General features: G+C 64.0%; 113 protein-coding genes and 2 tRNA genes (2 of these 115 cut by a window edge). 61 read left to right on the top strand and 54 right to left on the bottom strand.

What is annotated here, in order from left to right:
• The 7 genes from sphantq_RS12475 to sphantq_RS12505 all read right to left on the bottom strand — a co-directional run.
• A protein-coding gene (locus tag sphantq_RS12475; RefSeq protein WP_272798639.1) for an ATP-binding protein crosses the window boundary here: on the bottom strand, nucleotides 1–635 show its 5' portion. The gene continues 484 nt to the left of window position 1, outside the view; only the first 635 of its 1,119 coding nucleotides appear in the window; the start codon lies at nucleotides 633–635; the stop codon falls past the left edge of the window.
• 2 nt (nucleotides 636–637) lie between these two features.
• A complete protein-coding gene (locus sphantq_RS12480) occupies nucleotides 638–2,845 on the bottom strand; it encodes a hypothetical protein (protein WP_272798640.1) in 2,208 nt (735 codons plus the stop codon).
• 12 nt (nucleotides 2,846–2,857) lie between these two features.
• A complete protein-coding gene (locus sphantq_RS12485) occupies nucleotides 2,858–3,745 on the bottom strand; it encodes a hypothetical protein (RefSeq protein ID WP_272798641.1) in 888 nt (295 codons plus the stop codon).
• Entirely contained in the window at nucleotides 3,742–4,026 is a 285-nt protein-coding gene (locus sphantq_RS12490) for a hypothetical protein (protein ID WP_272798642.1), read from the bottom strand. Before sphantq_RS12490 ends, sphantq_RS12485 begins: the two co-directional genes overlap by 4 nt.
• Before the next feature lie 73 nt (nucleotides 4,027–4,099).
• On the bottom strand, nucleotides 4,100–4,354 hold the full coding sequence (locus sphantq_RS12495; RefSeq protein ID WP_272798643.1) for a hypothetical protein: 255 nt from the start codon (nucleotides 4,352–4,354) through the stop codon (nucleotides 4,100–4,102).
• 155 nt (nucleotides 4,355–4,509) lie between these two features.
• Nucleotides 4,510–4,758, bottom strand: coding sequence for a hypothetical protein (locus sphantq_RS12500; protein ID WP_272798644.1), 249 nt, complete (start codon nucleotides 4,756–4,758; stop codon nucleotides 4,510–4,512).
• Between the two features lie 42 nt (nucleotides 4,759–4,800).
• Nucleotides 4,801–5,202, bottom strand: a complete 402-nt coding sequence (locus tag sphantq_RS12505; protein ID WP_272798645.1) for a hypothetical protein — start codon at nucleotides 5,200–5,202, stop codon at nucleotides 4,801–4,803.
• A gap of 89 nt (nucleotides 5,203–5,291) precedes the next feature.
• Between sphantq_RS12505 and sphantq_RS12510 the strand changes: the two genes are divergently transcribed.
• The gene (locus tag sphantq_RS12510; protein WP_272798646.1) at nucleotides 5,292–6,710 is read left to right on the top strand and encodes a hypothetical protein; all 1,419 of its coding nucleotides are present in this window, start codon (nucleotides 5,292–5,294) and stop codon (nucleotides 6,708–6,710) included.
• Here sphantq_RS12510 and sphantq_RS12515 read toward each other — a convergent pair.
• Nucleotides 6,688–7,626 (bottom strand): hypothetical protein, encoded by a 939-nt coding sequence (locus tag sphantq_RS12515; RefSeq protein ID WP_272798647.1) that lies wholly within the window; start codon nucleotides 7,624–7,626, stop codon nucleotides 6,688–6,690. The genes sphantq_RS12510 and sphantq_RS12515 overlap by 23 nt on opposite strands.
• 125 nt (nucleotides 7,627–7,751) lie before the next feature.
• On the opposite strand from sphantq_RS12515, the gene sphantq_RS12520 reads away from it, so the two are divergent.
• Entirely contained in the window at nucleotides 7,752–8,366 is a 615-nt protein-coding gene (locus sphantq_RS12520) for a hypothetical protein (protein ID WP_272798648.1), read from the top strand.
• Nucleotides 8,367–8,419: 53 nt separating this feature from the next.
• Nucleotides 8,420–8,701 carry a hypothetical protein gene (locus tag sphantq_RS12525; protein WP_272798649.1) on the top strand — a complete coding sequence of 94 codons (282 nt, stop codon included), beginning with the start codon at nucleotides 8,420–8,422 and terminating at the stop codon, nucleotides 8,699–8,701.
• 64 nt (nucleotides 8,702–8,765) lie between these two features.
• On the opposite strand, the gene sphantq_RS12530 is transcribed toward sphantq_RS12525, so the two are convergent.
• From sphantq_RS12530 to sphantq_RS12570, 9 genes are all read right to left on the bottom strand, one after another.
• The gene (locus tag sphantq_RS12530; protein WP_272798650.1) at nucleotides 8,766–9,686 is read right to left on the bottom strand and encodes an abortive infection family protein; all 921 of its coding nucleotides are present in this window, start codon (nucleotides 9,684–9,686) and stop codon (nucleotides 8,766–8,768) included.
• A gap of 16 nt (nucleotides 9,687–9,702) precedes the next feature.
• The gene (locus sphantq_RS12535; protein ID WP_272798651.1) at nucleotides 9,703–12,414 is read right to left on the bottom strand and encodes a phospholipase D-like domain-containing anti-phage protein; all 2,712 of its coding nucleotides are present in this window, start codon (nucleotides 12,412–12,414) and stop codon (nucleotides 9,703–9,705) included.
• A gap of 58 nt (nucleotides 12,415–12,472) precedes the next feature.
• Nucleotides 12,473–15,475, bottom strand: a complete 3,003-nt coding sequence (locus tag sphantq_RS12540; protein ID WP_272798652.1) for an anti-phage-associated DUF1156 domain-containing protein — start codon at nucleotides 15,473–15,475, stop codon at nucleotides 12,473–12,475.
• A complete protein-coding gene (locus tag sphantq_RS12545; RefSeq protein ID WP_272798653.1) occupies nucleotides 15,475–16,041 on the bottom strand; it encodes a DUF3780 domain-containing protein in 567 nt (188 codons plus the stop codon). The genes sphantq_RS12540 and sphantq_RS12545 overlap by 1 nt, the downstream gene beginning before the upstream one ends.
• 40 nt (nucleotides 16,042–16,081) lie before the next feature.
• A complete protein-coding gene (locus tag sphantq_RS12550; protein WP_272798654.1) occupies nucleotides 16,082–17,107 on the bottom strand; it encodes a chitobiase/beta-hexosaminidase C-terminal domain-containing protein in 1,026 nt (341 codons plus the stop codon).
• Nucleotides 17,108–17,318: 211 nt separating this feature from the next.
• A complete protein-coding gene (gene istB, locus sphantq_RS12555) occupies nucleotides 17,319–18,089 on the bottom strand; it encodes an IS21-like element helper ATPase IstB (protein ID WP_066704332.1) in 771 nt (256 codons plus the stop codon).
• The gene (gene istA / locus sphantq_RS12560; RefSeq protein WP_066704330.1) at nucleotides 18,079–19,605 is read right to left on the bottom strand and encodes an IS21 family transposase; all 1,527 of its coding nucleotides are present in this window, start codon (nucleotides 19,603–19,605) and stop codon (nucleotides 18,079–18,081) included. Before istA (sphantq_RS12560) ends, istB (sphantq_RS12555) begins: the two co-directional genes overlap by 11 nt.
• 89 nt (nucleotides 19,606–19,694) lie before the next feature.
• Nucleotides 19,695–21,686: a DUF499 domain-containing protein gene (locus sphantq_RS12565; protein WP_272798655.1), complete on the bottom strand. Its 1,992-nt coding sequence runs from the start codon at nucleotides 21,684–21,686 to the stop codon at nucleotides 19,695–19,697.
• Between the two features lies 1 nt (nucleotide 21,687).
• Nucleotides 21,688–22,020, bottom strand: coding sequence for a hypothetical protein (locus tag sphantq_RS12570; RefSeq protein ID WP_272798656.1), 333 nt, complete (start codon nucleotides 22,018–22,020; stop codon nucleotides 21,688–21,690).
• Between the two features lie 107 nt (nucleotides 22,021–22,127).
• Between sphantq_RS12570 and sphantq_RS12575 the strand changes: the two genes are divergently transcribed.
• The 9 genes from sphantq_RS12575 to sphantq_RS12615 all read left to right on the top strand — a co-directional run bounded on the left by sphantq_RS12575 (nucleotide 22,128) and on the right by sphantq_RS12615 (nucleotide 33,039).
• Complete coding sequence (locus sphantq_RS12575; protein WP_272800228.1) at nucleotides 22,128–23,489, top strand: DUF4365 domain-containing protein; 1,362 nt, start codon at nucleotides 22,128–22,130, stop codon at nucleotides 23,487–23,489.
• Complete coding sequence (locus sphantq_RS12580) at nucleotides 23,486–24,946, top strand: argonaute/piwi family protein (protein WP_272798657.1); 1,461 nt, start codon at nucleotides 23,486–23,488, stop codon at nucleotides 24,944–24,946. Before sphantq_RS12575 ends, sphantq_RS12580 begins: the two co-directional genes overlap by 4 nt.
• A 119-nt stretch (nucleotides 24,947–25,065) precedes the next feature.
• Complete coding sequence (locus sphantq_RS12585) at nucleotides 25,066–26,436, top strand: IS1380 family transposase (protein WP_019052503.1); 1,371 nt, start codon at nucleotides 25,066–25,068, stop codon at nucleotides 26,434–26,436.
• Nucleotides 26,437–26,672: 236 nt separating this feature from the next.
• A complete protein-coding gene (locus sphantq_RS12590; protein ID WP_272798658.1) occupies nucleotides 26,673–27,110 on the top strand; it encodes a hypothetical protein in 438 nt (145 codons plus the stop codon).
• A 106-nt stretch (nucleotides 27,111–27,216) separates the two neighbouring features.
• A complete protein-coding gene (gene istA, locus sphantq_RS12595) occupies nucleotides 27,217–28,743 on the top strand; it encodes an IS21 family transposase (protein WP_066704330.1) in 1,527 nt (508 codons plus the stop codon).
• A complete protein-coding gene (istB, locus tag sphantq_RS12600; protein WP_066704332.1) occupies nucleotides 28,733–29,503 on the top strand; it encodes an IS21-like element helper ATPase IstB in 771 nt (256 codons plus the stop codon). Before istA (sphantq_RS12595) ends, istB (sphantq_RS12600) begins: the two co-directional genes overlap by 11 nt.
• 593 nt (nucleotides 29,504–30,096) lie before the next feature.
• Complete coding sequence (locus sphantq_RS12605; RefSeq protein ID WP_272798659.1) at nucleotides 30,097–30,723, top strand: hypothetical protein; 627 nt, start codon at nucleotides 30,097–30,099, stop codon at nucleotides 30,721–30,723.
• A 47-nt stretch (nucleotides 30,724–30,770) separates the two neighbouring features.
• Nucleotides 30,771–31,607, top strand: a complete 837-nt coding sequence (locus tag sphantq_RS12610) for a 3'-5' exonuclease (protein WP_272798660.1) — start codon at nucleotides 30,771–30,773, stop codon at nucleotides 31,605–31,607.
• A gap of 400 nt (nucleotides 31,608–32,007) precedes the next feature.
• Nucleotides 32,008–33,039: an IS110 family transposase gene (locus sphantq_RS12615; protein WP_272798661.1), complete on the top strand. Its 1,032-nt coding sequence runs from the start codon at nucleotides 32,008–32,010 to the stop codon at nucleotides 33,037–33,039.
• 237 nt (nucleotides 33,040–33,276) lie between these two features.
• On the opposite strand, the gene sphantq_RS12620 is transcribed toward sphantq_RS12615, so the two are convergent.
• Both sphantq_RS12620 and sphantq_RS12625 read right to left on the bottom strand, forming a co-directional pair.
• Nucleotides 33,277–36,159: a calcium-binding protein gene (locus sphantq_RS12620; protein ID WP_272798662.1), complete on the bottom strand. Its 2,883-nt coding sequence runs from the start codon at nucleotides 36,157–36,159 to the stop codon at nucleotides 33,277–33,279.
• A 2-nt stretch (nucleotides 36,160–36,161) separates the two neighbouring features.
• Nucleotides 36,162–36,734 (bottom strand): hypothetical protein, encoded by a 573-nt coding sequence (locus tag sphantq_RS12625; protein WP_272798663.1) that lies wholly within the window; start codon nucleotides 36,732–36,734, stop codon nucleotides 36,162–36,164.
• Between the two features lie 423 nt (nucleotides 36,735–37,157).
• On the opposite strand from sphantq_RS12625, the gene sphantq_RS12630 reads away from it, so the two are divergent.
• From sphantq_RS12630 to sphantq_RS12655, 6 genes are all read left to right on the top strand, one after another.
• Nucleotides 37,158–37,817 (top strand): hypothetical protein, encoded by a 660-nt coding sequence (locus tag sphantq_RS12630; protein ID WP_272798664.1) that lies wholly within the window; start codon nucleotides 37,158–37,160, stop codon nucleotides 37,815–37,817.
• On the top strand, nucleotides 37,814–38,767 hold the full coding sequence (locus tag sphantq_RS12635) for a hypothetical protein (RefSeq protein ID WP_272798665.1): 954 nt from the start codon (nucleotides 37,814–37,816) through the stop codon (nucleotides 38,765–38,767). The genes sphantq_RS12630 and sphantq_RS12635 overlap by 4 nt, the downstream gene beginning before the upstream one ends.
• A gap of 81 nt (nucleotides 38,768–38,848) precedes the next feature.
• Complete coding sequence (locus sphantq_RS12640) at nucleotides 38,849–39,535, top strand: multiubiquitin domain-containing protein (protein WP_272798666.1); 687 nt, start codon at nucleotides 38,849–38,851, stop codon at nucleotides 39,533–39,535.
• Nucleotides 39,510–40,709, top strand: coding sequence for a ThiF family adenylyltransferase (locus tag sphantq_RS12645; RefSeq protein ID WP_272798667.1), 1,200 nt, complete (start codon nucleotides 39,510–39,512; stop codon nucleotides 40,707–40,709). The genes sphantq_RS12640 and sphantq_RS12645 overlap by 26 nt, the downstream gene beginning before the upstream one ends.
• Nucleotides 40,710–40,720: 11 nt before the next feature.
• Entirely contained in the window at nucleotides 40,721–41,359 is a 639-nt protein-coding gene (locus sphantq_RS12650) for a hypothetical protein (protein ID WP_272798668.1), read from the top strand.
• Between the two features lie 81 nt (nucleotides 41,360–41,440).
• Complete coding sequence (locus sphantq_RS12655; RefSeq protein WP_272798669.1) at nucleotides 41,441–43,570, top strand: nuclease-related domain-containing protein; 2,130 nt, start codon at nucleotides 41,441–41,443, stop codon at nucleotides 43,568–43,570.
• 55 nt (nucleotides 43,571–43,625) lie between these two features.
• On the opposite strand, the gene sphantq_RS12660 is transcribed toward sphantq_RS12655, so the two are convergent.
• The 18 genes from sphantq_RS12660 to sphantq_RS12745 all read right to left on the bottom strand — a co-directional run bounded on the left by sphantq_RS12660 (nucleotide 43,626) and on the right by sphantq_RS12745 (nucleotide 57,982).
• Nucleotides 43,626–44,225 (bottom strand): hypothetical protein, encoded by a 600-nt coding sequence (locus tag sphantq_RS12660; RefSeq protein ID WP_272798670.1) that lies wholly within the window; start codon nucleotides 44,223–44,225, stop codon nucleotides 43,626–43,628.
• Between the two features lie 309 nt (nucleotides 44,226–44,534).
• Nucleotides 44,535–44,610, bottom strand: a tRNA-Val gene (locus tag sphantq_RS12665).
• Nucleotides 44,611–44,671: 61 nt separating this feature from the next.
• Nucleotides 44,672–45,679, bottom strand: coding sequence for a MarR family transcriptional regulator (locus tag sphantq_RS12670; RefSeq protein WP_272798671.1), 1,008 nt, complete (start codon nucleotides 45,677–45,679; stop codon nucleotides 44,672–44,674).
• Between the two features lie 232 nt (nucleotides 45,680–45,911).
• Nucleotides 45,912–46,775, bottom strand: a complete 864-nt coding sequence (locus tag sphantq_RS12675; protein ID WP_272798672.1) for a D-amino-acid transaminase — start codon at nucleotides 46,773–46,775, stop codon at nucleotides 45,912–45,914.
• A 558-nt stretch (nucleotides 46,776–47,333) separates the two neighbouring features.
• Nucleotides 47,334–48,383 carry a flagellar motor protein MotB gene (locus sphantq_RS12680; RefSeq protein ID WP_066599966.1) on the bottom strand — a complete coding sequence of 350 codons (1,050 nt, stop codon included), beginning with the start codon at nucleotides 48,381–48,383 and terminating at the stop codon, nucleotides 47,334–47,336.
• 3 nt (nucleotides 48,384–48,386) lie between these two features.
• Complete coding sequence (gene motA, locus sphantq_RS12685; RefSeq protein WP_066599968.1) at nucleotides 48,387–49,250, bottom strand: flagellar motor stator protein MotA; 864 nt, start codon at nucleotides 49,248–49,250, stop codon at nucleotides 48,387–48,389.
• A gap of 124 nt (nucleotides 49,251–49,374) precedes the next feature.
• The gene (locus sphantq_RS12690) at nucleotides 49,375–50,220 is read right to left on the bottom strand and encodes a flagellin (protein ID WP_066599972.1); all 846 of its coding nucleotides are present in this window, start codon (nucleotides 50,218–50,220) and stop codon (nucleotides 49,375–49,377) included.
• A gap of 18 nt (nucleotides 50,221–50,238) precedes the next feature.
• Nucleotides 50,239–51,576, bottom strand: coding sequence for a flagellar hook-associated protein FlgK (gene flgK / locus sphantq_RS12695; protein WP_129926722.1), 1,338 nt, complete (start codon nucleotides 51,574–51,576; stop codon nucleotides 50,239–50,241).
• Complete coding sequence (locus sphantq_RS12700; RefSeq protein ID WP_272798673.1) at nucleotides 51,573–51,902, bottom strand: rod-binding protein; 330 nt, start codon at nucleotides 51,900–51,902, stop codon at nucleotides 51,573–51,575. Before sphantq_RS12700 ends, flgK begins: the two co-directional genes overlap by 4 nt.
• Complete coding sequence (locus tag sphantq_RS12705; RefSeq protein WP_066599979.1) at nucleotides 51,902–53,017, bottom strand: flagellar basal body P-ring protein FlgI; 1,116 nt, start codon at nucleotides 53,015–53,017, stop codon at nucleotides 51,902–51,904. The genes sphantq_RS12700 and sphantq_RS12705 overlap by 1 nt, the downstream gene beginning before the upstream one ends.
• Nucleotides 53,017–53,700, bottom strand: coding sequence for a flagellar basal body L-ring protein FlgH (locus sphantq_RS12710; protein WP_272800229.1), 684 nt, complete (start codon nucleotides 53,698–53,700; stop codon nucleotides 53,017–53,019). The genes sphantq_RS12705 and sphantq_RS12710 overlap by 1 nt, the downstream gene beginning before the upstream one ends.
• 9 nt (nucleotides 53,701–53,709) lie before the next feature.
• Complete coding sequence (flgG, locus tag sphantq_RS12715) at nucleotides 53,710–54,498, bottom strand: flagellar basal-body rod protein FlgG (RefSeq protein ID WP_272798674.1); 789 nt, start codon at nucleotides 54,496–54,498, stop codon at nucleotides 53,710–53,712.
• Nucleotides 54,499–54,567: 69 nt separating this feature from the next.
• The gene (gene flgF, locus sphantq_RS12720; protein ID WP_272798675.1) at nucleotides 54,568–55,311 is read right to left on the bottom strand and encodes a flagellar basal-body rod protein FlgF; all 744 of its coding nucleotides are present in this window, start codon (nucleotides 55,309–55,311) and stop codon (nucleotides 54,568–54,570) included.
• Nucleotides 55,312–55,395: 84 nt separating this feature from the next.
• Nucleotides 55,396–56,238 carry a flagellar hook-basal body complex protein gene (locus sphantq_RS12725; protein ID WP_066599989.1) on the bottom strand — a complete coding sequence of 281 codons (843 nt, stop codon included), beginning with the start codon at nucleotides 56,236–56,238 and terminating at the stop codon, nucleotides 55,396–55,398.
• Nucleotides 56,239–56,281: 43 nt separating this feature from the next.
• Nucleotides 56,282–56,941, bottom strand: coding sequence for a flagellar hook assembly protein FlgD (locus tag sphantq_RS12730; RefSeq protein WP_129926886.1), 660 nt, complete (start codon nucleotides 56,939–56,941; stop codon nucleotides 56,282–56,284).
• Nucleotides 56,938–57,348: a flagellar basal body rod protein FlgC gene (gene flgC, locus sphantq_RS12735; RefSeq protein WP_129926887.1), complete on the bottom strand. Its 411-nt coding sequence runs from the start codon at nucleotides 57,346–57,348 to the stop codon at nucleotides 56,938–56,940. The genes sphantq_RS12730 and flgC overlap by 4 nt, the downstream gene beginning before the upstream one ends.
• Before the next feature lie 2 nt (nucleotides 57,349–57,350).
• A complete protein-coding gene (flgB, locus tag sphantq_RS12740) occupies nucleotides 57,351–57,719 on the bottom strand; it encodes a flagellar basal body rod protein FlgB (protein WP_066599997.1) in 369 nt (122 codons plus the stop codon).
• Between the two features lie 2 nt (nucleotides 57,720–57,721).
• A complete protein-coding gene (locus sphantq_RS12745) occupies nucleotides 57,722–57,982 on the bottom strand; it encodes a hypothetical protein (RefSeq protein WP_129926888.1) in 261 nt (86 codons plus the stop codon).
• Here sphantq_RS12745 and sphantq_RS12750 point away from each other — a divergent pair.
• The 8 genes from sphantq_RS12750 (at nucleotide 57,962) to sphantq_RS12785 (ending at nucleotide 64,290) form a co-directional block, all read left to right on the top strand.
• A complete protein-coding gene (locus sphantq_RS12750) occupies nucleotides 57,962–58,630 on the top strand; it encodes a MotA/TolQ/ExbB proton channel family protein (RefSeq protein WP_066599998.1) in 669 nt (222 codons plus the stop codon). The genes sphantq_RS12745 and sphantq_RS12750 overlap by 21 nt on opposite strands.
• Nucleotides 58,627–59,136, top strand: a complete 510-nt coding sequence (locus sphantq_RS12755) for a flagellar motor protein MotB (RefSeq protein WP_272798676.1) — start codon at nucleotides 58,627–58,629, stop codon at nucleotides 59,134–59,136. The genes sphantq_RS12750 and sphantq_RS12755 overlap by 4 nt, the downstream gene beginning before the upstream one ends.
• 64 nt (nucleotides 59,137–59,200) lie before the next feature.
• Nucleotides 59,201–59,788, top strand: coding sequence for a flagella basal body P-ring formation protein FlgA (locus sphantq_RS12760; protein ID WP_272798677.1), 588 nt, complete (start codon nucleotides 59,201–59,203; stop codon nucleotides 59,786–59,788).
• Between the two features lie 45 nt (nucleotides 59,789–59,833).
• Nucleotides 59,834–60,109 (top strand): flagellar biosynthesis anti-sigma factor FlgM, encoded by a 276-nt coding sequence (gene flgM, locus sphantq_RS12765; protein ID WP_272798678.1) that lies wholly within the window; start codon nucleotides 59,834–59,836, stop codon nucleotides 60,107–60,109.
• A gap of 15 nt (nucleotides 60,110–60,124) precedes the next feature.
• Nucleotides 60,125–60,433, top strand: a complete 309-nt coding sequence (locus tag sphantq_RS12770; RefSeq protein WP_066600009.1) for a hypothetical protein — start codon at nucleotides 60,125–60,127, stop codon at nucleotides 60,431–60,433.
• Nucleotides 60,434–60,586: 153 nt separating this feature from the next.
• Entirely contained in the window at nucleotides 60,587–61,402 is an 816-nt protein-coding gene (locus sphantq_RS12775; RefSeq protein WP_272798679.1) for a lytic transglycosylase domain-containing protein, read from the top strand.
• Between the two features lie 9 nt (nucleotides 61,403–61,411).
• Nucleotides 61,412–63,544, top strand: a complete 2,133-nt coding sequence (flhA, locus tag sphantq_RS12780; RefSeq protein ID WP_066600013.1) for a flagellar biosynthesis protein FlhA — start codon at nucleotides 61,412–61,414, stop codon at nucleotides 63,542–63,544.
• 14 nt (nucleotides 63,545–63,558) lie between these two features.
• Nucleotides 63,559–64,290: a sigma-70 family RNA polymerase sigma factor gene (locus sphantq_RS12785; protein WP_066600016.1), complete on the top strand. Its 732-nt coding sequence runs from the start codon at nucleotides 63,559–63,561 to the stop codon at nucleotides 64,288–64,290.
• 75 nt (nucleotides 64,291–64,365) lie between these two features.
• On the opposite strand, the gene mdoH is transcribed toward sphantq_RS12785, so the two are convergent.
• The 3 genes from mdoH to sphantq_RS12800 all read right to left on the bottom strand — a co-directional run bounded on the left by mdoH (nucleotide 64,366) and on the right by sphantq_RS12800 (nucleotide 68,813).
• Nucleotides 64,366–66,255, bottom strand: a complete 1,890-nt coding sequence (gene mdoH / locus sphantq_RS12790; RefSeq protein ID WP_443021479.1) for a glucans biosynthesis glucosyltransferase MdoH — start codon at nucleotides 66,253–66,255, stop codon at nucleotides 64,366–64,368.
• Between the two features lie 62 nt (nucleotides 66,256–66,317).
• A complete protein-coding gene (locus sphantq_RS12795) occupies nucleotides 66,318–67,802 on the bottom strand; it encodes a glucan biosynthesis protein (RefSeq protein ID WP_272798680.1) in 1,485 nt (494 codons plus the stop codon).
• Nucleotides 67,803–68,012: 210 nt separating this feature from the next.
• Nucleotides 68,013–68,813, bottom strand: coding sequence for a flagellin N-terminal helical domain-containing protein (locus sphantq_RS12800; protein ID WP_066600021.1), 801 nt, complete (start codon nucleotides 68,811–68,813; stop codon nucleotides 68,013–68,015).
• Between the two features lie 344 nt (nucleotides 68,814–69,157).
• On the opposite strand from sphantq_RS12800, the gene sphantq_RS12805 reads away from it, so the two are divergent.
• From sphantq_RS12805 to queE, 25 genes are all read left to right on the top strand, one after another.
• Nucleotides 69,158–70,429 (top strand): sigma-54 interaction domain-containing protein, encoded by a 1,272-nt coding sequence (locus sphantq_RS12805; RefSeq protein ID WP_066600024.1) that lies wholly within the window; start codon nucleotides 69,158–69,160, stop codon nucleotides 70,427–70,429.
• 20 nt (nucleotides 70,430–70,449) lie between these two features.
• Complete coding sequence (gene fliE, locus sphantq_RS12810; protein WP_272800231.1) at nucleotides 70,450–70,806, top strand: flagellar hook-basal body complex protein FliE; 357 nt, start codon at nucleotides 70,450–70,452, stop codon at nucleotides 70,804–70,806.
• Nucleotides 70,807–70,809: 3 nt separating this feature from the next.
• Entirely contained in the window at nucleotides 70,810–72,561 is a 1,752-nt protein-coding gene (gene fliF, locus sphantq_RS12815; RefSeq protein WP_272798681.1) for a flagellar basal-body MS-ring/collar protein FliF, read from the top strand.
• Nucleotides 72,554–73,570 carry a flagellar motor switch protein FliG gene (gene fliG / locus sphantq_RS12820; protein ID WP_066600030.1) on the top strand — a complete coding sequence of 339 codons (1,017 nt, stop codon included), beginning with the start codon at nucleotides 72,554–72,556 and terminating at the stop codon, nucleotides 73,568–73,570. Before fliF ends, fliG begins: the two co-directional genes overlap by 8 nt.
• Nucleotides 73,563–74,201: a FliH/SctL family protein gene (locus tag sphantq_RS12825; RefSeq protein ID WP_408021484.1), complete on the top strand. Its 639-nt coding sequence runs from the start codon at nucleotides 73,563–73,565 to the stop codon at nucleotides 74,199–74,201. The genes fliG and sphantq_RS12825 overlap by 8 nt, the downstream gene beginning before the upstream one ends.
• Nucleotides 74,198–75,526 carry a FliI/YscN family ATPase gene (locus sphantq_RS12830; RefSeq protein ID WP_066600031.1) on the top strand — a complete coding sequence of 443 codons (1,329 nt, stop codon included), beginning with the start codon at nucleotides 74,198–74,200 and terminating at the stop codon, nucleotides 75,524–75,526. The genes sphantq_RS12825 and sphantq_RS12830 overlap by 4 nt, the downstream gene beginning before the upstream one ends.
• A complete protein-coding gene (locus sphantq_RS12835; RefSeq protein WP_066600034.1) occupies nucleotides 75,523–75,948 on the top strand; it encodes a hypothetical protein in 426 nt (141 codons plus the stop codon). Before sphantq_RS12830 ends, sphantq_RS12835 begins: the two co-directional genes overlap by 4 nt.
• Nucleotides 75,949–75,950: 2 nt before the next feature.
• Nucleotides 75,951–78,647 carry a flagellar hook-length control protein FliK gene (locus tag sphantq_RS12840; protein WP_272798682.1) on the top strand — a complete coding sequence of 899 codons (2,697 nt, stop codon included), beginning with the start codon at nucleotides 75,951–75,953 and terminating at the stop codon, nucleotides 78,645–78,647.
• A gap of 28 nt (nucleotides 78,648–78,675) precedes the next feature.
• Nucleotides 78,676–79,344, top strand: coding sequence for a flagellar basal body-associated FliL family protein (locus sphantq_RS12845; RefSeq protein ID WP_129926895.1), 669 nt, complete (start codon nucleotides 78,676–78,678; stop codon nucleotides 79,342–79,344).
• A gap of 135 nt (nucleotides 79,345–79,479) precedes the next feature.
• Nucleotides 79,480–80,364 carry a flagellar motor switch protein FliM gene (locus sphantq_RS12850; RefSeq protein WP_129926896.1) on the top strand — a complete coding sequence of 295 codons (885 nt, stop codon included), beginning with the start codon at nucleotides 79,480–79,482 and terminating at the stop codon, nucleotides 80,362–80,364.
• Entirely contained in the window at nucleotides 80,361–80,696 is a 336-nt protein-coding gene (fliN, locus tag sphantq_RS12855) for a flagellar motor switch protein FliN (protein ID WP_066600042.1), read from the top strand. Before sphantq_RS12850 ends, fliN begins: the two co-directional genes overlap by 4 nt.
• Before the next feature lie 87 nt (nucleotides 80,697–80,783).
• Entirely contained in the window at nucleotides 80,784–81,047 is a 264-nt protein-coding gene (locus sphantq_RS12860) for a FliO/MopB family protein (RefSeq protein ID WP_066600044.1), read from the top strand.
• A gap of 40 nt (nucleotides 81,048–81,087) precedes the next feature.
• On the top strand, nucleotides 81,088–81,846 hold the full coding sequence (gene fliP / locus sphantq_RS12865; RefSeq protein WP_272800232.1) for a flagellar type III secretion system pore protein FliP: 759 nt from the start codon (nucleotides 81,088–81,090) through the stop codon (nucleotides 81,844–81,846).
• A 38-nt stretch (nucleotides 81,847–81,884) separates the two neighbouring features.
• Nucleotides 81,885–82,157 (top strand): flagellar biosynthesis protein FliQ, encoded by a 273-nt coding sequence (fliQ, locus tag sphantq_RS12870; RefSeq protein ID WP_066600048.1) that lies wholly within the window; start codon nucleotides 81,885–81,887, stop codon nucleotides 82,155–82,157.
• A complete protein-coding gene (fliR, locus tag sphantq_RS12875) occupies nucleotides 82,154–82,936 on the top strand; it encodes a flagellar biosynthetic protein FliR (RefSeq protein WP_066600050.1) in 783 nt (260 codons plus the stop codon). The genes fliQ and fliR overlap by 4 nt, the downstream gene beginning before the upstream one ends.
• Before the next feature lie 3 nt (nucleotides 82,937–82,939).
• Complete coding sequence (gene flhB / locus sphantq_RS12880; RefSeq protein ID WP_066600052.1) at nucleotides 82,940–84,076, top strand: flagellar type III secretion system protein FlhB; 1,137 nt, start codon at nucleotides 82,940–82,942, stop codon at nucleotides 84,074–84,076.
• Nucleotides 84,077–84,222: 146 nt separating this feature from the next.
• On the top strand, nucleotides 84,223–84,678 hold the full coding sequence (locus sphantq_RS12885; RefSeq protein ID WP_129926897.1) for a hypothetical protein: 456 nt from the start codon (nucleotides 84,223–84,225) through the stop codon (nucleotides 84,676–84,678).
• 81 nt (nucleotides 84,679–84,759) lie between these two features.
• On the top strand, nucleotides 84,760–86,151 hold the full coding sequence (gene fliD / locus sphantq_RS12890) for a flagellar filament capping protein FliD (protein WP_066600055.1): 1,392 nt from the start codon (nucleotides 84,760–84,762) through the stop codon (nucleotides 86,149–86,151).
• A gap of 15 nt (nucleotides 86,152–86,166) precedes the next feature.
• Nucleotides 86,167–86,565 carry a flagellar export chaperone FliS gene (locus tag sphantq_RS12895; RefSeq protein ID WP_066600056.1) on the top strand — a complete coding sequence of 133 codons (399 nt, stop codon included), beginning with the start codon at nucleotides 86,167–86,169 and terminating at the stop codon, nucleotides 86,563–86,565.
• A 156-nt stretch (nucleotides 86,566–86,721) separates the two neighbouring features.
• Nucleotides 86,722–87,918, top strand: coding sequence for an aspartate aminotransferase family protein (locus sphantq_RS12900; RefSeq protein WP_272798683.1), 1,197 nt, complete (start codon nucleotides 86,722–86,724; stop codon nucleotides 87,916–87,918).
• Nucleotides 87,919–88,098: 180 nt separating this feature from the next.
• The gene (gene argF / locus sphantq_RS12905; protein WP_129926899.1) at nucleotides 88,099–89,025 is read left to right on the top strand and encodes an ornithine carbamoyltransferase; all 927 of its coding nucleotides are present in this window, start codon (nucleotides 88,099–88,101) and stop codon (nucleotides 89,023–89,025) included.
• Between the two features lie 124 nt (nucleotides 89,026–89,149).
• Entirely contained in the window at nucleotides 89,150–90,055 is a 906-nt protein-coding gene (hslO, locus tag sphantq_RS12910) for an Hsp33 family molecular chaperone HslO (RefSeq protein WP_066600063.1), read from the top strand.
• A gap of 148 nt (nucleotides 90,056–90,203) precedes the next feature.
• Nucleotides 90,204–90,641 carry a DUF3617 domain-containing protein gene (locus tag sphantq_RS12915; RefSeq protein ID WP_066600065.1) on the top strand — a complete coding sequence of 146 codons (438 nt, stop codon included), beginning with the start codon at nucleotides 90,204–90,206 and terminating at the stop codon, nucleotides 90,639–90,641.
• A 59-nt stretch (nucleotides 90,642–90,700) separates the two neighbouring features.
• Nucleotides 90,701–91,393, top strand: a complete 693-nt coding sequence (queC, locus tag sphantq_RS12920) for a 7-cyano-7-deazaguanine synthase QueC (RefSeq protein WP_066600067.1) — start codon at nucleotides 90,701–90,703, stop codon at nucleotides 91,391–91,393.
• Nucleotides 91,394–91,396: 3 nt separating this feature from the next.
• Entirely contained in the window at nucleotides 91,397–92,044 is a 648-nt protein-coding gene (gene queE / locus sphantq_RS12925; RefSeq protein WP_272798684.1) for a 7-carboxy-7-deazaguanine synthase, read from the top strand.
• Nucleotides 92,045–92,055: 11 nt separating this feature from the next.
• On the opposite strand, the gene sphantq_RS12930 is transcribed toward queE, so the two are convergent.
• The 3 genes from sphantq_RS12930 to lipB all read right to left on the bottom strand — a co-directional run bounded on the left by sphantq_RS12930 (nucleotide 92,056) and on the right by lipB (nucleotide 93,910).
• Entirely contained in the window at nucleotides 92,056–92,748 is a 693-nt protein-coding gene (locus sphantq_RS12930; RefSeq protein WP_272798685.1) for a hypothetical protein, read from the bottom strand.
• Between the two features lie 85 nt (nucleotides 92,749–92,833).
• Nucleotides 92,834–93,121: a hypothetical protein gene (locus sphantq_RS12935; protein WP_272798686.1), complete on the bottom strand. Its 288-nt coding sequence runs from the start codon at nucleotides 93,119–93,121 to the stop codon at nucleotides 92,834–92,836.
• Nucleotides 93,122–93,181: 60 nt separating this feature from the next.
• Entirely contained in the window at nucleotides 93,182–93,910 is a 729-nt protein-coding gene (gene lipB, locus sphantq_RS12940) for a lipoyl(octanoyl) transferase LipB (RefSeq protein WP_066600077.1), read from the bottom strand.
• Nucleotides 93,911–94,006: 96 nt separating this feature from the next.
• Between lipB and sphantq_RS12945 the strand changes: the two genes are divergently transcribed.
• Nucleotides 94,007–94,822, top strand: a complete 816-nt coding sequence (locus sphantq_RS12945) for a hypothetical protein (RefSeq protein WP_272798687.1) — start codon at nucleotides 94,007–94,009, stop codon at nucleotides 94,820–94,822.
• Nucleotides 94,823–94,829: 7 nt separating this feature from the next.
• Here sphantq_RS12945 and sphantq_RS12950 read toward each other — a convergent pair whose 3' ends face one another.
• From sphantq_RS12950 to sphantq_RS12960, 3 genes are read right to left on the bottom strand one after another with little or no spacing between them, the layout of a single operon-like run.
• Nucleotides 94,830–95,420, bottom strand: a complete 591-nt coding sequence (locus sphantq_RS12950; RefSeq protein ID WP_272798688.1) for a GNAT family N-acetyltransferase — start codon at nucleotides 95,418–95,420, stop codon at nucleotides 94,830–94,832.
• Nucleotides 95,421–95,425: 5 nt separating this feature from the next.
• A complete protein-coding gene (gene hemF / locus sphantq_RS12955) occupies nucleotides 95,426–96,316 on the bottom strand; it encodes an oxygen-dependent coproporphyrinogen oxidase (protein ID WP_272798689.1) in 891 nt (296 codons plus the stop codon).
• The gene (locus sphantq_RS12960) at nucleotides 96,313–96,783 is read right to left on the bottom strand and encodes a tRNA (cytidine(34)-2'-O)-methyltransferase (protein WP_272798690.1); all 471 of its coding nucleotides are present in this window, start codon (nucleotides 96,781–96,783) and stop codon (nucleotides 96,313–96,315) included. Before sphantq_RS12960 ends, hemF begins: the two co-directional genes overlap by 4 nt.
• Before the next feature lie 196 nt (nucleotides 96,784–96,979).
• On the opposite strand from sphantq_RS12960, the gene petA reads away from it, so the two are divergent.
• The 4 genes from petA (at nucleotide 96,980) to sphantq_RS12980 (ending at nucleotide 100,331) form a co-directional block, all read left to right on the top strand.
• Nucleotides 96,980–97,546, top strand: a complete 567-nt coding sequence (petA, locus tag sphantq_RS12965; protein ID WP_066600092.1) for a ubiquinol-cytochrome c reductase iron-sulfur subunit — start codon at nucleotides 96,980–96,982, stop codon at nucleotides 97,544–97,546.
• An 11-nt stretch (nucleotides 97,547–97,557) separates the two neighbouring features.
• The gene (locus sphantq_RS12970) at nucleotides 97,558–98,850 is read left to right on the top strand and encodes a cytochrome b (RefSeq protein WP_272798691.1); all 1,293 of its coding nucleotides are present in this window, start codon (nucleotides 97,558–97,560) and stop codon (nucleotides 98,848–98,850) included.
• A gap of 15 nt (nucleotides 98,851–98,865) precedes the next feature.
• Nucleotides 98,866–99,714 (top strand): cytochrome c1, encoded by an 849-nt coding sequence (locus sphantq_RS12975; RefSeq protein WP_272798692.1) that lies wholly within the window; start codon nucleotides 98,866–98,868, stop codon nucleotides 99,712–99,714.
• Nucleotides 99,715–99,794: 80 nt separating this feature from the next.
• Nucleotides 99,795–100,331, top strand: coding sequence for an adenine phosphoribosyltransferase (locus tag sphantq_RS12980; RefSeq protein ID WP_129926909.1), 537 nt, complete (start codon nucleotides 99,795–99,797; stop codon nucleotides 100,329–100,331).
• Nucleotides 100,332–100,337: 6 nt separating this feature from the next.
• On the opposite strand, the gene sphantq_RS12985 is transcribed toward sphantq_RS12980, so the two are convergent.
• The gene (locus sphantq_RS12985; protein WP_272798693.1) at nucleotides 100,338–100,964 is read right to left on the bottom strand and encodes a 5'-methylthioadenosine/S-adenosylhomocysteine nucleosidase; all 627 of its coding nucleotides are present in this window, start codon (nucleotides 100,962–100,964) and stop codon (nucleotides 100,338–100,340) included.
• A gap of 104 nt (nucleotides 100,965–101,068) precedes the next feature.
• Here sphantq_RS12985 and sphantq_RS12990 point away from each other — a divergent pair, with 104 nt between their 5' ends.
• Nucleotides 101,069–101,221 carry a hypothetical protein gene (locus tag sphantq_RS12990; protein ID WP_165363627.1) on the top strand — a complete coding sequence of 51 codons (153 nt, stop codon included), beginning with the start codon at nucleotides 101,069–101,071 and terminating at the stop codon, nucleotides 101,219–101,221.
• Between the two features lie 66 nt (nucleotides 101,222–101,287).
• Here the strand turns inward: sphantq_RS12990 and sphantq_RS12995 are convergent.
• A tRNA-Val gene (locus tag sphantq_RS12995) sits at nucleotides 101,288–101,362 on the bottom strand.
• A gap of 128 nt (nucleotides 101,363–101,490) precedes the next feature.
• Here sphantq_RS12995 and sphantq_RS13000 point away from each other — a divergent pair.
• Nucleotides 101,491–102,822, top strand: a complete 1,332-nt coding sequence (locus tag sphantq_RS13000; RefSeq protein WP_272798694.1) for a dicarboxylate/amino acid:cation symporter — start codon at nucleotides 101,491–101,493, stop codon at nucleotides 102,820–102,822.
• Between the two features lie 24 nt (nucleotides 102,823–102,846).
• On the opposite strand, the gene cpdR is transcribed toward sphantq_RS13000, so the two are convergent.
• Complete coding sequence (gene cpdR / locus sphantq_RS13005; RefSeq protein ID WP_066600174.1) at nucleotides 102,847–103,233, bottom strand: cell cycle two-component system response regulator CpdR; 387 nt, start codon at nucleotides 103,231–103,233, stop codon at nucleotides 102,847–102,849.
• A gap of 142 nt (nucleotides 103,234–103,375) precedes the next feature.
• Between cpdR and sphantq_RS13010 the strand changes: the two genes are divergently transcribed.
• Nucleotides 103,376–104,269 (top strand): N-formylglutamate amidohydrolase, encoded by an 894-nt coding sequence (locus tag sphantq_RS13010; protein ID WP_129926910.1) that lies wholly within the window; start codon nucleotides 103,376–103,378, stop codon nucleotides 104,267–104,269.
• A gap of 1 nt (nucleotide 104,270) precedes the next feature.
• On the opposite strand, the gene sphantq_RS13015 is transcribed toward sphantq_RS13010, so the two are convergent.
• Both sphantq_RS13015 and sphantq_RS13020 read right to left on the bottom strand, forming a co-directional pair.
• Nucleotides 104,271–106,178, bottom strand: a complete 1,908-nt coding sequence (locus sphantq_RS13015; RefSeq protein ID WP_129926911.1) for an acyltransferase family protein — start codon at nucleotides 106,176–106,178, stop codon at nucleotides 104,271–104,273.
• 396 nt (nucleotides 106,179–106,574) lie between these two features.
• Entirely contained in the window at nucleotides 106,575–107,591 is a 1,017-nt protein-coding gene (locus sphantq_RS13020; RefSeq protein WP_066600176.1) for a class 1 fructose-bisphosphatase, read from the bottom strand.
• A 207-nt stretch (nucleotides 107,592–107,798) separates the two neighbouring features.
• Here sphantq_RS13020 and sphantq_RS13025 point away from each other — a divergent pair, with 207 nt between their 5' ends.
• Together sphantq_RS13025 and sphantq_RS13030 are read left to right on the top strand one after the other, a co-directional pair.
• The gene (locus sphantq_RS13025; protein ID WP_129926912.1) at nucleotides 107,799–108,584 is read left to right on the top strand and encodes a TerC family protein; all 786 of its coding nucleotides are present in this window, start codon (nucleotides 107,799–107,801) and stop codon (nucleotides 108,582–108,584) included.
• Nucleotides 108,585–108,832: 248 nt separating this feature from the next.
• Nucleotides 108,833–109,174 carry a DUF2322 family protein gene (locus sphantq_RS13030; protein ID WP_272798695.1) on the top strand — a complete coding sequence of 114 codons (342 nt, stop codon included), beginning with the start codon at nucleotides 108,833–108,835 and terminating at the stop codon, nucleotides 109,172–109,174.
• 116 nt (nucleotides 109,175–109,290) lie between these two features.
• Here the strand turns inward: sphantq_RS13030 and sphantq_RS13035 are convergent, their stop codons facing one another.
• The 3 genes from sphantq_RS13035 to sphantq_RS13045 form a co-directional block, all read right to left on the bottom strand.
• A complete protein-coding gene (locus tag sphantq_RS13035) occupies nucleotides 109,291–110,661 on the bottom strand; it encodes a class II 3-deoxy-7-phosphoheptulonate synthase (protein WP_066600182.1) in 1,371 nt (456 codons plus the stop codon).
• A 104-nt stretch (nucleotides 110,662–110,765) separates the two neighbouring features.
• Nucleotides 110,766–111,113 (bottom strand): Rap1a/Tai family immunity protein, encoded by a 348-nt coding sequence (locus sphantq_RS13040; protein WP_336314454.1) that lies wholly within the window; start codon nucleotides 111,111–111,113, stop codon nucleotides 110,766–110,768.
• Between the two features lie 123 nt (nucleotides 111,114–111,236).
• Nucleotides 111,237–112,316, bottom strand: the 3' portion of a protein-coding gene (locus tag sphantq_RS13045; protein ID WP_272798697.1) for a YceI family protein. The gene runs 156 nt beyond the window's last position; 1,080 of the gene's 1,236 nt are visible here — the last part of the coding sequence; its start codon lies beyond the right edge, outside the window; the stop codon is at nucleotides 111,237–111,239.

Genomic DNA, 112,316 nt, shown 5'->3' on the forward strand with positions numbered 1-112,316 from the left:
GTGACCTCGAAGGCGTCGGCGGTAAGGACCGTGCTGCCGTAGTCCGGATCGGTTACGCTGCGTTCGTTCTTGGTCGCCAGCAGCTGTACCTCGTCGATGACGATCAGCTCCACGCCGAGCCGCGCCACCCATTCCTCGATGCGCTGTTCCAGGATCATGACGTTATCGCCCGACTTGCCGCGAATCTGGTTTTCTTCCTTTTCTGTATCCTTGTGCCCCCTGCCGGTCTCAGCGGCGAAATTGTCAGCAAGGCGGTTGAGGATCGCCAGGAAGAGCATCTTGAGCGTCATCCGCGCGCTGATGGTGATGTGGATGACGCGAAATGGGTTGGGTGGGGACCCCGCCTGGATCGCCTCCTGCTCGAGTTCGTAGATCAGGCGTTCGGCGATGGCGCTCTTGCCGGCCTGGCTGAACTGGCTCAAACGGCGCCCGCCCAGCGGCGTCCCGCGACGCTTCTTCTTGCTGATGCGCATGTACTTGCGGATTTCGTTGAGGGACTGGCGCTGGCGCGCGGTGTCCACCCAGATGTTCTCGACGATGCCCTGAGCGTGCTCGGCGCGCGTCTGCGCGACGACGTCGTAGGGATCGGGCTTGGCAAGTCCCGTGTTGCGCTTGGGCTTCTTGTAGGTCGTCATGGTCAATCGTCCTCCTCTTCGTCGTCGTCATCGATGCCGGCGCTGAAGTCCCACGACGGGGAGACGATTGCGTCGGCGTCGCCGAGATCCTCGGCGATCTGCTGGGAGGGATCGGAGCGGACGTCGTCGGCGCCTTCGGGCCGCTCGGTCTGCTCCTCATCCTTCTTCTGTGGGGGCGGCAGCGGGATGTCTTCGCGCTTGCCGCCATTGATCACTGTTGGGATGCCGAGTTCCGGCACCTGCGCGCACTGCGGGTTGTCGGCGCGCTTGCCGGACAGGCGGCGCTCCTCGGCTTCGAGGATCTCCATCGGCTTCTCGCGATCGCGGAAGCTCAGCCCGCTAAGGATGCGCTGGCGTTCATTGATGTGCTTCGCCTTGGCCTGCACGCGATTGCGGCTCTTGGTCCCACCGGTGCCGGAGAGACGGAGTTCCTTCATGTAGATGTGGTGTTCCCAGCGGTTCAGGCCGCCGGTGTAGCCAGGGTCGGTCGACCACATCGGGAAGTAGTCCTCGTTCACCTCATCGAAGACCTCGATCATGTCGATGTCGTCGTCCCAGACGCGGATCGACACCTCGATCTTGGCACTGGACTTTATGCGCTTGGCGAACGACGTCTTGTGGTAGTTGGAGCTGAGCGCCTTGCCGACGCCCTCCCGGTTGAAACGGTAGTGGACGTTGTCGTAGACGAGGCCGTTGTCCGTCAGGATGCACGGATTCTTCGACACGCTGGCGAAGGTGCGCCGCACCTCATTCGGATCGGTCAGGCGGGCGCCGCCACTGCCGATGAATGCCCTCATGATGTCCATCGGCGAAAGCCCGCCGAGCGAATCCTTGGGGGTGGTGTTCCACTGCCGGCGGCACTGCTCGACCAGGTCCCGATACTGCGCGCGGGTGACCTGCGTGTTCTTGATCGGATTGTAGCCGATGTCGTGCTTGTGGCGTGGGCCGAGGATGCGGCCGGGGATTTGGGCGAGACTCGCCTTCACGATGCGGTGGTAGTTCTCGAGCTTCGACTTGGCGTCGTGGTGGTATGCCTCGGCGAGCTCCGCCGTGGAGAACGTCTTGATGGCACCTGGCACTGCCCGCGGCGGGATTATCGTGCGGTCGCGGTCATACATGACGTCGCTAGGCAGCGCGTAGATCATCGCCGCCTCGGGATCCTCGGCGATCTCCTCAGGAGTCAGGTCCGGTGGCATCATGACCGAGCGGAGCGCCGCGATGCCGAATTGTGGGCGGAATGCGCCGGCAAAGGTCGGGTGGGGGAATATGTATTGCGAGAAGGCGTCCATCGCGATGGTCGACTTCATCTTCCCGATGGGGAGCTTCAGCCTCTTGTCGTAGTGGACCGAGTGCTCCCACTCGACGCCGTCAATGAAGATGCGTTCGAAGGGACGCTCGACCGGGACCGGCTCGCCGCTGGGCGAAAACATGCGGTCCGCCGCTGGCCCGCCGTGGCGGGAAGCGTAGGTCGAGTGGCATTCCAGGCTGTTGATCCGCGTTCGGACCGTCTCGGCCGAGGGCTCCTGGTCGCTCAGGAAGGGAATTCCGAGTTCCTTGAGCTGCAGCCACTCCTCATAGACCATCGCCGCCGCGTCCTCCTTGTGGGCAAGGCGGCCGTTGAGCGTGCTGGGGCGCCAGTAGCGCATAGCCCACTTGTGGACGAGGCGATCCTCGATGTCGGGAAGCTGGCTGTGGCCCTTCTCACGATGGGCGGTGCTGACGAGCGCGCCGATGCGATAGCCGTGCTTCTTCAGTTCGGCCATCCAGCGCAGCAGGGATCGCGGGTGAGGCTTCTTTCCGCCGTGGCTGTTCGCATTGATCCAGATCTCGGCAGCACCCTCGGTCTTGACGATGCCGTCGCGCAGAGCCGCATCCGCCCAATCGTAACGCCAGCCGGACAGCGGATCCTTCGTCTCGCAGGCGGGGCGATCGAGGTGTAGCACCCCTTCGCGCCGCCGCTTGACGCCGGCGTGATACTGGGGATCGGTCACGACGCCGCCGTGGAAGGCGCCGATCATCCATTCGACCGTGATCATGCCCTTGGGACCGCCGCGCCCGTTCGAGACGAGCACGATCTCCTCGTCGCCATCCAGATAGCGGAAGCGCATGAGACGGTCGCCGACCGCCTCCTCGAAGCGCATCAGCCGGCTGCCGTCCTTCAGGTTGTGCCTGAAGACGTGCCCTTCCGGGCAATGGAACGGGATGAGCATGGCGTCGCCTCCTCAGGCCGGCACGAAATCGGCGAGGAACTTGCGCAGCGCACCCTTCTGCGCGGGCGGCGGAAGCGTGACCGGCGTGTCGGGCATGGGTGGCGTCGAGATAGGCATCGACACAACGCGCCGGAACATCAGCGCCCTGGCGGTGTCGAGCGACAGGGCGTCGTGCAGGTTGATGACCTTCAGCACCTCGCCGAGCGAGGCGGTGCCGCCGGCGCTCTGGACGTGCTGACGGACGCGGGCGGCGACGGCATCGTCGACTTCGGTGCGGCGGGCGTCGAAGATGTCCTTCACGACCCGGCGCTCGATGTCGCTCTTCAGGCCGCCCTTGACCCGACGCTCGAGAGACGCGCCATAGTCCTCGATCAGCGCCTGGGCGAATTCGAGCTTCTCGTTGAGATCGGGATCGTCGAAATAGTCGTCGCTGGCCTTGTCTTCGCCGAAGATGATGTCGTGCGTTTCGGTCTCCACGGCCCAGTCGAGGGTCATGTGGTAGTCACGACCGGCAAGCGACTTCCAGTGGACACCGATCGCCTGATATTGGAGGTCGAGCACCGTCGGATCGATCTCGTGATAGCGGAACCCGTAGGTCTCGTGCGGCCCTTCGAAATACTGGTCGCGGCCGGCCTTCTCGCTGTGCGCGGCCGTCATCGACATCCAGGCCGCGTAGATGAAGTTGATGCGGACGGCGCCGAGGTTCTGGGCGGCGACGAGCTTCGCGGCAAAGCGGGTCGGCGGATCCATGACGTGCGGCTGCCCTGCGTCACGCGGATCGCGACGCCTGCTGCGGCTCGGCGACCAGGCGGGACCCTGTTCCGGACGGCGCGGCCTGCACTCCATGGGGTGACGGACACGCACCTGGCACGGCTCGATGATGTCGACGACCGCGCTCATGCGTCGTCTCCCGGGTGGCCGAATTGGGAGATGACGTTGGCGATATGGCGGTGAAGACGTTCGGCAGCAGCCTTCGTGCAGAAGCGGCTGGGCAGCTCGCCGGTGCCGCCCAACCCCGGGTGCGGCATGGCGTCGTATTCGGCGATCGCCTTCTCGACGAGCAACTCGAACTGGGCCCCGGTGAGGAGGGGCAACTCAGCGGCGGCCGGCGCGGCAGCCTTGTGGTAAGGAGCCTCGCAGCTGATGTGCTTGGCCTGGCGGTTGGAGGTCTGGTCTGACATTGGCACGGGTATCCTCGGGCTGGCACGGAAGGTGCCGCCCCGAGGCAGCGCCCCGGGGCGGTGTTCGGTGGGTTCAGTCGATCATGAGGTTCAGTTCAGCCTGGACGAATTCGTCGAACTCGGCTCTGGAGACGAGCGTACCGATGGCCTGGGCGGCGTCGTTGATGACGACGTGGCGGAACCGCTGGGCATCGCAGAGGTCGCGGGTCGCCTTCAGATAGGTGTCGAGGTAGATCACATTTGACGCGACAGGCCGGCGGATTGGGCGGCGCTTGCTCTTTCGATCGGCGCGGGGAATGGAGGGAAGAGCGGGCTTCTTGATGGTCATGTTCGGGCATTCCTTCAGGACGTGCGTCGGCAATCCGCCGACCGCAGGTGCACGGTCTCGGTTGATCCGGGTCGGCGAACCCGGGCTGGACGCCGGCTGGGCGTCCGGTTTCATGGATGGGTCAGGCGGACATCAGGGCGGCCGCCGAGAGGGCATCAGCGGACGATGATGCCGAGGATCACATGGGAGCGGGTGTCGATCATGGGGTAGACGCTCGGACGGACCGGCATGCCGTAGTCGCGGCAGGCAGACAGCGCGGGAGGGGTGAAGGTGGGAGCGATGGTCTTGTCCGCCGTACGGTCATCGATCAGGATGACAGGCTTGCGCAGGTAGGTGTAGGCGCCGCGGGGTGCCTTCGCCTTCTTGAGGAAGCACCTGGCGCGTTGGGGTGTGGCGTTCTTCATGCAGTGTTCCGATCATTGCTGGGGAGTTGGAGTCTTGCGCGCTCAGTGCGATGGCGGGGTGACGCAGGCCGTGAGCGCGGCCACGGCTTCGGGCGGCCAGTTCCGGATGAAGTCGCGTGCCGTCTGGCCCAGCCCCATCGGAAAGCTGACCGCGCCGTTTTCGACCAGGTCTTCAAGCGTGTGGAACTGGATCGCCTGCACGAAGGGGGCGGGCGTCCAGACTGGAGGCTGGTAGCAGCGGACGAGCACGACGTCATGGTGGGGGCCCATCCGCGAGGGGATGCCCCGCAGCACCTGCATGATGTTCCCGTCGACGGCGAAGACCTCGCGGGTCTCCACGATCATCCGGGCGATCGGGTTCACCTCGCGCACCGGGATCGTCCCGACGCGGCTGGCGAGCGTCAGCCGGAGGCCGGTGCAGAAGCGGTCCACGACCTGTTTCACGCCGGAGTTCAAGATATCACCGGCGCGCTGCGACGGGCCTGGCGGAAGACCGTCGTGCGGATGCTCGGGCGACGGCGCCAGGAGCGGCGGTGCCGTTCTGCGGCGACCTCGCGGTCATGGCGATCGGCGATCATCTCATGGATGTGCAGAGGGATGTCGGGGAAGGCGTCGGCGGCGATTGGCGGGTGTCGTTGCATTCGTTCGAGTCCTCATCGGTTGCTTCCGATGGCTCGACATTTAGTTTTATATTTTTGGATGTCAATCGAGAGATAGTTTTATATCTGCATTTTGATGCTAGACGCAGCATTAACTACGACTCGACAGATAGCTTTATATCGTGCATGTGGGAGGGCGCATTCGATCATTGGGATCGAAGCTCGCAAGAGATGAAGATGGTCGAGAAGTCCGACGAATCAGGTGGTTTCGAAGCGCGGGGACGGGGACGCGGCACCCGGACGGGCGGGGACAAGCTCATCCTGGCGGGCGCGTTCGGCCACCCGATGCCCGCCGAGGAGCAGGCGATGTGGAACACGCTCTCGCCGGAGAAGCGCCAGACGGCGGCAGCGCGGCTGGGCATTCTTCTCAAGTACGAGAGCATCAGGCCGATCACCCCCGAAGATGCGGCAGCGCAGTTGGATATCAGCCTGAACCGCTGGTATGAGATGTTCGCGGCGTGGCGGGAGAAGCGCTCACTATCCTCCATCGGGATCTTCGCCGACGTGCCCCGCAGCAGGACGCTGTCGCACCACAACGATGTGCAGCGGCTCGTGATCGGCGTGGTCGACGCGGATCCGAATGGTAGTGTCCGTCGACTCGCGATAGCCCTGGGTGAAGCCTACGGTAAGGACACGGGCCTGCCGGAGAGCGAGTGGCCCACCTACATGACCTTCCGCAAGTTCGTGGAGGCCGAGCTTCGCCGCCGGATGAAGGAGGAGGCGCCCGGCAACGACGTCGCCTTCGACTGCTGCGCGTGCGAGCTGCCCCACATCACGAGGATATTCGCCGCATTCCTGATCATCGACCGCGGATCGCGGATCGTGCTCGGCGCTGCGCTCGGCGACGCCCGCGCGAGCCACGCCGGCTACGCGCTTGCCGCCAAGGATGCGCTGGAGAGGATCAAGCAGGGATCCTTCGACCGGTTGGACTGGTCGGACGATCTGGAGCGGAGCGAGATCGTCATCGGTCTGGATGAGGAGGCGTGGGCCGGGCACCGCGACGAGATGGCGGCGGCGGGAATGAAGGCTCAGCTGCAGCCGGCGACGAAGGCGCGCCGGTTCGGTGCCTATGTCCGTCCGCTGATTGGACCGCGCATGGGCCGGGTGAAGTTCGTGCCGGGTAAGACGTTCAGCGAACCGGCGTTCGCCAAGGCTGGACCCGATGACGTGGCGCGGTTCGGTGTGGAGGTGGACGCCTACAACGCCGAGCTGATGCCAGGGGACGATGCCGAACGGGGCAGAGTGCCGCCGACCAAGCTCACCGCCCTGCTCAAGCGCCTTTCAAAGCGGTAGCGGCGTCGATCCATGCCGCATCGCGTGCATTCCGCGCGGCGTTGTGGCGTGCGATCGCGGCAGTGATCAGCATGCGCGCATCCGCTGGGGAGAGCGGACGGTCCTGTTTTGCCGTCAGCAACCGTTCCGGCGCCAGGGCCTTCGATGGCTGATAGATCAGCGCGATGCTGTCGATGCTCCGCCCAAGGATGCGCGAGATCGCCGACCGTGCCTTCACCGCCGGGATCGGCGTGACGCCGGCGCGGATGGCATCGTTTCGGTTGAGCGCCAGGAGGTCCGATGCGGCGCGGACCTGTGCATCCGCGATGGCGGCCGATGCGATCGTCATAGCGGCGGTCTGCCAGTCAGCAGGCTGGAGCGCCGCTGCCAGGATCGCGCCGTCGGACGCGCGCACCGCGATGGTGAGCGAGGGAACGGAGATCCCGTCTGGCGTCGAGATTGGGAGGCGCACTCCGCAGGTGCCGACGACGATGCCGGCTTCACCGCTGTCGTGACCCTGACGCGCGGCCATCGCCATGTTCCACACGGTACCGCGTGATGGTGCCCGAACGCCGAGGGCCTCGCAGCGTTCGACGACGAGGCGCATGATCTGGGTGAGCGAGGCGTTCGGACCGAGTTCGTCGATCACGCCTGCCGTGGCATCCTTCGCCTTGGGGTCGAGGGTGAGGCGGTTCGGCCGCCGGGCCTCGCCGCGGTGCGCGCCGGACGCGGCCATCTTCGCGGCCGAGCGATAGTCCCGCCAGACGCGCACGAGCGCCATGAACTGATTGATGCTGAGGTCCAGCCGGACGGCGTGGGCCTTCTGATCCGCTTCGGTCGGGAGGGGGAGTGCCAGATAGTCCTTCACGACGGCGACCCTGCGCCTGACCTCGTCATAGCGCAGCGGGTCGACGCCGCTCATGTCGAGCTCGTCCATGTCTTTTCTCCATGATGATGGGATCACCGGTCCGGATCGGCCGGCAGTGCGGCGGCGCGCGTGCGCCGCATTGGAAAGGCATCACATCTGGGGAGCCGTGGGGCGGCTCCGGGGTTTATGGGGGCATGAAGCTGCCCCTCACTCTCAGCGCGCTCGCCGGCGCGCTTGCCCTTGCCGCCTGCTCATCTCCCGATGAGCCCGCGTCGAAGCCCGCCGGTGAGACCACTGCGGCTGGCGCGGCGCAGACACTGCCAGCCCCGACAGTGGTCGATGCGGCGAAGCCCGCAGCCTCCGAAGCCGCCCGGGATGCGAATGTCCTCGCGCTGAAGGGGTTGGGCGATCTGCGGATCGGCCAGGCGGTGCCGAAGGCAAGCAGCTGGAAGGAACGCGGCGCGCAGACGGGCGATGCCTGTCGCACCGTCAGCTCGCCGGACTTCCCCGGTGCCTATGCGATACTGGAAGGTGGAGTGGTTCGGCGGATCACGGTCGGGCAGCGGTCGACCGTGAAGGTGGTCGAGGGCATCGGCGTCGGGTCGAGCGAGAAGGATGTGGTCGCCGCGTTCCCCGGATTCCGGTCGGAGCCGCATAAGTATGTCGAGGCACCGGCCAAGTACCTTACCGCGCCGAACGCCGCAGGCGGCGACGTCGCTCTACGCTTCGAGATCGGACAGGACGGCAAGGTCAGCATGATGCACGTCGGCACCATGCCGGTGCTGGGCTATGTCGAGGGCTGCGGCTGAGCGGCGCGGATGGCGAGGGGCCGCTGACGACGCCCGATGGCCGGTACATCGTCGTGCGAGGGCGGCTCTGGCGTCGGTCCAATCCGGAAATCGCCGAGGAAAGGCGTCAGGTACTGGTCAACGAGCTGATGGATGCGCGCCGGGGGGTCCGCGATGCGCTGAAGGACAGTGCGAAGGGCGGTCTGAAGGCTGCCCGTGCGCGTGTCGATGCGGCGAAGAGGGATCTCGGCGAGCGCGGGCCGGTCTGGTGGACCGATGGCGCACCCGACGAGAACAGGAAGCTGGCAAGAAATTCGACCTATGCGGTGTGGTTCGCCTCGGTGGCTGACGACTGACCGCCGCGACCGCAAGGGCACCATACGCCTACTTTCGGCATGCTAAGTTACAAGCGGATGGCCTTCACTGTGCCGGTTGGGTTTGCGGATCTGGCCGATCCTTCAAGTCTAGGTCGGGATACTTGAGTTGCCAGGTCTCGATCAGGAAGAGCGCCAATGCGCTGGCCGAGTGGATGGCGAGCCGAGCAATGCGTGCGTCGATCCTTCGGCTGAAGCCGCGCTCGCGGCCATGCGCATCGCCGCCGTGCGTTCGCAGACTGCCTACCCCTTGCACACATGACACTAGACCGCTGAGCACCGACCGGACGTCCTCGGCGATCTCGTCGCGGAACGAGTCTCCTGGGCTGAGCCCGAGCGCATTTCTCACCACCTTGTAGAGCGCCTGAATGTCCTTCTTTGGCGGCATTTCGAGATCGAGTTCGACGATGATCGAACGGCAGACGCTCTCGATCACGGAGCAGGCCGATGTCACGGAATCTTCGGGATCGGAATCGGCGCTCGCCAACGCACGGTCCAGGTCGCGCGTCACGGTGTCGAAATTGATAGGCGCAAGTGCATTGCTCAGGGCGGACACGATCGGTGCATTGGACTGGGCGTCGATAAGTTCAACTTTCGTGCCGCGCTTGCGCAGAACCATTCGATCGAAGATCAGGCGTTCGTTCAGATATTCTATGACCGCCTCGCCACGGGCAGCATCACCGATGAAATCCGCGGGGTTGGCAGCGGCCTCGATGATCTGACGGAGAGTGTCGATGTCGCCCCGCGCGACGACGCCTTCGATAGCGGTGGCAAGGGTCGGCATTCGAGATGCCGACCCCATCGACATGCGGACACCACATGCGCGCATGAAAGATTCGAGCTTCGGGCCCGACCTGTAGATACCGATCGAAGGCAGCATGCTGGTGCCGCTTCCGCCCGAGATCACCTGGACCAAGGCTTCCACGGTCTGTGGCGAAAGGGCTGGGGTGGATGTCATGCCGGCCATACTTTGACGCTTCCCTTCAGCGGCGACGCTTCTGCTCGACCCATCCGGCCGACAGCATCTGATCGATGTCTGAGCGGGCTAAAACCTGGGAAGCCTCGTTCCAGCGAGTGTCATCCTGTACGAGGTCGTTAGCGTAACGTGCCCGGAACGGATCCGCCTTTTCCCTCGGGTTCGTATAGTCGCGCAGCCGCTCCTCAAGCGTCTCGATGTCGTCGATCCAGTCGGCGTCGATCGTCTCAGGTAGCGTCCCGAAGATGTCGCTGCTGACTCGGAGCCGTTCGGAAAGGACGCGATAGACCTTCTCGTCGACCGTTCCGGCATAGGTGAGGTTCGCCATGTCCACACGATCCCGGGTTTGGCCAAACCGCTTGATTCGACCGATCCGCTGTTCGAGACGGGAGGGGTTCCATGGAAGATCGACGTTGATCAGCGTGCCCAGCGTCTGGAGGTTCAGTCCCTCGCAGGCCGCGTCGGTGGCGACGACGAGCGCGATTTCGCGCTGCGACACCAGCTTCTTGATGACGGGACGGAGGACGGACGTGGAGACGCCGCCCTTGATGATCCGCGACTTTCCAGCGCCGGCATAGAGGGCGATCGGCTGGTCTGGATACGCCGCGCTCAATTCGTCGGCGACCCATGATGCTGTGTCGAAATACTGGCTGAAGACGATTGCGCCCATTTCGCGCCAGGTTCGGGTGCCGGCGGGATGCTCGTCGAGGAAGTAGCGGACTGCCTTGAGTTTGGGATCTGAAGCGCCGGTCAATGCGTCGATCAAATCCTGCAGGTGCGATCGTTCCGCCTCGACGTTGTAGAAGCCCGCGCCGTCAAGCTCGTCCTGGGTTTCGTCGTCGAGTTCCCGTTTGCCCAGCAGCGCCTCTGCGGTTGCGATGCCAGCGGCATGGCTGGAGCATATCCGCTGCAGCAGGAGAGTCTTCATGAAGCCGGCGGCCTTCGACCGCTTGCGATAGGCGGCGGTGAATGCCTCGGCCGCCTTGTAGGCTGCTTCGAATGCAGGAGATGTCGCGACGCTCTGAGTTGGGTGCGTATCGACAGGTAGCTTCGGGATCAGTCCCAGATCCTCCAGATCGCGGCGCTTGCGCAGGACGACATGCCGGAGAAGCGGGTTGTGGCTGCCACGTTGGAAGTAACCGAGCCCATTCTCGATCATGACGACGGCGAGGTCAGCTTTAGCTTCCAAAACGGGGTTGGTGATGTCAGCGGCGAGTTTGGTCAGCACCCAGTCGGTTGGCCGCATCCCAAATTCCTCGCGTATGTCCGCGATGACGGTATCGTTGCCGACGGGGGGTGTTGGGTTGACGAGGTAATCCCAACCTTCGCGCAGGCTCTCAAACTTTCGCTCTCCGGTGAGGACCGGAAGCGCGCTTTCGGATTTCGCCCAAGGGGAGAATGCGCTCCCCAGCACGAACTCTGTTCCTTGATTTAGCGCCCGTAGAAGGTCCCACAGGTCGTCGATGTGGGTCTGGATCGGCGTGGCGGTCGACAGCAGAAGATGTTCGGATCGCTGTGCAATGAGATTGATGAACTTCAGAAGATTGTTCGGGGTCCGGTCGCTTTGCCCCATCGGCTGCGATCCCCGGGCCTTATGTGCTTCATCAAGCACAACCATTCCGTAGCGCCCCTGCAACAGGAACTGGGCCTCCGTGCCCTCTTTCGGCCGCCCGTGATCGTCTATTCCATGGACAATCAGACCGGTCGAGACAATGCCGATGGCATATGGGCAACGACCGACGTCTGGGGCACCCTGTCCCTTGATCATTCGCCCTTCGGGATCGAACCAGCACTTTTTGGTGGAATGCCAGCGGGCCGTGGGGATGGCGAGACGGTCCTTCAGCTCGATTTGCCACTGTTCGGTCAGCGTGGATGGAACGAGGATGAGCACCGGGCCATCGCCGAGAATGACGGAAACGAGGGCGGATGCAGCGAGCGACAGCGTCTTGCCGACACCGACCTCATCGGCGAGCAACAGCCGGGTCTTGCCGTAATCACGGCGATGATCGAGGAATATGCCCACGAAGGCGCGTTGCCACGGCTGAAGGGATTCCCCATCGCGATAGATGGGAGCCTCGACAAGTGCTGCTCCTGGTATCGCTTCCGGTGCCAGGACCTCGACCGAGACCTCGCGCCGATCGGCGAGACGCCCGACTTCCTTGATGACGACGTCGGGGAGTGGGACGCCACGCTCCCACAGCGCGTCAAACTCGTCCTGGACCCAGGCGACGCCGTCGGCGGAGCTGTCTTCCCAGACCAGTTCGTAATTGTGCGCCCAGGCTGCACGGGTTTCGTTTATCGATCCCATGAAGGCGATTGCGTGTCCGTCATCGCCATGGATCACTCCCGCCTTGCCATGCAGGAACGGCGCAATCGTCCGCGGCACGACCTTCACTTCGACTTTGCCGGAAACCAGAAGCTGATGCAGCTTCGCATAGCGATCGCCATGGATTGCAGCATCGACAACGAGATCGTCCTCGACAAATTTCTGGAAGAGCTTGGCGTCGCGAACCTTCTGGGCAGCCTGCACGTCGGCGAGGTCAAGATCCGCATTGGCGACGATCCTGACCTTGCCGATCGACTCGATCTCCTCGCCGACCAGCTCGAAGATGGACGATCGAAAGTAACCCGCGATGCGGTCGTATGACTTCGCGCCTTTCAGGCGATCGGCCAGATATGCCTGGCTGAGCCGTCCGTGCCGGGACGAGAAGCGCGCCAAGCCTCCGCCTGCCGAGAACGCAGTCGTGCTTGGCGCAATCGGAGGCTTGGTCGCCATCTCAGAACTTCTCGTTTCGCAGCAGGTTGGCGAGGATGACGGCGAAGCGGCCTTCGCCCTCTTCCCGCCCGCGCATCGCGGCGATGTACTCGGCCACTTCGATCATGTCCTCACGCCGGCGGAGATAGCTTTCCACCATGTCGCGAACCTGTTCGAGGACGAGCTGAGCCTCGGTGCCAGCAGACAACTCCCAGATTCCGTACAGGACTGCCCGGATGATGCCTGTGCCGAAGTCCGCAATTTCGAACCCGGTCCGGCGCTTGAAATCCATCGCGGACTTCAAGCGGGCGGCGTTCGCCTGCATGTTGGCCATCAAGGCCGTGTAGTCCGGGACACGAAAGGCACGGGCGAAATTCTGGTAGTTGTCCAGCTTCGCCAGCCCGTCCGCTTCCAGATCCACCATCTTGAGGTAGAAGCGTTCGCTGCCGCTGAGCTGCTGCCAGAGTCGACCGGATAGGTTGCCGGGCACCATGTGCTCGTTCGCGACCTGAACGGCGAATTCGATGATGCGTTCAACGAAACCCTTCTCGCCCTTCTTGCGGGGGCGGCTGGCTTCCGCAGTCATGTCGCGACCATCGATGCGGGTATAGCCTGTGAGTACGCGCAACGCCGCAGCGTATCCCGCCATCTGCAGGTCAGCATCTTCGAAGAGGTTGTCGATCCGGCCTTTGCCTTTCAGAGACTGGTTTAGGCCGACGAGCGTATCAATCTGCCGAGCGACCTCTGCACGGACCTCTTGGGCGATTTCATCTTCGTAGCCCGATTCATCGTGCGCGCGCTTCCTGAGCGCCAGGATCATGGTGCCTTGGACGTAGCCGCCCTTCTTGAGCTCCGACGTGGTTTCTGTAGCGATATACCAGACTGATTGGACGCGCAGGCCCGCTCCCCAAAAGATCTGGGCCATGTCCGCCCATACGGTTCCCGACTGATGTGTAAACATCACAATCTGCATGCCATTGTCGGGCATGTGAGCCGTCATCGCGCTGTAGGCGGCAATCATTTCTCTTCGGAAATCTTCGCCGTCGCCCTTAATCGCCAAAGGCCGCCTAGAATCCCACTGCCATTTCGAGAATAGTTCCGGAGTTTGGCGGCGAAGCCACGCAATGAAGAATTCAGTAATTTCGTGGTAATGCACTGCGTCTGCGTAGGGTGGGTCCGTGATATAGATATCAGATAGTTGGTCGACGTCTTTCGCCGGCTGGGATTTAAGAACGACGTCACCCTGTCGGTCGAACCTGCCGTCGAAGCGTTCGCCGAAGATATTCTCGAAATAGGAGAACGCGCGCGTGCCATAATTGAAGAACGTGTTCAGAGCCTGATTGTAAAAGACATGCCCGGAGATGGCTCGATGGGGCTGCCACTGGCACAGACGGCTCCCCCGGTTCAGTGCCTTAGCCAAGATGAGCTGCATGCCGGCTTTAACCGAATCGTCTTCGCACGCTGCGATTTCCTCTCTCAAGGTCGCGAACATGTGAAGCTGGCGAGGATTGAACAGATGATGCCAGTGGGTCCAGCCGCGCTCTCGAACAGGTTGATCAGTATTAAACCCGCTCTCTATTGGCATGTTAGGAACTAGACCATCCTGCTGCCACGCTAAAATGTTCTCCGTGGCGGTTTTTGTCAGGTATTCCTCAACGTTTTCGTCATGCGCGCTCGGCGGAGCAAAATACTCGGCGCCCGAACCTCGAGCGACCCATTTGATGCAGCAGAGGCGCTCTCCATAGATATCGCCGTCACGTGGAGCGACATCTTCCCGCGTCCAGCGACGCAGTTCGTTCGATACCGCTCGGCCCCGACCTTCGTCGCCCCGGATTGAAGCGAGAGAAGAAATAATTTCGTTCTCGCCATCATTGTAATGAACGTTTCCGCTGCGGACTGTGCCGGCGGCAGCCGTACGATATGTCGCATCATCGGCACCAACGACAACGCTGAAGTCGAAGCGCTTCTTATGTGGGTCGGGATGAAGCACGAGAACTGTCTTGGTGCCTTCGTGCAGGATCCACGTGGAGCTGAGGGGTACGCGCCAACCCGTCGCACGATCGAACGCCTCCACGCAATAAAGGTAGATACGGGCTCGATCACCGTTCGCCGCTGTTTCCACGCCCTCAGCCAGCAGTCGCTGATCCAAGCGCTCGATGATACGATTACGTTCGGCATCGAACCTTTCCATTTCGGCGGTGGTTGATGCGAGGAACGAGGTGGCGCCCCAGGAAAGCATGCAGGCGATGGGATTGAGGTCAGAGGCATAGACGTCGCATCCCAGGCGAGCTGCCTCAAAGGGAATAGAACCGCCGCCTGTGAATGTGTCTGCGACCCGGGGACGATGCCCAAAGCGCATTAGCCCCAGCTGCTCGACCAGTTCATCGAACGAATGAGCGTTCGTCTTGAGATGCCTGTTTACCCGCGGCCAAATCGTTTTGTAGGCCTCTGGCGAAAGTTCCTCAGGGCGAAGAGAGCGCCCCACGCGTTCCAGATAGGAGAGGTTTCCCAATGCGGCTAACGTTACCTTCTGGCGCAAGGCGTCAGGAATTCCACGCTTCCATATCAGGCGGCCTGCGGCAAGCGCGCCACGCAACTCGTCTTCAGTCGGCTCGTCGTTGCCAGTCCAGCCGCGAATAGAGAATACCGACTTGATGGCTATAGGATCAAATGCTCGGCCGTATGCCAACTGCGCAATTTCGGCCGGCTTCGTTTTCTGGTCACGATGGAAGAAGGCTCCGTCGTCAATCGCCATCAACATTTCGAATACCGCGAGATCCTCCGCCGGGTCATCAGTCGCTGGCAGCAAAGACGCCAAGATACACGCGCGCACCAGGACAAGCGGCTTCCGCCCCTTCCAGTAGGATCCCAGCCCAACCAGTGTTTGACCTTGGACGGCTTTGCGTTCTTTCTGAGCCTCGGCGGAGATTTTCTGGGCTGGCCAAAGGCGCTCGATCAGAGCCGGTGCATCCTTCAGCGTGCATACTGCCACAGCGGTCTGTGTGTTTGGTATCTTGGTCGCCATTACAGGTCCTCGAAACTGATCTGTCGCTTGTTGCCGGCCTCGACAGCGCCGGCACCTTCGGTGAGTCCGATGCGAATGGCCTTGCGCCATCCCTTGTCGATGTCCTCCGCCCGCCCGGTGGCGTGAACGGCCATCGAATACAGCCACCACCGCTCTTCAGGGCGAAGGCCAGTCCATGCGTCGATCGCGGCTGCAATCAAACCGCTCTCACAGCTCTCCACTGCCCACACTAGGACGCATAGTTCACGGCCGAGAAGCCGGTGGACGTCATTGTCGCCCGAGGTCCACTTGCTGGCCCCCATTTTGCGGCCCTTGAGACGCTCATTGAAGGCTGTTCGTACCGCAGTCGAAATCTGCCGCCACCGCTTCTGGTCGAGACGGCACCGGACGACCCGGTCCGCGCGCATATTGGTCTGCGGATCATACTGCGGACCGGTGATGCCGAAATCTTCGATCACTTCGACGAGATCGCGACCGTTGGCCGGGATGCGCACGACGAAGCGCTGGGGATCGATCTCGTTTGTCGGCACCCCATAGCCGATCGTCGCCATGCTCTTGCTGGCCATGCTACATTTTCCTTTCGTGACACCCGGACCGAAATCCGGCTCACGCCTGCTCGATATCGGTTCCTGCGTAGACTTCCTCGATCGCGCCCATGAAGGCGTCGATCTCCGCGGCGCGTTCGACGGACGCCGATTTCCACTGCACCTTCACCTCCGCCAGATCGTTGCCGAGCTGCGCACGGGCGAACTTGGCCACCTCCTCGATGGCACCGGGCTTGACTGGTACGTCGCCACTGAAGCTGGTGCTCACGTTGTTGCCGCCCGACCCGACGATGACGACGACGCTGCGGAACGTGATTCCAGCCTCCTTTGCCTTAGTGACTGCGGCGAAGACTTTCTCAGTCGTCCCCAGGCTGATGGGCTTGCGGATCGTGGCGGGCTTCTCCCCATCGATCATTTGACCGGCACCGTCGCGCCGGTTTACCCGGAACTCCTTCCGGGTGACCACGCCTTCCGCTTCGGCATGTGCGTAGATCGTGATGTCGGTCTTGCCGTCGAGCTTGATCGGTCCATCGTACTCGGCACCCTCTGCAGGGTTGGTGCCGTCGATGTTCCAGCGGATCGTGCCACTGGGCTTGACGGTCAGCTCGACCTCGTAGCCGCCGCCGACCGGTTTCGGCTCGTGCGTCAGGTTAAGGCTGTTCAACCACTCCGTCGCGCTGCCTGTCTGATGATTTCCGTCCGGATCAACGGCCAGGAAGAAGCGCTTCATGTCAGTCGTGCGGACGGTGGTGTCGTCGAGCACGGTGGACGCTTCAGACACGTCCGACGAGTTCGCCCAGTAGATCACCGGGTTGGAGCCCGCATTCTTGGGACTGATGAAGAGCGTCGCTTCGCCGGTCTTCTCGTCATAGTTGAGGACATCGACGTTAACGCTCGTCTTCTCCTTCTCGAACGGGCCCTTTTCGATCCAGCCGGTGCCGCTGTCCCGCCAGTCACCGCGCTGAAGGGCCAACTTCTTGAGTTCGTCCAGACCACCTCGGGGCAGCCACAGCCAGCGCACGTTTGAAGCAGCCCGATCCTGAACGTCGGCCCAGCGGGCGCGCCTCTCGCTGGCAGGCCACAGCATGTCCTGCGCGCGATCGCGCAGCTTGACGTAGCTCTCCTCGACAGAAAGTATCAGCTTCTGGGAGTTGACGTCGGTCAGCGCCCCTTCGGTCGCGGCTTCACCATCATAGCCCGCACCTGTTGATTTCCACTGAGAGTTGACCCGGGATTTTCATCGAGAAGTGACCCGGTTGGAAGGTATGTCCCGCTATGCGGGTGGTGGGTCAAGCGGGTTATTTTTCCTTTCGTGATTTGGGGTCCGCGGCGCTGGCCCTGAACCGAAAGCTGTCATTGCCGGTCTCGAGGATGTGACAGTGGTGGGTGAGCCGGTCCAGCAGAGCCGTTGTCATCTTGGCATCACCGAACACGCCAGCCCATTCGCTGAAGCTGAGGTTGGTGGTGATGACGACGCTGGTGCGCTCGTAAAGCTTGCTCAGCAGGTGGAACAGCAGCGCGCCGCCTGACGGGCTGAACGGCAAGTATCCGAGCTCGTCGAGGATGACGAGGTCGAGGCGCAGGAGCCGTTCGGACAGTTGGCCTGCCTTGTTCATGGCCTTTTCCTGTTCCAGCGCGTTGACCAGGTCGACGGTGGCGAAGAAGCGGACCTTCTTGCGGTGATGCTCGACCGCCTGGACGCCAAGTGCGGTGGCGACGTGCGTCTTGCCGGTGCCGGGGCCACCGATCAGGACGACGTTATGGGCGCCATCGATAAACTCGCCGCGATGCAACTGGCGGACCATGGCTTCGTTGACCTCGCTGGAAGCGAAGTCGAAGCCGGCCAGGTCCTTGTAGGCCGGGAACCGGGCCGCCTTGATCTGGTAGGCGATGGACCGAACCTCGCGCTCGGCCATCTCGGCCTTGAGCAACTGGGAGAGGATGGGGATGGCCGCATCGAAGGCGGGTGCCCCCTGCTCGATGAGGTCAGCGACGGCCTGGGCCATGCCGTACATCTTGAGGGAGCGCAGCATGACCATGACGGCGGCGCTGGCGGGATCATGACGCATGACGCAGATCCTTCCCGCGCAGCGTATCATAGCGCGCGACATTGGCCTTCGGCTCCCGGCGCAGGCTCAACGCCTGTGGGGTATCGATGGCGGCGATGCTGGTTGGCTTGCCGTCGAGCAGCCGGTGGAGGATGTTGAGGATATGGGTCTTGGTCGGCACGCCAGCTTCCAGCGCCAGTTCGACGGAACAGAGCACCGCCTGCTCATCATGTTGCAGGACCAGCGCGAGGATCTCCACCATCTCCCGGTCACCGCCGGGGCGCTTGAGCAGGAAGCCCTGCAACTGCCGGAAGGCCTCGGGCATCTCGGCAAAGGGCGCGCCGTTGCGCAGGGCGCCAGGCTTGCGCTGGATCACCGCCAGGTAATGCCGCCAGTCATAGATGGTCCGCCCTGGCTGGTCATGGGACCGCTCGATGATCCGGCCATGCTCGCACAGGACCTGGCCCTCGGCGGCGATGACGAGCCGGTCAGGGTAGACCCGCAGGCTCACCGGCCGGTTGGCGAAAGAGGCTGGCACGCTGTAGCGATTGCGCTCGAAGGAGACCAGGCAGGTCGGCGATACCCGCTTGGTGTGCTCGACGAAGCCATCGAAGGGCCGGCCCAGCGGCATCAGACTGGCGACCTCTTCGGCATGCACATCGGCGATGGTGCCGGGCAGGACGCCATGCTGGATCTGACCCCATTGCGCGATGCACTGCTCCTCGAGCCAGACGTTGAGCGCATCGATGTCGGGGAAGCTGGGCATGGGTTGCCACAGCCGGCGCCGTGCATCCTGCACGTTCTTCTCGACCTGTCCCTTCTCCCAACCGGAAGCCGGGTTACAGAACTCGGGCTCGAACAGGTAATGACTGGCCATCGCGGCAAAGCGCGCGTTGACCTGCCGAGCCTTGCCCGTGCCGATCCGATCAACCGCGGTCTTCATGTTGTCGAAAATCCCGCGCTGCGGCACGCCGCCCAGCACCCGGAAGGCCTGGGTCAGAGCGTCGAACAGCATCTCGTGAGTCTGGAGCAGATAAGCTCGGACGGTGAAGGCGCGGCTGTGTGACAGCTTGGTGTGCGCCACCTGCAGCTTGGTCTGCTTGCCGCCCAGCAAGGCCCAGTCCTCGCTCCAGTCGAACTGGAACGCCTCGCCCGGCGCAAAGACCAGCGGCACGAACGTGCCGCGACCACTGGTCTGCTGCTCGCGCTGACGATCGGCCTTCCAGGTCCGCACGAAGGCCGCAACGCGCCCGTATGAGCCGTTATAGCCCAGGACCACGAGATCGGCGTGCATCTGCTTCGCCGTGCGCCGCTGCTTGCGCGACTTGCCAGCCTCGATCCGCAGCCAGCCTGACAGCTTCTCCGCATACGGGTCCAGCTTGCTCGGCCGCTCGGGAACCTTGAACTGCGGCTCTACCGTGTCCGCCCGCAGGTACTTGCGGATCGTGTTGCGCGACAAACCAGTGCGCCGCTCGATCTCCCGGATCGGAACCTGCTGCCGGAAATGCCAGCGCCGGATTACACTCAATAACGCCATGTCGATCACTCCTGAATCCTCCGACCAATCAGCCAGAGGGAAGTCAAAACATGGGTCACTTCTCAGTGGAAACTTATGCCCCTCCCGGGTCAACTCTCAGTGGAAATCAACACCGCACCATCTGTCCGACGATGCGCATCGAGCTTCAACGCGGTGCTGACGAGACCATCGGTGCCGCCTGGGATTCGCATCGGAAACCAGATCTTGTTTAAGGTCGATGCGATGGTGGCGTAGACGTCGATCTCGGCGTCGGTCTGGCGCTTCTCAAGGTCAGCGCGGTTCTGGCTGTTCGGCCCCTCAGCCTGGATTACCTTCTCCACCGCGTATGCGGTGCGCACCTTCTCCTCGACGCTGGCAAGGCTGTGGTCATCACCGCTGACGATGGCGAAGTTGTTCTTCTCCGTCGTGCCGTCGAACAGCATGCGCGCCTTCTCGGGCGGTATGTTGGCGTCGGGTGAAAGGACGATGAGCAGACGTTCGCCCTTGGTGTCGATGTCCTCCAGCTTGGGAAGGGCGAGAACCTTTCCGTAGGCGTTCTTCCGCTTGGGCGCGAAGAGTTCGTTGAGGCGACGAGCAAGGTCGGCGTCGATCTTGGGTTGAGCGGTCGTGCGAGCCGTATTCTCGATCTTCTTCGTGAGATTCTCGTTCTTGGAGAAGATCCAGGCACCGTTCTCACGCTTGTGGAGATACCAGGAGCGCTGCACCAGAGCGTCGAAGCCCGCGATGATGTCGCTTTCAGGACGACCCGGCGCGACGAGATACGCGCGGACCAGATCTTCCTGCAGGCCCTTCACGGCATCGTTGGCTTCCGCGAGCGAGGCCATCAGGATAAGCCGAGCGGCCTGCGTCGCCGCATCGTTCCCTGCATTGGCATCGATTGCCTCGGCGTGCGCATCGCTTGCGCCGGTATCCACGATGTCCTGTGTGATAGCGGCATCGAGGTTGTAGATGCTGTTCACGAAGTCGCGGGTTTCGCGGTCGGCGAGATCCAGATGCTGGGGCCCGAGCAGATAGACGTCATTGTATTGCCGGGCCTGCGCCGCCTTGATCATGAGTGCGGCGATGCGCATCAGACCCCGCGTCTGCCGGAAATTCTCGTTGTCCTTGAATGTGGCGACCACGGTCTTGAGGCCCGGGTGGAAGGGGTATGTAGCAGAAACCTCATCGGCGATCTTCTCTGCCGACTTGGTGATCATGTTGGCGGTGGCGGCATCGGATAGCAGCTGCCCGAACGTTTCGGCGACTGTCGTGATCAGGCCCTCATCGGGCTCTTCCACCAGCAGGCGCTTGCGCAGGATGCGATAGATCTCGTCCGAACCGAGCTCGACGGGCGTGATCGGCTTCGTCTGGCGGGTTGCCTCGGCGGAAATCTGCGCAATGATCTTCGAAAGCTCACCGCTCGCCTTGTACTGGCCGACCAGCGTCGAGAGCACGATGCAGAGGCGCGGCAGCTTGGTGGCCGCCGACAGCAGATTCGCAATGGCGTGGGAGGTGACGTCACCCAGGTGCCCGCCGCCAACGGAGATGGTGACGGCGTTCTCCAGATAGGGCGGCAACTCGTCGATGAGAATGAGGGTCGGCTCGTCGCCGAACAACGCCCGCCAGTCGTCCTCGTTCGGCGCCTTGGCGCCGTTGCTCCAGAACTTGGAGAACTGCTCCTCCTTTCCGAGTTGGCGGGCGACCGAACCCCACAGGTAGATGTCGTGGGGGATGTTGCGGCCGGAGATGACGACCACCTTCGCCGGGACGGGTGTGAAGCCCTTCAAAATTGCGGAATCGACCTCAGCCCCCAGCCCAGGATGGGCGGCCAGATAGCCGGCGGCGAGCATCGAGTGCGTCTTGCCGCCACCCATCGCCTGACGCAGCTCAAAGGCGGCCTGATCGTTCTGACCGGCAAGCCGCTGCATCGTCATGCGGAGCAGGGTCGCCATGCCCTCGGTAATGTAGGTCTTGTCGAAGAACGTCCGAGCGTCATCTTCGGAATGACCGACAAGGTCCGCAAGATCCTCGATCTGCTTGGTGAGGGCGACATCGATCGCCTCCTGCTTGAACTTGCAGACGTCGAGCACAGTCTGGAGCATCTTATGAACCTTCGTTTGCTTGAATAGATTTACTTGCGGTCATTTCACTGGAGGCGCGGAGCGCCAGGCGATTGCGAACATCGTCTTCCAGATTTCCCAAAGCGTCTTGTTTGCGAATCACAATTGTCAGGAGTCGAGCGCCGAGATCTTCCGGGAGTCGGGTCGCCGCCGACAGCCAATAGCGCACGGCGCGGTCAGAAACGCCGAGATCGCATGCGATCGGCGCCTGCCATCGCTCTCCGTAGAGCGCTTCTCCGACAAGTCGGAGCAGATCAAGATCGCTATTTTCCCCCATCACTTCCGTGTTTCTAGGAAGATGGAGGCTGATTACCAAGCGCTTTCGATCTGATCACAGTTTTTTCCTCAATAGCCACTGCAATCCCTTCATCCATTAGCTATGTTTCTGATATGTTCGCGGCGAGGAGACGCGTCTTGAAGAAGGTGACGGATAACCAACTGAATGGCGAACTGGGTGAGACGGTGGTCAAGGCCACAGTTCTGGGGCTCGGACACGTCTTCGACGGCCGCGGTCGGCTGGAAACCGGCGTCGACGGCACCATAGAATTCCGTGACCCCCAGACGGGCAAGATGACCGGCAAGATGGTCGCGGTCCAGGTGAAGACCACGGCTAACTCACTCTACACCGCCGAAAGCGATGCCGGCTTCGAATATCTGATGAAGATGGCGGACGTGGACTATTGGCGCCAGACGAGCCTGCCGGTCGTGATCGTTCTCTATCGCCAGTCCGATCAATCGCTCTTTTGGAAGAGCGTGGCGGCGAGCGTGCCGGGAGAGGAGCGTCGGCTGATCTTCGACAAGGCGGCCGACAGATTCGATGCGGCGGCGATGGACAGGCTCGCTGCCGTCGCAGTCGAGAAGGGCCGGCTGGGCGTCTTTATCCCGCCAATGCGGACCGGCGAACCTGCGCATCTCAATCTCATGCGGATCGGTATGCCGGACGAGATATTCGTTGCGGACTCGCCTTTCGCTTCCGGGCGGGACGCGGTGCCCGCGCTACTGCGGGCTGACGGCCACTACTTCGACTGGGTGATCCGGGGGCGCCGGTTCGTCTCTTTTCGCGACCCGCGCGGCACCGCACTGGAAGCCATCATCGACGTAGAGACCGTCGAGGCGGTGGATACGGAACTAATCGCCGATAGCGACGACCACGATGACGAGATCGTGATGATTGAATTGCTGAGGCGCACGATGGCGGAGCAGTTCGCACATGAGCTGCACTACAGCAGCAAGGGCCGGATCTTCTACTTCAAGGCAGAGGATCGTCACCAAGCACGCCGCTACCACTACCGATCCCTGCGGGAGGTCACCTCGGCGATGGTGGTTCAGGTCTATCCGTACAAGAAGGGTAAGCGGGTCGGGCAGATACACAGCGTTCGCCACCATGGCTTCTCGCCACGCTTCGAGCGCATTGGGAGCGAATGGTTTCTGTCCATCTCCCCGACATTCGCCTTCACCGAAGATGGCTTCCGTCCACATCGTTTCGCCTCCGACCTGCTGTCGGGCAAGAAGCGGAAGGACCGGAATGGCTCGATCCGTGGCCAGTTCTTTCTTTTCCGGTTCCTTTTGTCAGGCGCTGAACTGAGTTCCGCTTCCACATTGGATCTCTTCGGTGAGCCAGAGGCCGAGGCGCGTGCCCCGTCCGTGCTGATGTTCGAGGCCATCGAACCGGTGGTGATGGACGCGGCCGTCCCGGAGAGCGCGTGGGCGACATCAGACCCGAACGCGAAAAAGATGAAGGCTGAAGCCGAAGATGGCCCGGTGCAGATGGAGATGCCGCGATGAAGTTCGAGACGCGATGTATCCCGGAGCCCGATCTGGAATTCGGCGAAGGCGGGCTATTCATCGATCCGCGCGTGGGTCTGATGCGCTACGGGCCCCTCCAGCCCAAGCCGGGCGAGCTGATCCGCATCGGCGTCATCGGCACGACAGATACGGTCGAAGGATTCTCGCGTTACGTCGACAGCGCGATGCTCGGCATTGAGGGCGTCAACGACACGCTTGGCAATCTCCATCCTGGATTCCCGGGGTTGGGGAACGACAACCCTTTCCGATGCAAGTTCGAGGTGCCGGAGGAGGCCAAGAAGACGATCCTGTCGTCCGATCTCAAGGCGGTGCTGGCGATCCGCAAGCACGAGGACGCGGTCAGGGCCTGCGTGGATCTGCTCATCAACCAGGCCCGTGTCCTGCTGGAAGGGACATCCCGTCCGGAGGTGATCGTCGTAGCGCTGCCGAAGTCTGTCATCGAGAAGGTGGTGAATGCCGACGGGGCGTTGCGGGAGGATCAGGACGACGAGGAGCCCGATGATGATGAAGTCGGGCCGACCGAGCTCAATTTCCGCGATCTTTTCAAGGCGCGCGCTCTCAGTCTTAGCGTGCCGACGCAGATCGCTTGGCCTTCGGTATGGGACGAGGCCTTCAAGCTGCCGCACAAGCTGAAGGGTACGGAGCGCAAGGTTCAGGATCCGGCGACGCGTGCGTGGAACATCCTGAACGCGATCTATTACAAGGCAGGACGCGTACCGTGGCGCCTGCCGAAGGTCGGGGACTGGACGACAAGCTATCTGGGCATCGGCTTCTATCGCGATCTTGATGGGCACCGGCTGTGGACCAGCACCGCCCAGATGTTCGATGAGAAGGGCAAGGGCCTGATCCTACGCGGCGCCCGGGCCCGTACCGATCGACCTGGGAAGCATCCGTATCTGGCGCGTGAGGATGCCTATGACTTAGTGAAGCGCGCCCTTGATGCCTATTACGAACATCACCGGACCATGCCGGCCCGGATCGTCATCATGAAGACGTCCCGCTTCGAGAAGGGTGAGGCTGCCGGCTTTGCCGAGGGCATTGCCGAGATGCGCGTGGCGATGACCGACATGATATGGGTGTCGGAGGGTGGCCATGTGTCGCTGCTGCGCGAGGGTGATTATCCGCCGCTGCGCGGCAGCTTTGTCCAGGTGGGCAAGAACGGTGTGCTCTACACCCGCGGAAGTGTCCCGTATTACGGTACCTATCCTGGTGCCCGGGTGCCAAACGCACTCCAGTTACGCCCCCATGAGGATAATGAGACGTCGCTGGACAAGATCGCGGCTGAGGTTCTGGCGCTCACGAAGATGAACTGGAATTCGACACAGTTCGATCAGGCCTTGCCGATCCCCATCCGCGCCGCGAGGGAAGTTGGCAGGGTCCTGCGGCATGTCAGCTATTCGGAACGCGATCAGTCTGATTTTCGATACTATATGTGACACCGGCTCTTAGCCTGTCTTATTCAGCGGTGGGGCTTTGAGGGTTGGCGGGAGTGGCGTAAGCCTTTGGCTTGCTGTAGGAAATTGGATGTCTAGACCAACCTGCAGCGAGGCAAAAAATGCCACAGGCCACACCCGCCGAGAGCCACGATAGCGCGGCGGTGATTTCGTTTCCAGCGGTGTTGCGCAAGAAGGTGACGGGCGCCTTCGACGGAGGGCGACTGACTTCGGACGGTGGTGTAGTGCTGCTGGCCCAGGCCGAGCGGGAGATGGGTATCTGCAAGCGCCTTGCCGCCTGCATCGCCGACCCGCGCGACCCTGCGCGGGTGATCCATAGAGTGGATGATATCCTGCGGGCGCGGGTTCTGGCGATCGCCTGCGGCTACGAGGACGCCGACGACCTCGACGCCCTGCGTGACGATCCGGGGTTTCGCCTGGCGCTGGGTAAGTCGCCGGAGGCAGGGGTCGGTCTGGCGAGCCAGCCGACGATGAGCCGGTGGGAGAACGCCCCGACCACGCGCGAACTGGCACGGATGATGATTGCGATGGTCGGCATCTACTGCGCCAGCTATTCCAAACCGCCCAAAGCGGTGACGCTGGATATCGATGACACCTGCGACGTCGTGCACGGCTACCAGCAACTTTCGTTCTGGAACGGTCACCATGGCGAGCGATGCTTTCTGCCGATCCACGTGTACGATACGGCGACGGGCCGCCCCGTCGCCATGCTGCTGCGCACCGGCAAGACGCCCTCGGGTGCGGAGGCCGCCGGGCACATCCGGCGCCTCGTGCGGCATATCCGCCAGCATTGGCCCGCTACGCACATCACCGTCCGTGGCGACGGGCATTATGGCAGGCCCGAGGTCATGGCCTTCTGCGAGGCACATGGCATCGACTATGTCTTCGGCCTTCCCACCAACGCCGCCCTGCGTGCCAATCCCGACATCGTGGCCGCCGCCGATGCCTGTGCCGTCCAGCGTGCCGAGGAAAACCGGGTGGTGCTGCGCAGCTATGCCGAAATCCGCTATGGGGCGAAAAGCTGGAAGTGTCAGCGCCGCGTCGTCGCCCGGATCGAAGCCAGCACCTTGGGCATGGACATCCGCTACGTCGTCACTTCCCTGGCAGAAGGCTCGGCCGAGCACATCTACGACAGCCTTTACTGCGCCCGTGGTCAGGCCGAAAACCTGATCAAGCGGCACAAGAGCCAGCTCAGCAGCGATCGAACTTCATGCCGATCGGCCAACGCAAACCAGATGCGGCTGATCCTGCATACCGCCGCCTATTGGCTGATGTGGCGCATCCAGCAGGCGATACCCAAGACAAGCGCGCTCGCCGCCGCCGAGTTCGCCACGCTGCGCCTGCGGCTCCTCAAGGTCGCCGCCCGCGTGATCGAAACCGCAACCCGCATCCGCATCGCCTTCGCGTCAGCCTGTCCCGAGGCCAGCACCTTCCGGGCCATTGCGGCCGCCTTCAGGCCTGCCCCGACATAGCCGCCCCGGCCGCACGCCAGAACCGCTCCCTCCAACTCGCAAGCCTATCAAATATCCGCGGTGAAATAGACGCAGCGAAATCCCTCGTCCTGATCACATACAGGCTGGCACCGAAAAACGCGGACCGCCGAAGCGAACAACGTCACGAATAATCCGGGTTAGATGACGCTCGCCAAGACACATGTTGATGAAAATTTGAGATTTATGCCGGTAGGCGCATCTGAGTGGAGGTGCGGATGAAAGCCTACAAGATTGACGAATTCGGTGTGAAGGAGGTCGACGCTGATCCCGACGCGCTTCTTGACGGCGAGGTGACTTGGGATTGCGTCTCCGTCGATGAGCAGCACGACATATGGGTCGATGATTTCGGGCTTTCGAACCCCGACGCATATTTCGCCGACATCGGCGATCGACCAAACATTCCGCTGCCAGTTTATGTTTTCGGTGCGCAAGGCGAGAATACGGTGGCTGCGACGCTTGATCTCGATGCGGTGATCGCGATGACCCGACTGCATGAAGCCCCGTACGATGCGACCCATGGCCTTCCGATGCTGGCGATGGACGTAAAGATGGACGCCGAAGGTCAGTTGCAGCCGTGGCGTGCGGTGCTTGCCTTTCCCAGGACCATTCATCGATATCGTGAATATCTGATGCGACTGCCCGATGGGTGTTGATTTCCACTGAGAGTTGACCCGGGAGGGGCATAAGTTTCCACTGAGAAGTGACCCATGTTTTGACTTCCCTCTGGCTGATTGGTCGGAGGATTCAGGAGTGATCGACATGGCGTTATTGAGTGTAATCCGGCGCTGGCATTTCCGGCAGCAGGTTCCGATCCGGGAGATCGAGCGGCGCACTGGTTTGTCGCGCAACACGATCCGCAAGTACCTGCGGGCGGACACGGTAGAGCCGCAGTTCAAGGTTCCCGAGCGGCCGAGCAAGCTGGACCCGTATGCGGAGAAGCTGTCAGGCTGGCTGCGGATCGAGGCTGGCAAGTCGCGCAAGCAGCGGCGCACGGCGAAGCAGATGCACGCCGATCTCGTGGTCCTGGGCTATAACGGCTCATACGGGCGCGTTGCGGCCTTCGTGCGGACCTGGAAGGCCGATCGTCAGCGCGAGCAGCAGACCAGTGGTCGCGGCACGTTCGTGCCGCTGGTCTTTGCGCCGGGCGAGGCGTTCCAGTTCGACTGGAGCGAGGACTGGGCCTTGCTGGGCGGCAAGCAGACCAAGCTGCAGGTGGCGCACACCAAGCTGTCACACAGCCGCGCCTTCACCGTCCGAGCTTATCTGCTCCAGACTCACGAGATGCTGTTCGACGCTCTGACCCAGGCCTTCCGGGTGCTGGGCGGCGTGCCGCAGCGCGGGATTTTCGACAACATGAAGACCGCGGTTGATCGGATCGGCACGGGCAAGGCTCGGCAGGTCAACGCGCGCTTTGCCGCGATGGCCAGTCATTACCTGTTCGAGCCCGAGTTCTGTAACCCGGCTTCCGGTTGGGAGAAGGGACAGGTCGAGAAGAACGTGCAGGATGCACGGCGCCGGCTGTGGCAACCCATGCCCAGCTTCCCCGACATCGATGCGCTCAACGTCTGGCTCGAGGAGCAGTGCATCGCGCAATGGGGTCAGATCCAGCATGGCGTCCTGCCCGGCACCATCGCCGATGTGCATGCCGAAGAGGTCGCCAGTCTGATGCCGCTGGGCCGGCCCTTCGATGGCTTCGTCGAGCACACCAAGCGGGTATCGCCGACCTGCCTGGTCTCCTTCGAGCGCAATCGCTACAGCGTGCCAGCCTCTTTCGCCAACCGGCCGGTGAGCCTGCGGGTCTACCCTGACCGGCTCGTCATCGCCGCCGAGGGCCAGGTCCTGTGCGAGCATGGCCGGATCATCGAGCGGTCCCATGACCAGCCAGGGCGGACCATCTATGACTGGCGGCATTACCTGGCGGTGATCCAGCGCAAGCCTGGCGCCCTGCGCAACGGCGCGCCCTTTGCCGAGATGCCCGAGGCCTTCCGGCAGTTGCAGGGCTTCCTGCTCAAGCGCCCCGGCGGTGACCGGGAGATGGTGGAGATCCTCGCGCTGGTCCTGCAACATGATGAGCAGGCGGTGCTCTGTTCCGTCGAACTGGCGCTGGAAGCTGGCGTGCCGACCAAGACCCATATCCTCAACATCCTCCACCGGCTGCTCGACGGCAAGCCAACCAGCATCGCCGCCATCGATACCCCACAGGCGTTGAGCCTGCGCCGGGAGCCGAAGGCCAATGTCGCGCGCTATGATACGCTGCGCGGGAAGGATCTGCGTCATGCGTCATGATCCCGCCAGCGCCGCCGTCATGGTCATGCTGCGCTCCCTCAAGATGTACGGCATGGCCCAGGCCGTCGCTGACCTCATCGAGCAGGGGGCACCCGCCTTCGATGCGGCCATCCCCATCCTCTCCCAGTTGCTCAAGGCCGAGATGGCCGAGCGCGAGGTTCGGTCCATCGCCTACCAGATCAAGGCGGCCCGGTTCCCGGCCTACAAGGACCTGGCCGGCTTCGACTTCGCTTCCAGCGAGGTCAACGAAGCCATGGTCCGCCAGTTGCATCGCGGCGAGTTTATCGATGGCGCCCATAACGTCGTCCTGATCGGTGGCCCCGGCACCGGCAAGACGCACGTCGCCACCGCACTTGGCGTCCAGGCGGTCGAGCATCACCGCAAGAAGGTCCGCTTCTTCGCCACCGTCGACCTGGTCAACGCGCTGGAACAGGAAAAGGCCATGAACAAGGCAGGCCAACTGTCCGAACGGCTCCTGCGCCTCGACCTCGTCATCCTCGACGAGCTCGGATACTTGCCGTTCAGCCCGTCAGGCGGCGCGCTGCTGTTCCACCTGCTGAGCAAGCTTTACGAGCGCACCAGCGTCGTCATCACCACCAACCTCAGCTTCAGCGAATGGGCTGGCGTGTTCGGTGATGCCAAGATGACAACGGCTCTGCTGGACCGGCTCACCCACCACTGTCACATCCTCGAGACCGGCAATGACAGCTTTCGGTTCAGGGCCAGCGCCGCGGACCCCAAATCACGAAAGGAAAAATAACCCGCTTGACCCACCACCCGCATAGCGGGACATACCTTCCAACCGGGTCACTTCTCGATGAAAATCCCGGGTCAACTCTCAGTGGAAATCAACAGACATGAGGTTCTTGGGAATGCCCAGCGCCTCACCGATCTCGTGCTGCAGCATGCCGTCACCGTCATGCGTGAGTAGAAGCTCGAAGGTCCGCCACCGGGTCTGCTGGCCCAACGCGGAAAGGACGGGTAAGGAAGGTGTAACCATAGTTCATAGGTAAATGAACATTGAACGAATGTCCAGCCCTTGGTTACGGTCGGCGCCATCAAATTGATCCGCTTCGGCGGCATTTTCCGGAATTCTAGGCCACTGACTCACATTGGGACACGCCGCACACGGAATTATCACACAAGTCTGTATTTTATCGTTCAATAGACATTGAACATTGAACTTTATTATACTAAATGGTGCCTGCGCAGTCGAAACCGCTGAGCGGCGCGCCAACGAGGAGGGGAACGGGAGCCGGCGGCATCGAAGGAGTGTATTACATGCATCTGTGCAATCGCCAGACCGCCAGCACGTTGAACCCTGGCATCTATGATATAGAGGATCCGTTGGGAATGGACGAGGCCGGCGACCTCGTCGTCACGACCACCCGCCGCGCGATCTCGCGCATCGCCTTTGTCGCCGCGGAGACGGCGTCGCGCTTCGAGCGCGAGTCCATCGAGCATGATCCCATGGCCTGGCTCTTCGCACCCCGCCGCATCTTCGAAGGCCAGGCAGCGATCGACGCGTGCCTCGAGCGCAACGACTTCCAACGTGCAATCCTGCTTCACGGTCTTTCGCTCGGGCTGGATGCCGATCGCGAGGAAATCGACGACCTGCTCGACGACGATGAGGACGAGCTATCGTCCTACCACCTGGACCCGGCGATCGCGCAATATCGGAGCAACGCCCAGATGCGTCTCTACTCTGCGACGATCGACCATCAGCTCGCAGGGAAGATCCAACACGGCTTCCACGCCTCGATGGCGTCGTCGATGGGTGAGTTCCGCTCCCGCGTGGCCGACATCTTCGGGACGGAGATCGTAAACCATGCGGTGCTTCGCGAGGGCGTGAACCCGAAGGTGCGCATGGTCGAGGGTCTCGTCGCTCCTGAGGTCCTAGAGACACTGGTCTCGGTCCCGAGCTATTCCGGCCGCCGCGTCGCGGTGACGGCCGAACGCATCGTCGAGCTCGACTCCTGATGTCGGCACCGGTCGGGGGATCGACCGGCCTTGAGTGGATGAAGCGCGTGGGCGACGAGGTCCGCGTGCTTCATCGGCTCAGGATAGAGGAGGGGGACACCGGTCTTGGCGATCCTATGGCACCCAACGTCGGCGTGGTCGTCGACGTCGAGACAACCGGCCTCAGCGCCACCGACGACGTGATCATCGAGCTGGCGATGCGCCGGTTCCGCTGGGACGATGCCGGCCGGATCACGAACGTCGGAAGGCGCTGGTGCTGGCTGGAGGATCCGGCGCGGCCCATTTCCGATGAGATCGCGAAGCTGACCGGTCTGAACGACGGGATGCTCGCCGGACAGGAGATCGACGAGGGCGCTGCGCGGCGCATCCTGTCGAGCGCCACGGTCTGCATCGCGCACAATGCCTCTTTCGACCGTCGTCGGGTCGAGGCCCGGCTGGAACTGGAGGGCCTGCCGTGGGCATGCAGCTGCGCCGAGATACCTTGGCGCGACTTCGGCTTCGACGGGCGCAGCCTCGGCTATCTTCTTGTGCAGTCCGGCTTCTACAACGGTGCACACCGCGCGTCCGACGATGTGGACAGCACCATCGCCCTGCTGGCCCAGGAGGTGGCGCCCGGGCGGACGGCGCTGGCCGAGATGGTCGAGCGGTCGTTCGCCGACACCTGGATCGTGCGGGCGAAGGGCGCGGCCTTCGAGTTGAAGGATGCCCTGAAGGCGAGGGGATATCGTTGGGACGGCGACCGAAAGGTGTGGTGGCTGGAGGTCGCCGACCGCACCCCGGAGGAATGGTGGCTCGCCGGCAATGTATACGCGATGTCGGCGAACCCGAAGGCACTGGGACCTGAGTGGGTTAGGATCAGCAATCGTGAGCGGTGGCTAAACTGACCGCTCCGTCGGGCGACGATCTGGGGCTGCCCGGCTGGTAGGTCACCGGTCAGGGTCGGAGATGCTGGTGGGCGCAGGCTTCGCTACGCGGTTGCCATTCGTGGCGTGGCGGGCGTGGGTACTCGATCTAACTGGCGGACGGCGCCAATGGACGCCATCCGCCCAGCATCTAGATGAGCAGCATATCGTAGTGGATCGGCTGATGCGTATACATACCGTACAAGCTCATCTGATCGATCTCATGCTGATAAAACGTCTGATCGAACGAACATGACGTAATCGCGGGAGCGCCGGCCACGGGCCATGTGCACGAGATTAGTGGAAGGTTGGTTGCCCCCCGATAAGATGAAGAACGGGCTCACGATTTTGGACCGGGCCCAGCATCAAATGGAGGACAACCGTGGATCAGCATATAGGACTCGACGTCTCCTTAAAAGATACTTCGATATCGGTTCGTCAGGATGGCAAGCGCGTTTGGCGTGGCAAGTGTGCATCCGACCCAAAGTTGCTCGCAGAAATTATTCGCAAGCGCGCGCCGAATGCAAAGCGTGTGGTATTTGAGACCGGACCGTTGTCAGTCTGGTTCTACCATGCGCTCATAGCGGAAGGCTTGCCAGCGATCTGCATAGACGCGCGCCATGCCAAGGCTGCTCTGGATATGGCTGCCAACAAGACCGATGCGAACGACGCTGACGGTCTGGCGCACTTGGCTGAGGTCGGTTTTTATCGGGAGGTTCGCGTCAAAGGCTTCGACAGCATGTTGATGAGGACGCTGATTGCCGCCCGCCGCCAACTTATGAAGATGCGAGTGCAGATGTCGAACCAGATACGCGGGCTGATGAAGACGTTCGGGCTGGTCGTACCCAAAGGCGCCGGCAGCGTCTTTGAGCGCAACGTTCTGACGCTTCTGGAAGCCGAAGACGATTTGTCGCGCATCATTCTACCGCTCCTTAAAGCTTGGGGCGATATTCGGCTTCGCGTTGCGGAGTTGACCAAGCAGCTGGTCGCGATGGCGGGCACGGATCAACGCTGCCGCCTGCTCACTTCAGTGCCTGGTGTGGGAACGGTCACCGCCACGGCCTTTGCAGCAGCCGTAGAGGATCCGATCAACTTCAAGAACTCGCGCGCTGTAGGCGCCTGGGTCGGTCTAACCCCGAAGCGATATCAGTCGGGAGAGGTTGACTATGAAGGCCACATCTCGCGTCGCGGCGACGCAAAGTTACGCACCTTGTTGTACGAGGCGGCTTCGGTCATTTTGAACAGGTCGACGGAGACGAACACCTTGCGCACCTGGGCTCTGGCGCTGAAGGAACGGCTCGGTTTCAAACGAGCCGCCGTCGCCCTCGCGCGCAAACTGGCAGTCATCATGCATGCGATGTTGAAGTCGGGCGAGCTGTTTGATCCCAATGCTGGAGCCGCCGTGCCTACTTGATCTACATCGGCACACCTTCACCAGCACATCTAACGTTTCACTGATAGCGTCCTTTGAGGACGCGCCGAGCCGTCCCTGCCGGGACGCGGCTGAGATCATTCCGCGAAGCGGGAAGCAACTGCCCTCGTGAGCAGATTGCGTCACGAACATAGGAAGATCTTGCCTACGGAACACATCCTGCGGCGATCAACTTGCGTCGACCGCGTAGACGACCCTGTACCCGGCATACGCATGGCTTCAGTTATAAACGATTTGATTTGGCTGGCTTGACAAAGGGGCGATTAGACGACCCGCATAGCTGTCGAATGGCATCGAATCGGCAGATGCCGCTGCGGCACTCGGCGTGTCAGGGTAGAAGATCAACGTGTCGTCAGCTTGAGTGCTCGCGAGCGATCCAAAATCCAAAACGTCTTGCTCGGAAATGAGGTAGAAGGGGCCTTCGCCAGTTGACGAGACTTCGACCTCCACAAACTCGGGATCCGGCTTCGGGGTCATGTCGAAGCCGCTGAAGTCGAAGCCCTGGTCATCGACTATGCGAAAGTCTGCTGTATCGGCGGCGGCGCGGGCGCCCCGAATGCCCTCAGGCGACACGGTGCCATTCCTCGTGATGATGCGCTCGACCGAATGAAGATAGTTAGTGAAGCTCCCGTCCTTCGCCGTGACGACATGCCACTCTCCAGTGGTTCCGAAGGTGAGCTGGCTGAGGCTGTAGGAGGCGAGGTTCAGGGTATCTACGCCGCCATCACCCCAGATATAGTTCTTGCCGCTTGCGTCGAAAAATAAGTCGTCCCCCTCACCACCGTGGAGCTCGTCATCGTCTGTCGAACCATATCCGCCATCGATGCGGTCCTTGCCGGCGCTCCCGTAGATCTTGTCATTGCCGGATCCACCAATCAGCCAGTCTCCCTGTAGGTTCGGATCGCCGTTCGTGGCTCCGTACAGCTTGTCATCGCCTTCACGGCCGTTCAGGATGTTATGATACCCCGTCGATAACGACTGAGATGATCCACCTGCATGGATGATGTCAACGAGGTGACCGCCAATTATCTCGTCGTTGCCGCGGTTTGTTCCGGTTATCGCGTTGTCTATGTTTGCCCTAAGGTGTGTCTTGATAGCAACGCCGTCTTTGGAGAAGTCGAACTTCTCGATGCTTACTAAGGTGGCGCCATTTACGATTCCGCCGCCGATCTTATAGGAATATCCGGGCGTGTCGTCTTCCCAGTTTATGCTGACGTAATCATTTAGGGCGTAGGCACTCTCGAAGACAATCTTATCTGTACCGATGCCGCCATCGATGACTGACCCATTTATACCTGCCACGACGCGGAATGTGTCATCGCCTCCCTCGCCATAGGCGTTCCCCTTGCTCACGGTGATGTCGTCGTTGCCTCCTCCCCCGCGGACCGCGATGCGCGAGGTGCTCGACAGCTTAATTATGTCAACCTGAGAGGATCCGATGATGAGGTTGGGGCGATCATACACGTGCCCAACGTTCGTGCCGGTTTCACCGATCTCGATGCCGGACGTCAATAATGCAGCGAAGCTGATGGTGCCGCTGATTGCTCCGTTGACGCCTCGGAAGGTGTCGCCTCCAGCGGCGGCCAGGAATTCGTCGCTACCGCCATTCCCGTAGAACGTATGGCCTTTGCCGTCGGCCACGAATACGTCATTCCGCTTGGTGCCGACGAACCCTTTGATGCCGACGAAGGTATCGAGGACGCCGTCATGTTCTACGCGGCCCAGTCCATCGTAGACTGTGATGCCCTGCGACCTGTCCCCGTAATAGGCGATGGTGTTGTTTGATCCGCCTTCGAGGTGGTTCTGGCCACCGCGCCCGATCAGGATGTTGTTTCCAGCGCCGCCGTACAGCTTGTCGTTCGCGTCAGTGCCAACGAGGATGTCATCTCCGCCATTGCCATGAAGTATGTTTTCCACCAGCCCAGACGCGATGACCATGTCGTTGCCTGACCCCGCCATGAGGATGTCGCCATGTGCGCCTCCGCCACCAACCAGAATGGTCGACAGGCTTGCCGCCGCATCATCGATGGTCAGCCAGTATGGCCTCTCTGTGCTACCGTTGGCCGTGGCACCGACGTATTGATAGATCTGTTCCCAGTCCTCTCCCTCCGGTATCACACCTGGTTTCAAGCCTACTCCGATTGCGACGTCTGCTCCAAGGCCAGTCATTCTAACAAGCGGGCTGAATGCAAGACCCGCTATTGAATTTGCCGCCTTCCACCCATTGATTCCGATATCTAATGAGCTCATTAGGTCACGGTTCATCATATCAGAGGCGAGCAGACTGATCCGATCGTCTTTATAGATTCCGTTGGCAGTAGGGAGTATGTAAGAACCAGAGCTCTTCACCTCTGTAAGCTCGATATAGTGGTCGTACGCGAACTCACCGACCTCAAACCCTACGTTGTGAAGGACTTTGGTTAGAGAGTATATGCCATCAGTTGCGATGTAGGTTGCTTTGGTCGTGTCGGAGCGCGTCATGTCGAAGCCGACCTGCGCGTCGGCATCGTTGATGTATGAGGCGATGGCGTGAAGCCCGGATGAACCCTGCCCGTTCCACGCCTCGCCTGCATGTCCGTATCGCTGGAATACGTCATCCTCTTCGAAGGATCCAGCAACCTTGTTGTAGATCGCGTTCTCCGCGAAGATGGAAAGCTCCTCTCCAAAATAAAATCTGTTGGGAGCTGCATTCCACTCGAAAATGAGGTGAAAAACCTCATGGAAAAGCACGCGGGTGAGGCTCGCGACATCTGTTCCGGTGTAAGTATAGAGTTCCTTCCCATCGTCAATAATCGTCGGATCAACGAGCAGAACGTGAGTGTAGTCTGAAATTCCAACCTGGTTTTCAGGTCCCATGCCCGCGTCGTACACATACCCCGGACCGTAGGTTTTGTCCGCAAGGTTCAGAAGGGTTCCGACGCCGGTCCGACCAACCGGCACCGGATTGCCGTTCGGTTGGATTGTCGTAAACATCACGTTGACGTCATTACCCAATGGTAAATAGGGTTGTACCGCCGGGTGGGTCAGGATCTTATCGAGAACCCCTGCGATCTTCGCGCGGGTTGCAGTATCCATGCGCGGGTCGGCACCGAAGGTAATCACTCTCAATCTCCGTTTTTGTGAGCAATGCTCGCTCTGGCCACCGACGCATCGCGGATTGACAGCATCGAGATCCCGCGTTCCCCTGATCTGATGAACATGAACGCCTTCTTCGGCCTTCCTTGGACATCGCAACTGAAGGTCGCCGCAGGAATATGACCGACATAGGGTTCATTGCAGGCATCTAGGAACGTAAGGCTGTTCTGCTGGTCGAGATCAGGCTCGGCAGCGAAGATGTACGTGGGAGCCTTCATGCCCTCGATCATCTCGACGACCGTCTTCGTGGGCGTTCCGAAGCCGGAGGAGGCGGAAGGAGTACCAGCGAAGTAATAGTCTATCCCGGTGATCACTTGAGCCCCGGCCACGTCGGACGAATATAGCGCTACCGCCTCTCTTCCAGGCTGCCCCCATTTGTGCAGGTGTGTTGCAAGATCTCCCGCCCTGGTTTCTGGGGAAGTGAAGCGCGATGCCGAAAATCGCTTCCGCAAGGCCTTGCGGGACATTTTCGGAGTCTGCGAGCCGAATGAGACCACAACACCCCTTTGCGACAGTATCCCTCCCGCCTCGTCGGCGGGCATGCCCAAGTGCACCCCACGCACCGAAAGGCTTCGCACCCAATCTTCCGTGACGTACGGACCTGCAATGTTTTGGGTCGTCAGAAACCATGGTTCAGATGATCCCTGAACACGGGACGGCGCATCGCTGCATGCCGTCGTAGCGACTGCTAGAATGGCGATTGACAGCATGTAGGCGGACGAGTGTTTCACCTATGGGTTCTAGGATCGTCGGTGCCGCCCACCAAGCGGTTCAGCTCTGATTGGCGCACATTTCCGCATGCGCAATTGACGTGCCTCGCGGGGTTGCCGTGCAGTTGTCTTTGCCCTTCTCTCGCACCCGAGAAATATTGTTCAATATATCTTGAACAATAAGATTGTTCAACCATCTATGAACGATCCCGGCCGGCCATTCCCGGCACCATGCTTTCCAGGAGGTTCGCAACGATGTCGACCGCAACAAACGGGCCCGCACATGCGGGTTCCGCGCGCTTCCTGCCGTTCGTCTCCGACGCGTCCGACGGGCTCTCGACCGTGTCGCTGCTCCGGCGTCTGCCGGACGACACCTTCGCGTCCGTGTGGTCGCACGAATGTGCGCCCTTGGCTGCGCGCGCGATCGGCGAGTGGATGTGGTCGCAGCCGGAACAGTGGCGGTACTGGGGGCAGCTCGCGGTGCGTCTCGGCGACGCCGTGGTCGGCCCGATCATCCTCGACGCTGCAACCGAGGCGGCCGTGATGCAGGCGAAGGAGCAGCGCCGCGAAGAGGAACGGCGGCTCGAGGAGGAGCGGCTCGCCCAGGTGATCACGCTCTACTCGTTCGATCCGAAGAAGGGGCGGCCGGCACTCGGTCTGGAACGTGGCTGTGATGACGCACCGTTCTGGAAGATGAAGTTCAACGAGAAGTGGGAGCGGGACCGGGTCGTCGACTATCTGCGCTGGCAGAAGCCGCGCTTCGTCGACCTTGATGCCCATTTCCGGGAGCGTGGTGCGCTTGAGCTGGAACGCCTGATCCTGTCGGAGATGCGGGAGGCCGAGAAGCGGGCGAGGACGCTGGGCATCAGCAGCGGCGGGCGTCGTCCCCTCAGGTTCTGGAGGGGCGAGGCATGAGCGCCGACGAACCCGTCCATCGTGACGCGGGCGGTAACTCGCGTGAGCCGGCCGGACCTGCCGGTGCGGCGCTGCCGGTGATCGTCCCGGATCAGCCCCGGCTGCCGGCGTCGCCGCATCCAGCCGTTCCGTTGCTCCAGGCGGTCATGCCGTTCTCCGAGCGCAGCGGTCTTGCTGGCGCCTTCGGTTGCGATGGGGCCTACGAACTGCGCGGTGGTGATCGCCTAGGTTCGACCGGCATCGCGTTCGACCTGGCGATGGACTGGCACCCGCAGCTGATGCGCGCGGTGGAGAAGGCCTGCGAGGATCAGCGCATCCTCGGGCGCGACTGGTTCGTCATGCCGCCGACCCTCCTGCTCGGGCCGGACGGGGTGGGGCGCACGCACATCGCGCGCCGGCTGGCGACGGCCGCAGGCGTGCCGCACGTCGAGTTCGACCTCGCGGATCCGCGCATCGGCCGGCACGAGGCGGCGCCCGACGTCCGCATGCCGCTCCCACCGTTCGTCGGCATGTGGATCAGCCGCTGCGCGAACCCCGTGGTCTCGGTCGTGAACGTCGACCGGGCAGGTCCTGTAGGGCTCGCCCTGCTCCAGCGTCTCGTCGATCCGCGCGTCAACGGCCGCGTCGTGGCATCCGCGCTCGCCGCGCAGTTCGACCTGAGTCAGGTCACCTGGCTGGTGCAGTCGGGCGCCGCCGACGCGCTGCCGGCCCGGCTGCACGACCTGCTAGTCGAGGTCGGGCTCGAGGACACGGAGATCGACGACGGGGCCTTCCTGAAGATCGACCTGATCGCCGAGGTCGTCGCCGACTTCGCGCTCGAACCACCGTCCCCGGCGGACGTGGAGGAGATCGTCGGGAAGCGCCACCCCCGCGGCTATCCCGCCCGGCACGTCGGCGTGGCTGAACTCTATGCGGACATCGCCCGTCGGCTTCGCCCAGGCGTCACCTGAACCCTGTCGGGCCCCGCTCGAGGGCGGCCCGATTTTCAATCCAGCTTCCGAACCTTTTCAACCGCAGCAAGGAGAAGTGAAATGCCTGTGCATAACGTCATGGTGCTGGTCGATGGCCGCGAGGTCGTCCTGCCGCACGACAGGCTCAACGGGCGTGAGGTGCTCGCCGCCGTGGGTGCCGATCCCGACCGCCGCGACGTGCTGATCCGCGACGATGGCGGCCGGGCCCGGCTGGTCGCGCCGGCCGACGAGATCGAGACCGAGGAGGGCGTAGTCGCCACCTTCCGCGTCCACCGCAACGGCGGCCTCTACCATCTGAAGGTGGACGGCCGGTCATGGGAGTGGGGCGCCCCCGGCATCTCCGAGGACTGCATCCGCGACATCGCGGACATTCCCGACGACGTGGGGCTGTTCCTCGCCAACGGCGGCGGCGAGCCGATCCGCCGCGGGTCGTTGATCGACCTGTCGACGGAGTGGGTGCCACAGGTGGTGTCGCATCAGGTGGCGCCCGAACGCTCGACCGTGCCCGTCGTGATCAACGGCCGCAGCCTCGAACTGGCGACGAAGGAGATCACGTACGACGACCTCGTCGGGCTGGCCTTCCCGAATGCCGGAGACGGCCGCGATCTCCTGCCGGCCAACCGCCTCTTCACGGTGACCTTCCGCAACGGACCGGCCGACCGCCCCGAGGGCAGCGTCGTGCCGGCCCAGACCCTTCACGCGATCCAGGGGACGGTGATCAATGTCTCGGCAACTGATAAGTCGTAATCCCGACCTCGCGCGGCTTGAGGCCGAGGGCTACGACGTGTCCGTCGAGGGTGGGTTCCTCGTCGTGCGCGGCGTGCCCTTTGTCGACGCGGCTCGTCGCGTCCGCAGGGGCCTCGTGATCTCGAGGCTGGATCTGGCGGGCGACCGCACGATCAAGCCCCGCGACCATTTCGTGTGGTTCGCCGGCGGAGAACCGTGCGATGCGCTCGGCCGTCCGATCGGGGAGATGGTGAACGGCCGAGCCCGTTCCAATCTCGGCGGTGGGCTGATCGGCGAGTACATGCTCTGCAGCCGGGCGGTCGGGGGCGAGTATCCCGACTTCCACGCCAAGATCACGACCTTCGTCAATCAGGTGACGGCGCACGTCCACGTGATCGACCCGACCGCCACCGCGCGGTCGGGTCACGTCGTGGCGGCGCCGGTCGGGCGCTCGCCCTTCGCGTACGTCGACACCGCCAGCTCCCGCCACGGCATCGGGGCGTTCTCCGACCGGCTCGCCGGGCAGAGCATCGGCATCGTCGGCCTGGGCGGCACCGGCGGCTACGTGCTCGACCTGGTGGCGAAGTGCCCGGTGTCGCGCATCCATCTGTTCGACGACGACCGGATGGAGCAGCACAACGCGTTCCGCGCCCCGGGCGCGGCGTCGATCGACGACCTGCGGGGGCTGCCGAGCAAGGTGGCGCATTTCGAGGCGATCTATTCGCGCATGCACGTGGGCATCGTGGCGCATGAGGAGCGGCTCGACCGCGCCAACCTGCACATGCTCGACCATCTCGACTTCGTGTTCCTGTGCGTGGACTCGGCGGCGTCGCGCAGCCTGTTGGTCGCGGAGATGGAGCGGCGCGGTTTGCCTTTCGTCGATGTAGGAATCGGCATGCAGGCGACCGCCGAGGGACTGCTGGGTACGGTGCGCGTCACCACCGTAACGCCGGACATGCCGCACGCAGGCCGTCCGCACCCGCGCATCCCGATGGAAGCCATCCTCGAGGACGATCCCTACGGTTCTGCCGCCCAGGTGGCCGATCTCAACTCCCTCGCCGCCACTCTGGCGGTGATGCGCTGGAAGCGCAGGGCGGGCTTCTATCTGGATCTGGCGGGCGAGCACCACAGCGTGTTCACCGTCGACGGCAACCACATTCTCGGCGAGGATCATGCCGTGGGTGCCGGGTCATGAGCCCGCGGAGCATGCCGGCGGGCGATCAGCGTCCCGAGCCGGTCATCGACGATCTTCTGGCCGCAGATCTGGTGGAGCTGCGCGCCCACGTCGCGGAGCGGCGCCTGCGCATGTTCAGGGAGTTCACCACTCGTCGGGTACGGCTCGCCTCGCCCCTGCTTCTCGACGTCTGTCGACCCGGCGAACTGGATGACGCGGCGTGGCGGATGCGCCCGAACGATCAATGGCCACTGATGCCGGTCAGTCTCCACTCCATCCGTGGCTGGTCGGCGAAGGCATCGGCCAAGGGACCCTATCGCGTAGCGGTCAGCTTCCTCGATCAGGACCCGATCGAAGTGGCAGACAGGCTGACGCTGAGGGTGACGGATCGCTCAGCACACATGACGCTGGTGATCGGCAGGGGATCGATTAGGACGATGGACACCGGGGGGGATCTCATGCTGCCCGGCCTGATGCCGCGCGAGCAGAGGGATGTGCTCGTCGGTGGGCCGCTCGACAGGGTCGTCCGTCACCCCGCCGTATCCGACCGGCCCTATGTGATCGGCGCCGCGTCGGTGGACGAGCGCCGCAACCGGACGCTGCTGCGGTTTGCGGCCGCGCCGGTCGAATGGCGGATGCCGTGGGCGCGGCCGTGGGAAAGTTTCAGATAGCGGGTAAGGATGCGCTTGCACTATGATGGCAGCCGAAGTGATGGCGGAGCGTCCGGCCAACTGGAAAATGTGGAACCGAGCATGACGACCCTGCCAGAGCGCCTGAGCGAAAAGACTGTGACCGAATGTCTCGATGCGCTCGACTGGGATGGACTGCGGGATCATCTGGATGCGCTCACCCTCGACGAGGAGTCCGCCATCAAGTTGGTAGGGATCGTACTTCGCTCCCGTCGTCTGGTCTTCCGTTACCCCGGGAAGATCAAGAAGCGGAAGGCAATCATCGACGGCGTGATCTCCAAAGTGCGCGCAGACATCGGTGAGGATGCCGCTGATCGAGCAAGCGATCGATTGGCGGTGTTCGATCTCGTAGACGAGGGTTACGCTGGTATTCGCAAGCTGATCGACGACCTTCCTCTCGCGGGGCTGAGTCAGACAGAACAGGTGTCGGCGTACATGGCCCGCATCGCGCGCGACTGGGATGGCATCCGGCAGCAGATGGAGGCTGCATCCGCGTCCGCTTCCGTCGTGATTTCCGGCGTGGTCCTCGAAACTGAGGACGGTGAACGATATGGCGCAGACTCGGCGACCTCGATGTTCGTCAATCTGCTTGGCATGAATATTTCGCTCGCTGCCCATCGCGGCAAATGGTTCGACGAGCAGGATATCGTCCGAATGCCGGCGCTGCCTGTCGCAACGGAGGAGCAGATCGGGCTGGCCGGAACTGCGCATTCCACAGCTCTGGCCTGGCAGCAATGGCAGCTTATCGAGGAGCGGTGCTGCTACATGGACGGCGGCCTTCTGAAGCGGCCCGCAGCCGAAGATGAAGGCCTTCCGGAGGGCGCACAGATAATTGAGCACAGTCCGCGCGGAATCGAATGGGAGATGCTCGACACGGTGGCCAACGAACGGCTCGGCGAACGACTGGGGCAGACGTTCCAGGAGATGAGCATGAAGACCAACCTGTTGACCAAGGGGGAAGGGATAGATCCCGGAGCCGACATGCCGCCCTCGGGGTATGTGTCATCAATCGAGATGCACAGCGTCGTAATGCTCAGCGAATTCCTGGGCCTTAACGTCGCCACCCATCCGGCGGATCTGGGCGGCCTACGGCTCTGCGAATGGATGCGGGGCTTTGCGGTTCTCCAGCAGCTAGTGAACGACCGCCTCTCGAATGAGGCAGACGTTCTGAGGCGTGCGTTCCCGCCGATCGCGCTGGATGAGCTTGAGGCGATCCTGGAGCGCAATGGGCTTGTTGACGGCAGGGCGGGCGTCTTCATCGATCACGCGAGCTATGCGAAATCCAGCCGGGATCTGTACGATGCACCTATCCTGAGGGGTGAGGGCGACACGTGTCTTCTTGTAGGTGCAGCGCTGTCCGATGCACTGCTGATCAGGCTTGTGCTCTCTACGCTTGCGAACAAGGGTCTCGTCATTGAAGGGAAGGGAGAGGCCTTCGAAGAGCAGTTTCGCGCTGTCCTTGAGACTGAAGGGCTGACGGCATACTATTTCGAGGTTCGTCGGAATGGTGAGGTGTACGAATACGACGCCGTCGTGCCGTGGGGAAAATACCTGTTCGTGTTCGAGTGCAAGAACCGGTCCCTTTCCGGCACCAACCCAATCGCGTCATATAATTTGCTGAGGTCCACGGCTGGGCATGCACAGCAGGTCCAAAGGCTGGCGCAGGCACTAATCGATCATCCGGACATTCTGACTAGCCAGATCAAGGAGGACTGCGCTGGCCTCGAGATCGTTCCGGTGATCGTGAATTCGATGCCCTTCGCCATGCAGGGAGACTTTGACGGCGTCTATTTCAGCGATGTTGCTTCGATCAATCGGTTCTTCAGCGAGCGCTACTCTCACTTTTCCCGGCTCCACTCCGTCGGCCCTCACAAGGTCCTTCATCGGGTTCGGCTTCACGACCTTTGGGGTGGGGAGAATGCGGATGCGGATGCGTTCATGCGGCATCTGGAAGATCCTCTTCAGCTACGCATCATGATCGCGCACATGCAGGTCGAGCCGCTTGGCATCCAGATCGGTGATCGTCTCTACGCGTCTACGAACAGGGTGCGCCGGAAGGAAACGACCATGGAGTCAGTCGCCCGGGTTTCCGGCATGACGGCTGAAGCGATCGAAGCAGAGATGGAGCGTTTCGCATCGAGCCTGGCAGAGGTCCGTGAGAAATATGAGGCCGACAATCCGCCTGCACCCTAATATGCGGTGAGTGCCGTCGATGGGTGATGCATACCCATTTTACCGGGATGCGCGGCTAAGCCGGCGCGCCGGTCAAATTCGTCGTACCCGGGGTGACGTCGGAATGCCGAAGTAGAAGGGTTCGAATGGCTAGATCCGCCGGAATGAAGGCGGCTTCGTACCCCATGGCATGCCAATCAATTGCCGTCCGCGCGCCAATTTGGTCTTGATGGAGTTTGTCCCGAACGTCCGCAGTCTGGCTGACGGCCGCGTCTAGCCCGTGATCCCCTGCAGGATCATAGACTGCGCAAAGGGCCGGCCGCCAAGCGTTGCGGTTGATCTTCCCGTGGCCTGCGCCGTCACGGTGCTGTTGACTGAGCCAGTGTGCGGACCCAAGCCCTTCAAGCACCGAAAACACGCCTACGCAGAACTCGAAGATCAGCGTCTGGAAGTATGGTTCGAACAGGACGCCACCGCCTTGAGCGTGCGGTTGGATGAGCGCCTTCTTGAGCTCAAGCCCGACAAGGATGTGCTTCAGGTTGGATCCCAGGCGGGCTCTGACATCGGCATGGAGATCAGGTGGAATGTTTTGCCCGAGCCAGACAGGCCAATGGTTGGCGTCGGACAGATTGACCCAGCCGTCTGGCCGGTCATCGGATGCGGTGATGAAGAACATCAGCCGCTTCTACCTCAACAACCCGGATCGACGAGAGGATATTCCGTTTTACGCTTCGCCGGCGAAATTGATTGCCGGCAGAGCGGGCTCAATCGGTTAGCCGCTTTCAAAAGGCGGCGAACCAGAACTAGGGCCATCAGCTGGGAAGAAGAAACCATCAGGTAGTGCCAGCGGCTGACGAGCAGGAACTGGTTAACGCCGCAATGGGACACTCAGCTCGGATAGCCCGAAAACCTAGAAAAACCGGGCGATGTCATCCAAGGTTGGACGAATGACAATGCAAGGTTGTGCCAGCGGAAGGCATAAAACTGGTGGGCGATGACGGGCTCGAACCGCCGACATTCTCGGTGTAAACGAGACGCTCTACCAACTGAGCTAATCGCCCCCATTCGGGAGAGCGCCTCTCTACGGCAAAAAGCGGGCCGGTCAAGGGTGGAACATAGCGGTCAGGCGCTGAGCAGGCGTCGGCTGGCGCCGAACCAGCGGGTGAGCGCATCGGCCGCCTCCTGCGCCAGGGCGATAAAGACGCGGCGGCCGTCATGCGGGTCGGCCTGGCGCTCCACCAGCCCTTTGTCGGTGAGCGTGCGAATCCAGCGTAGCGCGGTGGTCGGCGGCACGGCGGCGGCGATGCAGAGGCTCGACACCGACACCCGCTCATGGTCAAGCCGCGCGGCGAGCAGGTCCAGCATCATGTCCCAGGCAGGGTCGGCGAACAGGTCGCCGGGCAGGAAGTCCGCGCGGATACGCCGCGCGCGCAGCAGGTCGCGGACCTGGGCGGCGGTGATGGCGGGCGCGGCTTTTTCCACAGGCTGCAACGGCGCGCCGATGGGGTGCAGGGCGGGCATCCCGATATAGTCGCTTGGCCGGTCGGAAATGCGCGGCCCTAGGTCGAAGCTGGGCGTCGCCATCCGCGTCCGCTCCGTCAGCGCATCGAGCGTGCGGGCGATCCGGCCTACCTCCTCGCTCAATTGCTGGAGCCGGGCGCCTTCCCGGTCGATTTCATGGACATGGCCGGCGACCGGCCGATGTTCGCCCGCGGCGACCAGCGCCGCAGCCAGTTCGGTGCGGTCGGGATCGCAGAGCAATTGGGTATGCGGACCGCGCAGGCAGGCAAAGGCGAGTTCCACCGTCTCCCACCCGGCGACCAGGATCACCGCCATACCATTCTGGATCGCCTGGGTTTCGAGTTGCACCAGCAGCCGTTCCAGCAGCGGCGTCATGGTCGGGCAAAAGAACAGGACCGTGTCGCATTGGGCCTGAAGGTCGAGCCGGACCGGGGCGTCGGCCAGCGCAGCCACGCCCAGCAAGCGGAAGCCCGCGGCGGCGGCCACCGGCGCCAGATCGGGCGCATCCATCTGGTCCGCGATCACCAGCAGGCTGGCGCGCTCGTCCCGCGGCGCCAGCAGCGCGGTTTGGCCGATGATTGGCTGGGCGTAGGAAAAATCGTCCATCATGATCCGAATCCTGTTCTACCTTCGTTCCCAAGAATAAAGCAAGAACGGATCGTTTCAGCCCCATATAACGGCCATTATGGACGGGCTATGGAGCAAAGCCGTCATAGGCCCGCGCGCCGTGCTTGTTTCACGCCCCCTTTCGTCCAGCTTGCCGCCGTTTTGGCGGGAGAATGCAGGACATTTCCTATCCTCTCAACACAGCGTGAAGCTACCTCCATAATGGAGTTAATTGTCAGACCCCCGTTGCGCGGGCGAAATCGATGTAGAGCGCGCGCAAACGCATCGCGACCGGGCCGGGCGCGCCGTCGCCAACGCGCTGCCCGTCGATCCGCACCACGGATAGGCACAGGGTCGAGGCGCTGGTGATGAAGGCTTCCTTAGCGGCGAGCGCTTCATCGACGGTGAAAGGGCGGCGGATGACGGCGATGCCGCTTTCCTGCGCCAGCGCGGTCAGCGCCGCGCCGGTGCAGCCGGCCAGAACCGACTGGCTGTAGGGGCGGGTGACGACGCCTTCGTCGGTGACGATGAAGGCGGTGGACGATGCGCCTTCGGTGACGAAACCGTCCTCGATCATCCAGGCTTCCTGCGCGCCCGCTTCCTTGGCGGCCTGTTTCGCCATCGCCTGGGCGAGCAGGCCGACGCTCTTGATGTCGCGCCGCGCCCAGCGCAGGTCGGGCATGGTCGCGACAGCGATGCCGGCGGCGACCGCGGGCAGATCTATCAGCGGTTTGTCCTGCATGAACATGAACAGGGTCGGTTGAAGGTCTGGAGCGGGGATGAAGTCGCGGGTGGCATCGGCGCCGCGGGTGATCTGGAGATAGACGAGGCCTTCGCTCAGGCCGTTGCGGGCGACCAACTCCGTCTGCGCGGCTTCTATATCGGCCAGACTGAGCGGCAGGACGATGCCGATCGCGGCGGTGGAGCGCTCCAGCCGGGCGAGATGGCTGGCGCTGTCGACCAGCTTGCCGTCGATCACAGCCGCAACCTCGTAAATGCCGTCGGCGAACAGGAAGCCGCGGTCGAGCGGAGAAATGCGGACATCTTCTAGGGGCAGGAAGCGGCCGTTCAGATAGGCGATGGCGGTGGAGGGGGACATGGGGGTGGGTGCGATCCTTATCGGGTGGGGGCCGACCGCCGCTGTCGCCGGCCGGGTCTGCGGGGTCAAGGGGTGACGGGCAAGGATCGTCGCGGCCGGGTCATGCATCGAAGTTCACACCGTCGCTGGTGTTTTTTTCGGGGACTGAAGCGTCGATAATGGGACGGAGAAGCGTGGGGTAGGCCGGGTGCGCGCTGTGTCCAGGCCTCGGTTGAGGCCCGCATAGGTATCGCGGACGCGCCGCCTGGGTCACGCCCACGCGCCAGTGACGCCATCCAGGTCACGTATGGGTTGGGGCGGGGGGCAGGGCGCTGTTCCATCACATAGGGTAGATCAGAGAAAATCCTACATTGGAAGTATAGTGGGGAAGGGGCGGCCGCAATCGACCAACATCGGACATGTTCCCCCTCCCGCTGGCGGGAGAGGGTTAGAGGGGCAGGACGTCGCAACGGCCCACCCCGCTGCGACTAACGCGCTCCGCGCGCAAGTCTCGCTGCCCCTCCCGCAAGCGGGAGGGAAATGTCCGCTTCCCACCCTTTTTCGTCACCCTCGCTTTACTTAATGCTTGCCCGGCTTGTTCGACGTTCCCGGCGCGGCCGGGTTGATCAGCGCTGCGCCGCTGGGCAGGCCAGTGCCGCCCATGTCCAGCTTCCGCGCCTGTTCCTTCGCCACGCGCAAGGGATTGTCGCGTTCTTGGATCGCGGCCCTGGTTTCCGCGTCCGGCGCGTCGTCGTCGCCATCGCCGCCGCCGCGGGTCCAGCCCAGGATGATCGACATGCGCCGGTTCCGGGGATCATAGGCGTCGTCCTTGATGAACGGTTCGCGGTCGGCCACGCCCTCGATCCGGGCGAAGCGGGCATTGCCGATGCCTGCTTGGTTCAGTGTCTGGCGCGTCGTTTCGGCGCGGCTGGACGACAGCATCCAGTTGTTCATGGTCCGGCCCGATGCATAAGGCAGGCCGTCGGTATGGCCGCGCACGATCAGCGGGTTGGGCATGGTCTGCAACACGGTGGCGACCTCGGAGATCAGCGCGCGGGCCTGCGGCACCAGCCGGTCGGTGCCCATTGCGAACATCGCGAAATCGGCCTCGTCGATCAGGTCGATGCGCAATCCTTCGCGCGTTTCGGTAAAACGCACATTCTTGCGCAGCTTGCCCAGCCCCTTGGCGATCATGCGCTCTTCCAGGCTCTTCTTGATCGATTCGAATTTCTGGCGGTCGGCGGCGCGGGTGGCCTTGCCGCCCTGATCCTTGGTGCCGCTGGCGTCGCGCGGGATGGTGATGGCCAGATTGCCCTGGCCGCCGGTGGTGGGATAATTATCCTTCCCCATCATGCTGTCGCCGCCGAACATGCCGTTCGACCCGGCCGAATTTTCCTTCATCTGCACCAGGGTCGGCGTGAAATAGTCGGCCAGCCCCTTGCGCTGCTTTTCGGTGGTCGCGCCCAGCAGCCACATCAGCAGGAAAAACGCCATCATCGCCGTCACGAAGTCGGCATAGGCGACCTTCCAGGCGCCGCCATGATGGCCGCCATGGCCTTCGACGATGATTTTCTTGACGATGATCGGCCGGGGTTCCGGCTCGTTCGCGCCGCGCTTCTTTTCCGCCATGGCTTATTTGCCCCGCATACCGTCGAACACTTCGGCAAATCCGGGCTGGTTGGCATGGGTCAGGCCCGAACGGGCGGCTTCGATCACCAGCGGCTGCGGATGGCCGTGGAGCGAGGCGATGATGATCTGCTTGACGACCTGATAGATGGCGCCGTCCGCCTCGATCACGCTGCGGCAGCGATTGGCGAAGGGATTGACCATGCCATAGGCGAGCAGAATGCCCAGGAACGTGCCGACCAGCGCCGAACCGATCATCGCGCCCAATATGGCGGGCGGCTGGTCGATCGAGCCCATGGTCTTCACCACGCCCAGAACCGCGGCGACGATGCCGAGCGCGGGCAATGCGTCGGCCAGCCCCTGCAAATTGTCGGCCGGCTTGATCGCCTCGTGATGATGGGTCTTGAGCGTATTGTCCATCACGTCCTCGACCGCATGGGGATCGAGCGTGCCGGACGAGATGACGACCAGGCGCAGCGTATCGCTGATCAGGTGGACCAGCGCCTTGTCCTTCATCAACTTGGGATATTCGGTGAAGATGGTGGAGCTGGACGGGTCTTCGATATGGGGTTCCAGCGCGACCGGCCCTTCCACGCGCAGCGTCTTCATCAACTTGCTGACCAGGAAGATGCAGTCGAGAAAATCCTGCTTCTTATACTTGGCGCCCTTGAACACCTTGCCCAGGCCACCGCCCAGCGCTTTCAGGTCCGCGCCGCTATTGCCGATGACGAGCGCGCCGACAGCGGCGCCGCCGATGATCAGCATTTCGTGCGGCAGCGCATGCAACACGGGGCCAAGGTCGCCGCCGGTGAAGGCGAAGCCGCCGAACACCATGACGATCAGAATGACGAGGCCGATGGCTGCGAACATGATTATCCCCGATTGACGCGCCCGGAGGCGGTAGCTCCCCGCGTCGCGTGCGACGCTGTGTCCTTGTGGTTAATACGGACTGGTTAGCGTCCGGTTTAGGACCGCGCGGCTTTTTAGCGTGCGATCAGCTGATCAGGTCGAACAATGTCTGCTGGTTGATGCGGGCGAAGGCCGACTGCGCCGCGTCGAGTTGCAGCAACTGCGCCTTCACATTCGCGATCACTTCGCTCAGGTCCGTCGATTCGAGCGATGCGCGCCGTTCGGTCAGGTCGAGGTCGACATCAGTCAGTCGCGTGCCGATGACGTCCAGCCGGTCGCCCCGCACGCCCTGCCTGGCCTGCTCGACCGCGATATGGCCCTGCGCGGTCTTGACCCCCTCCAGCGAGGCGGCCACGGCTGCATCGTCGCCGCTTTGGACGGCGGCGATGCTTTGCGCCAATATCTCGTCGATCGACATCGGCACGCCATCGACGTCGATGCCTTCCGATACTTCCTGCTTCGTGCCGACGACCGCCAGGTTCAGGCCGCGGCTGACCGGCACCAGCACGCTCTGTCCGTCGTCGAAAACGGACACGCCCTGATAATCCTTCTGGTTCAGCAATTCATCGATCGTCGTGCGAATGGTCGACATTTCCTCGGTGATCGCGGCGCGGCTGGTGTCGTTGAGCGACCCGTTGCGGGCCGACGTCACCAATTCCTGCGCGCGGGTCAGCAGATTGTCGATTTCCGACAGATTGGCCTCGGCATTGCCGGCGCGAGTGGCGCCATAGCTGATGTTGGACTGCCAGGCGGCCTGTTGCGCCTGGGCGCGGCCGATGTCGGACACCTGGACCCATGCGAGCGAATTGTCGGACGGCTTGTTGAGTGTGATCCCGGTGGAGATCGCGGTCTGCCCGTCGACAATGTCCTGCGACAATTTCTGCTGCCGCCGGATTTCGGCGAGCATGATCTTGTTGGTGATACCTACCATGGCTCAATCCTTTCCGGGTCAGATGATGTTCATGATAGAATCGATCGTCTCTTTGGCGATCTGCAGGATTTTGGCGGAGGCCGAATAGGCCTGCTGGATGCGCAGCAGATCGGCGGCTTCCATGTCCAGGTCGACGCCGCTCACCGCTTCGCGCGCGGCGACCGCCTGGTCGTTGCGGCTGCTCGCCGTGTCATATTCCGCCTGGGTCGACGCCACCAGGGTGGCGTGGGACGCGATCAGCGTCGTCCAATTCTGCTCCACGCTGCCATTGCCGCGCAGAACGGAATTGACGGTCAGCAGATTTCCGTTGAGCGTCCCGTCCGAAGAGCGGGTCGCCAGCTGGGCAGGATCGGTGATGAGCGTGGCGACGGTCGCGGCGCTGCCGCCATAGGATAGCAATGCGCCGCCCGCTGCGCCGCCGTCGGTCACACCCTGCGCGTGCCAGGCGTTAAGGTCGGTGACGAACTGTTCGGCCAGCGTGTCCAGATCGGCGCGGCGATCCGCCACCGTGTCGGCGGCGGAAAACAGGCCGCCCAGCGTGCCGTTGGCGGGCGCGGTCAGCGCCGCGCCATCGGCCAGGTTGAGAGAGAGCGTGCCGTCGTCATGGGTCGCCATGGACAGGCTGGTCGCGCTGTCGCCGGTGACCAGCGTCTGCCCGCCGAAACTGATCTGCGCGCTGTCATGCGCGCCAAAGCTGATGGTGACGTTCAGATTGTCCGACAGCGTCTGCAACGCAGAATCGCGGCTGTCGAGCAATTGGGCATAAGCGGAGGTGCCGGGCTGGGCGCGCAGCAGGCTGTTGTTGATGTCCGCCAGCGACGCGAGCGAGCGGTTGATCGTATCGACGGACGATTGCGCTTCCGTGGCGATGCCGCTCGACACTTGTTGCAGATCGGCGGACGTCTGGCTGAACGCTTCCGACACCCTGTTGATGCTGTCGAGCGTAGTGACGCGCAACGAGGCGTTGCCAGGACTGGCCGCCAGTTTTTCCATATTCTGGAACATGCCCGTCATCAGTTGGCCGATACCGGTGCCGGTGTCGTTCAGCGCCGTTTCCGCGTCGGTCAGCCAGCGCAGGCGGGCGGTCGAACTGCCCAGCGCCATGCCGGTGTTGCGGACCGTGGCGTCGAGATAGGGGTCGGCCGCGCGATTGATGCCCGCAACCTGCACCCCGCCGAAATTGGCGCGCGAGATATAGGTCGTCATCGTTGCGGTGGACGACCCGGATTCGATGGTCCGCACCGATCGGCGCGCATAGCCGTCCGTACTGGCGTTGGCGATATTTTCGCCGATCGCGGCCATGGCCGATCGATAGGCCTTGGTGCCCGAAGCGCCGATGATGAAAAGATCGCTCATGCGCTTGTCGCCGGCGCGGGACCATCAGAGACGGTCGGCGAGGGCGTGTCGCTCACCCGGTCGCCAAATTGTTTCAGCAGCAATTCGGCGATGCCCATCGCGCCCTTGCTGGCCATCGCGTCGGCGGTGCGGGAATCGGCCATGTCGCGAAATTGCTGGGTCGCGGCTGAATCGTCGATCCCTTCGGCCAGGCTGGCCGATCGCATCGCGCCGATCATCTGGCGCAGGAAAACGGCCTCGAACTGCTGCGCCACTTTTTGCAGCGACGCCTTGTTCGATGTTCCGGCGCTCGCGGCGGCGGGGGAGGTTGTCGTCGCTACCTGCATCACAGCACCACCAGTTCGGCTTTCATCGCGCCCGCCTGTTTCAAGGCTTCGAGGATCGCGACCATATCCGCCGGGGAAGCCCCGATCGCATTGACCGCCTTGACTATATCGGCCAGCGACGCCCCGCCTTTAAAATTAACCATAGGTTTTTTCTGTTCGTCGATGCTGATGCTGGTCGATTGCTCCAGCGCGGTCTGCCCCTGACTGAAGGGCGCAGGCTGGACGACGCGCGGGCTTTCGTTGACGCTGACGGTCAATTTGCCGTGCGCGACGGCGGCCGGATGAATCTTGACCGCGCCATTGATGACGACGGTGCCGGTGCGCGCGTTGACGATCACCTTGGCCGGCGCATCGGCGGGCGAAATCTCGATATTCTCGATCATGCCCATCATCATGATGCGATCTTCGGCGCCGGGCGCGGCGTCGATCGCGATCGACACGGCGTCCATCGCGCGGGCGCGGCGGTCGCCAAAGGCGCGGTTGACGCCGTCCGCGACGCGCAACGCCGTGGTCAGGTCCGCTTCGGCCAGGTTGAAGGTCAGCGTCGGGGCGGTGTCGAATCCGGTCGCGACCGCGCGTTCCACCGTCGCGCCGCCGGGAATACGGCCAGCCGACGGGATGTTGACCGACACTTGGCTGCCATCGGCGCCCGATACGCCCAAGCCGCCGACGGCCAGGTTGCCCTGCGCCATGCCGTAAATCTCGTTATCCGCGCCGCGCAATGGCGTCAGGATCAGCGTGCCGCCGCGAAGCGACTTGGCCTTGCCCAGCGCCGATACGGTGACGTCCAGCCGCTGTCCGGGCTTGGCGAAGGCGGGCAGGTCGGCGGTGACCAGAACAGCGGCGGCATTTTTGAGCGCCGGATTGACGCCTTGCGGCAGGGTAAGGCCAAAGCGCGAGACGACGCCCTTCATGCCCTGCGTCGCATATTCGATGCTGTCGTCCCCGGTGCCGGCCAGGCCCACGACGATGCCATAACCGGTCAGCTGGTTGGGACGGACCCCCTGGAAGGTGCCGAGATCCTTCACCCGCTCGGCCTGGGCCGGACAGGCCATCAGCGCGAAGATCGGCAGGATCAGGCGGAACAGACGGATCATGGCGTTTGCGGCTTCCATCAGAAGGGGCTGATCGCGGCGAAGAAACGCTGGAGCCAGCCCTGGCGGCTGGCATTGGCGATCTCGCCCTTGCCCTTGTAAATGATCTTGGCGTCGGCGACGCGGGTCGATGCGATGCGGTTGTCGGGCGCGATGTCGGCCTGGCGGATCAGGCCGCTGATCTGGATGAATTCGTCGCCGCGGTTGAGCGTCAGCGCCTTTTCGCCCTTCACCAGCATGGTGCCATTGGGGTAGGTCGCCGCGATCGTCACGGTGATCTCGCCGCTCAGCGCGTTCGACTGGCTCGCGGCGCCCTTGCCAGTGAAGCTGTTCTGGCCGCCGGCGGACACGTCGCTGGCGGAAAACAGCTTGGACAATATGCCGGTGCTCGGCGGCGTGATGCCGATCGATCCGTTGCGGGCGGTGTCCGCGCTTGTCGTCTTGCTCGCCTGGGTCCGTTCGACCAGCACGATGGTGATGATATCGCCCACGCTGGTCGCGCGCGCGCCGCTGGTCAGCGGGGTATAGCCGGTCGATGCCTGAAAGATCGACCCGTTCGCGGGCGGAGCGACGGGCAGGGGGATCACGGTCGGCGCGTAGAAATCGCGCTCGATATCGCGCTTCTTCTGCTTGGCAGCGTCGGCGGGCGACGCGGCCAGTGCGATCAGCGAAACCGCGGCGATGGTGGCGTAGGAGAGGCGCATCATCTGGCCTTAGATATTCTGGTTGACGTACTGGAGCATCTCGTCGGTCGCCTTGATCATCTTGCTGTTGACCTCATAGGCGCGCTGCGTCTCGATCATGTCGACCAGCTCTTCCACGATGTTGACGTTCGATGTTTCCAGATAGCCCGACCGCATCAGGCCGCGGCCTTCGAGGCCCGCGACGCCGACCTGCGGCACGCCGCTCGCAGCGCTTTCGGTCAGCAGGTTGCCGCCGATGGAGGTCAGCCCCGCCGGGTTCATGAAGGTGGCAATTTCGATCTGGCCAAGCTGGCTCGGCGCGCTTTCGCCCTGCAGCGTGGCGGACACGGTGCCGTCATTGCCGATCGAGACCGACGTCGCGCCCTGCGGCACGGTGATCTGCGGGATCAGCGGCAGGCCGTCGCTGGTGACGACGGTGCCTTCGGCAGTGACGCTGAAATTGCCAGCGCGGGTATAGGCGGTCGAGCCGTCGGGCTGCTGCACCTGGAAATAGCCCGATCCTTCGATCGCGATATCCAGCACATTGTTGGTCTGGTTCAGCGTGCCCTGCGTGTTGATCTTGCTCGTGCCCTGCAACGCGACGCCGGAGCCGAGATTGAGGCCGGTGGCGAATTTATTCTCGCTGTCCGAATTGGAACCGGCCTGGATGATCTGCTGATAGGCCAGCGTCTCGAAATCGGCGCGGTCCTTCTTGAAACCGGTCGTGTTGACGTTCGCCAGGTTGTTGGCGATCACGCGCATCTTCGTGTTCTGCGCGTCGAGGCCAGTGCGGGCGACATGAAGGGCGGCGTTGCTCATCGTTCATTTCTCCGTGGCGCATCCCCATAGGGTGCTCATGCGTCAGTCACAGCAAGATGCGTGCCAAAATTAACCATCTAATTTCATGAGCGATGCGCCGCCGTCGTCCAGCTGCCTGGCGGTGTCGATCATCTTCACCTGGGTTTCCCAGGCGCGGCTCGCTTCGATCATCTGGACCAGCGCCTGGGTCGCATTGACGTTTGATCCTTCGACCGAACCCGACGTGACGGTCGCCAGCGGATCGGACGGCAGGGCGCCGCCATTGACTTCGCGGAACAGGTCGTCGGTGCCCTTGGCGATGCTGGAGCCGGCCGCATTGACCAGCTTCAGCTTGTCGACCTGCTGCGGATTGGCCGGATCGCCACCCTGTGGCACGCCCCAGATGCTGCCGTCCTTGGCGATGGAAACACTGTCCATCTGCGGCAGGGTGATGGGGCCGCCTTCGCCCAGCACCGGCAAGCCGTCGCCAGTGGTCAGCAGGCCGCTGTCAGTGACTTTCAGGTCGCCGCGGCGCGTATAGGCTTCGCTGCCGTCGGTGGCCTGAACGGCGAGCAGAGCATCGCCGTTCATCGCCACGTCCAGCGGATTGCCCGTTTCGGTGACCGCGCCCTGCGCCATGTCGGCCGCAATCACCTGTTCCGAAGCCTGCGCACGGGTGTCGAAGCTGTCGCCCTTGATCCAGCGCGTCTCGGCATTGGCGATCTCGGCGCGAAAGCCGACGGTATTGACGTTCGCGAGGTTGTTCGCGACCGCCGTCTGCCGCGCCATCGTGCCGCGCATCGCGGTAAGAGCCGTATTGACGAGCCGGTCCATGGGCTATCCTTGTTCTTCCGTCCAAATTCGCTCGGCCCTTCTACTCCGCTCAGGGCGAACGGAGTATCAGGGCGCCAAGCTGAATTAGGTGCGCAGGTTGACGATGGTCGTGGTCAGCGTGTTGGCGGCCTCGATCGCCTTGCTGTTCGCCTGGAAATTGCGCTGCGCCGCGATCAGGTTCACCAGTTCGTCGGTGATATCGACGTTGGAGCGTTCCAACATGCCGCTGTTCACCGCGCCGAACATGCCCTGATTGCCGGTGCCCAGGATCGGCGCGCCGCTCGCCACGGTCGACGTCCAGTGGGCGTCGCCCTCCTGCCGCAGGCCTTCCTGGCTGTTGAAGGACGCCATGGCGACCTGACCCAGATAGACGGTGCTGCCGTCGGCATAGACCGCCGAAACCAGGCCATCCTTGCCAACGCCTACGCTGGTCAGCTGCGCACCATCGGCCGTGCCGTCATAGGTGTTGGGGATCTGCAGATCGGTCAGGTCGGCCGGGGTCGCGCCGATCGGATCGACGGTGGTGTCGCCGGTGGCGGGATCAACGGCGAACACCTGGATGCGCGCGCCGGTCGTATCGACGGCGAAGCGGTCGTCGTCAACGGCGAAGGCGCCGTTGCGGGTGTAGCTGATGGTGCCATCTTCGCCCCTGACCGTGAAATAGCCTTCGCCGGTGATGGCGAGGTCGAGCGTCTTGTCGGTGGTTTCCAGCGTGCCCTGCGTGAATTGCTGGGCGACGCCCTGCACACGCACGCCCTGGCCGGCGACCTGGCTCGTGGTCTGCATCGGCGCGGCGGCGAAGATGTCGCCGAACTGCGCCTTGCTCTTCTTGAACGCGGTGCTGCTGACGTTGGCGACGTTGTTCGAGATGGTCGACAGGTCGGTCTGCGATGCTTTCAGGCCCGACAGGGAGATATAGAAGGACATGGCGTTACTCCTTGGGTGAAAAGGATGGTTGGATAAGGCGGGTTTACATCAGGCTGATCGCGTCGGACGGACTGTAGCTGCCGAGCGCGGTGATGAGTTTGGAGGATGAACCGTCGGCGGGTGACTGGACGGCGGCGATGGTGGCCCAGGTCGCGACCTTGGAGGGCGTTGCGCCGTTAACCTTGACCTGCAGGGCGGCGGTTGAGACGGTTTCGCCCGTGTCATCCTTGCCGTCCCAATAGAAGGTGACGTCGCCGGCGGCCTGCGATCCCATGTCGATGGTCTTGACCACATTGCCGCTGCTGTCGACCAGGTCGATGGTCGCGCCTTCGGTGGCGGCGGGCAGGGTGATCTGGCCTGCATAGGTGCCGGACGCATCGGGCGCGGCGATATTGCTCTGCACCAGCATCGACTTGCCGATCCAGCTCGCCGCATCGCCCAGCCGCGTGCCGGTCATCTCGCTCGCCAGGCTCTTGAGCGTCGCGTTCATTTCCGCAATGCCGGACGAATTGGTGATGGTCGCCATCTGCGACACCATCTGGGCGTTATCGACCGGCTCGAACGGGTCCTGATACTGCATCTGCGCGGTCAGCAGCGTCAGGAAGCTCGACTGGTCCATATTCGCGTTGCCCGTGCCGACCGTGGCATTGGCATTATAGACCGAAAGCCCCGCGCTGTCGGTGACGGTGGAGGTCGTCGTCATTTGCCGATCCTTATGGTCTCAAGCATCAGGGATTTGGCGGTGTTGAGCACCTGCACATTATTCTGGTACATGCGGGCGGTCTCGATCATGTCGACCAGCTCGGCATTGCCATCCACCGCCGCTTCCCAGACATCGCCATTGGCGTCCGCCAGCGGATGGTTGGGATCGTGGCGCTTGGTCGGCTCGGCGCTGGTTGTGACGACATTCTTGACCTTGACGGTCGATACGCCGGGCGTGTCAGTCACGGATTCGAACACCGGCTTGATAGCGCGATAGGCTTCCGCGGCGCTGCCGGTGACGTTGCCGGCGTTCGCCATGTTGGACGCGGTCGCATTCAGGCGCACCAGCTGCGCGCTCATGGCGCGGCCGGCAATGTCGAAGACGTTCATGGGCGGCGAATTGCTCATGCTCATTCTCCCTTCAGGGCGCGGTTGATGGTGTTGATGCGACCCTCCAGAAAGGACAGGGTCGTGCGATATTTGACCGCATTTTCGGCAAACAGCGTCTGTTCGGTGCTCAGCTCGACGGTGTTGCCATCCAGGCTGGGCTGTAGCGGCACGCGATAACCCATGGCATCGTCCGCGGCCTGCAAAACATCGGTCGCGCTGCTGCCGGCCCGCGTCGTCGCTTCCTTTAGCGCGGCCTCGAAATCGATGTCGCGCGCTTTGTAGCCAGGCGTGGAGGCATTGGCGATGTTGGACGCGAGCAGGGACAGGCGTTGCGAACGCAGCGCCAGCGCCTTCCCATGTATCCCGAAGAGATTGTCTTCCACTGCCATCGTCAAATTCGCTCTAAATATTTGCCGTCCCCCGCCGTTCTGACACCTGATGGCGTCTCCTGCGGGTGATCCAGCCTGAGATGAGCAAGAGCCGTGCCAATTTGCGTGGGTGACGTATCGGCAGCGCGGGCAATCGCGGAAAACCGGGCTTTTTGCAGGAGAGGCGGCAAGGGCGGCAAAATTTTGCCGGGCGGCGGCAGGGCGTTGCCGCTGTCGGACGAGACGACAAGGAACAGGCGCTCATGATCGCGATTATCGGCCATTTGTTCGATCCATGGACCTTGGCGGCAATGTTGGGCGGGATCGCCTTGGTGGCGCTGTTCCAGAACGGCGGCGGGGAAATGGCGCGTGCCGTGGCGGCGCTGCATCCGCTGATGACCGCCGATCCGGCACGCGATCGCGACGCTGCGCGGGCGGCGATGCTGAAGATCGACCAGGTGGCGCAACTGCGCGGCCTGTCCTGCACCGACCGGGTGAAGACCGACAATATCTTCCTGACCGAAGCTGCGCGCAAGCTGGCCAATAGCGAGCGCGCCGACATGTTCGAACTGTGGGTAGCGCAGACGCTGGCGGACCGGGGGCAGCGTCATGGCGCGGTCCACAAGGCCTGGCTGTCGATCGCCGACGCCGCGCCGGCGCTGGGCATGGCCGGCACGATCATCGGCCTCATTGGCATGTTCGCCGCCATGGACGATCCCGCCGCGCTTGGCCCCGCCATGGCGCTGGCGCTCCTCACCACCTTCTACGGCGTCGTCATCGCCAACATCATCGCCGCGCCGATCGCCGCGCGCCTGTCCGACCTGTCCGAACGCGAACTGGCCTGGCAGCGGGAAGTGGCGGACCGGATGCTGGCGATCGCGCGCCGCGAAAATGCGCCGCTGCGCCGCGCCGCGATTCGCGAAGTCGCATGAGCGCGCCGCTTTCGACGGCATCCGTTACCGTTGCCCGGCGCAATCGCTGGGCGGTCAGTTTTGCCGATCTTCTCCTGCTCCTCCTCGCCTTCTTCGTGCTGCTACAAGCCAGCGGATCGCGCCGCGACGCCATGTTGTCGCAGGTCAGCCAGCAATTTGGCGGACGGGCGATGCGGCAGGGCGTGGAATTGCGCGCCGCCGACCTGTTCGTGCCGGGCGACGCCTTGTTGAGCGACGCCGGTCGCGCGCGCCTCGCCATCGTGGCGCAGCGTTTTGCGCGGGAGCCGGGCGGGCTGGAAATCCGCAGCGACGGGTCGGACCGGGGCCGGCAGCGCTTCGACGACTGGGATCTGGCGGCGGCGCGGCTGGGTGCGGTTGCGCGCGCGCTGCGCATGAACGGCATCGCACAGGATCGCCTGCTGATCCGCGGCCTCGATCAGGGCGACGGCCGGCCAGGGCCAGGGCAGCCGCGGGGGCAGGTGATCCACATCGCGCCGGGCCGTTAGGGATGATTGGCACGGATATTGCTGAAATCCTGGCAAAGACCGTCCGTCCGTCAGGAGACATGCCGTGTTTCGATTGTCGTCCCTCCTTCTCGCCGCCGCGCTGACCAGCGTGTCGCCCGCGCTGGCCCAGATGCAGGGCAACCAGAAATTCGAGAATCTCGATCGCATCGACAGCCTGGTGGCGATGACCGTCGGCGCCAATCTGGGCGAACCGGGCGGCCCCGCCGCACCGGTTGATCGCCGCCTTCGCCTGGCTGCCTGTCCGACCACGCCCAGCGTTGAAGGGCCGGTGTTCGGCGCGGCGATGGTGCAATGCGCGGCGCTGGGCTGGCGCATCCGCGTGCCGTTGATCGCGGGCGCATCCGCCGCGGCATCGGGGCCGGTGCCCCGTTCGGCTCCGGCCTATGGCGCCGCCAACCGTTTCACCCGCGCCGCGCCGGTCGCGGCGAAAGAGGCGGTCGTGCGCAAGGGCGATCCTGTGCAGTTGATGGCCGGCAACGCCGTATTCAGCGTGTCGCGCATGATGGTCGCGGATGAGGATGGCGCCATGGGCGAGACGATCCGCGTGCGCGAAGACAAGAAAAGCGCGCCGATTTTCGCCCAGGTCGTACAAATGGGCGTTGTGCGCATTCCGGGATTTAATGATTTTTGAACTTGTCCGTTATACGCCATAGGGACGAGTGAAGGATTTACCCAAATGATCAAGTCTGTGGGCCAGAATATCAGCGCCGCCATAGAGGCGACCCGTCTGCGGGAAGGGGCCAAGACGCGCGCGTCCGCCGCCACCGGTTCGGCCACGTCCTCCGCCAGCGCCGCGTCGGCCAGTCCCGCCGCGCGCATGGCCGGGCAGGGTGCGCCGGTTGATATGGATCGCATCGCCGCGATCAAAGCCGCGATCGCATCGGGCAACTACCCGGTGGACGCCAACGCCATCGCCGAGCGCATGGTCGCCCTAGACCTGTCAGCGGCCTGATAAGGAACATAGATCATGCCATTGGGTCTTGCCGCGCTGGATGATCTTTTCGACGCTTTCGAAGATCTTCGCGACGTGCTCGATGGCGTCGACGCCGCCGCCATCGAATTGGCCAGCAATCGCGTCAGCCGCGCGGCTGCGTCCGTCCGCGCGATCGGCGCCTGGCGTTCCGAACCGGCTGTGATCGAACGGCTGGCCGTCATGGTGCCGTTGCTCGATAGCGCCCGTATCCGCGTCAAGCTGCTCGCCGATCATGCGCAACAGCGACTCGCCATCCTTGCCGCCCATGGCGCGCAGACCGCGCCGCTGACCTACGGCCGGTAAACGGGCGGCCACTCAAATAAATTTCGGTTTCGACTAAAGCGGCGCCCTACGGCGCCGTTTTTCGTTGTGGGCGCGATTTCCTTCGCCCGCGTTAACCAAATCTTGGCACAAGCCTTGCTCTAATGTCCTCGCTAGCAAGTGAGGATTTTAGTCGTGTCGGCTTTCGCAGACATATCAGCAACCGGGACTTCGACAGGCAATCGCGTCACTAACGCGATTGCGATGGCGAGCCGCCGTACTGGTGTCGACTTCTCCTATTTGCTCGGTCAGGCCAAGATCGAATCCAGCCTGAACCCCACGGCCCGTGCGGCGACATCGTCCGCCACCGGCCTCTATCAGTTCATCGACCAGAGCTGGCTCGCCGTCATCGACAAGCATGGCGGCGAATATGGGCTGGGCTGGGCGTCCGATGCGATCCAGCAGAGCGGTGGCCGTTACTATGTGGCCGACCCGGAACTGCGCCAGCAAATACTCGACCTGCGCAAACATCCCGAAACCGCGTCGGTGATGGCGGCGGAACATGCCGCCGACAACAAGGCCTATCTGGAATCGAAGCTGGGCCGCGAAGCGCAGCCGGTCGATCTCTATCTCGCCCATTTCCTGGGCGTAGGCGGCGCATCCAAATTCCTGTCGGTCCATGACCGCGCGCCGGATGCGAGCGCGGCATCGCTGTTTCCGTCGGCGGCGCGCGCCAACCGCTCGATCTTCTTCGACCGTAGCGGCAATGCCCGCAGCTTCGCCGAAATCCGCGATCGCTTCGCCTCGAAGCTTCTGAAAAGCTCCGATGGTCTCGGCGCCGACATCCAATATGCGGCCGCCGCGCTACCTTCGGGCGCGAAGACGGTCCAGCCCGCCGACTATGTGCGGATCGAAACCCAGCGGCTGAGCGAGCAGGTGGATGTCGGCATCCGCCCGCAGCCGCAGACCGCGCGCCTCGCCTATCTCATGCTCGCCACCCTCGGAAGGTAACGGCCCCTTATGTCTCCCGCCCAAGTCAAAGCGAAGATCTGGATGAGCGCCGTCAAGGGCGCCGTGTTGCCGTTCGCGACGTTGATGGTCGTTGTGTTCATGATGGTCCCGGTGCCGGCGGTCATGCTGGACATCGGCTTCATCACCAACATCATGATTTCCTTGGCGGTGCTGATGGTGGCGCTGAACGCGGGCAAGCCGCTCGATTTCTCCAGCTTCCCCACGGTGCTGCTGTTCGCGACGCTGCTGCGTCTGGCGCTCAACGTCGCTTCCACCCGCGTCGTGCTGGTGTCGGGCCATGAAGGCTCCGACGCGGCAGGCCAGGTGATCGAGGCGTTCGGCCACTTCCTGATCGGCGGCGACTATGTTGTGGGCATCTTCGTCTTCGCCATCCTGATGATCATCAACCTGGTCGTCATCACCAAGGGCGCGGGCCGCGTCTCCGAAGTCAGCGCGCGTTTCACCCTGGACGCCTTGCCCGGCAAGCAGATGGCGATCGACGCGGATCTCAACGCGGGCCTCATGACCCCGGAAGAAGCCAAGCAGCGCCGCGTCGAGGTCGCGACCGAGGCGGACTTCTACGGCTCGATGGACGGCGCCAGCAAGTTCGTGAAGGGCGACGCGGTCGCGGGCATCCTGATCCTGGTCATCAACATCGTCGGCGGCATCATCCTGGGCGTGGTCAGTCATGGCCTGGCCATTGGCGAAGCCGCGCAGACCTATATCGTCCTGGCGATCGGCGACGCGCTGGTGGCGCAGATTCCCGCGCTGCTGCTCTCGATCGCCGCAGCCTCCATCGTCACCCGCGTCAAGAGCGAGCAGGATCTGGGCGGTCAGATCGCCGGCCAGTTCGGGTCGGGCCGCGCCTGGGTGCCGGTCGCCGCGATCCTGGGCTTTCTGGGCATCCTGCCTGGTATGCCGCACCTCATCATCCTGTCCGCTGCGGCGATCGCCGGCGGTATCGCCTGGCAATTGCGCAAGGCTGTCCAGAAGAAGGCGGCCGAGCCTGCCCCGGTCGCTCCCGCGCCTAATCCCGCCGTCATCGAATGGGACGATGTGTCGGACGGGGCGATCCTGGGGCTGGAGATCGGCTATGGCCTCATCGCCCTGGTCGACGAGCGCAAGGGCGCGCCGCTGATGGCCCGCATCACCGGCATCCGCCGCCAGCTATCCAAGGAACTGGGCTTCGTCGTGCCGATGGTCCGCGTGAAGGACAATCTGGCGCTGGAGCCGAACCAATATCGCATCACCATCGCCGGCGTGGTCGTCGGCGAAGACGAGATCTGGCCCGACGATCTGCTCGCGCTCGACAGCGGCGCGCTGGAAGGCGCCGTCGCCGGTCGCCCGGCCAAAGACCCGACCTTCGGCCTCGACGCCGTCTGGATTTCGCAGGCCAAGCGCAGCGAAGCCGTGGTCGCGGGCTATACCGTGGTCGATCCGCCGACGGTCGTCGCCACGCACCTCAACCAGTTGATCGCCATGAACGCGGCCGAAATGTTCGGCCTGGACGAAGCGCGCAAGCTGCTCGACACGCTCAAGGACGCCGCGCCGCAACTGGTCGATGGCCTGACGCCGGGCACGCTCAGCCTGACGCAGATCAGCGCGCTATGCCGCGCGCTCCTGTCCGAAGGCATCGCGCTCAAGGACTTCCGCCGTATCTGCGAAGCCATGGTCGACGCCGCGCGCCCCGACATGAGCCACGAACAGCTTGTCGAGGCGGTGCGCCAGCGCATCGGCGCGCTCATCATTCAGGGTCTGGTCCCGGTGAAGATGCCGCTGCCGGTCATCACTCTGGACGGCGATCTGGAAGGATTGCTGGCCCAGGCCATGCGCGTCGCGGGCGACGCCAAGCATCCGATCGAACCGGCGCTCGCCAACCGCATCGTAGAGGCGGTGATCCACGCCGCCCGCCCGCTGCTGGGGCAGGCGCGCAACTTCGCCATCGTCACCTCGCCGGTCGCGCGCCGCGCGCTCGCCCGCCTGTTCAAGCCGCATCTGCCCGAAACGCCGATCCTGTCCTTCCTCGAAATTCCCGATGGCAAGGGCGTCGAAGTCGTGGCCGTCGTCGGCAACGAACAACGCCCCACGCCCCGCCACGACCCCGCGCCCCAGCGCGAACAAGCGCGCGAGCGGGTCGCCTGAAAGGAGGCTGAGCCATGTATATGAACAAGATTGCGGCCGGCGCCCATACCTATGCCAAGCCCGGCGACAACAGTCCCGAACGGCTGGCCCGCCAATATATGCCGCTGGTGCGCAAGATCGCCTGGCACGTCCATGGCCGCGTATCGACGGCGATAGAGATTGAGGACTTGCTCCAGATCGGCATGGTCGCACTGGTCGAGTCCGCCAATAGTTTCGAGGATCGCGGCCTGGGCTTCGCCGCCTATGCCCAGTTGCGCGTGCGCGGCGCAATGATCGACCATCTGCGGCGGCAGGCAACGATTTGCCGGTCGGCGATGGCCAGGCGGAAAGAACTTGCCGGGGTGCGCAACCGGCTGGAGCAGAAGCTCGGCCGCTTGCCGACCGAGGCCGAAATGTCCGCCGACATGGGGCTGGAGCCGGCCGCCTATCGCGAGATCGCCGACAGCGTCGAAATGGTTCAACATACCAGCATGGACGAGGTCTATTCCGACCAGTCGATGTGGTTCGCGGATGTCGAGGATCGCGCCGACGACGTCATGGAGCGGGAATCACTGAAAAAGGCGCTGGCCGCCTGCATCGGCGAACTGCCCCAACGCGAAGCTTTGGTGCTGCAACTCTATTTCGTCGAGGAACTCAATCTGGAGGAAATCGGCCAGACCATGGATATCGGCGCAGCGCGGGTGTGCCAGATCAAGAAAGCGGCGCTCGACAAGCTACGCGAGAAACTGCGCGACTGGGACGACTGACATTCAGGCTGGTGGTGTTCCCGCGAAGGCGGGAACCCAGTCCTGCGATCCCCACAACGGCTGATTACCTATCCATCACTCATCATTCGCCGCCAGCGGCCCGACCCGTCGGCCATCCGTCGTCGGCCAGCGAAAGCGCAGCGGGCGATAGCTTTGCGTGCGCCACCACGGATCGGCGACCTGGAACAGGCCATGTTCCTCCGCCTTGCGCCCCAAATCCTTGCGCGCGGTCAACGCCGCCAGCACCGGCGCGGCGAACAGGCCGGCGACCACCGGCGACATCCAGCCCAGACTGCCGGCCTTCACCGCCATCGCGGTCAGCCCGGCGCCCAGCAGCAAATGCCATTTGAACAGCCAGATCGCGCTGGTCATCGCCATGCCGTCGCGATCGCGGGTCTGCCCGTTCCAGCTCGCCTTGCGGCCCATCAAGATGCTGAACAGGTTGATCGTCTGGGTCAGCATCGCCACCGGCGCCATCAGGATCGACAGGATGATGTCGACCAGCACGCCGCGCGTCATCCGCGCCGCGCCGCCAAAGCCGATGCGCCGGGCCGGATCGGCCATCGCCCACAGAATCGCCAAAATCTTGGGGCCGAACAGCAGGATCGCCGTCAGCGCCAGCAATCCGCCCGACGGCAGGATCGCGGCGGGCGGCCACACCCCGGCCAGCGCGCCACCCAGCACCACCAGCATCAGCGCCAGCCAGAGCGGCGACGTGCAATAGGCCGATGCGCCGACCAGCAACTGGAACCGGCTGACCGGATGCAGGCCCTTGATCTTCACCAGCAACGGCACATGCTGGATATTGCCTTGGCACCAGCGGCGGTCGCGGGTGAACAGGTCCGGCATCGACGGCGGAAATTCCTCGAAACTGTCGTCGGCCGTGACCATATGCACGTCCCAGCCGCGGCGGCGCAGCAGCGCGGCCTCCAGCATGTCGTGGCTCAATATATGCCCGCCGAACGGCGCGCGGCCCGGCAATTCGGGCAGGCCGCAGCTTTCTGCGAAGGCGCTGACCCGCACGATCGCATTATGGCCCCAGAACATGCCTTCCGATCCCGCCCACCAGATCATGCCGGCGGCCGAGGTCGGGCCGAACAAGCGGCTGGCGAATTGCTGCCAGCGCGCGAACAAAGTGGCGGCGCCCATCACGGTGGGGACGGTCTGGATCAGACCGACATGGGGATGCCGCTCCATGTCGGCAGCCAGCCGGGCCATCGTCTGCCCGCTGACCACGCTGTCGGCGTCCAGCACGACCATATAATCGTAACCGCCGCCGAAACGCTGCACCCATTCGGCGATATTGCCCGGCTTGCGCCCGATATTGAGCGCCCGCCTCCGATAATGGACCGGGCGGGAAAAGGAGGCGCGCATCTCCTGATAGGCGCGGCGTTCGACTTCGCCACTTTCGGGATTGGAATCCGACAGGATGAAAAATTCGAACCGTTCGCCGCCCATTACCTGGGCCAGCGACCGCTCCATGATCGACAGCCGGCCCAGCACGCCCAGAAAATCCTCGTTGCACACCGGCAGCAGGATGGCGGTCTTGCCTTTGAGCGGGGTGGCGGCGTTGAGCGGGCGGGGGGTCACGCTGCGGCCCTTGCCGACCGTCAGCAGCAGGAAACCGATCATCGCGGTGGCGAAACCAAAGGCGATCCAGGCGAAAAGCGGAATGAATAGCGCGAGATAGACGCCCTCCCACGCGGAAATCCCGTCCAGCCCGATCGACCGGCGCATCTCATGCGCGGCCATGGCGGCGGGGAGCAGGGCGAGCAGCACCACCAGCAAACGCCGCGCCCAGATGTCGATGTTGAGCGGACGGCGCGCGATCAGGTCGGGCCTGACGCCGAAATCCTGTTCCGGCATCGCCAGCGCGCTTTCCGGCGGCACCTGCTCAAAGGCCCGCGCCAGCGGCTTGCCCCCGGCATCGGTGGTCGGCGCTTGCGCGCCTCCATTCCCCATCATCCATCAGACCCATCGCGATTGACCCAATATGTCACAACCGCCCGATGCATAGACGGTTCCCTTCAGACACCGAGCGGATAATGCACATATTCGCTCAGCGCGCGATCGCCCGCCCGCAACTGCATCCGGATATCGGCCGACTTGCCCTGCGCGCGCTGTATGTCGAGCACCGCGCGGAACAGGCCGTCGCGGCCCAACACCGGATAGCCGGCCTTCTTGACGAGCGTGCCGCTGGCCACATCCGCCCAAATATCGGGCTTGCCGCCAGCCGCCACGCCGGCGAAATCGATCACCAGTCGTTCGGCATCGCCGTCACCGCGTCCGCGCCAGACATTTTCGACGATGGCTATGCCGGTCGAAGCGGGCGAGCGCGCCGCCGACCAGTCGAGCCGATAGGCCAGGTCGATCCGCGCACCCGCGCGCGGGGCGACGTCTGGCGTCCAATAGGCGGCGACATTGTCGGTATATTCGCTGTCGGTGGGAAAGGCGTAGAGGCGCACCGCGCCCGCGCCGAGCGGCCTGGTCGGCGTTGACCAGAGCGACGGGCGGCGATCGTAGAAGACGCCGTCATCCTGATAATGGTCGAAGTCGCGGTCGCGCTGGAGCAGCCCGAAGCCCTTCGGACTGACTTCCTTGAACGCGCTGAAATGCGGCGCGGACGGGTTCACGATCGGCCGGGCATGGGCGATGCCGTCGGCGCTGGCGATCGACAGCATGTCGCTGTCATGGATTTCCGGCCGCCAGTCGGTCCCCTGAACGCGATTGGCTTGGTCGTACCAGAACATGCTGGTCATCGGCATCAGTCCCAGTTCGGGAATGGCGCGGCGCGGGAAAAGGGCGGCGCTGATATCCTGCTGGACACCCTGCGGCCCCAGGCTGCTGACGAAGCGGAAGGCGCCGGCGATCGACGCGCCGTCGAGCAGCGCATAGATGGTGACGCTGCTGGCGCCGGTCCGCTCCAGCCAGAAATGGGTGAAGCGGGGAAATTCCTCCTGGCCGGGCAGGCTGGTGTTGATCGCGATCGCGCGCGCCGACAGGCCGAACTGCTTTTGCGGGCTGGGCGCGCGAAAATAGCTCGCGCCCAGGAAGGACAGCCAGTCCCCGTCGCGCGCCGCATTCATGATGCGAAAACCGGCAAAGCCCGCATCCGGCCCCAGCGCGGCAACGGCATTGCCTGCGGGCGTTTCGAACATGGTGGGATCATAGCGCAGCTGGCTCGCGCGCCCTTTCTCGACGATCGCGATCGACACGGGCTGGGCGGCGTTCACCGACAACGGAAAGAAACGGACCCCTGTGTCGCCGGGCAGGTCGCCCCATAAAGTGCGCGCATCGCGAAACCGCGCCTGATGCAGGGCGTCGTAATCGACCTCCGCTGCGCCGGGATGGGGCGGCGTTTCCCTGAACGGCGCGCGGGCGAGGCGCTGCGCCTGGCCAACCAACCTGTCCCAGGAAAAGGCGGCGCCGCCGGTTTGGGCAAAAAGCATGTCGGGCAGCAGGAGGGCGGCGCTGGAGGCGGCGATCATCGCGCGCCGATTAATCTCGTTCATGGCTTTTATCATGGGGCGGACAACCGGCGAAGCCAAGTCTGTATCCGCGGTCATGCGAAGAAGCCTCCGTCCGGGGGGACGGAGGCTTCAAACAGGCTGGTCGTTCGATCGAAGGTGTCGCCCCCGGCACGGTGGGGACTGTTGATGTGCCGGGGGCCACTTGGGCGGCTGGCGGTGACCAAGACCTCAGCCGACCAATCTTGTTATGTCTTAGCCGATCAGCTTGAGCACGCCCTGCTGGCTCTGGTTGGCCTGGGCCAGCATCGCGGTGGACGCCTGGCTCAGGATCTGCTGCTTGGCGAGCGCCGTCGTTTCGGCCGAGAAGTCGGCGTCTTCGATGCGGCTGCGAGCGTCCGTCAGGTTGGTGATGTTGTTGGTCAGGTTGTTGACCGACGATTCCAGGCGGTTCTGCACGGCGCCGAGCGTGGCGCGGGCGGTGGCGACCGTCTGCAACGCGGTGTCGAAGGCGGCGAGATTGGCGGTGTCGAGCGCTTCGGTGGCGCTGGCCACGCCGGACACGTCGATGTCGCTCAACGTGATTTCCACGGTGTCGCTGTCGTTGGCGCCGGCCTGGATCGTCACGACGTCATCGGTGGTCGGGAAGAGCGCCTTGCCGTTGAACTCGGTCTTGGTCAGGATGTCGTTGATCTGAACAGCCAGCTGGTCCTTTTCCGCGTCGATGTTGGCGACCGCTTCGGTGCTGTTGGTGTCGTTGTTCCGCTGCACGGTCAGTTCGCGCATACGCTGCAGCATGTTGCTGACTTCGTTCAGCGCGCCTTCCGCGGTCTGCGCCAGGCTGATGCCGTCATTGGCGTTGCGGATGCCCTGGGTCATGCCCTTGATCTGCGAGGTCATGGTGGAAGCGATGGCCAGGCCGGCGGCGTCGTCCTTGGCGCTGTTGATGCGCTTGCCGGTCGACAGGCGTTCCATTGCGGTGCTCAGCGACTTGCTGGCCATCGACGAAGCATTGGCCGAGCGCAGCGCTGCAGTGTTGGTTCCGATAACAGTCATGGTGTTCCCTTTCGTTTCGCTATCAGGTCGCTGCCATCCGTTAGAGCGCTTGCGGCCTCGAAAGGGGATAACGGCGGGGCGCCACGGGCTTTTAGCGCCGACGTCGTTTTTTTTGAAAAAGGCGTGATTCGGGCGGCCCGAAAATGCCCTTACGCGGGCGCAATGCGCGCGCCTTAGACTGAAGTCGGAGATATTGCCGTTTTTGCCGGAAAAAAACTGCCGCATTGCGGCAAGCCGGCAGACGGCATTAACTATCTGATAACCACAGACGGGCTATTTGTTAACCATCGAAGGGGGTTGGGGCGTACGGGGGTACAAGCCAGCCAAATGATGGGGTTTTGTTCATGTCGACACTAGACGTGAGCCGTGGCGTCTGCGCGCTTCTTCCGGGGCTGCAGCACTGGCTTGAAAATGCCTTCTATGAAGTGCGCATCGTCGATGCGGCCGACCCCCGTGACAGGGACGACCGGCGTATCCTGCTGGCGACCGAAATCGGTCACGCCACCTATCGCGATATCCTGATCAACGTGCGTGACGGCGCGCCTTCGCTGGCGTCCGCCGCCAACGGCCTGCCGGCGCGGGTCGCCTTTGGCATTGCGGATATGGGCTTCGCCTTCGCCCTGATCGCAGAACTGGCCCGCCCCGCCGCCATCCCCGCGGTCGGCGACAGCGGCAGCGCCCGGCTGATGACGCTGGCTGGCCGTGTCGCCCGCAGCGACGCCACCGTTCTGATCCAGGGCGACACCGGCACCGGCAAGGAAGGCATGGCGCGCTTCCTGCACGCCCAGTCGGGCCGCACCGGCCATGACTTCATCGCCGTCAACTGCGCAGCGCTGCCCGAAACCATGATGGAAGCGATGCTGTTCGGTCATAAGAAGGGCAGCTTCACCGGCGCATCCAATGCGTCGGAAGGTCTGTTCCTCGCGGCGGACGGCGGTACGCTCTTCCTCGACGAAATCGCCGAACTGCCGCTGTCGCTCCAGTCCAAGCTGCTGCGCGCGCTTCAGGAAGGCGAAGTGCTGCCCGTCGGCGCGACCCACCCCATTCCGGTCAATGTCCGCATCATCGCGGCCTGCAACCGCAACCTCGCGCAGGAAGTCGCCGCGGGCCGCTTCCGCGAAGATCTTTACTGGCGTCTCAACGTCATGCCGCTGGAACTGCGTCCGCTGGCCGAACGCCCCGGCGATGTCGCCGCGATCGCCGCCGCGATGCTGCTGCGTCATCAGGACATGGCCAAGGCGTCGTTCGTATGGCCTAGCGCCGCTGCGATGGATAAACTGACCGCCCATCTCTGGCGCGGCAACGCCCGCGAACTGGGCAATGTGCTGCAGCGCGCGCTTGTGCTGCGCGACGGCGCGATGATCGAGGCGGATGACCTACACCTGACCGGCGCGCCGCAGCCTTTGCGCGTGGTCGCGCCGATCGCGGCGCCGGCGTCCGTCGCGGTCGAACCGACCCGGCTGCGCGACGTCGCCCATCATAGCAAGCTGGAAGCCATCCGCACCGCCCTCCGCGAAACCGATGGTCACCGCGCCGCCGCCGCCCGCAAGCTGGGCATTTCCGAACGCACGCTGCGCTATCGGCTCGCCGAGATGCGCGAGCTGGCAGCGGCTTGAAGGAGGGCTGAATCATGGCCATCGCCGGCGTTTCACCCACTGACAGCGTCATGGCGATCCGCAACGCCATCCTGCAAAAGAACGCGGCCCTGCGCGATGTCGCCTCGACCGGAACGGTCGGCGCGCCTGGCGTCGGCGGCGCCCAGGGCACGGCGCCGGGCGGCTTTACAGAGGCGCTCAACAGCGCCCTGCAACAGGTCAACGGCCTCCAGACCCAGGCCGGCGAAGCCGCCGCCTCGTTCGAACGTGGCGAAACCACCGATATCGCCGCCGTCATGCTGGCCAAACAGCAGGCGTCGGTCAGCTTCGAAGCGACCCTCCAGGTCCGCAACAAACTCCTGTCCGCCTATAAGGACATTATGAGCATGCCGGTCTAAACCATGGAAAACGCACTCAGCACCAATGTCGGCGCATCGACGCCCGCTCTCGCTCCCGCTCCCGCCTTTGGCGGCAACGCCAAGGGCATGGACGCGCTCAAGGCGCGCTTCACCGGCTTCATCAAACAACCGGCGGTGGCGAAAAGCCTCCCGCTGCTCGGCCTGCTCGGCACCGTCGCGGTGGCGGGCGCCGCCTGGCTGGCGCTGCGCGAACCGCCGCAGCGCGACCTGTTCCGCGCCCTGCCTGACAGCGACAAGTCCGCCGTCGCGCAGGTCTTGGACCAGAGCGGCATCAAATATGACTTCGACAACAGCGGCGGCATGACCGTTGGCGAAGACGATTATTTCAAGGCGAAGATGATGCTCGCCGCCCAGGGTCTGCCCAAGAGCGCGCCTGACGGCAACAGCATGATCGACAGCCTGCCGATGGGCGCATCGCGCGCCGTCGAGGGCGAAAAGCTGCGCTCCGCCCGCGAAATGGACCTCGCCCGCACGATCGAGGCGATCGACAGCGTCGAAACCGCCAAGGTGCATCTCGCCGTCGAACCGCCCAGCGTGTTCCTGCGCGAACGGTCCAAGCCCTCCGCCTCGGTCATGCTGCGCCTGGCCAACGGCCGGACGCTGACCGATGCGCAGGTCAACGCCATCGTCCACCTCGTCGCCTCCTCGATACCGGAACTCAACCCGGACGATATCTCGCTGGTCGATCAAAATGGCCGCCTGCTCAGCAATAATGACGGCAACGCCGCCGACGATCGTCAACTGGCGGTGCAGGGCAAGATCGAGGATCGCTATCGCCAGTCGGTGATCGCGCTGCTGACGCCGATCCTGGGCGCCGGCAATTTCTCGACCGAGGTTCATGCCGAACTGAATTTCGCCGAGCGTCAGGCGACCCGCGAAACCTATCCGCAGGATGAGGCGCGGTTGCGCAACGAAACCGGCACCTGGGCGTCCGATCCGCGCGGCCAAGGGACTGGCGAAGCGTCCGGCATCCCAGGCGCGCTCAGCAATCAGGCCCCGGTCAACCCGACCGTGACCCAGACGAACCCCAATGGCCAGGCCGTGACGCAGGGCCAGACCGCGCAGGGCGCGCAAGCGACCCCCGGCACGCCGCCCAACCCGCTGATGAAGACCGAAGAAACCTTCAACCGCAGTTTCGAACTGGGCCGTGAAGTGTCGGTCACCCGCGACGCGATCGGCACGGTCAAGCGCCTGTCGGTCGCCGTGGCGCTCGACACCGCGCCGGACGGCAAGGCGCGCACGCCCCAGGAAATCGCCGCGCTTGAAGCGCTGGTCAAGGGCGCGGTCGGTTTCGACCAGGGGCGTGGCGACGTGGTCGCCCTGTCCTCGCGCAGCTTCCTCAAGGAAACCACGCCCGAAGCGCCCTGGTATGAAGCCGACTGGATGTCGCCGTTGGTGCGCAACGTGTCGGCGCTGCTGGTCGCGCTGCTGGTCATCTTCGGCATCGGTCGCCCGCTCCTGAAGCGCCGCGCCGCAGCGCCCGACGCTCTGGCGGCCCCGACCCCGGAGGAAGGCCAGCGCATCGGTCGCGAGATTTCCAGCGAAATCACCAAGCAGGCCGTCGTCGCCGGGCCGGACGGCGCGGAGCCCAAGGTCACGCTCGACATGATCTCCTCCACTTACGACTATGCCCAGCGCGCGGACCTCATCCGCAATTTCGTCAAGCAGGATCCCGATCGGGCCGCGCTCGTCGTCCGTGACCTTCTGAAGGAAGGGAAGAAGGAAAATGCCTGAGATCGTTCCCGGTCGTCCCGAAGCGCTGAAAGGCAGCGCCGCCGCCGCCGTCTTGCTCATGCTCTTTGACGAGGATGAAGCCGCCCAGATCCTGTCGCGCTTGGAGCCGGACGAAGTGCGCCAACTCGGCTACGCCATGTATGATGTGGCGGACGTCGATCCCGAAGAGGTCAATGAAGCGCTCGACCATTTCGTCACCAAGGCGAAGAAGCGCACCACCATCGGATATGGCGCCACCCGCCATATCCGCGGCGCCATGACCAAGGCGCTGGGCGAGGAGCGTGCGGAAACCATCCTGGCCCGCATCACCCCGCCGACCCGCTCCACCCAGTTGGAAATGCTCAAATGGATGGACGCCAAGGAAATCGGCACGTTGATCGAGATGGAGCATCCGCAGATCATGGCGATCGTGCTGGCCCATCTGGAAGCGCCGGTCGCGGCCGACGTGCTGCAACTGCTGCCGGCCGAATATCAGGAAGAGATCGTCTATCGCATCGCCACGCTCGGCCCCGTGTCGAACGAGGCGCTGGACGATCTGGAACAGCTGCTGCTGCGCGGTCCGGTCAAGAAGCAGGGCGCAGCCTCCCAGCGCGGCGGCACCATCGAAGCGGCCGCGATCATGAACAATGTCCGCAAGGATAATGAGCAGCGGATCATGAAGGCCGTCGCCAAACGCGACAAGATGATCGCCCAGACGATCGAGGAGGAGATGTTCGTCTTCGACAACCTCATCGACATGGACGACAAGAATCTGGGCACGCTGATGCGCACCGTCGACAGTGCCGCGCTGGTCGTCGCCTTGAAGGGCGTGAACGACCTGCTCAAGGCCAAGATCTTCAGTTGCATGTCGGCGCGCGCCGCGCAGGCCATCGCCGACGAGATCGAGGAACGCGGGCCGATCCGCCTGGCCGAGGTCATGGATTCGCAGAAACTCATCATCGCCACCGCGCGCCGCATGGCCGACGCCGGCACCATCATGCTGGGCGGCAAGGGGAACGACTTTGTCTAATTTCTGGGGTGCGCAGGCGATCCAGGAGGCCGCACCCGTCGCGGTCGCGGGCTTCCGCCCGGTCGAAGGCGGCTTCCGCAGCCTCTACACCTCGCCGCAGACGCCGCAGGCCGGCACGATGCGCAACGGCGTGATCGAGGCGGAACCGGAAATCGACCTGATGGAGGAGGCCCGGATGGAGGCCTTCACCATGGGCTTCGATGAAGGTTGCCGCGTCACCGCCCAGACCCATGGGGAGGAAAGCGAAGCCCGCACCCGCCTCACCGAAGCGCTCGAAACCCTCGCGCCCGCGCCCAGCGGCATGTTGTCCACCATGTTGTCGGCCACGGTCGTCCGCCTGGTCGAACAGATTGTCGGCGAAGTGGAGATCGACATCGAACGGCTGGTGCAGCGCTGCGACACCGTTGCCGCCTTCATTGAGGATAATGAGGGCAAGAGCGCCCTGCATCTCCATCCCGACGACATCACGCTGCTGGAAGGCGAGACGATCGGCGTCAAGCTGGTCGGCGACAAGGCCATGCATCGCGGCTGCGTGCGGCTCGAAACCGCCGATGGCTGGGTCGAGGACGGCCCGGACGTCCGTCTGGCCCGCCTGCGCGCGCTAATGGACGATATGGAAGGGAAAGCATGATCCGCGCCGCGCTGGCCCAGGCCGAAAGCCTGTTCGACCATCTGCAGGTCCAGAACCGCGCGCCCCGCCGGATCGGCCGTCTGGTCAGCCATGATGCCGGGATGCTGGAAGTCACCGGCTTTCGCCGTCCGATCGGGTCGGGCGCGCGCGTCATGGCCAGCGATGGCTCCGTCTGCCGCGCCGAAGTCGTGGGCTTTCGCGGCGACCGCACGCTGCTGGTCCCGCTCGACGCCGACGCGCCGCTGGAAAACGGCATCCGCGTCGAACCCGACAGCCAGGCCAATATGGTGCAGGTCGGCGACGGCCTGATCGGTCGCGTCATCGACGCGATGGGCCAGCCGCTCGACCGCAAGGGGCCGATCATCGCGGGCGGCACCTGGCCGCTCAACGGCGTGAAGGGCAATGTCCTCGACCGTGGCCGCGTCACCGAAGCCTTTGATCTGGGCGTTCGCGCCGTCAACGCGCTGCTCACCGCCGGACGCGGTCAGCGTATCGCCATCATCGCTGGCTCTGGCGTCGGTAAATCCGTGCTGATGGGCCAGATGATCGCCGGCGCCGAAGCCGATATCGTCGTCGTCGGCCTGATCGGCGAACGCGGCCGCGAAGTCAGCGATTTCCTCGAAACCAAGCTCAAGCACACGATGCACAAGAGCATCGTCGTAGCCGTGCCGGCCGATCATCCCCCGGTACTGCGCCTGCGCGCCGCCTCGCGCGCCACCGCGATCGCCGAATATTATCGCGCCCGCGGCAAGAAAGTGCTGCTCCTCATCGACAGCCTGACCCGCTGCGCCCACGCCCAGCGCGAAATCGGCCTGGCGCTGGGCGAACCGCCCGCGATGAAGGGCTATCCGCCCTCGGCCCTCGCGCTCATTCCGCGTCTGGTGGAGCGGGCCGGGGTGGACGCCCGCACCGGCGGCTCGATCACCGCGCTCTATACCGTGCTGGCCGATGGCGACGATACCGACGATCCGATCGTGGACGCCGCCCGCGCCATTGTCGACGGGCATTTCGTCCTGTCGCGGCACCTGTCCGAACAATCCATCTTTCCCGCCATCGATATCGGCAAGTCGCTGTCGCGCGTCATGGCCGACGTGGTGGATGACGAACATCGCATGGCCGCCGCCAATTATCGCCGCCTCTGGGCCGCCTATGAGGAAAATCGCGACCTCATCCTGATGGGCGCCTATCGCCCCGGCAACGACCCGGTCATCGACGAAGCGGTCAAGCGCCGCCAGGAAATCCTCGACTTCATCCGCCAGGACCAGAAGAGCCGCATCGATCTCGACACCAGCGCCGATGCGCTGGTCGCGGGCTTTAGCGCATGAGGGGGCTAGTCGGTCGCCGCCAGCGCGTGTTGCGCGTGCGCCACGTTCAGCACGCCATGGCGGTGGCGGAAACCGCGCGCGCCCGCGACGAGGCGGATGGCCTCGCCCGCAATATCGAACGGCTGACCAAGGTGCGCAGCGAATTGTTCGAGACGCAGGGGATGGCGACCGGCGCGTCCTTCGCCGCGATGCAGGAACTCGCCACCCGGCTGGAACAGGCCGGGCGACAGCTTGACGGCGCGCTTTATGATGCGAAGCGCAAGGTCGAGGCCAAAGAAGGCATGACTCTTGCAGCGAACCGCGAGAAGGAAATCGCCACCCGCCTCAAGGACCGCGCCCGCGCGGATCTGGAGGCATGGCGCGAGACCAAGCTTGCCGCGCTGCCGCGCTATCGCCGGATGCAGCGTGAGGGGGATGTTTGACGATGACGATGCTGACCAGCCTCAAGGCGCTTTTGTTCGCTACGTCCGCGTCGTCGGGCGTGAAGACGGACGCCATCCCGACTGAGGGCGGCGGCGACTTTGCGCAAATGTTGAACAGCGTCGGTGTAGCCTCAACGGCAACCGCGCGGCCGACCATCGCGCCCTTCATCGTTGCGGATGCCGTCGCGACATCCAAAAAAATGCTTGAATATCAGGACCATGATGGAAAAGGATGGCATCCTGTCGTTGCCGATGCGACCCCTCCCTTAATCTCTGTCGCACCCGAACCGCAGACAGCAAACCTCCATTTACCTGTCCAACTCGCTGTTTCATTTCAAAAGCCTGAAGAGGCGCGGCCCCTCGCCGGCGCTGCGCTCGTCCCGGCGTCGCTCGCAGAGGTCGATGCGTCGATCGCGCTGATTCCGGCGCAGGTCGATACAATGGCCGACACCCCCATGCCGGGGACCGACGCCCCGACGCCGGAACAGGCGGCAGAGCCTATATCGCCTGCAGCAGCATCCTCCGCCACGCCCGCCACGCCGCCGGTCGAACCGGCCGCCCCTGCGCCCGCGTCGCTCAAGGCGCATCCCGCTGCGCCGCGCCACCCCGCGCCGCCAATCGACATGGCTGACACGCCAGAAGCCGAGGAGCTTCCCAGCGACGAAGCGAACGCCGTCGCGCAAGATGATGGCCAGTCTTCATCCCCGCCGATCGTCATGGTCATGGCGCCACCGGCTTTGGTCCTTCCGCTCTTCGTCGCCCCAGTTGAACAGACCCCGACCGAACAGGTAAAGCCCGCGCCGCGCCGCGCGCCCTCGATCGGCGCCCCGGCGCGGATGGCGCAACCAGCTCCGGTCGCCCCCCTCGATAGCGCCAGCATCCCTGGCCCGGCTGTGGCGGCAACGCCTGCTGTCCAGATGGTGGCTTCACCGGCGCCGATAGCCGCGCTGCACGACTCCGCGCCCCCGCTGACGGCCGAAGCGCGGATGCCCGCTGCTGATCAGTCGGCCGCCGCGTCCAACGCCGCGCGTCCGACCAGCCCGCTCACTTCGGCAAACCCCATATCGACGGCCCGCTCGACATCCGCTGCGCCGCTGGTCCCGCAGGTCGCGACGCCGCCAGTCGCGGCCGTGGCCGTCCCGGCAGCGGCGGCGTCGCCCGTCCCGACGATCGTTCCGCAAGGCGAAGCGCCGAGGCTGCCGGACGACGCGCGGGCTAGGACCATCGACGATCCCGCTGCCGCGCGGACAACCTCGAAGCCTATAGCCGCCTCCGCATCGGCTGCGCCGCTGGTCCCGCAGGTCGCGACGCCGCCAGTCGCGGCCATGGCCGCCCCGCTAACGGTGGCGTCGCCCGTCCCGACGATCGCTCCGCAAGGCGAGGCGCCGGGCCTGCCGGACGACGCGCGGACCAGGGGCACCGACCATCCCGCCACCGCGCCCGCGCCCGCGCCGGCGACCCCGATGCCGATAGCCGCCTCCGCATCCGCTGCGCCGCTGGTCCCCCAGATCGCGACGCCACCAGTCGCAGCCTTAGCTGTTCCAGCAGTGGCGGCGTCGCCTGCTCCGACAATCGTTCCGCCAGGCGTCGCGCCGACATTGCCGGACGAAGCGCCGATGATGGCCGCCGATCATCCCGCCGCTGCGCCTGCGCCGGACGCCCTGCGTCCGACCGGCCAGCCCGCTTCGGCAGCGTCGATGCCGACGGCCGGCTCTGTATCCGCTGCGCCGCCCGTCGCGGTCCTAGTCGCACCGACCCCGGAAATCCTGCCAGCCTCTTTGGTCGCGCCCGCCACGCCCGCCACCGCCGAAGCCCTGGATCTGCCCGCCGATGTTGCACAGGCCCCTATCCCGACCGCTCCCGTCAAACCGCGCGCGGAAGCCGTATCGCTGCTCCAGTTGGTGCGCGATCATATGAGCCTGCGCGTGTCGCGCCGACCTGAAACCGCCGCGCCGGCCCGCGACATGGCGCCCGACGTCGGGTCAGCGATCCTGCCGACAACCATCAGCGACGATAGCCCGTCGCTGGCGCCGCTGGTCCAGCCGACCGTCCAGCCGCTCGCGCCCCCCGCGCCCACCGCGCCCACCGCGCCGGTCATCCCGACCATCGACCTGTCCGCCAGTCTTGGCGCGCAGATTGTCGATATGGGCGTTTCGGGCCAGTGGATCGACGGGCTGGCGCGCGATGTCGCCGGCCTGTCGGCCAATGGGGCGCAGGGCCGGTTTCAGATCAACGCCGACCAGCTCGGCCCGATCCAGGTCGATATCCGACAGGGCGCTGATGGCGCCGCCATCAGCCTGACCGTCGCGACCGAGGCGGCCGAACAGGCCTTGCGGCAGGAGAGCGACCGGCTAAGGCTGGACGCGGGCCTGTCCGCCATGCGCATCAGCGAAGTGAAGATAGAGCGCGCGCCCCATGTCGCCGAAACCGCGCGTGCGGACAGCAGCGGCAACCAAAATTCGTCGCAGCAGCAATCCGGCGGCCAGGGCCAAAATCCAAGTCAATCCATGGGGCAGGGCGCAGGCCAGGGCATGGGCCAAAATCCCGGCCAATCGTCCGCTCAGTCGCATATGCAGGGCCACGGCCAGCAACGCGAAAATATCGCCCTGGGGCATAAAGCGGGAAGTGACGCTGCCGTTCTTAACCATACGGACGTCGGCGAAAGCGCCGGCGGTGCCGTTCGCGCGCGCTATGCGTGACCAGCGCTTTTCGTAGGGGACCAGACATATGAGCGACGAGCCAAAGGCCAAGAAAAAGAAGGGCGGGAGCATGAAGATGATCCTGCTGCTGGTCGTGGGCGTCGTCGTGGGTGGCGCGGGCGCCGCCGGTGGACTTTATGCCGCCGGTTTCTTCAGCCCGAAGGCGGAGGGGCCGAAGGAAGATCCCAACAAGCCCGTGTTGGTGCTGGCCGGTGAGGATGCGCAGGCGATCGCGACCGCCCATGGCTGGGCTGGCGAAGCGGGCGGCGGCGGTGGCGGCGAAGGCGGCGGCAAATCCGGCGGCGAAAGCCATGTCGTGTCTACGGGCCATGCGCCGGGCAAGGGCGTCGACCTGCCGACGCCAGCCAATCCGGCCGCCTATCAGGCCACCTATTTCCAGCTTCAGGCGCCCTTCACGTCGAACATGTCGGACACCGACGCCTTCGCCCAGATCTCCGTCGCCGTTTCGACCTATTATGACTATCGCGTGATCGCGGCGATCAAGCAGCATGAAATGCCGATCCGCAGCGAGATGCTGATGATGCTGGCGGAACAGCCGCAGGAGGTGCTCGACACGCCGCAAGGCAAGCAGGCGCTCCAGGGCAAGATCAAGGTCATCATCAACGATGTGCTAAAGCAGAAGACCGGCTATGGCGGCGTCGATAACGTCTATTTCACCAATTTCGTGATCCAGTAAGACCGCTGCATTGGCGCCCTGCTGCCGGCGCCGCTCGTCGCCCTGTTAACTCCAATTTTACCATTTTCGTTATTAATGGCGCTGCGCCAAAGGATCGGGGACGTGCCCTGATCCGCCATGGGGCAGGGGACCAAGATGGACGACGTACAGACCTACGCCTTCGGGCGCGGGGATTCGCAGGCGCCGATCATGCTGTCGGGGCTGGACCGGCTGGGCGAAAAGCTCGGCCGGCGGATGCGCGCCTTGATCGAGCCGATCGCGGGCGTGCGCCCGCACATCGTGGCGCAGGATACGCGCGTGCTGGATTTCGCCGCATGGACGGTCGATGTGCCCGCCTTTTGCAGCCTGTCCATCTATCGCCTGCTGCCGCTGAAGGGGCAGATGCTGCTGCGGATGGACGCGGCGATGATCTCCACCATGGTCGATTGTTTCTACGGCGGCATCGGCAACCGGGCCTTGCCCGCGCGCGGCGAATTCACGCCGACCGAAGACCGGCTGATCGCCCGGCTTTCCGACAGCATCGTCACCCGCCTGGTCGAAACCTGGGCCGACATCCTGCCACTGGAACAGGGGCTGATCCTGCGCGAAAGCGCGGTCGGCTATGCCGCGTCGGCGCAGCCCGGCGACCAGATGGTGCTGCAACGCTTCGTCATCTCCATCACCCGCGAACAGGAATGGCCGATCGACATCGTCTTTCCGCTGTCCGCGCTGCGCGGGGTAGAGGCGCTGATGGGCAGCAATCTGCCAGCGGACGAGGAACAGCGCGACCCCGTCTGGCAGACGCGCATCGCCCGGCGGATGCGCGACATCCGTATGCCCGCGCGCACCGTATTGGCGCGTCCCAATCTCTCGCTGGCCGAACTGATGCAGCTCAAGGTCGGCGACGTCATTCCCGTCACCATCGGCCGATCGCTGCCGTTGATCGTCGGCAACCGGATCGTCGCCCATGGCACGATCGGCGAACAGGACGGCCGCGCCGCCTTCCAGATTGAAAAGCTTGCACAGGAACCCGATCAATGAGCGACATGAGCGAAGCCCCCCGCATGGACCGGGGCGAAGACCCGCTGAGCAAAATGACCAACAACCGCCAGTTCAAGCTGCTGGCCGACATCCCGGTCCGCATGTCGGTGGAGGTCGGCTCCACCTCGCTGCGCCTGGCCGAAGTCATGGACCTTGCCGAAGGCAGCATCGTCGAACTGGACCGCCAGGCCGACGACCTGCTGGACATCATGGTCAACGGGGCGCTGATCGCCAAGGGCGAGGTGGTGACGGTCAACGGCCGCTATGGCATCCGCATCGTTGACATCGCCGCGACCGAAAATCGCCTCGCCGGGATCGAACGGCGCGGTTGATCCGCCGCTTCTGATTTTAAGCTTGCCTTCGGTCGCGAAACTGCGGATCGCAGGCGCTGTTAACCATAGCTGCGGGCAGGCCATTTCATGTTCTGGTATTTCGTCAAACTGCTGATCCTGCTGCCGCTGGTGGGCGGCATGGCCTTTGGCGCGCTGTGGCTCTGGCGCAAATATCAACCCGGCATGATGGCGGGGCAGGGCGACCGTTCCTTGAAGCTGCTCGAAGCGCTGCCGATGGGCGCGTTCGGCAAGCTCGCCGTGGTGGAGTTCGAGGGCAAGAAGATACTCCTGTCCGTCACCCGCAGCCGGATCGAGAAGATCGCGGAAGGCGATCATGTCCGCCTGCGCTGAGGCCGGACCGTGGAGGCGGTGGTTGCCCGCCCTTGCGGCCATGATCCTTGTTGCGGTCCTGCTTTTCACCGTCCCCGCCTTTGCCCAGGCCGCACCCGCCGCCACACCGCCCGTCGACAATGGCGGCGCATTGAGCCGCGCCATGGGCCAGATTTCGGGCGACGGCCGCTCGCTTTCGCTCAGCCTGCAAATCCTCGTCCTGATGAGCCTGCTGACGGTGCTGCCGTCGCTCGTGCTCATGATGACCAGCTTCACCCGCATCATTATCGTCCTGTCGCTGCTGCGCCAGGCGCTCGGCCTGCAACAGACGCCGCCCAACCAGGTGCTGGTGGGCCTCACCCTCTTCCTCTCGCTGTTCGTGATGCGGCCTGCGATCGACACGATCAACGCCCAGGCCTTCGATCCCTATGGCAAGGGCCAGATCAGCATCGAGGAAGCGGTCGGTCGTTCGGGCAAGGTGCTGCATGGCTTCATGGCCAAGCAGACCCGCGAAAGCGACCTCAAGCTGTTCCAGAATCTCGCCAAGGCGCCCGCCTTCCGCACGCCCGACGACATTCCCTTCACGATCCTGCTGCCCGCCTTCGTCACCAGCGAATTGAAGACCGCGTTCCAGATCGGCTTCATGATCTTCCTGCCCTTCCTCATCATCGACCTGGTGGTCGCGTCCACGCTGATGGCGCTGGGCATGATGATGCTGTCGCCCACGATCATATCCATGCCGTTCAAGCTCTTATTGTTCGTGCTGGTCGATGGCTGGGCGCTGACCATGGGGTCGCTCGCGGGATCTTTCGCGACATGACCGGCCATCCTCTCCCCCATCCATTGGTGCGGTAGGCCATGGAAAATGCCGATTTCTTCATGGGGTTGGCCCAACAGGCGCTGTGGATCACGGCGCTTGCGGCTGCGCCCGTGCTGATTCCGGCGCTGATCGCGGGCCTCATCATCGGCATGGTGCAGGCGGCGACCTCGATCAACGAACAGACGTTGAGCTTCATCCCCAAGATCATCGTCGTCGGCGGCATGCTGGCGCTGTTCGGCGGGTCGATCATGGTGCTGATCGCCGACTTCACCCGCGAAATCTTCGAACGCATCCCGGACCTGCTTCAATGATCGCGCCGGGCTTCGCCGGGGTCGAAAACCAGCTTTGGGTCTGGCTGATCGCCATGATCCGGCCGGGCGCGGCCTTCATCGCCGCGCCGGTCTTCGGCGCGCCCGCGGTGCCGCTGCAACTGCGCCTGATCCTCAGCCTGGCCTTGGGCCTCGCCGCACTCAACAGCGTCACCATCACCCTGCCGCAGGACGGCGTCGCCAGCTTCGAAGGCGTGATGATGGTCGCGGGCGAAGTCATGGCGGGCCTCGCTCTGGGGTTCGCGGTCCAGATCGGCTATGCCGCCGCCTTCGTCGCGGGGGAGACGATCGGCAACGCCATGGGTCTGAACTTCGCGGCGATGGTCGATCCCTCGTCGGGCCAGTCGACCCAGGTGCTGGGCACCTTCCTCTCGATCCTCGCCACCTTCCTGCTGCTTGGCATGGACGGCCATCTGCTGCTCGCCAGCTTCGTCGTCCAAAGCTATCAGGCGATCCCGCCGGGCGCGGGCATATTGTCCAACGACACGGTCTGGCGCCTGATCTCCTTTGGCGGCGCGCTGCTGGGGGCGGGCGTCACCGTCGCGCTGCCGGTCGCCTTTGCGCTGGTGCTGGTGCAGGTGGTGATGGGGATGCTGGCCCGCGCCGCGCCTTCGCTCAACCTGTTCGCGGTCGGGATGCCGGTGGCGATGATGGCGGGCCTGATCCTGCTCGCCATCGCCACGCCGATCATGGCCGAAGGCATGACCGCCTCGCTCAAGGCCGGGCTGGAAGAAGCCCAGTCGATCGCGGAAGGACGCTAAGCCATGGCGGACAGTCCCGGCGGCGGCGAAAAGACCGAGAAACCAACCCAGAAGAAACTGGACGACGCCGCCAAGAAGGGCGACATCCTCCAGTCGCGGGAACTGGGCACGGCGCTGGTGGTGATGGCGGGCATCGCGTGGCTGGCGATCACTGGTCCGTCGCTGATCGATGCCCTGTCGGACATGCTCACCGACGCGCTGCGCTTCCGCCGCGAGGATATCGTCGATTTTTCGCCGGCCGCGCGCGGGGCCGAACTGCTCGGCACCATCGCCCTGCCGGCCGCCGGTGTGATGCTCGCGACCTTCATCGCCGCGATCGCCGCGCCCGCCTTGCTCGGCTCGCTCGGCTTTCGTCCCGGCGCCTTCGCACCCAAGGCGTCGAAGATGAATCCCGGCGCGGGCCTCAAGAAGATTTTCGGTACGCAGGGCCTGATCGAACTGGTCAAGTCGATCGCCAAGATCGGCCTGCTCGGCAGCATCGGCATCTGGTTCATATGGGATCGGCTGACGCAGATCACCGCGCTGGGCAAAATGGGCGTCGCGCCCGCCATGGCGGATCTGGGCAATCTCTTCATCCTGACCTGTCTGGTGATGGCGGGCGGCCTGTTCCTGATCGCGGGCATCGACGTCCCCGCCCAGATCATGCAGCGCGCCAAGCGGCTGGGCATGAGCAAGCAGGAGATCAAGGACGAGCATAAGGAAAGCGAAGGCTCGCCCGAAATGAAAGGGCAATTGCGCCGCCGCCAGTTCGAGGTGCTGAACGGCTCCACGCGCCAGGCCGTGGCGGAGGCCAGCGTCATCATCACCAACCCGACCCATTTCGCAGTCGCCCTGCGCTACAAGCCGGGCGTCGATGCCGCCCCGGTCGTGGTCGCGCGCGGCTGCGATGCGATCGCCGCGGCGATCCGCGAACTGGCGGACCAGAATGGCGTGACCGTCCTGCAATATCCCGAACTGGCGCGCGCCGTCTATTTCACGTCGCGCGCCGGGCAGATCGTCAACGAAGGTTTGTATATGGCGGTCGCGACCGTCCTCGCCTTCGTCTTCCGCGTGGAAAACAAGATGGCGACCGAGATGGACCGGCCGTTCATCACCGTGCCCGAAGATCTGCGGTTCAACGCGGATGGACAGAAGCAATAGGCGGCATGGTGGACCGGCCCAAACCCGGCCTTATCTCCATTGCGGTCGCCCTTTATCTGCTGCGGAAAAAAATCCGCATGATGCATTAAAGTTTAACCGCGCTCGTCCGTATTCTCTTCATTGGGGACGCATTAGGATGGTGCGTCATGAACGATTATGTTTCCAGAAGCGAACTGACGCCCGTCGACAGGGCCGTTTCGCGTCCGCCCATACCCGTCCAGGCTGTTCAGCCTGTGGCGCCCGGTCGTTCGACCCAGATCCCCGCAAATCAGGCAACAAAGGCGTCCCCGCAGGGCGACGGCGTCGTGGTGGACGATGACCTCGCCAGCATCGCCGAATATGTAGAGGTGCACGCCAGGATCGCCGACATATTGGCGGACCTTCAGTCGGGCGTCGGCGGCGTCGATGATGCGGTCGATGCGATCCAGTCGATGATCCCGCGCCCCATGGTGCTGGTGCCGCTGCCGCCCGCCAGCAAGGAAGCGGTGGAACATGCCGCCGTCCTGGCCAAGCGCATCGTCGAGCGGGCCTCCTATGCCCACGGGGCGCACGCCCATGTGTCGCGCGCCACGGTCGAGCAGGTCACCACGTCCGCGGGCTGATTCCGCTTGTTCCGGCGCAGCGCAAATCATTCCTAAAGGTCTGGCCGCTACCGCCGTTCTATCCCCTTGAAAGGACGGCGCATGACTTCGGTAGGCAGCAGCATTTTGACGGCGCTCAACGCAGGGTCGGGGATCGACACCTCCGCGTTGGTGACCAGTCTGGTGAGCGCGACCCGCGAGCCCAAGCAGACCGCGATCACGAGTCAGCAGTCGCTCAACAGTTCGCGCATTTCCGCGCTGGCCTCCGCCATCAGTTCGCTCGATACCTTTGCCGACGCGCTGACCGAAGTCTTGTCCGGCGCCGATTATACCGGCGCCGTCGCCTCCAATGACGCCAGCATCGCATCGGTCAGCTTGCTGAGCGGCGGCAGCCCCGCCGGCCTGCCCGCCCAACTGACCGTCGATCAACTGGCGTCCGCCCGTGTCTATTCGACCGGCGCGACCAGCGGCGCGACCGGCAGCACCGTGATTGGCACGGGCAGCTTCACCCTCACCAATGCGGCGGGCGAAGACACCGTCATCACGCTCGATTCGAGCAACAATAGTTTCGCCGGCCTGGCCGCCGCCATCAATGCCGCCAATACCGGCGTCACCGCGCGCGTCGTCATCGACACGCAGGGCGCCCGCCTGGTCTTCAAGGGCGAAACCGGCGCCGACAATGATTTCACGATCAGCGCCAGCGCCGACGACAGCGGCAGCATCCTGGGCGGCATGAGCTTCACCAGCTCGTCCGCTCCCTTGAATGCCAAGGTGACGCTGGATGGCGTCGCCTATGAATATGCCAGCAACACGATCGACGATGCGATCCCCTATCTGCGGATCGACCTGAACAAGGCGTCGCCCGGCACCACCGTGACCCTGTCGATGAGCCAGCCCACGGCCGGCCTGTCCGATCTGCTCAAGGAATTTGTCGACGCCTACAATACGTTGATGAAGGCACTGAACACCGCAACGGCGACCGGCGCGGATTCGTCCAGCGCGGGTGTGTTGAACGGCGTGGCCGGCGTGCGCGACATGAAGCGCCAGCTGGCGGCGATCACATCGACCCAGCTGGCGGCGACCGGCACCTACAAAACGCTGGCCGACATTGGCGTGTCGACCAATCGCGACGGGACGTTGACGCTCGACACGGCCCGGCTGGCATCGGCGATGGAGGCGGACCCGGAAGGCGTCACCAACATGGTGAACCCCAAGGTGTCGACTACGGCCAGCCCTGGCCTGTCCGCCCTGATGGACACGGTGCGCGACAATATCGAGCAGGAGGATGGTCCGCTCAAGACGGCGCAGGCGCGCTACGACGCGCAGGCCGAGGAATTCACCAAGCAGCTTGAAGATCTGGATGAGAAGATGACCAATTATGAGGAGCATCTGACCAAGATCTACGCGGCGATGGAAACGCGCCTCAGCGCGCTCAAGGCGACACAAAGCTACCTCGAACAGCAGATCGAGGTCTGGAACAACAGCGATAGTTAATCGGGGACGCAGACGATGTTCTATAATCAGGGTTATGCAGGCGCCAGCGCGGCGCGCCGTTATGCCGCCATCCATTCGGGCAGCCGCACCGAAGGCGCGACGCCGCACGCATTGGTGAAAATCCTGTTCGACGAACTGCTCCAGGCGCTCGAAGCGGCGGCGCTGGCCGAACGCAATGGCGACCGGGTAAAGGTGTCGGACAAGCAGGCGCGGGCGATGTCGATCCTCTTCGCGCTCGAATCGAGCCTGGACTTCGACAAGGGCGGCGACATTTCGGTCGGTCTGGCGCAAATCTATCGCGAAGCGCGCCGGTTGCTGCTGGTCGGCGCCAAGGAACGGTCGGCCGAGCCGGTCGATCAGGCCTACGCCATCGTTGCGGAAATCGCCGACGCCTGGAACCAGATCGGCCGTTGATCGTCGTGCGACGCCGCCCGTCCGGGCGGGGTTGCGCCCCAAACATGCCCCCTGTATAGGCGGCACTCGCACAAGGGCGGCCCGGCGGGGGCCGCCTTTTTGCGTTATATTCAACGCGCGCAGGACGCGCAGCATCAACCCAGAAAGGGAAGGCTCATGTCGATTACGCCGCTCATGCCCGTTTACCCCCGGTGCGATGTCCGTCCGGTGCGAGGCGAGGGCTGCTATCTGATCGGCGAGCGCGGCGAGCGTTATCTCGACTTCGCCAGCGGCATCGCGGTCAATCTGCTGGGCCATGGCCATCCCAGGCTGGTCAAGGCGATCGCGGATCAGGCTGCGACGCTGATGCACATATCGAACCTCTACGGCTCGCCGCTGGGGGAGGCGTTCGCGCAGAAGCTGGTGGACAACAGTTTCGCCGACACCGTCTTCTTCACCAATTCGGGCGCCGAAGCGGTCGAGTGCGCGATCAAGACCGCCCGTCGCTATCATTATGCGAACGGGCAAGCGCACCGGCACAAGATCATCAGCTTCGACAACGCCTTTCACGGCCGGACGCTGGGGACCATTTCGGCGACCAGCCAGCCCAAGATGCGTGACGGCTTCGAACCGCTGTTGCCCGGCTTTACCGTCGTGCCGTTCAACGATCTCGACGCCGCGCTGGCGCAGATCGACGACAATACGGCAGGCTTCCTGCTGGAACCGGTTCAGGGCGAAGGTGGCGTGACGCCGTCGACGCAGGCGTTCCTCAAGGGCCTGCGCGAGGCGTGCGACGCGCATGGCCTGCTGCTGATCCTGGATGAGGTTCAGTGCGGCTATGCCCGTACCGGCACTTTCTTCGCGCACGAACAATATGGCGTCACGCCGGACATCATGGCGGTGGCCAAGGGGATCGGCGCGGGCTTCCCGCTCGGCGCCTGCCTCGCAACCGAGGAAGCGGCCAAGGGCATGGTCTTCGGCACCCATGGCTCAACCTATGGTGGCAACCCCCTCGCCATGGCGGTGGGCATCGCCGTGCTGGAAGAAGTGCTGGCCGATGGCTTCCTGGATCGTGTCACCGCCATGGGCGCGCGCCTGCGGTCCGCGCTGGAACAGCTCATCCCCAATCATGACGGCATGTTCGAGGATGTGCGCGGCATGGGCCTGATGCTGGGGGTCAAGCTGAAGGACGCGCATGACGCGCGCGCCTTCGTCGGTCATCTGCGCGACCATCACGGCCTGCTTGCGGTATCGGCCGGCCAGAACGTGCTGCGCATCCTGCCACCCCTCGTCATCGAGGAAAGCCATATCGCCGAATGCATCGAGAAGATCTCCGCCGGCGCGCGGACCTTCGCCGAGGCGCAGGCGGCCTGATTGATACTGCCCCGTTCGTGCTGAGTAGGGGCTGAGCGAAGTCGAAGACCCGTATCGAAGCATTGATCCTTCGATACGCCATTTCGACTTCGCTCAATGCCTGTCCTGAGCGACTGCCTTTGCAGGCAGTCGAAGGGGCTACTCAGGACGAACGGTGGTTGGAAGCGGAGAAAACTTCCAATGACCAAGCATTTCCTGAATCTCTCCGATGCGGGCGGCGACGCCATCGCCGCGATGATCGCCGACGCCATCGACCGGAAGGCCGCGCGGGCGGGCAAGCCCAAGGGCGCGGCCGATGCCGACGCGCCGCTCGCCGGCCACACGCTGGCGATGATCTTTGAAAAAAACAGCACCCGTACCCGCGTCAGCTTCGACATGGCGATCCGCCAATTGGGCGGCTCGTCCCTCATCCTGGAGGGCGCGACCAGCCAGATCGGCCGGGGCGAGACGATCGCCGACACCGCGCGCGTCCTGTCGCGCATGGCCGACGCGATCATGATCCGCACCGACGAACATGCCAAGATCGAGGAGATGGCCCATTACGCTACCGTCCCGGTCATCAACGGCCTCACTGACCTGTCGCATCCCTGCCAGATCGTCGCGGACCTGTTGACCGTGGTCGAACATGGGCTGGCGCTGCCCGGCAGCCAATGGGCCTGGCTGGGCGATGGCAACAACGTCCTCCATTCGATCGTGGAGGCGGCGGGCCTGCTCAAATTCGATGTGCGCATGGGCATTCCCGAAGGCTATGATCCCGATCCGGACTTTGCCGAAGCGGCGCGCGCGGCAGGATCGACCATCAGCCTGACCCGCGATGCGGCAGCGGCGGTGGCGGGCGCGGACGTCGTCGTCACCGACACCTGGATCTCCATGGGCCAGTCCCACGCCGAAGAAAAGCTGGCGGCGATGATGCCCTATCAGGTGACGCCCGCACTGATGGCCAGCGCCAAGCCGCAGGCCAAATTCCTCCATTGCCTGCCGGCCCATCGCGGCGAGGAAGTGGTTGGCGCGGTGATCGATGGTGCGCAGTCGCTGATCTGGGACGAAGCGGAAAATCGCATCCATGCTCAGAAATCGGTGCTGCTCTGGGCGCTTGGAAAGCTGTAGGCGGACCTTATATTCGGGCTAAATTTCCGTTATCCCTCGAAGTCGTCGGGGCCTGTCCTGCGCTGAAGAGCGAAGGGCGGGCTTTCGCGGCTTTCGGGGGACGGAGGGATCGGAAGGAAATAGCGTGACCAGTTCCCATCTCGACCAGGCCCTTGGCTTCACCATCCCCTCGCGTCATGCGCGTGGTCGCCTTGTACGGCTGGGGCCGGTGCTGGACCAGGTGCTGGCCGCCCATGCCTATCCGCCCGCGATCGAGCGGCTGCTCGCCTCCGCGCTGGTGCTGGCGGCGCTGCTGGGCAGCACGCTCAAACAGGCGAACGGCCAACTGACCTTGCAGGCGCAGACCGAAAATGGCGTCGTCAGCCTGCTGGTCGCCGATTACAAGGATGGCGACCTGCGCGGCTACGCCAAATTCGATGCCGATCGCCTCGCCGAGCAGGGCGCCGATCCGACTCTGTTCGGCTTGTTCGGCAAGGGCTATCTGGCGATCACCTTCGACCAGGCGGTGAGCGGCGAGCGCTATCAGGGCATCGTCCCGCTGGAGGGCCAGTCGCTGGCGCAGGCCGCCGAACATTATTTCTTCCAGTCCGAACAGATCCCCAGCGTGATCCAGATCGCGACCCGGCATGACAAGGGCGCGGGCTGCGTCGCGGCCGGTATGCTGCTCCAGCATCTGCCGGAGGGCGAAGTAGGGCGCGAGCGGCTGCATGTGCGCCACGATCACCCGGAATGGGAGCATGTGCAGGCGCTGGCCCAGACGCTGAAGCCGGACGAGTTGACCGACGAGGCTCTTCCGTTGAGCGATATCGTGTGGCGGCTGTTCCATGAGGAGGATGAGGTGCGGGCGACCGATCCCACGTCGCTCGCCAAGGGGTGCCGCTGCGACATTGATCATATTCGCGACGTGATCGGCCGATTTCCCGCCAGCGAACGGATCGACATGGCCGACGAACAGGGCATCATCGGCGTGGATTGCGCTTTCTGCTCGCGCCTGTTTCCGCTCGCGCTCGACAGTTTCGTCGCCCATTGATCCGGCAATCGTTTCGCTAACGCTATTTGTAATTGGGGCAGGCATGGCCGCTTGCGCTATGAAAATGCCGCAATTGGACGGCATGGACAGCGTGTGCGGCCATGGGCCGCAAGAGGCTTTAGGGCCGGCTACAGGATAGAGCGGAATCATGAAGAGGGCGGAACGGCACGCGCTCGGCGCGGTTGCGGTGATGATGGCGGCGATGACCGCAGCGTGGATCGGCCCCATGGCGGCTGCGGCGAACGTCCCGACGCCGCCGATCGCGCATCAGGCTTTGCGCACGCTGGAAACCGGCGAATGGGAATTGCGCGGCCGTGGCGAAGGCGCGGAGACGCGCAAGCTGTGCGTCAGCGACCTGCGCCAGTTACTGCAAGTTCAGCATGGCAAGGCGCTCTGCCGCAGCTTCATCATCAGCGACGAAGCGCATGCGATCACGATCACCTATGATTGCGCGGCGGCGGGCAATGGCCGCACCGACCTGCGCGTGGAAACCAATAAATTGGTCCAGATCCGGTCGCAGGGGGTGGCGCAGGGCGCGCCCTTCGCCTTCGCTGCGGAAGCGCGGCGCATCGGCGCCTGTTCCTGATCGTGACGCCTGATCGTGCTGCGCTTGCGCTGCGACGTTTCGGGCGGTAGCGCGGAATCATGGTTGCCAATAATGGAAAATTCGCCGTCGTGCTGCTGTCGGGCGGTCTCGATTCGATGGTCGCCGGCGGGCTGGCGCGCGAGCAGGGCTATCGTATCCTGGCTTTGTCGATCGACTATAATCAGCGGCACCGGGTCGAACTGCGCGCCGCGTCCCGCGTGGCCGAAGCGCTCAACGCGATCCGGCATATCGTCCTGCCGCTGGACCTGACCGCGTTCGGCGGATCGGCGCTGACCGCCGACATCGCCGTGCCCAAGAGCGGGGTGGGCGACCAGATTCCCGTCACCTATGTCCCCGCGCGCAACGCCATCTTCCTGTCGCTGACGCTGGGCCTGGCCGAAGTCGCTGGAGCGAGCGACATCTTCATCGGCGTCAACGCGCTCGACTATTCGGGCTATCCCGATTGCCGGCCGGAATTTATCGACGCCTTCCAGAAGATGGCGACGCTGGCGACCAAGGCGGGGGTGGAAGGCCATCCGATCCGCATCCAGACGCCGCTGCAATATATGAGCAAGGCCGACATCGCCCGCGAAGCCGACCGTCTGGGGCTGGATGCGGGCATCAGTTGGTCCTGCTATGATCCCACGCCCGACGGCAAGCATTGCGGCCTGTGCGACAGCTGCCGCCTGCGGTCGAAGGGTTATCAGGAAGCGGGCCTGCCCGATCCCACCATCTATGCCGTGCAGCCCTGAACGATGAGTTATGCGGTCAAGGAAATGTTCCTGACCCTCCAGGGTGAAGGGGTTCAGGCCGGGCGGCGCGCGGTGTTCCTGCGCTTTGCCGGCTGCAATCTCTGGAGTGGGCGCGAGCAGGACAGGCGCGATGCCGTCTGCCGCTTCTGCGACACCGATTTCGTCGGCACCGATGGGCTGGGCGGCGGCAAATTCGCCGACGCCGATGCATTGGCCGATGCCGCGCTGGCTTTCTGGGGCACGGGCGGCGAGGGCCGTTATATCGTCCTGACCGGCGGCGAACCGATGTTGCAGGTCGATGATGCGCTGGTCGATGCGCTCCATGCGCGCAGCTTCATCATCGCGATCGAAAGCAACGGCACCATCGCCGCCCATGCCGGCATCGACTGGATCTGCATCAGCCCCAAGGCGGGCAGCGACGTCGTGCAGCGGTCCGGCCATGAACTGAAGCTGGTCTGGCCGCAGCCCGGTGGCGGACATAGCCTGGCCGATGTGGCCGCGATGGAGGGATGGGCGTTCGACCATCATCTGCTGCAGCCGCTGGACGATCCCCATGCGACCGACAATGCCCGCGCCGCGATCGCCCTGGTGATGGACCGGCCGCAATGGCGGCTGACCGTGCAGGCCCATAAATATCTGGGCCTGCGTTAAACGTCAGTCAATCAGGGCTGCACGCCGGTCCGGTCGTTCCACGCCTGATGACAGACCGGCAGCAAAACGCCCTTCTTCCAGCATTTGGGAGCGAAGGAGGGCAGGGCGACGACATAATCATAGCCCGGCGTGCCGTAAAATTGCTCGCCCGCCGCGACCAGCGACTTCTTGATCGAGCCAAGGCCGACGCGCCCCACTTCGTTAAGCGTGCCACGTTCGGCGAAGATCGCCTGCCGTCCGACTTCCGCCGTGGCCTGGCAGAAGCCCTTTTGCGCCTGTACCGTCGAATAGCCCGAATAGATGCGGGTATTATACATGTCCGACGCCGACTGTCCCGGCTTGCCCCTGCCCACGGTGCGCTGGAAATAACCGAGCAGCACGGTCTGCGCCGTGTCCAGTTCCGCATCATGATGGGCGATCATCGCATTATAATTGCTGATCGCCAGCAGGGTTGGTTCGAATTGGCATTGCAGCGCCGCGACATTGAGCGCGGCTCGCAGATTCCACGCCAGCCCGGCCTTGACCTCCGCCGCCGTGGCGCCCGGCAGGCCCATCGCGGCCGCGGCGGCGTCGTCGGTCAACGGCGGTGCGCTCATGTCGGGGGGCGACCAGAAGAACTGGGCCGATGCTGGCTGCGCGATCATGGGCGCGATCGCTAGGGTAAAACCGGCCAGCACGCGGCTCAACGGGGAACGCAATGTCATTCGAATCTGCCTCTTGGGAAGCGCGTGGGGACCAGCGCCTTGATATTATGCGCTTATCATATCAGTCCTGAACGATTGCGCCAGCTTACTGGTCGGAAAGCACTTCCGCCTCCTCGGCGGGCGCTTTGTCCGTCGCCGGCTTGGCCGGCGCGCTGCTGTTGTCGGCGGTGTTGCCGCTGGGCAGGGCGATGGCGGTGCCTTCGCTCTGCACGCCGTCCAGGTCGGTCATGGCGTCGGTCGCGGTGCCGTCCACCACTTCCATATCCTTCATCTGCACCTTGTTCCCGCCCTGCTCCTTGTCGCCACACGCCGCGAGCGCGATGCAACCGGCCAACAACGCGGCGGTAAATCCAGTCTTGGTCGTCCGGCGCATCCGGGTCTCCTTGATAGAGGGTTCAGGCCCGGTCCCCGCCCGGCGAAATAAGGCGCGAACCTAGCCGCCCGCTTCGCATTGCTCAACCCCTGTGCCGCAACGGGCCAAGCAACTGAGAAAAAGCGGGAAATGATCGCGAAGCGCGCTGTCGAGCGCCGCCATGGACGCATTGCCGCCCAGGGCGGCGACGCTGGTCACCGGAAATTCGCTGATGCCGCAGGGTATGATGCCCCCGAAATGGGACAGGTCGGGATCGACGTTGATCGAAAAGCCATGCAGCGTGACCCAGCGTCGCACGCGGATGCCGAGCGCCCCGATCTTCGCCTCCCGGCCATCGGGATCGTCAGTCCAGATGCCGATCCGCCCTTCCGCCCGGCGCGCGGCGATGCCCAGGTCGCTCAGCGCCGCGATCATCCAGCCTTCGAGATGATGGACGAAATTGCGGACATCCTTGCCGCGTTCCCGCAAGTCGATGTTGAGATAACCGATCCGCTGACCCGGCCCATGATAGGTATAGCGTCCGCCGCGCCCGGCGTCATAGACCGGAAAGCGCGGGGACAGGAGTTCGGCCGGATCGGCGCTGGTCCCGGCGGTATAGAGCGGCGGATGCTCCAGCAGCCAGACGCGCTCCTGCGCCTGCCCCTCATGGATGGCGGCGGCGCGCGCCTCCATATCGGCCAGCGCTGTAGGATAATCGACCGGCGCGGCGGCGATTCGCCATTCGACATGGTCGGGAAAGGGGAGGGGCGCAGGATGATCGGGCGGAAGGTCAGGCGGAAGGTCAGACATGGGGCGCTTCCTTGACTTGGCGGGGCCGAGCGATCAAGTCTCGCGCCGGATTTTCAGCATGACGCATTTCATCATGGCAGGGTAGGCAGCATAGATATGGCGACGATGTCGATCGGCAAGGCGTGGGAGGAAGCGGTGGCTTTCGTCGCGCGCGAAGCGACCCTGCTGTTCCCGGTGGCGCTGTTGTTCGTGGCGCTGCCCGGACTCATCCTGCAGGAAATGACGCCGCCGCAATTGCAGGCCTGGTTCGCCGCGCCCAAGGCGGACACGATTCCCGCCATGCCGCCCGGTTTTGGCCTTGCCATGCTGTTGACCATCATCCTCATCTGGTTCGGCTCGCTGGCGCTGTTCGCGCTGGCGCTGCGCCCCGGCATCAGCGTGGGGGAGGCATTGCGCCTCAGTTTCGCGCGCCTGCCGGTGCTGATCGGCACGGCGCTGGTGGTGGTCGGCGCGGTGGCGGCGGTCGTTGTCGGCGCTGCGTTGGTTGGCGTCGTCCTATCGCTCGCGTCAAAGCAACTGGCGGCGACGATCGGGCTGCTGCTGGGCTTTGGCGCCGTCGCTCTCATCTTCTTCGCCAGCATCCGGCTGGCGCTGCTCAATCCTGTGGTGATCGACAGCAAGGCGGGGGTGATGGACTCGCTGCGGCGGGCCTGGGCGCTGACGCGCGGCTATTTCTGGCGGCTGTTTGGCTTTCTCATCATCGTGATGCTGCTGTCCACCATCGCCGGATCGGCGGCGCAGGTCATTATCGGCCTGCTCGGCGGGCTGGTCGCCGGGGCGGAAGGCGCACGACTGGCCGGTGGCCTGGCCGGGGCGGCGGTGTCGAGCATCGTGCAGGTCTATATGCTGGTGATGCTGGCGCGGCTGTACCGTCAGGCGGAGCCGCACGATATGGCGGACGTGTTTCGCTGATCGCCGCCTATGGCGTGTCCAGCAGCGGCATATGCGGTGCGGCGTCGCGCGGCAGCACGCCGGCCAGTCGCGGATCGGCGAACGTCTCGACCTCCCGCCGATAGGGCGCAAAGCCCGACCGGATGTAGAAGGGCAGCGCCGCCGGACTGTCGAGCGTGCAGGTGTGGACCCAGAATCGCGTCACCCCCTTGCGCCAGGCCAGCGATTTGGCCTTCGCCATCAGCCAGCGGCCCATCCCCTGGCCGCCCAGTTCCGGCACCAGCCCGAAAAAGCTCAGTTCGCAATCGGGCAGGGACCGGAAATCCAGTTCCAGCAGGCCGATGGCGGCGCCGCATGGATCGGTGACGGCATAGACCTCCACCGCCGGGTCGTGGAGAATCGCCGCCAGCGCCGAATCGGCCATCACCAGCCGCGAAAACCACAGCCAAGGCGTCCCGACGCGGCGGAACAGCGTGCGATAGGCGTCCAGGTCCGGCGTCTTCCACGGCGCCAGCCGTAGCGGGGCCACCGGGACAGGCGCGGGCCTGGGCCGGTCCCGCATCTCCAGATGGGTGACGATCGTCGCCACCATGCCCGGCTCGACCGGCGTCAGCGCCATGGGGGTCAGTTCCAGCTTGCCATCGGCGGCAGGCTCATCAGGATCGCGTCGATATTGCCGCCAGTCTTGAGCCCGAACAGCGTGCCGCGATCATGCACCAGATTGAATTCGGCATAACGTCCGCGCCATTCCAGCATCGTGCGATAGTCCGACTCGCTCCACGCATCGCCCATGCGTCGCCGCACGATCGGCGGGAAAGCGTCGAGGAAAGCGTCGCCCACCGCGCGGGTGAAGGCGAAATGGGCGTCGAACGCGGCGTCGTCCGCACATTCCAGATGATCGTAGAAGATGCCGCCCACGCCGCGATGCACGCCGCGATGCGGAATGAAGAAATATTCGTCGGCCCACGCCCTGAAGCGCGGATAATGATCGGCGTCATGCGCATCGCAGGCGGCCTTGAACACGCCATGGAAAAAATCCGTATCCTCCGCGCGGGGCAAGGGCGGATTGAGGTCCGCGCCGCCGCCGAACCAGCTCTTGGTCGTCACCAGATAGCGCGTATTCATATGCACGGCGGGCACATGCGGGTTGGCCATATGCGCGACCAGGCTGATGCCGGTGGCGAAGAAGGCGGGGTTATCGCCCGCGCCATGGATGGTCTGGGCGAAACCGGGCGCAAATTCGCCACCCACGGTGGAGACATTGACGCCGACCTTCTCGAACACCTTGCCCTTCATCACGCCGCGCACGCCGCCCCCACCTTCGCCCGGCGTCTGGCCCTCGGCCTCCCGGTCCCAGGCGGCATAGTCGAAGCGCGCTTCGCTGCCGGCCTCCCGCTCGATCGCCTCGAACGCGGCGCAGATGCGGTCGCGCAGCGATTCGAACCAGCTGCGCGCCGCCTGTTGCCGGGCATCGAGGGCGAAGGGCACGGCGGGAATCGGGTTGATGGCAGTCATTGGGGAAACTTTCCGGTCTGGCGAAGGGCTTCGGCGACGGCGATGCCCGTGGAAACGGCGATGTTCAAGGATCGAAAGCCCGGCGCCATGGGGATGCGGACACGAATGTCGGCCAGGTCGCGCACCTCGATCGGCACGCCGGCGCTTTCCGATCCCATCATCAGCACGTCGTCGGGGTGGAACTGCACGTCGGGCAATGTCTGCGACGCATGGGCGCTCATCAGCAGCAGGCGGCGGCCTTCCGCGCGACGCACCGCGTCGAAGGCGCTGAAATTGGCGTGGCGGGTGACGTCGGCGGCTTTCCCATAATCCATCGCCGCGCGCTTCAGGCGGGTGTCGGAAAAGGCGAATCCGGTCGGCATGATGATGTCCACGGGCACGGCGAAACAGGCGGCGAGGCGCAGGATCGCGCCGACATTGCCGGCGATCTCTGGTTGGTAAAGGGCGATACGCATGGCCCGCGCCATAATGCACTGCGGCAAATTGTCATAGGGGGGCGACTTTGCTGTTGGCAAAGAGCGCGCAGTCCGGTTATCAGGCGCGCAAACCACGCCGGGGGGTAGGCGGGGACCGTATGTGCACGGCGCCCTAAATCCCTTGATAAACAGAGTCGGTCACGGCATTGCGGCGGGGTCAGGGACGTTATTGCAAGGGTAGAGGTGCATGGCGAGCGTTGAACATATAGACGGCACGGGTCCATCCGGCGAAGATGGCGTGCGCCGCCGCGATTTCATCAACATCGCCGCGGTCAGCTTTGCGGGGGTCGGGGCTGTCGCCGTCGTGCTGCCGCTCATCGACCAGATGAACCCCAGCGCCGACGTGCTGGCGCTTGCATCGACGGAAGTCGATCTTTCCGCGATCCAGCCAGGACAGGCGATCAAGACCACCTTCCGCAGCCAGCCGCTCTTCGTGCGCCAGTTGACGGAAAAGGAAATCGCCGAGGCCGACAAGGTGGACGCCTCCACGCTGCGCGATCCGCAGACGCTGGAAGAGCGCACCGTCGACGGCAAGAAGCAGTGGCTGGTGACGATGGGTGTCTGCACCCATCTGGGCTGCGTGCCGCTGGGCGCGGGCGAGGGCGAAAATCGCGGCGAATATGGCGGCTATTTTTGCCCATGCCATGGCTCGTCCTACGACACCGCCGCGCGCATCCGCAAAGGCCCCGCGCCCAAGAACCTGGAAGTGCCGAAGTTCAGCTTCACTTCCGACACCGCCATTCTCGTAGGCTGAGGTAAGAAACCATGAGCTTTCCCTGGGCTGAGCAATATACGCCGAAAAATCCGGTGATGGTGTGGATCGACGAGAAGCTGCCGCTTCCGCGTCTCGCCTATAACGCCGTGGGCGCGGGCTATCCCGTGCCGCGCAACCTCAACTATTTCTGGAACTTCGGCGTGCTGGCCGGTCTGGCGCTGGTGATCCAGATCGTCACTGGCGTCATCATGGCGATGCACTATGGCGCGAACGATCTGGTTGCGTTCAGCACCGTCGAACAGACGATGCGCGACGTCAATGCGGGCTGGCTGATGCGCTATGCCCATGCGAACGGCGCCAGCTTCTTCTTCATCGTGGTCTATCTCCACATCTTCCGCGGCCTCTATTTCGGCTCCTACAAGGCGCCCCGCGAAATGGTGTGGCTGCTCGGCCTCGTCATCTTCCTGCTGATGATGGCGACCGCCTTCATGGGCTATGTGCTGCCCTGGGGGCAGATGTCCTATTGGGGCGCGAAGGTCATCACCGGCCTGTTCGGCGCGATCCCGGTCGTGGGCGAGCCGATCCAGACCTGGCTGCTGGGCGGCTTTGCCCCCGGCAACGCTTCGCTCAATCGCTTCTTCTCGCTGCACTTCCTGCTGCCGTTCGTGATTGCAGGCGTCATCATCCTGCACATCTGGGCGCTGCATATTCCGGGTTCATCGAACCCGACCGGCGTGGAGGTGAAAGGGCCGCAGGACACTGTGCCCTTCCACCCCTATTATACCGCCAAGGATGGCTTCGGCGCGGGCATCTTCCTGATCGCCTTCTCCATCCTGCTGTTCTTCGCCCCCAACTTCCTGGGCCATCCGGATAACTATATCGAGGCGAACCCGCTCTCGACCCCCGCGCATATCGTGCCGGAATGGTATTTCTGGCCCTTCTACGCGATCCTGCGCGCCTTCACGGTGGACTTCTTCTTCGTCCCCGCCAAGCTGCTGGGCGTGCTGGCGATGTTCGCGTCGATCCTGCTGCTGTTCTTCCTGCCCTGGCTCGACACCTCGCCGGTGCGGTCGGGCAAATATCGGCCGACCTTCAACAAGTTCTTCTGGATTCTCGTCATTGACGTGCTGATCCTGGGCTGGTTGGGCGGCGCGCCGGCGGAAGAGCCGTTCGTGATGATGAGCCAGGTCGCGGCGGCCTATTATTTCGCCCACTTCCTGATCATCCTTCCGCTGATCTCGCGCTTTGAAAAGCCGCTGCCGCTGCCCGGCTCGATCACCGAGGCCGTGCTCGCGAAATATGGCAAGACCGACGGCGCAACCGTCGCGGTCCCGGCCGAATAAGGGGTAGATAAGACCATGGTTCGCATTGGCGCATTCCTCGTCGGCCTCTTCTTTGCAGGCTGGCTGTTCATTTCCTTCCTGATCGGCGCGGTGGCTTATGTCTCCGAGCCGCCGGTGCCCACCGTGGAGCATGAGTTCCACAAGGCGCCCAAGCATGTGTCCTTCTCGTTCGACGGGCCGCTTGGCCATTATGACCGGGCGCAGCTCCAGCGCGGCTTCCAGGTGTTCAAGGAAGTCTGCTCGGCCTGCCACAGCCTCAAGTTCGTGGCCTTCCGCGATCTCGCGGCGCTCGGCTATAACGAAGCCGAAGTGAAGGCGATCGCCAAGCAATGGGCGATCAAGACCCCGTCGGTCGATCCGGCTACGGGCGAAGCCTCCACCCGCGAGCCGGTGCCGTCGGATTATTTCCCCAAGCCCTTCGCGAACAATGTCGCGGCGGCCGCGGCGAACAATAATGCCATCCCGCCAGACCTGTCGCTGATGACCAAGGCCCGCCATCATGGCAGCGCCTATGTCTATTCGCTGATCACCGGCTATCAGGCGCAACCGGCCGAATTGCTCAAGGAGTTCCCGGACTCCAAGACGCCTGAGGGGCTGCACTACAACCCCTATTTCGCCAACCTGAACCTCGCCATGGCGCCGCCGCTGACCGCCGAAGGCCAGGTGACCTATGGCGACGGTACCAAGCCGACGGTGGACCAGATGGCGCAGGACGTCGCCGCGTTCCTGACCTGGACCGCCGAACCGAAGCTGGAAAATCGTCGCCGTGCGGGGCTTGCGACCATCTTCTTCCTGCTGATCGCCACGGGCCTAGCCTATATGTCCTACCAGAATATCTGGGCGGACAAGAAGAAGGCGGCCTGACCCCAGTCCGTCACGGACGGTGGTAGAGATTGGGGCGCGGTTCCTTGTGGGAACCGCGCCCTTTCTTTATGGGAACGGCCATGAGCACCGACAGCCTGACCGCGCTGGTCCGCACGATCCCCGATTTTCCCAAGCCGGGCATATTGTTCCGCGACGTCACCACATTGCTGGCCGATGGGGACGGCCTGCGTGACCTGATGAATCGCATGGCCGCTGTCGCCCAGCCGCTCGACCCGGACCTGATCGTTGGGATAGAAGCGCGCGGCTTCATCCTGGGGGCGGCCCTCGCGCTGGCGCTGGGCAAGGGGTTTGTGCCCGTGCGAAAAAAGGGCAAACTGCCCGGCAAGACCGTGGGCATCGACTATTGCCTGGAATATGGCGCCGATCGGCTGGAAATGCATGAAGGGCAGGTGCCGCCCGGCGCGCGCGTGCTGCTGGTCGACGACCTGATCGCCACCGGCGGCACGGCGCTGGCCGCGGCGCAACTGCTGCGCGAGCAGGGCGCGATCGTGCTGATGGCCCTGTTCGCCATCGACCTGCCCGATCTGGGCGGCATGGCCGCGCTGGCGGCGGACGGCGTCGCGGCGCAGGCGATTATCGCCTTCGACGGCGACTAGCGGGCTTCAGGCGGCGCGCGCCAGCGCGTCGGGCAGCAGGTCCACCGCCGCCGCCAGTCGCTCGTCGAGCAGGCCCAGCAATGCCGTCCAGCTGTTGATATGGTCCAGTTCGCCCGGCCCATCCGATATGCCGCGCAGGCCCATCAGCGGCACGTTGAAGCGTGCGCAGGCCCGCGCCACCGCAAATGTCTCCATATCGACCATATCGGCGTTGATCGCGGCATAATCCTCGCCGCCCACGATATTCGCGCCGGTCGATAGGCGGGCCAGGGGCAGGGCCAGCGGCGTCGCCAGCGGCAGGTCGACGGGATGATCGATGAACGGCGTCACCCCCTTTGTGAAGCCCAGCCGCGACGCATCCATGTCGCGCCAGGACACGCTCGCCACCTGAAATATGTCGCCCAGCGGGCACAGGCGCGATCCCGCCGACCCCAGACAGACCACAAGGTCGGGCAAGGCCCCTTGCCGCGCCAGTTCCTGTAGCGCCATGCCGGTGGCCACCGCCGCTTCGACCGGCCCGACGCCGGTCAGCAGCGGGGTGAAGCGCGCGCGCAGATGCGGCCCATATTCCGCATCGACCGCCATCACGAACAGCACGCGCCGCGCACTTATGGTTTCGCATCCGATCGTCATGGCCGGTCCTGCCCTCATTGCCTGTCTGTAATGTTCGGGACATCCCCCTGACAGCCGCACAGACTATAGTCGAGATCATGTTTCCTCATGAGTTGACCATCGATATGCCCGTTCCCATTCCCTTCCCCGTCCGATTTTCCGATGCGGAAACGATCACCGCTGCCGACATAGAGGCCTGGGCGAAGGTCGAACGCGCTCTGGCGGGCAAGCGCGATGCTTGTCACAAGCTGCGCCAGGGACATGCCGCGGCGCGCTGAACCGGATCAACCAAAAACTGGAAAAGAGAAAGCCCGCCGCTTCATCAGAAGCGACGGGCTTTGTCATGGTGGGCGTGGCAAGGATTGAACTTGCGACCCCTGCGATGTCAACACAGTGCTCTACCACTGAGCTACACGCCCGCCGTGGAGGGGGCCAATAACGGGGGCGGGGCTAGGGCGCAAGCAGGAAATTGAAACGCGCCGATATTCTTCTGGACAGGGCAGGGGCGGCCCATATGCTGCGAGCCAAACAGGGGACGCCAAGACATATGCTGCCATCGCCATCCTCGCCGATTCAAACGGCGCCACGGCTACCCTTCTATCGTCAGCTTTACGTCCAGGTGCTGGTCGCGATCGCGCTGGGCGTGCTGATCGGGCATTTCTGGCCCGATGCGGGCAAGCAGCTCAAACCGCTGGGCGAGGCCTTCATCAAGCTGGTGAAGATGATCATCGCGCCGGTCATCTTCCTGACCATCGTCACCGGCATTGCGGGCATGAAGGAACTGGGCGCGATCGGCCGGGTGGCGGCGAAGGCCTTCGCCTATTTCCTGACCTTTTCGACGCTGGCGCTGATCGTCGGCCTGATTGTCGCCAATGTGGTGCAGCCCGGCGCGGGGCTCGATATCGATCCGGCCACGCTGGATGCGGGCAAGGTCGCGGATTATGCGCACAAGGCGCATGAAAGCAGCCTGACCGGCTTTCTGATGAACATCATTCCGTCGACCATGGTGTCGGCGGTGGCGGACGGCAATATCCTTCAGGTATTGTTCGTGGCGATCCTGTTCGGCATCGCGCTGACCATGATCGGCGACAAGGCGCAGCCGCTGATGACGGTGCTCGAATCGGCCAGCCATGCGGTGTTCAAGCTCGTGTCCTTTCTCATGAAGGCGGCGCCGATCGGCGCTTTCGGGGCGATGGCCTTCACCATCGGCGAATATGGCGTCGGCACGCTCGCCAATCTCGCCGGGCTGGTGGCGACCTTCTATCTCACCGCGCTGCTGTTTGTGCTGCTGGTGCTGGGGACGGTGGCATGGTTCGCCGGCTTCAACATCCTGCACCTCATCCGCTATCTGAAGGCCGAACTGCTGCTGGTGCTGGGCACTTCCTCGTCCGAAGCCGCGCTGCCCAGCCTGATCGAGAAGATGGAGCGTGCCGGGTGCCGCAAGTCGGTCGTGGGGCTGGTCGTGCCGACCGGTTACAGCTTCAATCTGGACGGCACCAATATCTACATGACGCTGGCGGCCTTGTTCATTGCGCAGGCCTGCAACGTCGATATCAGCCTGGAGCAACAGATATTGCTGCTGCTGGTCGCGATGATCTCGTCCAAGGGCGCGGCCGGCGTAACCGGCGCGGGCTTCATCACGCTGGCTGCGACGCTATCCATCGTGCCGTCCGTGCCGGTGGCGGGGATGACGCTGATCCTGGGCGTCGACCGCTTCATGAGCGAAGTGCGGGCGCTCACCAACTTCATCGGCAATGCGGTGGCGACGGTGGTGGTGTCGGTCTGGGAAAAGGGGCTGGATCGCGAACGGTTCAACGCCGCCATGGCGGGAATCCCGCTCGATCCGACGCCCGACATGGAAGAAGTGGTGCCCGATTAAGTTCGGGCATCGCGGTTGCCGCTTTTACGGGCTGTCGGTCGACGCCGGCACGCTTTGGGCGCCGAACATCCGCTCGACCTCCAGCACCAGGTCGCGCAGGTGGAAGGGCTTGGACAGCACCTTGGCCTGCGGCACCGCCTTGCCGGCCTTCAGCGTGACGGCGGCAAAGCCGGTGATGAACATGATGCGCATGTCCGGCGCCACGGACGCTGCATGTTGCGCCAGTTCGATGCCGTCCATTTCGGGCATCACGATATCGGTCAGCAACAGGTCGAACCGATCCGTGTCGATGTGGGGCAGCGCGTCGCGGCCATTCTCCACCGACACGACTTCATAACCCGACCGTTCCAGCGCACGGGCCAGATAGGTCCGCATACTCTCGTCATCTTCGGCCAATAAAATGCGAACCATCGCCCCCAACACTCTCATCCGGCCGCCCCGCAGCCCCTGGCGCATACCCGACGGGGTGGCGCGAAGCCGCACTATATGCGACAAGGTGTAAATATTATCCAGCCGGACAAGATTTTTCGGCGCGCTGGCGAAAGGAGCCGCATTGGATTATTCCGCGCCGCGCGCCCCGACCCATAGCGAAACCGCTTTCGACCTTTATGGTCCTGCGATTCCCGATCGCCCCGTCCTGATTTCCGTCCCCCATGCGGCGCGTGCCTATGATAAGGATCTGCTGGCCGCGGCGCGCGTGTCCTCGTCGATCCTGCATCGGCTGGAGGATCGTTGGGCCGATCTTTTGGTCCATCCGCTGATCGCGCAGGGTTTCACCGTCATCGTCGCCCGCGCGCCGCGCGCATTGATCGACCTCAACCGGCACGAGCGCGAGATCGACCCCGGCATGATCGCCGACCTGCCGCGCGACGCCCCGCTTCAGAGCAGCGCGAAGCTGCGCGGGGGCCTGGGCCTTTTCCCGCGTCGCCTGCCGGGCGCGCATGAATTGTGGCGCGGCCCGATGCGCTGGGCGGAGGCGCGCCGCCGGATCGAGACGCTCCACCGGCCCTATCATGCGGCGCTCGGCCAGATGATGGCGGCCGCGCGCGACGCGCATGGCCATGCGATCCTGATCGACATGCATTCCATGCCGCCGCTGGCGCCGACCGGTGCGGGGCAGCCTGCGCCGGGCATGGTGCTGGGGGATCGGTTCGGCCGCAGCGCATCGGGGCGACTGATCATGCTGGCGGCCGATGTCGCGGCGAGCCATGGCCTGACCGTGGCGCAAAACCACCCCTATGCCGGCGATCATCTGATCGACCGGCATGGGCGCCCTGAGCATGGATTGCACGCGCTGCAGGTCGAAATCGACCGGGTGCTGTATCTGGACGCGACGCTGGACCGGCCGGGGCCGGGCGTGGCGCGGATGCAGGCGGTTGTGACGCACATGGCGCAGGCATTGGCGGCCGAATTGCCGCGCGCGGGCTATGCGCTCGCCGCCGAATAGGTCAGCGATTAGCTGCGATCACCAACCGAGCGCCCGCGGTGCTGAGATGATGCGAATCGAAATAGAGCGGCTTGCCGTCGCGTTCGATGGCGCAGCGGCCGGTCGGGCACAGCGCCGCTACAGGATCGATCAGCGAGACGCCGCGCGCCTTCCAGCGAATGAAGAGCGCGCGCAGATGCACAGTCCGCGCTTCGACATGAGCGCGGTCGACGCCCCGTGCTTCCCCCAACTGTCCGGTCTGCGTCAGATGCGCCAAGCGCCGCGGCACGTCGAACGGCTGGGGCGGAACGGGGCCGATCAGAACGACCTGTCGCTCTAGCGCCCGGATCGCGGCTATGGTGCGGTCCAGCTTGCCCACAAAGGCGGGATCGTCGAAATCGCCATTGGCCCAGAAAGCGGCGAGATAGACGCGGCTGATCCCTGGATCGGCGCGTATCGCATCGAACGCCGCCTGGTTGGCGGCGGCGCAGCGCGCATCCTTGGCCTGATAACCCAGCACCGGCGGGCAACTGGACGTGGTGCGTTCGATCAGCGATCGATTCTGCGCCTTTGCCTCCAGCGACAAGGCATAGGTCAGTTCGACGCCATGGCTGTCCCCCCACAGCATCGCGTCGGGCGCCGCCGCCGCGCCGAGGACGCAGGGCGTCGCGTGACGCATGAATGTGTCGTGGCATGACTTGCGCGTGGGTGCGAAATCCTGTTGCCCTGCCATCTGCGCCAGCACCTTCGGCGGGAAGCGCGACGGCCAGCCGCCCTTCGCCAGCAGCGCCAGCGCCAGGATGCAGAGCAGGCCCATCGCCGCGCAGGTGAACAGAAAGATCGCCCGCCCCGGCACGCGCCGCGAATCGCGGAAGGGGCGCTCGACAAAGCGCCAGGACAGCGTGCCCGCCAGCAGCGATGCGCCGATGATCGCCATCTGCCTGCCCCCCGCCAGCGGCAAATCGGTCGCATATTCGGTGAAGACGATCAACGGCCAGTGCCACAGATAGAGCGAGTAAGAGATGAGGCCCACGCCGACCAGCGGGCCCCAGCCCAGCAACCGGCCGATTCGCGTACCCGGCGCGGCATGGATCAGCGCCGCGGCGCCCAGCACCGGGGCGAGGGCGGTGATGCCGGGGAAGATCGTGGTGCGATCGTAAAAGCCGACCGCCAGCGCGATCGCGATCAGGCCGCACCCCGCAATCGCCTCGCGCAGCCAGCGAGCCGGGATCACTGGAACCGCGCCCAGCGCCAGCAAAGCCCCGGCGAACAATTCCCATGCCCGCGTCGGCAACAGGTAGAAGGTGAAGCCGCTGGTGTCGCGTTGCATGACGATGGCGATCGCCAGCGATCCCGCCGTGATGGCCGCGACGACGCCGGTGCGCCAGCGCGGCGCGGTGCGCGCCAGCAGCATCAGCAGGATCGGGAAGCCGATATAATATTGCTCCTCGACCGCCAGCGACCATGTGTGGAGCAGCGGCTTCACGTCCGCGCCGCCGGAAAAATAACCGGTGTCGGTGAAGAACCAGAGGTTGGAAGCGAACAAAGTCGCCGCCAGCGCCGATCGCGGCACGCCTTCCAGGTCGCCGGGCAGATAGAGCCAGGCCGCCGCACCGAGCACGGCCAGAATCATCAGCGCCAGAGCGGGCATGATCCGGCGGAAACGGCGTTCGTAGAATTGGGCGAGCGAAAAATGACCGTCATCGACTTCGCGAGCGATGATGCCGGTAATCAGATAGCCTGATATGACGAAGAAAATATCGACCCCGACATAGCCGCCCGAAAAACCTGGCGCATGGGCGTGGAACAGCAGCACTGGCAGGATCGCCAGCGCGCGCAATCCGTCTATGTCGCGGCGATATCGCCCGGCGGCATGAGGGGCGTTGGCGGCCCCATCCGCCGGACCCGAAGTTGGCGCTCGTCCGTGCATGGTGCCGGGCTTAACCGCCAAGCCCTGATATTTGCTTTATGTCGATGAGCGCGACTCGGAAACACGCGGCTATTGGGGGGCGGCCCATCATCGTGGGGGAGGCGGGTCGGCAAGCGATTGCGGATTTTGCAACTGCCCTGTCGTCCTTCGCATTTGCGAAAATCCGGTTGGCGGGACAAAAAGACTGTGCCTTTCAGGCATCCTCTCCTAAAACTTTCGGGCCGATCTTGTGATCGGCCTTTTTTTTGTCACGCCGTTGGTCTAGAGCGTTGCTGCTGCTCGGCGCGCCACTATAAAAAGTTTCTGGAGAGGAGCCGCCGGTAAGACCGGCAAGGCGAGCCGAAGCATCAGGGGGATCGAGCGCTAATCGCGCTCTCCCCCTTTTTCTTGCCCGGCTTACGCGCTCGCCATTTCCGCGCCATAAGCGACGACCGCTTCGACTTCCGCCTTGTCGCCCAACACCACGCCGACGCGCTGGTGCAGGCCAGTGGCGGGTACGTCCATGATGGGCACGAAGCCGTCGCTCGATGCGCCGCCCGCCTGTTCGATCAGATAGCTCATCGGATTGGCTTCATACATCAGGCGCAGCTTGGCCTTGCCAGGATTGCGATGGTCATAGGGATATAGGAAGATGCCGCCGCGCTTGAGTATGCGGTGGACGTCCGCCACCATGGAGGCGGTCCATCGCATGTTGTAATCCTTGCCGCACGGGCCGGCGCCGCCCATCACGCGCTCTTCGACATAGCGGGCCACCGCAGGCGACCATTGGCGGCGGTTGGACATGTTGATCGCGAATTCGCACTTGCCCTGGGGCATCTGCATGTCCGGGTCGGTCATGACCCAGCTGCCGACTTCCCGGTCCAGCGTGAATTCATAGACGCCGGTGCCGACGCTCAACACCAGCAGCGTTTGCGGTCCGTAAATGGCGTAGCCTGCGGCGACCTGTTGACGGCCGTCCTGAAGGAAATCCTCTTCGGTCACCTGCCGTCCGGCGCAGGCGTCGGGGGCCTTGAGCACCGAAAAGATGGTGCCGACCGACAGGTCGACGTCGATATTGCTGGACCCGTCGATCGGATCGAACAGCAGCAGATATTCGCCCTTGGGATAGCGATTGGGGATGAGGTGGATCGTCTCCATCTCCTCCGACGCCATCGCGGCCAGATGCCCGCCCCATTCATTGGCGTCGAGCAGCAGTTCGTTGGCGATCACGTCCAGTTTCTTTTGCACTTCGCCCTGCACATTCTCGCTGTCCAGGCTGCCCAGCACTTCGCCCAGCGCGCCCTTGCTGACCGCATGGCTGATCGTCTTGCACGCGCGCGCGACGGTTTCGATCAGCAGGCGCAGTTCGCCGGGAAGGACATTGGCGTTGCGTTGCTGTTCGATCAGGAAACGGGTCAGGGTGGTTCGGGACATAGGCCGCCTTTCGCAAATAATATGGGACGCCGGGCAGGAAAGAAGAAACGCGCTCTTCGCTAGGACAGACGGCCAACCTAGTCCAGCCATCGTCCCCCTTCAAAACCGGCTGTTAGCGTTGTCATGTTACAAAGCATGTATGAGGGAACCCGGCCCAACGCATTTTGGTTTCGGAGGCGTGCCGATCAGCATAAAGCAAGGACCGATATGGACAGCCTGATTACCGCCTTTACCGACCCCACGGCTCTGGCGGCGCTTGTCGCGCTGGTGGTGATGGAAGTGGTGCTGGGCATCGACAATCTTGTCTTCATCTCCATCCTGACCAACAAATTGCCCGAAGCGCAACGGCCCAAAGCGCGCAAGATCGGCATAGGGCTGGCGCTGGCGATGCGCCTCGTCCTGCTGTCGATGATCGCCTGGATCGTCGGGCTGACCGCGCCAGTGTTCGACTTGGGGCTGAGCGGCCCGCTGGACCAGCATGGCGCGCCGACCTTCGAAACCGATTTTTCCTGGCGCGACCTGATCCTGATTGCAGGCGGCCTGTTCCTGATCTGGAAGGCGACCAAGGAAATCCATCACACGGTCGATCCCGCGGGCGGCGACGATGTGCTCGACAAGAAAAGCGTGGCGACCATCACCTTCGGCGCGGCGATCACGCAGATCATCCTGCTCGACATGATCTTCTCGCTCGATTCGATCCTGACGGCGGTCGGCATGACGGACAATCTGGCGGTCATGTATATCGCCGTGATCGTGGCGGTGACGGTGATGCTGATCGCGGCCGATCCGCTCGCCAACTTCATCGCCCGCAACCCGACCGTGGTGATGCTGGCGCTCGGCTTCCTGCTGATGATCGGCGCGGTGCTGATCGCCGACGGTTTTGGGGTGCATGTGCCCAAGGGTTATATCTACGCTGCGATGGCCTTTTCGACGCTGGTGGAGTGTCTGAACATCTTCGCCCGCCGGGCGCAGGCGCGGAAGGTGGCGAAATAGGTCTGGTGGCCCGATTATGAAGTTCGTCATATTATTGGGCCAGGGCTGAACGAACTTCAGATTCATCAGGGCCATTAGCAAATATTTGATTCTCGTGTGGTTGACGGATTTGAAATAGGCTCCGGACCAAGCCGCAACGATGTGGCGTATTTCAAATCCACCACATGAGCATGGAAATTCACGCGATTGCGCGGTGCGGCGGAAGATGCGACAGGCCGCCCCGACCAACAATGCAGGATCGGGAATATATGCTGGCGACGATCGAACCGGGCGCAATCTTCAAGGATAATCTGCCGTTATTGCCGCCGATCGACGGCGTGCAACGGATAGATCTGGTCGACGCCAACGGCGTGGTGATCGCGACAATTGAAAACCAGCCGGGCAAGCAGGGGTCGCTGGCGGTCTATCATTATCTGAAACAATGTTTCGGCGGGCTGGATACGGCGGCGGCCGACCATGGCCTGGCGGTGTTCGCCGAACATACTGCCGACGCCCGCAACCGGCCGGGCGCGCATCCCAATGTCGATCGGTTGATCGGAATCGCGGAGGGCGGCGAAGCGCTGACCATCGTGGTGGTGGCTGAGAGCTGATCGGGCCGTCGATTATTTCAGAAGACCGGGGCTTGGACAGGCTCAGCCCGAACGGGTTGAGAGGGTGATGCCCGGATGGAAAAAGGGCGGGATCATGCGATCCCGCCCTTCTTGCGTCACGCTGCGGCGCGCCGCTCCTTCAATTCCTCGTTGAGCATTTCGGCCAGCAGGAAAGCCAGCTCCAGACTCTGCGCCGCGTTCAAACGCGGGTCGCAATGGGTGTGGTAACGGTCGGCCAGGCCTTCGTCGGTGATGGCGATGGCGCCGCCAGTGCATTCCGTCACATTCTGCCCGGTCATTTCGGCATGGATGCCGCCGCCAAAGCTGCCCTCGGCGCGGTGGACGGCGAAGAAGCCGCGCACTTCGGCCAGGATACGCTCGAACGGGCGCGTCTTGTAGCCGTTCGCCGCCTTGATGACATTGCCGTGCATCGGGTCGCAGGACCAGATGACTGGATGACCTTCGCGCAGGACCGCGCGCACCAGCTTGGGCAGGCCGGCCTCGATCTTGTCATGACCATAGCGGGTGATGAGCGTGATGCGCCCGGCTTCTCGTTGCGGGTTCAAAACATCGAGCAGGCGCAGCAGCGCGTCCGGCTCCAGGGTGGGACCGCATTTCAGGCCGATCGGATTGCCGATGCCGCGCAGATATTCGACATGGGCGGACCCTTCGAACCGGGTGCGATCGCCGATCCACAGCATGTGGGCGGATGTGTCGTACCAGTCGCCGGTCAGGCTGTCCTGCCGCGTCATCGCCTGTTCGAACGGCAGCAGCAGCGCTTCATGGCTGGTGTAGAAGCTGGTCCCGCCAAGCTGCGGCACGGTTTCCGCCGACAGGCCGCAGGCGCGCATGAAGTCGAGCGCCTGGCCGATCTGGTCAGCCATCTGTTCGAACTTCGCCGCCCAGGGACTACGTCCCATGAAATCGAGCATCCAGCCATGGACGCGATCCAGGCTGGCATAGCCGCCGGTCGAAAAGGCGCGCAGCAGGTTGAGCGTGGCGGCCGACTGATTATAGGCGCGCACCATCCGCGCCGGGTCAGGCTCGCGCGATTCCGGCGTGAAGGCGATGTCGTTGACATTGTCGCCGCGATAGCTGGGCAGTTCGACCCCGCCGATCACTTCGGTATCGGCCGAGCGCGGCTTGGCGAACTGACCGGCCATGCGACCGACCTTCACCACCGGCAGCTTTGACGCGAAGGTCAGCACGACCGCCATCTGGAGCAGCACGCGGAAGGTGTCACGGATGTTGTTCGGATGGAACTCCGCGAAGCTTTCGGCGCAATCGCCGCCCTGCAACAGGAAGGCTTCGCCATTGGCGACCTTGGCCAGGTCGGTCTTCAGGTTGCGCGCCTCGCCCGCAAAGACGAGCGGCGGAAACTGGCCAAGCTGGGCCTCTACCGACGCCAATGCGTCTGCATCCCGGTAAAAGGGCATCTGAATGCCCTTTTGGCTCCGCCAGCTATCCGGCGTCCACTTCGCCGCCACGTCGAGTCTCCTTGGTCGAAATAAAATAGGGGGCGCACCTACGCTGGTCCGGGGGCCAAGGCAAGATTGTACCAGTTGGACCATAGGTGCGCGCAATCATTTGTCTATTTCTGGCAGGGCCAGCGTTCGTTGAGCGCGACGCTGACCAGGAGCGAAGCGGGCGTCTGGCGCTGGTCGGGCCAGCGTTCGAGATAGGCGGTGACGGTGCGCCGCGCCTCGTCCGCGCTCATGCGGTCGGGCCAGCAGACCGGGAGGCCGCGGCCGATGAACATGTCCTTGCGGATGCCATCGACCACGCCGACGATATAGGCGGTGCAGGCGAGCGCATATTCGGGCGCCTTGTTGCGGCATTTGGCGAGCAGGGTGGTGCCGGTTTCGAACATGAACGCCTGCGCCGCGACCGGGGTGGGGGATGCGGCGAGCAGGGAGGTGGCGAGGAGAAGGAGGCGCATCATTCTTGTCCTGACGGAGGAGTGCGAACCTAGATGACACCGCCGGTTCGTGTCGAGCGAAGTCGAGGCACGATTGCGCCGCGCCAGCCACTTATCGAATTCGCTCGAAGCGAACGGAGAATGTCAATCCTGCCGCTTCGCCGTGAAGGCGAAGGTTAGCGCTACCTGCGGTCCCAGGCCGGTGCTGCTCTCGCCATTGCCCACGCCAAAGGGCGCGCGGGCGATGGTCGCGCTGCCGCTGACCTTGCGGATCGCGTCCTTGCCGGACAGGGTGAAGCGGATCGTCTGCGGCTTGGTCACGCCCCTGAGCGTCAGCGTGCCGCGCGCGCGGTAGCGGTTCGCACCGGTGGCTTCCGCGCCCTTGGCCGTGAAGGTTGCGGTGGGATGAGCGGCGACACCGAAAAATTCGTCGCCGGGCAACATCCCGTCCTTATAGGCGTCGCCCACGCTGGCCGAGGCCATGTCGATCATCACCTTTATGTCGGCGCTGTCGGGATGATCGGGGTCCATGACGATCTGCGCGGTCCATTTGGCAAAGCCGCCGCTGATCGTCTCGCCATCATTGCCGACGGAAAAGCCGATGTGGCCGCCGGGCTGCACGGTCCAGGCGGGCGGCGGGCCGACGGGTTCTTCGACGGCGGCCTGCGTCGCATTGGCCGCTACATTGTCGGCGGGGGCTGCGGCGCTGGCTGCTTCGGCGATGTTGGCGGGCGCGGCGTCCTCGTCCGCTTCCTCGACGACCGGCGCTGGCGCAGGCGTCGTTTGCGGCGCGGGCAGGATCGCGCGGCCGGCGACGAAGCCAACCAGGATCAGCGCGGGCAGCGCGACCAGCAGAGCGGTGGAACGCCCCGGCACCATCCGCCAGATGAGGCCATCGCGCATCAGCAGATGATGGCGCAACGCGCCCGCGACGTGCAGCGCCAGCAGCGCGATGCCCAGCCAGGCGATGAGGCCATGGCCGTTTTCGGCCAGGCCATGCGCACTCGCTGGCAAGGGCAGATGGGGCAGGGGGATGACGCCGAACAGCAGGGTCGGCACCTTGACCTTCGCGGTCGACACCAGCGCCCAGCCGGTTAGCGGTGCGCCCAGCATGAAGGCGTAGAGACCGCCATGTACGCCCGACGCGAGTGCGCCCTGCCAGCCATTTTCCAGCTTGGCCGGGCGCGGCTTCCAGTAACGCACCGCGATCCGCGCCAGCGTCAG

Source organism: Sphingobium sp. AntQ-1, from assembly GCF_028538045.1.
In the GTDB taxonomy this organism is placed as follows: Bacteria; Pseudomonadota; Alphaproteobacteria; order Sphingomonadales; family Sphingomonadaceae; genus Sphingobium; species Sphingobium cupriresistens.

Bases quoted from the DNA above. Each gene is read 5' to 3' on its own strand.
- sphantq_RS12480 (WP_272798640.1), bottom strand. From the start codon at position 2,845: ATGCTCATCCCGTTCCATTGCCCGGAAGGGCACGTCTTCAGGCACAAC.
- sphantq_RS12485 (WP_272798641.1), bottom strand. From the start codon at position 3,745: ATGAGCGCGGTCGTCGACATCATCGAGCCGTGCCAGGTGCGTGTCCGT.
- sphantq_RS12490 (WP_272798642.1), bottom strand. From the start codon at position 4,026: ATGTCAGACCAGACCTCCAACCGCCAGGCCAAGCACATCAGCTGCGAG.
- sphantq_RS12495 (WP_272798643.1), bottom strand. From the start codon at position 4,354: ATGACCATCAAGAAGCCCGCTCTTCCCTCCATTCCCCGCGCCGATCGA.
- sphantq_RS12500 (WP_272798644.1), bottom strand. From the start codon at position 4,758: ATGAAGAACGCCACACCCCAACGCGCCAGGTGCTTCCTCAAGAAGGCG.
- sphantq_RS12515 (WP_272798647.1), bottom strand. From the start codon at position 7,626: ATGGACGAGCTCGACATGAGCGGCGTCGACCCGCTGCGCTATGACGAG.
- sphantq_RS12520 (WP_272798648.1), top strand. From the start codon at position 7,752: ATGAAGCTGCCCCTCACTCTCAGCGCGCTCGCCGGCGCGCTTGCCCTT.
- sphantq_RS12530 (WP_272798650.1), bottom strand. From the start codon at position 9,686: ATGGCCGGCATGACATCCACCCCAGCCCTTTCGCCACAGACCGTGGAA.
- sphantq_RS12540 (WP_272798652.1), bottom strand. From the start codon at position 15,475: ATGGCGACCAAGATACCAAACACACAGACCGCTGTGGCAGTATGCACG.
- sphantq_RS12545 (WP_272798653.1), bottom strand. From the start codon at position 16,041: ATGGCCAGCAAGAGCATGGCGACGATCGGCTATGGGGTGCCGACAAAC.
- sphantq_RS12550 (WP_272798654.1), bottom strand. From the start codon at position 17,107: ATGCTGTGGCCTGCCAGCGAGAGGCGCGCCCGCTGGGCCGACGTTCAG.
- istB (WP_066704332.1), bottom strand. From the start codon at position 18,089: ATGCGTCATGATCCCGCCAGCGCCGCCGTCATGGTCATGCTGCGCTCC.
- istA (WP_066704330.1), bottom strand. From the start codon at position 19,605: ATGGCGTTATTGAGTGTAATCCGGCGCTGGCATTTCCGGCAGCAGGTT.
- sphantq_RS12565 (WP_272798655.1), bottom strand. From the start codon at position 21,686: ATGCTCCAGACTGTGCTCGACGTCTGCAAGTTCAAGCAGGAGGCGATC.
- sphantq_RS12580 (WP_272798657.1), top strand. From the start codon at position 23,486: ATGAAGTTCGAGACGCGATGTATCCCGGAGCCCGATCTGGAATTCGGC.
- sphantq_RS12585 (WP_019052503.1), top strand. From the start codon at position 25,066: ATGCCACAGGCCACACCCGCCGAGAGCCACGATAGCGCGGCGGTGATT.
- sphantq_RS12590 (WP_272798658.1), top strand. From the start codon at position 26,673: ATGAAAGCCTACAAGATTGACGAATTCGGTGTGAAGGAGGTCGACGCT.
- istA (WP_066704330.1), top strand. From the start codon at position 27,217: ATGGCGTTATTGAGTGTAATCCGGCGCTGGCATTTCCGGCAGCAGGTT.
- istB (WP_066704332.1), top strand. From the start codon at position 28,733: ATGCGTCATGATCCCGCCAGCGCCGCCGTCATGGTCATGCTGCGCTCC.
- sphantq_RS12605 (WP_272798659.1), top strand. From the start codon at position 30,097: ATGGACGAGGCCGGCGACCTCGTCGTCACGACCACCCGCCGCGCGATC.
- sphantq_RS12625 (WP_272798663.1), bottom strand. From the start codon at position 36,734: ATGCCCGCCGACGAGGCGGGAGGGATACTGTCGCAAAGGGGTGTTGTG.
- sphantq_RS12630 (WP_272798664.1), top strand. From the start codon at position 37,158: ATGTCGACCGCAACAAACGGGCCCGCACATGCGGGTTCCGCGCGCTTC.
- sphantq_RS12635 (WP_272798665.1), top strand. From the start codon at position 37,814: ATGAGCGCCGACGAACCCGTCCATCGTGACGCGGGCGGTAACTCGCGT.
- sphantq_RS12640 (WP_272798666.1), top strand. From the start codon at position 38,849: ATGCCTGTGCATAACGTCATGGTGCTGGTCGATGGCCGCGAGGTCGTC.
- sphantq_RS12645 (WP_272798667.1), top strand. From the start codon at position 39,510: ATGTCTCGGCAACTGATAAGTCGTAATCCCGACCTCGCGCGGCTTGAG.
- sphantq_RS12650 (WP_272798668.1), top strand. From the start codon at position 40,721: ATGCCGGCGGGCGATCAGCGTCCCGAGCCGGTCATCGACGATCTTCTG.
- sphantq_RS12655 (WP_272798669.1), top strand. From the start codon at position 41,441: ATGACGACCCTGCCAGAGCGCCTGAGCGAAAAGACTGTGACCGAATGT.
- sphantq_RS12660 (WP_272798670.1), bottom strand. From the start codon at position 44,225: ATGTTCTTCATCACCGCATCCGATGACCGGCCAGACGGCTGGGTCAAT.
- sphantq_RS12670 (WP_272798671.1), bottom strand. From the start codon at position 45,679: ATGATGGACGATTTTTCCTACGCCCAGCCAATCATCGGCCAAACCGCG.
- sphantq_RS12675 (WP_272798672.1), bottom strand. From the start codon at position 46,775: ATGTCCCCCTCCACCGCCATCGCCTATCTGAACGGCCGCTTCCTGCCC.
- sphantq_RS12680 (WP_066599966.1), bottom strand. From the start codon at position 48,383: ATGGCGGAAAAGAAGCGCGGCGCGAACGAGCCGGAACCCCGGCCGATC.
- motA (WP_066599968.1), bottom strand. From the start codon at position 49,250: ATGTTCGCAGCCATCGGCCTCGTCATTCTGATCGTCATGGTGTTCGGC.
- sphantq_RS12690 (WP_066599972.1), bottom strand. From the start codon at position 50,220: ATGGTAGGTATCACCAACAAGATCATGCTCGCCGAAATCCGGCGGCAG.
- flgK (WP_129926722.1), bottom strand. From the start codon at position 51,576: ATGAGCGATCTTTTCATCATCGGCGCTTCGGGCACCAAGGCCTATCGA.
- sphantq_RS12700 (WP_272798673.1), bottom strand. From the start codon at position 51,902: ATGCAGGTAGCGACGACAACCTCCCCCGCCGCCGCGAGCGCCGGAACA.
- sphantq_RS12705 (WP_066599979.1), bottom strand. From the start codon at position 53,017: ATGGAAGCCGCAAACGCCATGATCCGTCTGTTCCGCCTGATCCTGCCG.
- sphantq_RS12710 (WP_272800229.1), bottom strand. From the start codon at position 53,700: ATGCGCCTCTCCTACGCCACCATCGCCGCGGTTTCGCTGATCGCACTG.
- flgG (WP_272798674.1), bottom strand. From the start codon at position 54,498: ATGAGCAACGCCGCCCTTCATGTCGCCCGCACTGGCCTCGACGCGCAG.
- flgF (WP_272798675.1), bottom strand. From the start codon at position 55,311: ATGGACCGGCTCGTCAATACGGCTCTTACCGCGATGCGCGGCACGATG.
- sphantq_RS12725 (WP_066599989.1), bottom strand. From the start codon at position 56,238: ATGTCCTTCTATATCTCCCTGTCGGGCCTGAAAGCATCGCAGACCGAC.
- sphantq_RS12730 (WP_129926886.1), bottom strand. From the start codon at position 56,941: ATGACGACGACCTCCACCGTCACCGACAGCGCGGGGCTTTCGGTCTAT.
- flgC (WP_129926887.1), bottom strand. From the start codon at position 57,348: ATGAGCAATTCGCCGCCCATGAACGTCTTCGACATTGCCGGCCGCGCC.
- flgB (WP_066599997.1), bottom strand. From the start codon at position 57,719: ATGGCAGTGGAAGACAATCTCTTCGGGATACATGGGAAGGCGCTGGCG.
- sphantq_RS12750 (WP_066599998.1), top strand. From the start codon at position 57,962: ATGATCGCGATTATCGGCCATTTGTTCGATCCATGGACCTTGGCGGCA.
- sphantq_RS12745 (WP_129926888.1), bottom strand. From the start codon at position 57,982: ATGGCCGATAATCGCGATCATGAGCGCCTGTTCCTTGTCGTCTCGTCC.
- sphantq_RS12755 (WP_272798676.1), top strand. From the start codon at position 58,627: ATGAGCGCGCCGCTTTCGACGGCATCCGTTACCGTTGCCCGGCGCAAT.
- flgM (WP_272798678.1), top strand. From the start codon at position 59,834: ATGATCAAGTCTGTGGGCCAGAATATCAGCGCCGCCATAGAGGCGACC.
- sphantq_RS12770 (WP_066600009.1), top strand. From the start codon at position 60,125: ATGCCATTGGGTCTTGCCGCGCTGGATGATCTTTTCGACGCTTTCGAA.
- flhA (WP_066600013.1), top strand. From the start codon at position 61,412: ATGTCTCCCGCCCAAGTCAAAGCGAAGATCTGGATGAGCGCCGTCAAG.
- sphantq_RS12785 (WP_066600016.1), top strand. From the start codon at position 63,559: ATGTATATGAACAAGATTGCGGCCGGCGCCCATACCTATGCCAAGCCC.
- mdoH (WP_443021479.1), bottom strand. From the start codon at position 66,255: ATGATGGGGAATGGAGGCGCGCAAGCGCCGACCACCGATGCCGGGGGC.
- sphantq_RS12795 (WP_272798680.1), bottom strand. From the start codon at position 67,802: ATGAACGAGATTAATCGGCGCGCGATGATCGCCGCCTCCAGCGCCGCC.
- sphantq_RS12800 (WP_066600021.1), bottom strand. From the start codon at position 68,813: ATGACTGTTATCGGAACCAACACTGCAGCGCTGCGCTCGGCCAATGCT.
- sphantq_RS12805 (WP_066600024.1), top strand. From the start codon at position 69,158: ATGTCGACACTAGACGTGAGCCGTGGCGTCTGCGCGCTTCTTCCGGGG.
- fliF (WP_272798681.1), top strand. From the start codon at position 70,810: ATGGAAAACGCACTCAGCACCAATGTCGGCGCATCGACGCCCGCTCTC.
- fliG (WP_066600030.1), top strand. From the start codon at position 72,554: ATGCCTGAGATCGTTCCCGGTCGTCCCGAAGCGCTGAAAGGCAGCGCC.
- sphantq_RS12830 (WP_066600031.1), top strand. From the start codon at position 74,198: ATGATCCGCGCCGCGCTGGCCCAGGCCGAAAGCCTGTTCGACCATCTG.
- sphantq_RS12835 (WP_066600034.1), top strand. From the start codon at position 75,523: ATGAGGGGGCTAGTCGGTCGCCGCCAGCGCGTGTTGCGCGTGCGCCAC.
- sphantq_RS12840 (WP_272798682.1), top strand. From the start codon at position 75,951: ATGACGATGCTGACCAGCCTCAAGGCGCTTTTGTTCGCTACGTCCGCG.
- sphantq_RS12845 (WP_129926895.1), top strand. From the start codon at position 78,676: ATGAGCGACGAGCCAAAGGCCAAGAAAAAGAAGGGCGGGAGCATGAAG.
- sphantq_RS12850 (WP_129926896.1), top strand. From the start codon at position 79,480: ATGGACGACGTACAGACCTACGCCTTCGGGCGCGGGGATTCGCAGGCG.
- fliN (WP_066600042.1), top strand. From the start codon at position 80,361: ATGAGCGACATGAGCGAAGCCCCCCGCATGGACCGGGGCGAAGACCCG.
- sphantq_RS12860 (WP_066600044.1), top strand. From the start codon at position 80,784: ATGTTCTGGTATTTCGTCAAACTGCTGATCCTGCTGCCGCTGGTGGGC.
- fliP (WP_272800232.1), top strand. From the start codon at position 81,088: ATGATCCTTGTTGCGGTCCTGCTTTTCACCGTCCCCGCCTTTGCCCAG.
- fliQ (WP_066600048.1), top strand. From the start codon at position 81,885: ATGGAAAATGCCGATTTCTTCATGGGGTTGGCCCAACAGGCGCTGTGG.
- fliR (WP_066600050.1), top strand. From the start codon at position 82,154: ATGATCGCGCCGGGCTTCGCCGGGGTCGAAAACCAGCTTTGGGTCTGG.
- flhB (WP_066600052.1), top strand. From the start codon at position 82,940: ATGGCGGACAGTCCCGGCGGCGGCGAAAAGACCGAGAAACCAACCCAG.
- sphantq_RS12885 (WP_129926897.1), top strand. From the start codon at position 84,223: ATGAACGATTATGTTTCCAGAAGCGAACTGACGCCCGTCGACAGGGCC.
- fliD (WP_066600055.1), top strand. From the start codon at position 84,760: ATGACTTCGGTAGGCAGCAGCATTTTGACGGCGCTCAACGCAGGGTCG.
- sphantq_RS12895 (WP_066600056.1), top strand. From the start codon at position 86,167: ATGTTCTATAATCAGGGTTATGCAGGCGCCAGCGCGGCGCGCCGTTAT.
- sphantq_RS12900 (WP_272798683.1), top strand. From the start codon at position 86,722: ATGTCGATTACGCCGCTCATGCCCGTTTACCCCCGGTGCGATGTCCGT.
- argF (WP_129926899.1), top strand. From the start codon at position 88,099: ATGACCAAGCATTTCCTGAATCTCTCCGATGCGGGCGGCGACGCCATC.
- sphantq_RS12915 (WP_066600065.1), top strand. From the start codon at position 90,204: ATGAAGAGGGCGGAACGGCACGCGCTCGGCGCGGTTGCGGTGATGATG.
- queC (WP_066600067.1), top strand. From the start codon at position 90,701: ATGGTTGCCAATAATGGAAAATTCGCCGTCGTGCTGCTGTCGGGCGGT.
- queE (WP_272798684.1), top strand. From the start codon at position 91,397: ATGAGTTATGCGGTCAAGGAAATGTTCCTGACCCTCCAGGGTGAAGGG.
- sphantq_RS12930 (WP_272798685.1), bottom strand. From the start codon at position 92,748: ATGACATTGCGTTCCCCGTTGAGCCGCGTGCTGGCCGGTTTTACCCTA.
- sphantq_RS12935 (WP_272798686.1), bottom strand. From the start codon at position 93,121: ATGCGCCGGACGACCAAGACTGGATTTACCGCCGCGTTGTTGGCCGGT.
- lipB (WP_066600077.1), bottom strand. From the start codon at position 93,910: ATGTCTGACCTTCCGCCTGACCTTCCGCCCGATCATCCTGCGCCCCTC.
- sphantq_RS12945 (WP_272798687.1), top strand. From the start codon at position 94,007: ATGGCGACGATGTCGATCGGCAAGGCGTGGGAGGAAGCGGTGGCTTTC.
- sphantq_RS12950 (WP_272798688.1), bottom strand. From the start codon at position 95,420: ATGGCGCTGACGCCGGTCGAGCCGGGCATGGTGGCGACGATCGTCACC.
- hemF (WP_272798689.1), bottom strand. From the start codon at position 96,316: ATGACTGCCATCAACCCGATTCCCGCCGTGCCCTTCGCCCTCGATGCC.
- sphantq_RS12960 (WP_272798690.1), bottom strand. From the start codon at position 96,783: ATGGCGCGGGCCATGCGTATCGCCCTTTACCAACCAGAGATCGCCGGC.
- petA (WP_066600092.1), top strand. From the start codon at position 96,980: ATGGCGAGCGTTGAACATATAGACGGCACGGGTCCATCCGGCGAAGAT.
- sphantq_RS12970 (WP_272798691.1), top strand. From the start codon at position 97,558: ATGAGCTTTCCCTGGGCTGAGCAATATACGCCGAAAAATCCGGTGATG.
- sphantq_RS12975 (WP_272798692.1), top strand. From the start codon at position 98,866: ATGGTTCGCATTGGCGCATTCCTCGTCGGCCTCTTCTTTGCAGGCTGG.
- sphantq_RS12980 (WP_129926909.1), top strand. From the start codon at position 99,795: ATGAGCACCGACAGCCTGACCGCGCTGGTCCGCACGATCCCCGATTTT.
- sphantq_RS12985 (WP_272798693.1), bottom strand. From the start codon at position 100,964: ATGACGATCGGATGCGAAACCATAAGTGCGCGGCGCGTGCTGTTCGTG.
- sphantq_RS12990 (WP_165363627.1), top strand. From the start codon at position 101,069: ATGCCCGTTCCCATTCCCTTCCCCGTCCGATTTTCCGATGCGGAAACG.
- sphantq_RS13000 (WP_272798694.1), top strand. From the start codon at position 101,491: ATGCTGCCATCGCCATCCTCGCCGATTCAAACGGCGCCACGGCTACCC.
- cpdR (WP_066600174.1), bottom strand. From the start codon at position 103,233: ATGGTTCGCATTTTATTGGCCGAAGATGACGAGAGTATGCGGACCTAT.
- sphantq_RS13015 (WP_129926911.1), bottom strand. From the start codon at position 106,178: ATGCACGGACGAGCGCCAACTTCGGGTCCGGCGGATGGGGCCGCCAAC.
- sphantq_RS13020 (WP_066600176.1), bottom strand. From the start codon at position 107,591: ATGTCCCGAACCACCCTGACCCGTTTCCTGATCGAACAGCAACGCAAC.
- sphantq_RS13025 (WP_129926912.1), top strand. From the start codon at position 107,799: ATGGACAGCCTGATTACCGCCTTTACCGACCCCACGGCTCTGGCGGCG.
- sphantq_RS13030 (WP_272798695.1), top strand. From the start codon at position 108,833: ATGCTGGCGACGATCGAACCGGGCGCAATCTTCAAGGATAATCTGCCG.
- sphantq_RS13040 (WP_336314454.1), bottom strand. From the start codon at position 111,113: ATGCGCCTCCTTCTCCTCGCCACCTCCCTGCTCGCCGCATCCCCCACC.